Annotated in this window: 85 protein-coding genes and 12 pseudogenes (1 of these 97 cut by a window edge); 40 read left to right on the plus strand and 57 right to left on the minus strand. The window is 47.4% G+C overall.

The window, feature by feature from the left end; genetic code table 11:
* From BIT28_RS13475 to BIT28_RS13515, 9 genes are all read right to left on the minus strand, one after another.
* Window positions 1-283 carry the 5' portion of a MerR family transcriptional regulator gene (locus BIT28_RS13475; RefSeq protein ID WP_075764502.1) on the minus strand. The gene continues 236 nt to the left of window position 1, outside the view, so the window shows 283 of its 519 coding nt (coding positions 1-283); its start codon is at window positions 281-283; the stop codon falls past the left edge of the window.
* A gap of 17 nt (window positions 284-300) precedes the next feature.
* Window positions 301-1,161: a DMT family transporter gene (locus tag BIT28_RS13480; RefSeq protein ID WP_175577535.1), complete on the minus strand. Its 861-nt coding sequence runs from the start codon at window positions 1,159-1,161 to the stop codon at window positions 301-303.
* 218 nt (window positions 1,162-1,379) lie between these two features.
* Window positions 1,380-1,739 carry a DUF952 domain-containing protein gene (locus BIT28_RS13485; RefSeq protein WP_075764506.1) on the minus strand — a complete coding sequence of 120 codons (360 nt, stop codon included), beginning with the start codon at window positions 1,737-1,739 and terminating at the stop codon, window positions 1,380-1,382.
* Window positions 1,740-1,810: 71 nt separating this feature from the next.
* On the minus strand, window positions 1,811-2,353 hold the full coding sequence (locus BIT28_RS13490) for a GNAT family N-acetyltransferase (RefSeq protein ID WP_245823694.1): 543 nt from the start codon (window positions 2,351-2,353) through the stop codon (window positions 1,811-1,813).
* Between the two features lie 175 nt (window positions 2,354-2,528).
* Window positions 2,529-2,945: a PaaI family thioesterase gene (locus BIT28_RS13495; protein WP_075764508.1), complete on the minus strand. Its 417-nt coding sequence runs from the start codon at window positions 2,943-2,945 to the stop codon at window positions 2,529-2,531.
* Window positions 2,946-2,965: 20 nt separating this feature from the next.
* Complete coding sequence (locus BIT28_RS13500; RefSeq protein WP_075764510.1) at window positions 2,966-3,523, minus strand: NifB/NifX family molybdenum-iron cluster-binding protein; 558 nt, start codon at window positions 3,521-3,523, stop codon at window positions 2,966-2,968.
* Between the two features lie 249 nt (window positions 3,524-3,772).
* Window positions 3,773-4,420, minus strand: coding sequence for an HAD family hydrolase (locus tag BIT28_RS13505; protein ID WP_075764512.1), 648 nt, complete (start codon window positions 4,418-4,420; stop codon window positions 3,773-3,775).
* Window positions 4,421-4,489: 69 nt separating this feature from the next.
* Window positions 4,490-4,957, minus strand: coding sequence for a DM13 domain-containing protein (locus tag BIT28_RS13510; protein ID WP_217696635.1), 468 nt, complete (start codon window positions 4,955-4,957; stop codon window positions 4,490-4,492).
* A gap of 83 nt (window positions 4,958-5,040) precedes the next feature.
* Window positions 5,041-5,922: a LysR family transcriptional regulator gene (locus BIT28_RS13515; protein ID WP_075764691.1), complete on the minus strand. Its 882-nt coding sequence runs from the start codon at window positions 5,920-5,922 to the stop codon at window positions 5,041-5,043.
* A gap of 290 nt (window positions 5,923-6,212) precedes the next feature.
* On the opposite strand from BIT28_RS13515, the gene tyrS reads away from it, so the two are divergent.
* The gene (gene tyrS / locus BIT28_RS13520; RefSeq protein WP_075764516.1) at window positions 6,213-7,406 is read left to right on the plus strand and encodes a tyrosine--tRNA ligase; all 1,194 of its coding nucleotides are present in this window, start codon (window positions 6,213-6,215) and stop codon (window positions 7,404-7,406) included.
* 61 nt (window positions 7,407-7,467) lie between these two features.
* Here tyrS and BIT28_RS13525 read toward each other — a convergent pair whose 3' ends face one another.
* Complete coding sequence (locus BIT28_RS13525; RefSeq protein WP_075764518.1) at window positions 7,468-8,481, minus strand: manganese-dependent inorganic pyrophosphatase; 1,014 nt, start codon at window positions 8,479-8,481, stop codon at window positions 7,468-7,470.
* A 255-nt stretch (window positions 8,482-8,736) separates the two neighbouring features.
* On the opposite strand from BIT28_RS13525, the gene rihA reads away from it, so the two are divergent.
* Both rihA and BIT28_RS13535 read left to right on the plus strand, forming a co-directional pair.
* On the plus strand, window positions 8,737-9,672 hold the full coding sequence (gene rihA / locus BIT28_RS13530; RefSeq protein ID WP_075764520.1) for a pyrimidine-specific ribonucleoside hydrolase RihA: 936 nt from the start codon (window positions 8,737-8,739) through the stop codon (window positions 9,670-9,672).
* A 258-nt stretch (window positions 9,673-9,930) separates the two neighbouring features.
* A complete protein-coding gene (locus BIT28_RS13535; RefSeq protein WP_075764693.1) occupies window positions 9,931-10,785 on the plus strand; it encodes an alpha/beta fold hydrolase in 855 nt (284 codons plus the stop codon).
* A gap of 84 nt (window positions 10,786-10,869) precedes the next feature.
* Here the strand turns inward: BIT28_RS13535 and BIT28_RS13540 are convergent, their stop codons facing one another.
* From BIT28_RS13540 to BIT28_RS13560, 5 genes are all read right to left on the minus strand, one after another.
* On the minus strand, window positions 10,870-12,294 hold the full coding sequence (locus BIT28_RS13540) for an aminotransferase-like domain-containing protein (protein ID WP_075764522.1): 1,425 nt from the start codon (window positions 12,292-12,294) through the stop codon (window positions 10,870-10,872).
* Between the two features lie 121 nt (window positions 12,295-12,415).
* Entirely contained in the window at window positions 12,416-13,189 is a 774-nt protein-coding gene (gene deoC, locus BIT28_RS13545; RefSeq protein WP_075764695.1) for a deoxyribose-phosphate aldolase, read from the minus strand.
* A gap of 473 nt (window positions 13,190-13,662) precedes the next feature.
* Window positions 13,663-14,154 (minus strand): GNAT family N-acetyltransferase, encoded by a 492-nt coding sequence (locus BIT28_RS13550; protein ID WP_075764524.1) that lies wholly within the window; start codon window positions 14,152-14,154, stop codon window positions 13,663-13,665.
* A gap of 80 nt (window positions 14,155-14,234) precedes the next feature.
* Window positions 14,235-15,374, minus strand: coding sequence for an ABC transporter substrate-binding protein (locus BIT28_RS13555; RefSeq protein WP_083651831.1), 1,140 nt, complete (start codon window positions 15,372-15,374; stop codon window positions 14,235-14,237).
* A gap of 10 nt (window positions 15,375-15,384) precedes the next feature.
* Window positions 15,385-17,172 (minus strand): adenylate/guanylate cyclase domain-containing protein, encoded by a 1,788-nt coding sequence (locus BIT28_RS13560; protein WP_075764526.1) that lies wholly within the window; start codon window positions 17,170-17,172, stop codon window positions 15,385-15,387.
* Between the two features lie 201 nt (window positions 17,173-17,373).
* On the opposite strand from BIT28_RS13560, the gene BIT28_RS13565 reads away from it, so the two are divergent.
* The gene (locus tag BIT28_RS13565; protein ID WP_075764528.1) at window positions 17,374-18,726 is read left to right on the plus strand and encodes an ABC transporter substrate-binding protein; all 1,353 of its coding nucleotides are present in this window, start codon (window positions 17,374-17,376) and stop codon (window positions 18,724-18,726) included.
* A 27-nt stretch (window positions 18,727-18,753) separates the two neighbouring features.
* On the plus strand, window positions 18,754-21,606 hold the full coding sequence (locus tag BIT28_RS13570) for a cation:proton antiporter (RefSeq protein ID WP_075764530.1): 2,853 nt from the start codon (window positions 18,754-18,756) through the stop codon (window positions 21,604-21,606).
* Window positions 21,607-22,007: 401 nt separating this feature from the next.
* Here BIT28_RS13570 and BIT28_RS13575 read toward each other — a convergent pair whose 3' ends face one another.
* The 9 genes from BIT28_RS13575 to BIT28_RS13615 are packed head-to-tail and all read right to left on the minus strand — an operon-like array spanning window position 22,008 to window position 33,462.
* Window positions 22,008-23,426, minus strand: a complete 1,419-nt coding sequence (locus tag BIT28_RS13575) for a mannose-1-phosphate guanylyltransferase/mannose-6-phosphate isomerase (RefSeq protein ID WP_075764532.1) — start codon at window positions 23,424-23,426, stop codon at window positions 22,008-22,010.
* Between the two features lie 2 nt (window positions 23,427-23,428).
* Complete coding sequence (locus tag BIT28_RS13580; protein WP_075764534.1) at window positions 23,429-24,538, minus strand: glycosyltransferase; 1,110 nt, start codon at window positions 24,536-24,538, stop codon at window positions 23,429-23,431.
* A 33-nt stretch (window positions 24,539-24,571) separates the two neighbouring features.
* Window positions 24,572-25,753 carry a glycosyltransferase family 4 protein gene (locus BIT28_RS13585; RefSeq protein WP_075764536.1) on the minus strand — a complete coding sequence of 394 codons (1,182 nt, stop codon included), beginning with the start codon at window positions 25,751-25,753 and terminating at the stop codon, window positions 24,572-24,574.
* Window positions 25,750-27,003: a glycosyltransferase family 4 protein gene (locus tag BIT28_RS13590; RefSeq protein WP_075764538.1), complete on the minus strand. Its 1,254-nt coding sequence runs from the start codon at window positions 27,001-27,003 to the stop codon at window positions 25,750-25,752. Before BIT28_RS13590 ends, BIT28_RS13585 begins: the two co-directional genes overlap by 4 nt.
* Window positions 27,004-27,005: 2 nt before the next feature.
* Complete coding sequence (locus BIT28_RS13595) at window positions 27,006-28,886, minus strand: XrtA/PEP-CTERM system amidotransferase (protein ID WP_075764540.1); 1,881 nt, start codon at window positions 28,884-28,886, stop codon at window positions 27,006-27,008.
* A gap of 21 nt (window positions 28,887-28,907) precedes the next feature.
* Window positions 28,908-30,122, minus strand: coding sequence for a TIGR03087 family PEP-CTERM/XrtA system glycosyltransferase (locus BIT28_RS13600; protein WP_075764542.1), 1,215 nt, complete (start codon window positions 30,120-30,122; stop codon window positions 28,908-28,910).
* 4 nt (window positions 30,123-30,126) lie between these two features.
* Entirely contained in the window at window positions 30,127-31,167 is a 1,041-nt protein-coding gene (locus BIT28_RS13605) for a FemAB family XrtA/PEP-CTERM system-associated protein (RefSeq protein WP_083651834.1), read from the minus strand.
* Window positions 31,112-32,068, minus strand: a complete 957-nt coding sequence (locus BIT28_RS13610; protein WP_075764546.1) for an XrtA system polysaccharide deacetylase — start codon at window positions 32,066-32,068, stop codon at window positions 31,112-31,114. The genes BIT28_RS13605 and BIT28_RS13610 overlap by 56 nt, the downstream gene beginning before the upstream one ends.
* Window positions 32,069-32,070: 2 nt before the next feature.
* The gene (locus BIT28_RS13615) at window positions 32,071-33,462 is read right to left on the minus strand and encodes a TIGR03013 family XrtA/PEP-CTERM system glycosyltransferase (protein ID WP_075764548.1); all 1,392 of its coding nucleotides are present in this window, start codon (window positions 33,460-33,462) and stop codon (window positions 32,071-32,073) included.
* A gap of 183 nt (window positions 33,463-33,645) precedes the next feature.
* Here BIT28_RS13615 and BIT28_RS13620 point away from each other — a divergent pair, with 183 nt between their 5' ends.
* The 5 genes from BIT28_RS13620 to BIT28_RS13640 are packed head-to-tail and all read left to right on the plus strand — an operon-like array spanning window position 33,646 to window position 39,370.
* Window positions 33,646-34,290 carry an XrtA/PEP-CTERM system exopolysaccharide export protein gene (locus BIT28_RS13620; protein ID WP_075764699.1) on the plus strand — a complete coding sequence of 215 codons (645 nt, stop codon included), beginning with the start codon at window positions 33,646-33,648 and terminating at the stop codon, window positions 34,288-34,290.
* Window positions 34,291-34,301: 11 nt separating this feature from the next.
* Complete coding sequence (locus tag BIT28_RS13625) at window positions 34,302-35,861, plus strand: XrtA system polysaccharide chain length determinant (RefSeq protein WP_075764550.1); 1,560 nt, start codon at window positions 34,302-34,304, stop codon at window positions 35,859-35,861.
* Window positions 35,858-36,772, plus strand: coding sequence for an XrtA-associated tyrosine autokinase (locus BIT28_RS13630; protein ID WP_075764552.1), 915 nt, complete (start codon window positions 35,858-35,860; stop codon window positions 36,770-36,772). The genes BIT28_RS13625 and BIT28_RS13630 overlap by 4 nt, the downstream gene beginning before the upstream one ends.
* Complete coding sequence (locus tag BIT28_RS13635) at window positions 36,744-38,201, plus strand: TIGR03016 family PEP-CTERM system-associated outer membrane protein (RefSeq protein WP_075764554.1); 1,458 nt, start codon at window positions 36,744-36,746, stop codon at window positions 38,199-38,201. The genes BIT28_RS13630 and BIT28_RS13635 overlap by 29 nt, the downstream gene beginning before the upstream one ends.
* Window positions 38,202-38,203: 2 nt before the next feature.
* Window positions 38,204-39,370, plus strand: coding sequence for an XrtA/PEP-CTERM system-associated ATPase (locus tag BIT28_RS13640; protein WP_075764556.1), 1,167 nt, complete (start codon window positions 38,204-38,206; stop codon window positions 39,368-39,370).
* Here the strand turns inward: BIT28_RS13640 and BIT28_RS13645 are convergent.
* The 3 genes from BIT28_RS13645 to BIT28_RS13655 all read right to left on the minus strand — a co-directional run bounded on the left by BIT28_RS13645 (window position 39,367) and on the right by BIT28_RS13655 (window position 43,357).
* On the minus strand, window positions 39,367-40,704 hold the full coding sequence (locus BIT28_RS13645) for a putative O-glycosylation ligase, exosortase A system-associated (RefSeq protein ID WP_075764558.1): 1,338 nt from the start codon (window positions 40,702-40,704) through the stop codon (window positions 39,367-39,369). The genes BIT28_RS13640 and BIT28_RS13645 overlap by 4 nt on opposite strands.
* A gap of 168 nt (window positions 40,705-40,872) precedes the next feature.
* Complete coding sequence (locus BIT28_RS13650) at window positions 40,873-42,354, minus strand: oligosaccharide flippase family protein (RefSeq protein ID WP_075764560.1); 1,482 nt, start codon at window positions 42,352-42,354, stop codon at window positions 40,873-40,875.
* Between the two features lie 46 nt (window positions 42,355-42,400).
* Window positions 42,401-43,357 carry a polysaccharide deacetylase family protein gene (locus BIT28_RS13655; RefSeq protein WP_075764562.1) on the minus strand — a complete coding sequence of 319 codons (957 nt, stop codon included), beginning with the start codon at window positions 43,355-43,357 and terminating at the stop codon, window positions 42,401-42,403.
* 244 nt (window positions 43,358-43,601) lie between these two features.
* Here BIT28_RS13655 and BIT28_RS13660 point away from each other — a divergent pair, with 244 nt between their 5' ends.
* Window positions 43,602-44,963 (plus strand): chondroitinase-B domain-containing protein, encoded by a 1,362-nt coding sequence (locus BIT28_RS13660; protein ID WP_075764564.1) that lies wholly within the window; start codon window positions 43,602-43,604, stop codon window positions 44,961-44,963.
* Here the strand turns inward: BIT28_RS13660 and BIT28_RS13665 are convergent.
* Window positions 44,935-46,041 carry a GNAT family N-acetyltransferase gene (locus tag BIT28_RS13665; protein ID WP_175577528.1) on the minus strand — a complete coding sequence of 369 codons (1,107 nt, stop codon included), beginning with the start codon at window positions 46,039-46,041 and terminating at the stop codon, window positions 44,935-44,937. The two genes, BIT28_RS13660 and BIT28_RS13665, sit on opposite strands and share 29 nt — an antisense overlap.
* A 237-nt stretch (window positions 46,042-46,278) precedes the next feature.
* Here BIT28_RS13665 and BIT28_RS13670 point away from each other — a divergent pair, with 237 nt between their 5' ends.
* On the plus strand, window positions 46,279-46,680 hold the full coding sequence (locus BIT28_RS13670; protein ID WP_075764568.1) for a VanZ family protein: 402 nt from the start codon (window positions 46,279-46,281) through the stop codon (window positions 46,678-46,680).
* On the opposite strand, the gene BIT28_RS13675 is transcribed toward BIT28_RS13670, so the two are convergent.
* From BIT28_RS13675 to BIT28_RS13690, 4 genes are read right to left on the minus strand one after another with little or no spacing between them, the layout of a single operon-like run.
* On the minus strand, window positions 46,677-47,786 hold the full coding sequence (locus BIT28_RS13675; RefSeq protein WP_083651843.1) for a nucleotidyltransferase family protein: 1,110 nt from the start codon (window positions 47,784-47,786) through the stop codon (window positions 46,677-46,679). The genes BIT28_RS13670 and BIT28_RS13675 overlap by 4 nt on opposite strands.
* Window positions 47,710-48,654 carry an HprK-related kinase A gene (locus tag BIT28_RS13680; protein WP_075764572.1) on the minus strand — a complete coding sequence of 315 codons (945 nt, stop codon included), beginning with the start codon at window positions 48,652-48,654 and terminating at the stop codon, window positions 47,710-47,712. Before BIT28_RS13680 ends, BIT28_RS13675 begins: the two co-directional genes overlap by 77 nt.
* 11 nt (window positions 48,655-48,665) lie before the next feature.
* The gene (locus tag BIT28_RS13685; protein WP_075764574.1) at window positions 48,666-48,935 is read right to left on the minus strand and encodes a hypothetical protein; all 270 of its coding nucleotides are present in this window, start codon (window positions 48,933-48,935) and stop codon (window positions 48,666-48,668) included.
* Window positions 48,936-48,953: 18 nt separating this feature from the next.
* Window positions 48,954-49,760: a hypothetical protein gene (locus BIT28_RS13690; RefSeq protein ID WP_075764576.1), complete on the minus strand. Its 807-nt coding sequence runs from the start codon at window positions 49,758-49,760 to the stop codon at window positions 48,954-48,956.
* 482 nt (window positions 49,761-50,242) lie between these two features.
* Between BIT28_RS13690 and BIT28_RS13695 the strand changes: the two genes are divergently transcribed.
* The 4 genes and pseudogenes from BIT28_RS13695 to BIT28_RS13715 form a co-directional block, all read left to right on the plus strand.
* Window positions 50,243-51,397: a hypothetical protein gene (locus BIT28_RS13695; RefSeq protein WP_075764578.1), complete on the plus strand. Its 1,155-nt coding sequence runs from the start codon at window positions 50,243-50,245 to the stop codon at window positions 51,395-51,397.
* A gap of 277 nt (window positions 51,398-51,674) precedes the next feature.
* The gene (locus tag BIT28_RS13700; RefSeq protein ID WP_075764580.1) at window positions 51,675-52,208 is read left to right on the plus strand and encodes an NADPH-dependent FMN reductase; all 534 of its coding nucleotides are present in this window, start codon (window positions 51,675-51,677) and stop codon (window positions 52,206-52,208) included.
* A gap of 186 nt (window positions 52,209-52,394) precedes the next feature.
* Window positions 52,395-52,815 (plus strand): annotated as a pseudogene (locus BIT28_RS29955) (IS6 family transposase); the annotation flags it as partial.
* 245 nt (window positions 52,816-53,060) lie between these two features.
* A pseudogene (locus BIT28_RS13715) lies at window positions 53,061-53,517 on the plus strand (IS6 family transposase); the annotation flags it as partial.
* Window positions 53,518-53,578: 61 nt separating this feature from the next.
* Here BIT28_RS13715 and BIT28_RS13720 read toward each other — a convergent pair.
* Both BIT28_RS13720 and BIT28_RS13725 read right to left on the minus strand, forming a co-directional pair.
* Entirely contained in the window at window positions 53,579-54,052 is a 474-nt protein-coding gene (locus BIT28_RS13720) for a YgiW/YdeI family stress tolerance OB fold protein (RefSeq protein WP_075764586.1), read from the minus strand.
* Between the two features lie 333 nt (window positions 54,053-54,385).
* Window positions 54,386-56,221 (minus strand): FG-GAP repeat protein, encoded by a 1,836-nt coding sequence (locus tag BIT28_RS13725; RefSeq protein WP_175577529.1) that lies wholly within the window; start codon window positions 56,219-56,221, stop codon window positions 54,386-54,388.
* A 270-nt stretch (window positions 56,222-56,491) separates the two neighbouring features.
* On the opposite strand from BIT28_RS13725, the pseudogene BIT28_RS13730 reads away from it, so the two are divergent.
* The 6 genes and pseudogenes from BIT28_RS13730 to BIT28_RS30370 all read left to right on the plus strand — a co-directional run bounded on the left by BIT28_RS13730 (window position 56,492) and on the right by BIT28_RS30370 (window position 63,583).
* Window positions 56,492-57,304, plus strand: a pseudogene (locus BIT28_RS13730) (IS5 family transposase).
* Between the two features lie 713 nt (window positions 57,305-58,017).
* Entirely contained in the window at window positions 58,018-59,118 is a 1,101-nt protein-coding gene (locus tag BIT28_RS13735) for a methyl-accepting chemotaxis protein (RefSeq protein ID WP_075764588.1), read from the plus strand.
* A 67-nt stretch (window positions 59,119-59,185) separates the two neighbouring features.
* A pseudogene (locus BIT28_RS29005) lies at window positions 59,186-60,296 on the plus strand (IS4 family transposase); the annotation flags it as partial.
* Between the two features lie 474 nt (window positions 60,297-60,770).
* Window positions 60,771-60,980, plus strand: a pseudogene (locus BIT28_RS30365) (NirD/YgiW/YdeI family stress tolerance protein); the annotation flags it as partial.
* A gap of 601 nt (window positions 60,981-61,581) precedes the next feature.
* The gene (locus BIT28_RS13755; RefSeq protein WP_175577530.1) at window positions 61,582-63,237 is read left to right on the plus strand and encodes an FG-GAP repeat protein; all 1,656 of its coding nucleotides are present in this window, start codon (window positions 61,582-61,584) and stop codon (window positions 63,235-63,237) included.
* 289 nt (window positions 63,238-63,526) lie between these two features.
* Entirely contained in the window at window positions 63,527-63,583 is a 57-nt protein-coding gene (locus BIT28_RS30370; RefSeq protein ID WP_425439633.1) for a hypothetical protein, read from the plus strand.
* 219 nt (window positions 63,584-63,802) lie between these two features.
* On the opposite strand, the gene lpxM is transcribed toward BIT28_RS30370, so the two are convergent.
* Window positions 63,803-64,768, minus strand: coding sequence for a lauroyl-Kdo(2)-lipid IV(A) myristoyltransferase (gene lpxM, locus BIT28_RS13765; protein ID WP_075764592.1), 966 nt, complete (start codon window positions 64,766-64,768; stop codon window positions 63,803-63,805).
* Between the two features lie 233 nt (window positions 64,769-65,001).
* On the opposite strand from lpxM, the pseudogene BIT28_RS13770 reads away from it, so the two are divergent.
* From BIT28_RS13770 to BIT28_RS29010, 5 genes and pseudogenes are all read left to right on the plus strand, one after another.
* Window positions 65,002-65,614, plus strand: a pseudogene (locus BIT28_RS13770) (IS6 family transposase).
* Window positions 65,615-66,551: 937 nt separating this feature from the next.
* Window positions 66,552-66,809, plus strand: a pseudogene (locus BIT28_RS30375) (methyl-accepting chemotaxis protein); the annotation flags it as partial.
* A 147-nt stretch (window positions 66,810-66,956) separates the two neighbouring features.
* Window positions 66,957-67,283 carry a CZB domain-containing protein gene (locus BIT28_RS30380; RefSeq protein WP_425439634.1) on the plus strand — a complete coding sequence of 109 codons (327 nt, stop codon included), beginning with the start codon at window positions 66,957-66,959 and terminating at the stop codon, window positions 67,281-67,283.
* A gap of 303 nt (window positions 67,284-67,586) precedes the next feature.
* Window positions 67,587-67,893: pseudogene (locus tag BIT28_RS29965) on the plus strand (hypothetical protein); the annotation flags it as partial.
* A 739-nt stretch (window positions 67,894-68,632) separates the two neighbouring features.
* Window positions 68,633-69,326: pseudogene (locus BIT28_RS29010) on the plus strand (transposase); the annotation flags it as partial.
* Window positions 69,327-69,518: 192 nt separating this feature from the next.
* Here the strand turns inward: BIT28_RS29010 and BIT28_RS29015 are convergent.
* The 3 genes and pseudogenes from BIT28_RS29015 to BIT28_RS13810 form a co-directional block, all read right to left on the minus strand.
* Window positions 69,519-70,656 (minus strand): annotated as a pseudogene (locus BIT28_RS29015) (IS1182 family transposase); the annotation flags it as partial.
* 166 nt (window positions 70,657-70,822) lie between these two features.
* Window positions 70,823-71,998: a dicarboxylate/amino acid:cation symporter gene (locus BIT28_RS13805; protein ID WP_075764604.1), complete on the minus strand. Its 1,176-nt coding sequence runs from the start codon at window positions 71,996-71,998 to the stop codon at window positions 70,823-70,825.
* A 363-nt stretch (window positions 71,999-72,361) separates the two neighbouring features.
* Complete coding sequence (locus BIT28_RS13810) at window positions 72,362-74,209, minus strand: M3 family metallopeptidase (RefSeq protein ID WP_075764606.1); 1,848 nt, start codon at window positions 74,207-74,209, stop codon at window positions 72,362-72,364.
* A 331-nt stretch (window positions 74,210-74,540) separates the two neighbouring features.
* Here BIT28_RS13810 and BIT28_RS13815 point away from each other — a divergent pair, with 331 nt between their 5' ends.
* The 4 genes from BIT28_RS13815 (at window position 74,541) to BIT28_RS13830 (ending at window position 80,792) form a co-directional block, all read left to right on the plus strand.
* Window positions 74,541-74,729, plus strand: a complete 189-nt coding sequence (locus BIT28_RS13815) for a hypothetical protein (RefSeq protein WP_075764608.1) — start codon at window positions 74,541-74,543, stop codon at window positions 74,727-74,729.
* 204 nt (window positions 74,730-74,933) lie between these two features.
* Entirely contained in the window at window positions 74,934-78,284 is a 3,351-nt protein-coding gene (locus BIT28_RS13820; RefSeq protein ID WP_075764610.1) for a S41 family peptidase, read from the plus strand.
* A 349-nt stretch (window positions 78,285-78,633) separates the two neighbouring features.
* On the plus strand, window positions 78,634-79,620 hold the full coding sequence (locus BIT28_RS13825; protein WP_075764612.1) for an ornithine cyclodeaminase family protein: 987 nt from the start codon (window positions 78,634-78,636) through the stop codon (window positions 79,618-79,620).
* 47 nt (window positions 79,621-79,667) lie between these two features.
* Window positions 79,668-80,792, plus strand: coding sequence for an aminotransferase (locus tag BIT28_RS13830; protein ID WP_075764614.1), 1,125 nt, complete (start codon window positions 79,668-79,670; stop codon window positions 80,790-80,792).
* A 44-nt stretch (window positions 80,793-80,836) separates the two neighbouring features.
* Here the strand turns inward: BIT28_RS13830 and BIT28_RS13835 are convergent, their stop codons facing one another.
* Both BIT28_RS13835 and BIT28_RS13840 read right to left on the minus strand, forming a co-directional pair.
* Window positions 80,837-81,478: a helix-turn-helix transcriptional regulator gene (locus tag BIT28_RS13835; protein ID WP_075764701.1), complete on the minus strand. Its 642-nt coding sequence runs from the start codon at window positions 81,476-81,478 to the stop codon at window positions 80,837-80,839.
* Between the two features lie 97 nt (window positions 81,479-81,575).
* Complete coding sequence (locus tag BIT28_RS13840) at window positions 81,576-81,908, minus strand: hypothetical protein (RefSeq protein WP_139310473.1); 333 nt, start codon at window positions 81,906-81,908, stop codon at window positions 81,576-81,578.
* 178 nt (window positions 81,909-82,086) lie between these two features.
* Here BIT28_RS13840 and def point away from each other — a divergent pair, with 178 nt between their 5' ends.
* The 3 genes from def (at window position 82,087) to BIT28_RS13855 (ending at window position 83,638) form a co-directional block, all read left to right on the plus strand.
* Window positions 82,087-82,614 carry a peptide deformylase gene (def, locus tag BIT28_RS13845; RefSeq protein WP_075764618.1) on the plus strand — a complete coding sequence of 176 codons (528 nt, stop codon included), beginning with the start codon at window positions 82,087-82,089 and terminating at the stop codon, window positions 82,612-82,614.
* Between the two features lie 56 nt (window positions 82,615-82,670).
* A complete protein-coding gene (locus tag BIT28_RS13850; RefSeq protein WP_075764620.1) occupies window positions 82,671-82,883 on the plus strand; it encodes a dodecin in 213 nt (70 codons plus the stop codon).
* Window positions 82,884-83,116: 233 nt separating this feature from the next.
* Window positions 83,117-83,638 carry a cysteine hydrolase family protein gene (locus BIT28_RS13855; RefSeq protein WP_075764622.1) on the plus strand — a complete coding sequence of 174 codons (522 nt, stop codon included), beginning with the start codon at window positions 83,117-83,119 and terminating at the stop codon, window positions 83,636-83,638.
* Between the two features lie 415 nt (window positions 83,639-84,053).
* On the opposite strand, the pseudogene BIT28_RS13860 reads toward BIT28_RS13855, so the two are convergent.
* The 4 genes and pseudogenes from BIT28_RS13860 to BIT28_RS30385 all read right to left on the minus strand — a co-directional run.
* Window positions 84,054-84,674: pseudogene (locus BIT28_RS13860) on the minus strand (transposase); the annotation flags it as partial.
* Window positions 84,675-84,757: 83 nt separating this feature from the next.
* The gene (gene ltrA / locus BIT28_RS13865) at window positions 84,758-86,281 is read right to left on the minus strand and encodes a group II intron reverse transcriptase/maturase (protein WP_075764626.1); all 1,524 of its coding nucleotides are present in this window, start codon (window positions 86,279-86,281) and stop codon (window positions 84,758-84,760) included.
* Window positions 86,282-86,915: 634 nt separating this feature from the next.
* Window positions 86,916-87,883, minus strand: a pseudogene (locus BIT28_RS29970) (transposase); the annotation flags it as partial.
* 356 nt (window positions 87,884-88,239) lie between these two features.
* A complete protein-coding gene (locus tag BIT28_RS30385) occupies window positions 88,240-88,683 on the minus strand; it encodes a putative iron-sulfur cluster-binding metallochaperone (protein WP_175577532.1) in 444 nt (147 codons plus the stop codon).
* Window positions 88,684-88,776: 93 nt separating this feature from the next.
* Here BIT28_RS30385 and arsB point away from each other — a divergent pair, with 93 nt between their 5' ends.
* Window positions 88,777-89,973 carry an ACR3 family arsenite efflux transporter gene (gene arsB / locus BIT28_RS13885; RefSeq protein ID WP_075764632.1) on the plus strand — a complete coding sequence of 399 codons (1,197 nt, stop codon included), beginning with the start codon at window positions 88,777-88,779 and terminating at the stop codon, window positions 89,971-89,973.
* A 47-nt stretch (window positions 89,974-90,020) separates the two neighbouring features.
* Window positions 90,021-90,455, plus strand: a complete 435-nt coding sequence (locus BIT28_RS30275; RefSeq protein WP_075764704.1) for a DUF2703 domain-containing protein — start codon at window positions 90,021-90,023, stop codon at window positions 90,453-90,455.
* A 384-nt stretch (window positions 90,456-90,839) separates the two neighbouring features.
* Here the strand turns inward: BIT28_RS30275 and BIT28_RS13895 are convergent, their stop codons facing one another.
* From BIT28_RS13895 to BIT28_RS13930, 8 genes are all read right to left on the minus strand, one after another.
* Window positions 90,840-91,127, minus strand: a complete 288-nt coding sequence (locus BIT28_RS13895; protein WP_075764634.1) for a hypothetical protein — start codon at window positions 91,125-91,127, stop codon at window positions 90,840-90,842.
* Between the two features lie 321 nt (window positions 91,128-91,448).
* Window positions 91,449-94,142, minus strand: a complete 2,694-nt coding sequence (gene acnA / locus BIT28_RS13900; RefSeq protein WP_075764636.1) for an aconitate hydratase AcnA — start codon at window positions 94,140-94,142, stop codon at window positions 91,449-91,451.
* Between the two features lie 62 nt (window positions 94,143-94,204).
* A complete protein-coding gene (gene nhaA / locus BIT28_RS13905; protein ID WP_342743771.1) occupies window positions 94,205-95,515 on the minus strand; it encodes a Na+/H+ antiporter NhaA in 1,311 nt (436 codons plus the stop codon).
* A gap of 44 nt (window positions 95,516-95,559) precedes the next feature.
* Window positions 95,560-96,555: a protease modulator HflC gene (hflC, locus tag BIT28_RS13910; RefSeq protein WP_075764640.1), complete on the minus strand. Its 996-nt coding sequence runs from the start codon at window positions 96,553-96,555 to the stop codon at window positions 95,560-95,562.
* Window positions 96,552-97,625 (minus strand): FtsH protease activity modulator HflK, encoded by a 1,074-nt coding sequence (gene hflK / locus BIT28_RS13915; protein ID WP_075764642.1) that lies wholly within the window; start codon window positions 97,623-97,625, stop codon window positions 96,552-96,554. Before hflK ends, hflC begins: the two co-directional genes overlap by 4 nt.
* 154 nt (window positions 97,626-97,779) lie before the next feature.
* A complete protein-coding gene (gene nhaA / locus BIT28_RS13920; protein WP_075764645.1) occupies window positions 97,780-99,132 on the minus strand; it encodes a Na+/H+ antiporter NhaA in 1,353 nt (450 codons plus the stop codon).
* A gap of 93 nt (window positions 99,133-99,225) precedes the next feature.
* Window positions 99,226-100,761, minus strand: a complete 1,536-nt coding sequence (locus BIT28_RS13925) for a bifunctional GNAT family N-acetyltransferase/carbon-nitrogen hydrolase family protein (protein ID WP_075764647.1) — start codon at window positions 100,759-100,761, stop codon at window positions 99,226-99,228.
* Between the two features lie 624 nt (window positions 100,762-101,385).
* The gene (locus BIT28_RS13930) at window positions 101,386-101,646 is read right to left on the minus strand and encodes a hypothetical protein (protein ID WP_139310474.1); all 261 of its coding nucleotides are present in this window, start codon (window positions 101,644-101,646) and stop codon (window positions 101,386-101,388) included.
* A gap of 800 nt (window positions 101,647-102,446) precedes the next feature.
* On the opposite strand from BIT28_RS13930, the gene BIT28_RS13935 reads away from it, so the two are divergent.
* The 3 genes from BIT28_RS13935 to BIT28_RS13945 all read left to right on the plus strand — a co-directional run bounded on the left by BIT28_RS13935 (window position 102,447) and on the right by BIT28_RS13945 (window position 106,358).
* Window positions 102,447-103,001 (plus strand): recombinase family protein, encoded by a 555-nt coding sequence (locus BIT28_RS13935; RefSeq protein WP_075764651.1) that lies wholly within the window; start codon window positions 102,447-102,449, stop codon window positions 102,999-103,001.
* Between the two features lie 2 nt (window positions 103,002-103,003).
* Window positions 103,004-105,922 carry a Tn3 family transposase gene (locus tag BIT28_RS13940; protein ID WP_075764653.1) on the plus strand — a complete coding sequence of 973 codons (2,919 nt, stop codon included), beginning with the start codon at window positions 103,004-103,006 and terminating at the stop codon, window positions 105,920-105,922.
* 136 nt (window positions 105,923-106,058) lie between these two features.
* Window positions 106,059-106,358: a HigA family addiction module antitoxin gene (locus tag BIT28_RS13945; protein ID WP_075764655.1), complete on the plus strand. Its 300-nt coding sequence runs from the start codon at window positions 106,059-106,061 to the stop codon at window positions 106,356-106,358.
* Window positions 106,359-106,506: 148 nt separating this feature from the next.
* Here BIT28_RS13945 and BIT28_RS13950 read toward each other — a convergent pair whose 3' ends face one another.
* Window positions 106,507-107,085, minus strand: coding sequence for a hypothetical protein (locus BIT28_RS13950; RefSeq protein ID WP_075764657.1), 579 nt, complete (start codon window positions 107,083-107,085; stop codon window positions 106,507-106,509).
* A 394-nt stretch (window positions 107,086-107,479) separates the two neighbouring features.
* Between BIT28_RS13950 and BIT28_RS29570 the strand changes: the two genes are divergently transcribed.
* The gene (locus tag BIT28_RS29570) at window positions 107,480-107,617 is read left to right on the plus strand and encodes a hypothetical protein (protein ID WP_175577533.1); all 138 of its coding nucleotides are present in this window, start codon (window positions 107,480-107,482) and stop codon (window positions 107,615-107,617) included.
* 81 nt (window positions 107,618-107,698) lie between these two features.
* Here BIT28_RS29570 and BIT28_RS13955 read toward each other — a convergent pair.
* The 4 genes from BIT28_RS13955 to BIT28_RS29820 all read right to left on the minus strand — a co-directional run.
* Window positions 107,699-108,295: DUF2913 family protein (locus BIT28_RS13955; RefSeq protein WP_342743772.1), on the minus strand; the 597-nt coding region annotated here is incomplete at its 5' end.
* 14 nt (window positions 108,296-108,309) lie between these two features.
* Entirely contained in the window at window positions 108,310-108,888 is a 579-nt protein-coding gene (locus BIT28_RS13960; protein ID WP_245823695.1) for a DUF2913 family protein, read from the minus strand.
* Window positions 108,889-110,143: 1,255 nt separating this feature from the next.
* Window positions 110,144-110,422 carry a hypothetical protein gene (locus BIT28_RS13965; RefSeq protein ID WP_075764661.1) on the minus strand — a complete coding sequence of 93 codons (279 nt, stop codon included), beginning with the start codon at window positions 110,420-110,422 and terminating at the stop codon, window positions 110,144-110,146.
* On the minus strand, window positions 110,406-110,600 hold a 195-nt coding region (locus BIT28_RS29820; protein WP_217696633.1), incomplete at its 5' end, for a hypothetical protein. The genes BIT28_RS29820 and BIT28_RS13965, both read right to left, overlap by 17 nt.
* Window positions 110,601-111,051: the final 451 nt, after the last annotated feature.

Here is a 111,051-nt window from a genome sequence, read left to right on the forward strand (position 1 = left end):
GCAGGGTCTGAATTTCCTGCTCCAGCGCGTTAAATTGGTTACGTAGGGTCTGTTCCGACTTGATATCGTCATGCGGCTCTATCAGCGGAGCAATTTCTTTTACCGGCAGGCCGAAAGAGCGATAGGAAAGGATCGTCTGCAACCGTTGCACCTCTTCCTTTCCGTACCAGCGATAGCCGTTCTCCGAACGACTTGTCGGTTTAAGTAAACCGACTCGTTCGTAATACAAGACCGTTGTACGTGAAATATTGCAGGCTTTCGCCAATTGCGTCACTGTCAGCATAGCTCCCCTCTTTATACCTACTCAGCTTTAGTTTTTTTCTTAAATAGCATCGGTAACACGGCGCTCATTACTATCACGATGGCTCCTATCATTGCCCATGCATCAGGCTTTTCAGCAAACAGCCAATACCCAAACAGTAAGGAGTAAATGATCTTGGTATATTCCATATTGGCAATAACATTCGCCTCTCCATACTTGTAGGCGGTAACGCCAATCCATTGTGCGATGGATGATAGTACGCCAACACCAATCAGCAGAGCCAACTCATAACCACTTGGCCATTGCCATACCAGAATGCTTGGTATCAGAGCCATTAACCCAACAAAGATAGCCTGATAAGCCAGCAGCGTGATGCGCGGCTCGACTTGGGCCACTTTCCTCACGCAGATGACGGCCACAGCCGCTCCCAGCGCAGCAATCAAGCCTAACAAGGTATATAACATCGACGTTTGCTCAAAGCTCGGTTGAACCACCAGCATCACACCGATAAAACCCACAACAATCGTAAACAGGCGCGTTGACGAGATAGCCTCAGCCAGAAAAAGCCGCGAGATACAGGCCACGAACAGCACCTGAGTAAAACCAAGCGCAGTAGCGTCGGCAAGCGGAATATTGCTGACCGTCAGAAACCCGAGATACAGTGCAACGAACGCGCCCAGGATACGAAATGTATGTAATTTAAGGCGCTTCGGCTTCAGCAGCACTTCAAGGTTGCCAACTATCGCAGGCATCAGCAAGCTCAGAAACACCAACTGCCGGAACAGCAATATCTGAAACAAATCAATTGAGTCACTCAATACCCTGACCAGCACGCCAACCACTGTAAACAATGCTGTCGAAAGCAATGCGAGTGATACCCCCTTTAGGGTTGGTGGCATTTTGAGTAAAAAAGCGATGACAGGATGAGCAATAGGAACGCGCTTAGCAATTATCGACACCATTATTTTACCTCTCTTGGTTCAACAAGCAGAGAGGGTAAAGCCTACACCTGTAGACAGGTCAATCATCACCAGAGAGAGGAATAGATAAGCAACTCGTCAATCATTTTACTCAAAGCCCCCGGGATATTGCCATGGGGGCTTAACAGCATGTTGAGTTATAAGTGAAACGGCACTTCTGTTTTGGTAAAGCCACCTTCACCGTCAATGGATAACGCATACAGTCGCTGAACAGCACTTGCATTAAGGGCACCGTACAAGTGGGGGTACAACTCACCGTCATCCTCGATGCCGGCCGGGGCTTCATCCACTACCTCAGCATGCAACAGTGAGGGAGCTATTTCCAACAAATGGATCCCTGACGCTCCTTTAAAAAAGTGATTAATAATGAACGGTAGCTGGTGATCATAAGCAAGATGCACAAAACCTTCTTGCTGGAGAGATTCGGGTTCGTAGGATGGGTTACTTCTCAATTGATTCAAACTATTATAATCAATCAAATGGTAGAGGTTCTTCACAAATACTCGTCTTTTATTCTTATACCCAAACCATCTTACCTATCATCTTCGATTTATCCAACTGAGGTGACCTACAGTTTAAGCGCATAAATGCCCAACCGCTGATCTTTATTCGGTATATCCATGTTGTTACCAACATACTTGACCAACTTGGCGCCAGCCCGCTCAACGACCCTGATACTTGCCTCATTACTTTCAAGACAGTGAAACTCGACAGTATCCACCGTTGTGGATGATGACAAATACGGCAGAATCACGTTAAGAACCTGGTTAATGATGCGGTGGCCACGTACAGCAGTAGAAAGCCAGTAACCTAACTCTGAAACCTTGGTGACAGGGTCAATATACTTAATCCCGAATACGCCGCTAAAGGCGCCATCATAATAAATCGCAAACCACTGTGAGCCGTATAACTTCCCTTTTTTACGCGCATTAATGTAGCTCCTGGCTCCGGCCATATCGGTCAGTGTATCAGTCCATGGCATATAAACAGAAAGATCGTCTCGGCTGGTATTCACTGTTTCCAGTAGCTCTTTGGCATGAAACTGCGTAAGAGCCTGAAGGGAAATAGACTCTGATATTTCAAGTTCCATGAGATGTTTAGCTTTATCCATAATATTTAGGCCTTTCAGAGAGCACAAAGCATCAGGTATGACGACGAGTCGGCGCTTCAATCTAGAAAACATTGTAATAGGCCGACACTGAGATATGCAACCAAGCACAGTTTAGAAGAAAATAGCTGCGAATAGACAAAACTCTCCCCTAAGCTGCATATATGCTCATCTGGTCTTACTTTTTAGGCTCTATAAATTTGGCTGACGCCCTTGCCAAAACTTGCTGTCCTTGGGTGACTTGCGCCTCCAGTTGGTAAATGCCTCTTCTAGACCCGACAAGATCAGCTGTTACCATAACTTGTTGTCCGGTGCAGACCGGGGAAATAAAGCGAACTTTCAGCTCGGCAGTCAACGCCTGAACACCGTGCGCAAACAAGCAGTGTGTCATCGCCGCATCCAGCAAGGTGCTGGTCATTCCTCCGTGTAACAGCCCATCATACCCCTGATGGCGAGCTGTTACCTGAAACGGGGCCGTTACTTTCCCTTTGCTATCCTGACTAAACGTTAACTGTAATGAATCAGGTGTATTGTCAACGGGTCCGCAAACCATGCAGTGATTATGAGCTTGTTTCGTAAGCTGATATGAAGTCATAGGAACGCCACTATCATCTATTAACAGGTATGATTGTGACAGCAGTGATGGCTCTTCGGCCCACCATGCTCTCCTCGTCCTTGTCCACCACGTCCATGTTTAACTGGTCCTTGCTTGCCTTGTCCATGCCTCTTGCCACAGCCTTTACCGTGACCATGTCCTTGTCCTTGGCCATGGCTATGACCTTGGCTGTGGCACCGACGTTCCGCATGACGGCAACCATTATGGTTAGGGGAAGGGCGCCCCTGATCAGCTTCAGTCAGAGAAAATAGCCCCGCCGTTTCTGAGCTGACAAGCTCTTGTGCACTTCGGCGACCGGAATCGGTTTGAGTGACCGACAGTTGGTGCGAAAGCAACTTACCTAACATTTTTTGACCAATATTACGCACTACGACACGCTCAGCATGATGCTGGAGCAACAGCTTCAGCAACGCTTTTTTACCTGCACAATGGGCAGCTAGAGCCGGGTTTTCATGTCGGCTGACTTCTACGCCTTGCTCATTAATAAACAGAAAATGCTCAGCCTTAGAAAAGTGGCTGGCGATGTGATCATCATTCATCGGAATTGCCGTGATCATGATTTATGACTCCTTTTTATTGTCACTTTGCTTTGTGAAATCCTTGCCATAAGTACTTTTTGTTTTTGGCATATGCCATTTATACGCCTGGTTTCTGGCATATGCCAGAAACTTTTGTGTGACAATTGAGGTAAATCAATTATTGCATGATCTATTTTATAGCGAGAGGTTGTGGCTAACGCCGAGAAGAAAGTGTCAGCCAATACACCGATTGGCTGGACTTCATATGAATTGTATTTGGCCTGAAAGCTAGGCCATCAGTAAACGAGTGACATCACCAAGGTTGTCCAGCACCGCATGGGCTCTCTCTGCAACATCATCGCTGGGCTGCAACAAATCCGGGATCATCACCGCCTTGCAACCGGCATCCAACCCGGCCCGCATACCATTATTGGAGTCTTCCAGTACCAGACAGGCTGCTGGTGCTATGTCCAGTTGCTCTGATGCCATTCGGTAGCAGTCAGGGTGGGGCTTGCCATTGACGACATCTTCCGAGGTGATCACCGCATCAAACTGCGCCAGATAGTCAGAACCATTAAAATGGTGTTTAACCTCAGCCAATGCTGATGACGTTACCAGCGCACATTTAAGCCCTTTCTTTTTCAGATCTCCGAACAACACGTCAAAACCGGGCTTATAGGCAACGCCTTGCGCTCTTCGGGTATGAAAATCACTGTTGCGAACACGTTTGAAGCGTTCAAGATCAAGCTTGTCACCAAACTTGGCGACCACACGGCGTTCACACTCGGCATCTTGGACACCAATAAATGTTCGGTAGAAGTCGTCATCCAACACCAGCCCCTGCTCACTGGCAGCAAGTTGCCAGCTCACTTTATAAAGCCCCTCGGTGTCAAAGATCAGCCCATCCATATCGAACAGTACAGCTTGTATTTCCATGTTCTCTCCATGCATTATCCACTAAATTAAAATGCAAAACCTTGCATATTAACAACACAGACTACCGATTTATTGATATTGGGCGGCGGTAATAAACTCACCAAACGTCTCGCACCACACAATCACCGTCGTATACTGAGCAGGATCGATAGACGAGTCCAGCGGTACCATAAAGCTCGAGAAGGTTTTCACTTCACCCACCTTGACCATACTGGATTTCAACCGATTGAAATCGGCTTCCGTTTCAACAAACTGCGGCGACAAATACAGCTTATAATCCGGCCCCGGTGCCAATTCGCCCTGGAACGAAATCACATCAGAACTAATAGAAACTCGGCCTTCCCCCCAGTGTAAAAAATCGCTGTCAGCTAAATCACGGCGGAACTCGCCGCTAAACTGGGCACTTTGCGCCGCCTGCTGTACCTCGCCCGAAGAAGGACTATCTGGGGCTATCAGAATAGGTAAGGCATAAATCCCAGCGGCAAAGCCGACCGCCAGCATAGCCAAATGGCTTAGCAACAACCCTATTGCTTTTATCATAATATTCGCTTTCTCTGCATGGTAACTGTCTAATGACTATAACAAATCACAGATATTAACCAATACTGCTTTCGCCTGAATCAGTGGCCGAAAGCAGCCCGTAATGCCTCGACAATCGCTTCGCGGACCGGGCCGCTTTGCTGACGGCGGGTCGTCACCAAATCAATAGTATTCATCCAGCCATTGGGCTCATACTCGATATTCAGTGCCTTCAAAGTTCCCGCTTCAATCGAGACGGCAGCCAGTTGCTCCGGCACAATCGTCCAGCCTACACCCTGCTCGGCCAGTGCCAGCAATATTTGATGGGAGCTGGCATACCAAACCTGGGTACTGATGGCATAGCTGAACCACAATTCTTTACCGCTCGCCGAGCGCTGCACCAGCTGTCGATAATTGCGTAGATCGGTATCTCTGACACTCGGCAACTCGGCCAAAGGATGGGAAGGCGATGAAACGGTAATAAAGTGGTTATAGCCAAGCGTGACAAAATCAATATCGTCTTGCATGCTGCCATCGGCATAGACCACACCGATATGGGCTTGGCCCTCGCTGACCATTTGCTTGATATCACATGTCGAGGCCGCCGTGATATCGATATTGGTCATAGGAAAACGCTCTGCCAGCTCACCCAGTTTGCCAAGTAGCTCAGTGCCGATCAGACTCTCCTCGACCGCCAGCACCAGTTCATGCTCATACCGTGCCTCAAGCGCGGCCACCTTCTGATCAAAATGCAACTGCTGCAGGAGGATCGACCTGGCAATAGGCAACAATGCCTTTCCCTCGGGAGTCAGCACCGGCGTATTTCCGCTTCGGTCAAAAAGTTGCTGATTGAGGGTAATTTCCAGATTCGACACTGATTGGCTCACGCCTGACTGAGCACGTTTCAACTTGCGGGCGGCAGCAGAAAAAGAACCATGCTCACAGACCGATACAAAAATCTTCAGCTGTTCAAAGCTATACATCACAGATTTACTCGTTTTCATCACCGTCAAGCAAGCCTATCACAGTTCGTGATAACTGCTAACTTTCCGCATTGTCCATCGTCATTATGATGATTACTAACAAACACCCTCGATATTTATCAAAAAGCCGTTAAATCAAACTCAGAAATGAGATAAACCCTGTCAAATAAAGTGGTAACAGCCGTAAGAGATAGCGAGATTAATATCAGACACTGCGATAGCACGACTGATTCTGTGCGCCATGAAATTCGTCATGCCAGCCTCCCATACTAAGTCCATAAGGAACATTCATGCCTTCACTGCAACAAGCACTCGACATTATCAAACGCGGTACCAATGACATCATTCCCAAAGAAGAACTGGCCGATAAGCTTGGCGACAACCGACCATTGCACGTTAAACTGGGCGCCGATCCGACCGCACCGGATATCCACCTAGGCCATACGGTGATCCTCAACAAACTCCGTCAGTTTCAGGATCTCGGCCATCATATTACCTTCCTAATCGGCGACTTTACCGGCCGTATCGGTGATCCTTCAGGTAAAAACACCACCCGCCCGCCACTGACGACCGAGCAGGTGCTGGCCAATGCCGAAACCTACCAGCAGCAGGTATTTAAAATCCTTGATCCTGAAAAAACGACCATAGAATTCAACTCACGCTGGCTATCCCAGCTCGGCGCCGAAGGTATGTTGAAGCTATCCGCCTGCCAGACAGTGGCCCGAATGCTGGAACGGGAAGATTTCAAACAACGCTTCGCTGCACATCAGACCATCGGCATCCACGAGTTCATCTATCCGCTGCTACAAGCTTACGACTCGGTCGAACTAAAAGCAGACATCGAACTGGGCGGCACCGACCAGACTTTTAACCTGCTGATGGGACGCGAGCTGCAAAAACATCATGGAATGTCGCCTCAAGTGGTGATATTAATGCCGTTGTTGATTGGTCTTGATGGGGTCAAAAAGATGTCGAAATCGGCCAACAACTATATTGGTGTTAACGAGTCACCCGACAGTATGTACGGCAAACTGATGTCGATTTCCGACACCCTAATGTGGAACTACTTTGAGCTGCTGTCTTTCAGATCACTCAAAGAGATCAGCCAGCTAAAAGCTGATATTCAGACAGGCAGAAACCCGAAGGAGATCAAGATACTTTTAGCCAAAGAGTTAGTGGCCCGCTTTCACACTCAGCAGGACGCCGATCTCGCCGAACAGGCCTTCGAACAACGATTTAAACACAATGTCATGCCCGATGATCTGGCAACTATCGAATTACAGCACGGACTGGCAATTCCCAATGTGCTCAAAGAGGCGGGGCTGGTAGCTTCAACATCCGAGGCAATACGGTTGATCCGCCAGGGGGCTGTTAAGATTGAAGGTCAGAAAATGACGGATACTCAGCTCATTCCCAAAGAGGGCACCGAGATGTATCAGGTAGGGAAGCGACGTTTTGCCCGGATTTGTCTAGAGAGCCATTAAAAGGGATAAGCAAAATGGCCGCAGAGTCATTTCCGCGGCCATATTAAGATGGTAAGTATAGTTACTTCTTGCCTTCAATCGCGCCCTGTATCGCAGGACCAATCTGGCGTTTACGAGATGTCACTCCATCTAATACCAGCCAGCCTTGCTTTGGTTGGCCCGTAAAGGCTTTGGCCGCGATAGCCGCATCGATATCATCAATCCACAACAGATTGGCGCGCTTGTTCTTGGTATCTATTACGGCAAAGAACAGGTGATCCAGCTTCTGAGTTTCTTTATAGGAAATCATAGCAGCGACAAACTCATTACGACGGTCAAGCAGCTGCTGGGCAGTTAAGGTTTCCGCCACTCCGATACCGACCTTCTTGCCCCCATAGGAGAAGTTTTTGTAGTCCATGGTCAGGATTTCAGCCGCACTGATATGGCTTAGATCCGACTTGGCCTCCAGCATTTTCTGACCGAACGCTTTCAGATCTACGATACCGGCTTCCTTTGCCAACTCTTTAGCATAGTAACGATCGTATTCAGTGGTCGTCGAAGACTGGAACACAACCGTATCGGACAGTATCCCGGCCAGCGTTGTACAGGCCAAATGGGCGGGTAAATCAATATCCAGGCTCTCGGCACGATCAGCCAGTATAGTAGCGGCAGATCCCCAGGCCCGGATATCTATCGGGGTAACCTGCGTCATATTGACCGGTGCTCCGCCAATCGCATGATGATCAACGATTGCCACGATGCTGCTCTCGTCAATGGTCGGATGCAGTTGAGTTTTTTGGTTGAAATCAACCAGGCCAACCGCCTTTTGGCTAAAATCATTCAATGGCTTAGGCGCGGCTATCTGGCAATAATCCAGCACAAACTGGCTTTCCGGATTAATCCCTTCCGGAACCACCGCGGTACCGCCGTAAATATGGGCGGCAATCAACGCCGATGTTACAGAATCGGTATCCGGGCTAAGGTGCCCGGTCCACACCAGATTATCGGTGTTATTGTTTTTTGGCGCACCTAACTCAAAGGCAGCCGCTCCTGTGCTAGCCAACGACAGCAGAAGTAGAATATGACTCGATTTCATGGTTTTACCTTTTATTATCAGATAATTAAGATCGAGAAAAGTATTCTACCTTGGTGACAGAACAGTGACAGCCATTTGAATTTATCCAACTGATTTTATTACAAAAACTTTAAAAGCCTCGCAAAAACCAATGACGAATGACCGGTGTTACACAATTAAACAACCATTACAAAGCGTTTCTCCGTTTCCCGGCACTATTCACACTTTTCTTCCACTTAACACGGTACATTCTTTAAAAAACAATGGAGTACCCCCATGAGCCGCCCAATTATCCTTGACTGCGATCCTGGTCACGATGATGCTATTGCCCTGATCCTCGCCTGTGCCTCCCCCTCCCTGGATATCAGGGCTGTTACCACCAGTGCAGGCAACCAGACTCCGGACAAAACTCTCAACAATGCCCTGCGCATTTTGACCTTGATGGGTCGCAGCGACATACCCGTTGCCGGCGGTGCTTTAAAGCCACTGGCCCGAGAGCTCATTATTGCCGATAACGTTCACGGAGAAAGCGGCCTTGACGGCCCGTCACTGCCCGAACCTGGGTTTGAGCCGCAAACAGAGCATGCCGTAGAGCTGATGGCGCGCGTCCTTGAAGAAAGTGACAAACCAGTAACGCTGGTACCGACAGGACCGCTCACCAATATAGCCCTGCTACTGGCAACCCATCGCGAACTGACAGACAAGATAGAACGCATCGTCCTAATGGGCGGCGGGGCTGAAACCGGCAACTGGACACCGGCAGCCGAGTTTAATATCTATGTCGATCCACAGGCCGCCGATATGGTGTTCAGTTCCGGCATCCCAATCACGATGTGCGGATTGGATGTCACCCATAGGGCCCAAATCATGGATGAAGATATCGAGCGGATCCGCGCCATCGACAACCCGGTATCCGATGTGGTCGCCGATTTGCTCGACTTCTTTATGATCTACCATCGCGATCCTAAGTGGGGGCTTGAAGGCGCACCGCTCCATGACCCATGTACCATTGCCTGGTTGCTTGCACCGGAGCTATTCACCGCGCAGGACTGCTGGGTTGGAATTGAAACCAAAGGTGAATATACCCAAGGGATGACAGTCGTCGATCGCTATCAGCTCTCCGGCAAGCCGGCCAATGCAACCGTGCTGTTCGATGTCTATCGTCAGGGTTTTGTCGACTTGCTGGCGAAAAGCTTGCGCTACTTCAGTTAATACTATGTCACTGGTTTACAGTGAATAAAGGGAGATCATCGATCTCCCTAACCTTTGAGCCGTGCCATTAAACCTTACCATTGGATCTTGGTTGTCTTTGGCCTTACACTACAGACACTCTAATCAAGCTAAGCATGGCAATAGTAAAGACATGAAACTCGTTCGCTGACGATTTTAATCATTACCTCACTAACTCCGTAACTCTATCCCGATAAGGATGGAGGGACTTTCTGTAATGATTAACTATGAATGAGTATTATGAATTCCACCTTATTTTCACCGACACTTACCGTCGATCGTGAAGGCTACCAACTACAGGTTAAAGTTGACGGGCAAGGTACTCCCTTGCTGATCATTGGTAGCGCCCGCTACTATGACCGAGCCATACCACAAACGCTTCGCCAGCACTTTCAGTGTATCTTCATCGATCACCGTGGTTTTGCCTCATCAAATCACTCACCCAAAGCTAACGATATCTCCCTGAAAATAATCAGCGAGGATATCGAGTACATCAGACAGAAATTGGAAATCAACCAGGCTATGATCATGGGGCACTCAGGCCATGCGTACATGGCGCTAGATTATGCCAAACGCTATCCCGCCCATATCACCAAAGTTGTCCTGTGCGGCGCATCGCCGAACCTAAGCCCGGACAGCCACCAAGCTGCTGAACGCTATTGGGAAAGTAATGCCGACGAGTTGCGAAAGGCACTGTTTGAGACGGATATCGGCCTGCTAGGATCTGACATTCGATCGGATCCCGAACGAAAATTTATCCATATTTGCTGCAGGCTGAGGGCCAGGCGCTGGGCTGATCATGCCTATGACGAAAGCTGGCTTTGGCAAGGACTCACTGCCCATAGTGCCTTGTTCGATAAAATGTGGGGAGACGTTTTTGCCAATATTGACATTGAGCAGTACACCTCGGCAATCGAGGTTCCGGTACTCATCCTGATGGGACAAAAAGATTTCAGTATTGCCCGTCCGTCAGAATGGCTTTCCCTTTCCCGACCATTTGCCCGCCAGACACTTCATATCTTCGAGCAAAGCGGTCATACCCCGCCACTGGAAGAACCAGAACGCTTTACCCAGAGACTAAGAGCCTGGGCATAAATAAGCACTAAATGGGTGTTGGAGCACAACTGATATCGTTCATCACGATGTAAAAAGTATGCTCCTCACCCTTTTACAGTCACACTAGCAAGCCTTATGCAGGCATTCGGCCAGTGTCTTAAGGGCAGCCTGGGTTAGTTCAGACCAAGAATAAGAGCAATTGATACGCATACAATGCTTGTACCTGCCATCACTCGCAAACAAGGTACCCGGAGCAATGCTGATATTATGCTCCTTGAGCAGGCTCTGCAGTAAGTGCTCGGTATTGATATGTTCCGGCAGCACAACCCACAAAAAATAGCCACCAGCCGGGCGAGTGATTTTCGTATCTCTGGGAAAAGACTGTTCGATGGCATACTGCATCTGCCGCTGCCGTAATTCGAGCTGGCGTCTTAATTGTCTCAGATGGCGGTCATACCCTCCGTGTTGCACGTACTGGGCAAACGCCAGTTGGTTGGGTACCGCTGCAGATAACGTAGACATCAGCTGAAGCTGTTCAATCTGTCTGGCATAGCGTCCGGCAACAACCCACCCAACCCTAAAACCCGGTGCCAGACATTTTGAAAAAGAGGAGCAGTGCAATACCAGCCCCTGCTCATCATAGGCTTTAATGGCTTTGGTTTTTTCCTCGGAGAAATAAAGCTCGGAATAGACATCATCTTCAATCAAAGGAATATCGGACGCGGCCAGCAAATCCCGGATCGCTATCTTGTTGGCTTCCGGCATTGACGAACCCAGCGGATTTTGGAAATTGCTCATTAGCCAGCAGGCTTTGATATCCTGGGTTTGAATGGCTTCTTTCAGTGCATCGACCGACATACCATGACGTGGATGGGTCGCTATCTCAACGGCTTTCAGGTGCAGGCGCTCTACGGTTTGCAACGCCCCGTAAAATGCCGGTGATTCGATGGCTACGGAGTCACCCGGCTGAGTGACCGCCATCAGGCTAAGCCCAAGTGACTCCATCGCTCCCGAGGTGATCACAATGTCATTTATCGACACATCAATACCGTCACGGATATAGCGCTTTGCAATAGCACGGCGCAAGGCCACACTGCCCGGAGGCAGGTCAGTCACCGCACTTTGGGGTGGCATGGTTCTCACGGTTTGCGCCAAAGCACGCCCCAGGTGTTTTAATGGGAATAGCTCAGGATCAGGAAAAGCCGAACCGAACGGCATCACCTCATCACGCTTACATGCGGTCAGCACCTCGAACACATGTGCATTGATATTAATGGATCGATTCGACATCTGGGGGAATGTCTGCGCGGGTTCGGGCAAACGGTTATGATGCGGCGTTACATAATACCCTGACTTGGTTTTGACGTGAATCCACCCGCCCAGTACCAGGAGCTCATAAGCCTTCAGCACTGTCATCGGACTGATACCGTGAATTTTGCTCATTTCTCTTACCGAGGGGATCCGCTCTCCGGGCAGCCAAATTCGTTGCTCGATTTGGAGCTGGATCTCTGCGGCAACTGCATGATAACGCGTCTTCTGTACAGGCATGCCTTTTCACTAACCTCTATACATAAAATCGAGCCATAGGCGCCGCAGCGGCTGGCTCGATCCGGAAAGTTATCATCGTAGCGGTCTGAGGTAGATAATTCGGCCTCAGACCTAGCGAAGCTTAGTAGCTAGCTTCTACTTCATTCTCACCTTCTCCCAATGCATAGAGAAGATTGGCAAGCAAACTCGACGCTCCAAAGCGGTAATGCATAGGGTCGGTCCATTCCGGCCCCATAATAGCGTCAACCATCTCCAGGTAACGCTGTGCTTCTTCGGCTGTACTTACACCGCCTGCAGGCTTAAAGCCCACGCTCTTTTCGACTCCCAGGGATTTAATCACGTTCAACATGATTTCCGCTGCCTCAAGCGTGGCATTTTCGGCAACTTTACCCGTTGAGGTTTTGATAAAATCAGCACCGGCATCAATCGATATTTCGGACGCGCGCCTGATCAGCCCTGCATCTTTCAGCTCACCCGACTCGATAATCACCTTTAACAGCTTATCGCCACAGGCTGCCTTACATTGCTTGACCAGCTCGAAGCCGACCTGCTCGTCACCGGCGACTAAAGCTCGATACGGGAAAACCACATCCACATCATCGGCACCATAAGCCACCGCTGCCTTTGTTTCGGCTACTGCAATATCAATATCTGCATTACCGTGCGGAAAGTTCGTGACTGTCGCAATACGAATGTCGGGAGTGCCCTGCTCACGGAGGGTCTTTTTGGCAATAGGAATAAATCGCGGATAGATACATATCGCCGCCGTATTGCCGACAACCGTCTTGGCACTGCGGCAAAGCGCAATGATTTTTTCATCGGTATCATCATTGTTAAGGGTAGTCAGATCCATTAACTTCAGTGCACGCAACGCTGCTGTTTTTAACTCACTCATAATTTCTCCAGTCCAGTAAATATCTAGTGCATTCGATCTGCGCAATGTCATACCGGCGATCTGTCTTTCAACAGACTTTGCTGACACCGAACAGCTTGAGAAGCGGACGTGGTTCCTTGAAGATTGGGGCAAATATCGAAGAACATTCACCCCATTGAAGTCCATTTCACCGCCCCCCCTACAAATCAAGGGGGCTACTATCGCGGCCTTGTTTGATAAGGCAGCAACAGCTACAGACCCGTAATTAACGAGTCAGTGCAGGCATTGGAACACAATTAGAGAAAACCGATGTAGAACAGAGCAGCCACATACCCCCTATAACAGATGGAAACAATACGACATGAGGCATAGAACAGGGGACGTTGAATCACTGCGCCAATGAATCTAGATGCGACAATTTTACTGCCGTCAGGCAATCTAAAACACGATATCGAAGAGGACTAAAAAGGTGAAAGACTAGCTCCTATCTAGTATTAGCTATCAGAAAAAGCAAGGATACGATTTTCGTGCTGCTCTCCACCTAGCTGGAAAAACACCTCGCCAATATCTCTAAACCCTTGCTTTTTATAAAACCCGATTGCAGGATCATTGTGTACCCAGGTCGAGAGCCAGTAACTACCGCCAAACTGAGAGCGCATCTCGGCAAGCAGCTCTTTTCCAATTCCCTTGCCATGAAAGTGCTCCTGTACATACAAGGTCTCCACCTCATAGCCATTAGACTCATCTCTGTAGTGGGATGTTAAGTTGACGGCAATGTACCCGAGCAGGTGCTCACCGTCGGTATACACTAAAATGCGGTAGTCTGGATTGAGCAATAACGCTTCAAAATGGCTTTCTGTGAACGTAGACAAGACATATTGTGCAATGTCAGCCCGGATCCCGTCCCTGGCATAGGTGTGTAACCATACTTGTATAGAGAGCGCGGCTAAGTTCCGGCTGTCTCCTTCCCTGGCATATCTGATCATAGTTTATTCCCTGGTCATCCTAACCCGTCTAAATATTTAACTTACTGGTATTGTTACATATTAATCAGAAGGCTTCTCAATCATTCCGGATCTATCCTGCGCTTAAAAACAAATTCTCCTTGCTTAATCTCAAGCAGAACGGCACTTTTCGACGGATCGCCAGATTCTCTGTATTCAATTCGGCCGGTCACCCCTTCGTAACCTCCCAGGGTATTCAATGCATCACGAATGCCTTTCGGATCAGTCCCACCATGACGTTTCGCCGCTTCAAACAGCATTCCGAAAGCATCATAGGTTAACGCCACAACATCATTCGGTTCCTTGTTATAGGCCTCTCTATAGCGTGCCCTAAAATGTACTGCTTCACCGTCAGCTTTATTCACACCGTAATGCGTACTGAAATAGGCCCCTTCAAGCGCGTCTCGATCCTTCTCCGGAATTTGCGTCCAGGTATCACTGCCAAGCAACATGGCATCAAGGCCAAGCTCTCTGGCCAACCGTGCCTGCTCAGGTACCTCGTTATAATAATTGGGCAAAAACAGTACCCCTGGGGCCGCAGCCTGAATACGACGCAGCTGCTCAGTCACATCCGGCGCGTCGCGGGTATAGAGCTCATAGGCAACGACCCTGCCCCCCTGCTCCCTGAAAGCAGCACGAAATACCTCGGCCAAATTGCGGTTATACTCGCTGGAGACATCGTATAACACTGCTGCTTTTTGATAACCCAAATCCTGATAGGCAAACCTTGCCATCAGTTGCCCCTGAAAGGTGTCGTTAAAGGCAATTCGGTATACCCATTTCTTGTTTCGTGTGGTTTCCGGGTTGGTCGACCAGGGGCTAAGCATCGGAATTTGGGCATATTCGGCATACCGTGCAGCAGGAATGGCATTTCGGCTTGCCTGAGGGCCAATGATGGCACTGACATTTTGCTGATTGATGAGCCGCAACGCCGCACTGATGGTTTGTTCGGCATTATCCTGATTATCCTCAATCAGCAGCACAACATGATAGCGTTCGTCATCAATAATCAAACCGCCCCGCTCATTGACTTCCTGTACCGCCAGCTTGGCCGCTTCTACTGTTGCCAGACCGACTTCCGGGATCTGCCCACTGATCGGCGCAATCAATCCGATACGCAATTCTTTTTCCTGTAACGGCTGACTGTCGCAACCCACTAAAACAAGTACAAAAACCATCAGCATGCCGGAAAATAACTTCATACACTTATCCTTATTCGTTGATCGCTTCTTCCTTACGCCCTTTAAGCATATAAGTGTGCATTTCTCCTTTTCCCTTGATCACGACCATTCCGCGATCATCAAACTCGTAATCATCCTTCAAGTGCTTATAGGTTGCCTCTGTGATCTGAATGCCACCCTTCAACCCCTGCGACTCCATCCGGGAAGCGGTATTGACCGCATCACCCCAAATATCATAGATAAACTTTTTGGTGCCAATCACTCCGGCAACAACAGGACCGCTGTTGATGCCGATGCGAATACTGAGCGTCTTGCCATGGCGCTGGTTAAAGCATGCGATGACGTCGAGCATATCCAGTGCCGTCTCGGCAACCACTTCAGCGTGATCATCACGCGGGATAGGAATTCCCGCCCCAACCATGTAGGCATCACCAATGGTCTTGATTTTTTCTAATCCCCGGCGCTCACTCAAGCTGTCAAACTCGCAGAATATTTCATTCAACAAGCCCACCACTTCTGCTGCAGGCAACCCGGCAGACATCGGCGTGAAGTTAACAATATCGGCAAACAAGATTGTGACCTCGGAAAAACTATCGGCAATTGTGTCTTCACCATGCTTTAAGCGCTCAGCAATGGGAGCCGGCAAGATATTAAGCAGCAAATGCTCAGATCTCTCGCGCTCTTCGGCCAGGTCGTCGAGCGTTTTCTTCAGCCTGGCAATCATCTGGTTGAAGTTCTGCGCCAGCAGCCCGGTCTCGTCCCTAGTCAGCACCGGGGCAGTCTGAGTCAGATCGCCGGCACTGATTTTCAGTGTCGTCTCAGTAACAGCCAAAATCGGCCGGGTGATCCTAACGGCAATCAGATAGATACCGATGCTCAACAAACCGACAGCCAACAAACCGACAGCCAGTACCATAACGCCAAACCGATTGGCTGGTGCCAGTGCCGCTGAAGCCCTAACTTCTGATATCAGGGCCAGCCCCAGCTCAGGCAGCCACCGATAGCTGCCAATCACTGGCTCGCCGACATAGTTATCATATAGCCCTGCACCATTTTGGCCCCGCAGGGCCGTTTCAATACCCTGACTATGAACTCCTCGCGGATAGGAGGCATGACCGAACCGCCCGGGAGAGATAAAACGATTATGGGCATCGACAAGGTATGCCTCACCGCTTTCCCCCAGCCCTGTTTGCCGACTGACAATCTCGACCAATACTGACAAGCGGACATGGGCGGCCAGCACACCGAGCAACTCGCCAGTCGGGCTCAGCAGGGGAGTGGATACGGTTAAGGTCGGTGCAGCCGTATCCGGGCTGGGGTACACCTTCTGCAAGAACGTTTCCTTCTGTCCCTGAACAAAATATTGATGGTTTAGCCGATAACCACCTTCATCATCAGGCTGCGTCGAGAAGAAGACCCGGCCGCCGACTCTGGTCATCATAAACACCTCTGTCAGATCAGAGGCCGTTGCCGAGCCGTAATCAAGGAAGGTCGAAAGAAACAACACCTCTGCCAACTGAAAATGAGCCGTCTTGTATGCCGCCGTCCCTGTTTCTTCGGCCAGCAGAGCATCAGCAGCAGCCCGAAGCTCATCAAGCTCTGCAATGTTCCTTACAACAGTTATCTGCTCGGCGATATAGCGGTTAATTTCGAACTCTTTGTGATCAGCCGTCAAATCAAACTGATCAATCGCGATCTCTTTTTGAGTTTCGGCCGCAAGGAAGTAGGTCACCGATGCCAGCGCCACCACGACCAGCACGGATACCAACAAAAAATAGGCAGTCATTCGGGCCTTAAGACTTTGTTGCAAAAGCCCCATTCAATTCCTCCCGCACCCGTTAGCAATAAATAAGCAAAAAAAGTACCAGTCAAAGTGAGTATAGACGCCCAGACAACCTCGCTTGACTTATTGCGTGTACCTTCTTCCCCGGCAACCACCAACACTTAGGCTAACCTGAATAGATAGGCATCAGCGCACGACATGCCGCGCCTCCGCTAATGAGAAAGCAAAGGCCTGACCTTGAAGAACTTAAAACAAAGCAATACACAAGCGCGCTTTAGTCCGTTAAACAGACGGCAGTTTATCCACACCGCCAGTATGCTTGGCGCGGCTGGCACTCTCTCCGTGTACGCGCCGGGTGTCCTTGGTACCCGGGATGCTGCCGATATTCCCCAAAACTCCGACCTTCCCTTGAAACTCGGTGTTTGCGGACCGTTCAGCGGCCCGGCCAAACAGACCGGTGATGCCATCAGACAAGGGGTCTTGATGGCACTTGAAGATGCCCTGGCAGCTGGTGAAGCCCCGGTAACCATCAATGGCGAACTGCATGATATTGAAGTTATATGGGTAGACAGCCAGTCAAGCCCGGAAATTGCCGTAAAAGCCACGACCGAGGCTATCCAACAGCAAGGGGTCAAACTGATGGTTGGGGGCTGGCATTCATCCGTCGCCTTGGCACTGATGGATATCACGGCCGATCTCAATACGATTCACCTTGGCCATCTGGGGGCATCACAGTATATCGCTGCCAAAATAAACGATGATCCCCAGCGTTACCGAGGCTGGTTCAAGGGATGGCCCTCACCGCCGAAACTCGCTGGCCTTTATGGTGCCCCTCTCAAGTATCTGTTGGAACATGGGCTTTGGCAGCCTGCCAACAGACGTGCGGCAATCTTGGTCGAGGATAGTGCCTTCGGACGAGGCTGGGGCGAAGCACTGATGCTCAGCCTCAAAGAGGCGGGCTTTAACCCTTTGCCCTTCGATACCGCGGCACTGGACCAGACCGAATTCCGTCAGTTGATCAACAAATACAAATCCGAGCAGGTCTCGCTGGTAGCCATGACATCAACCGGTGACGTTGCCGTCAGCAGCTTCGTCAAACAGTTCAAAGAGCTCGGCGTGAAAGCCTTGTTACTCGGCCATGGTCTGCGCTGGTTGAGTAACTGGCATGAAATGACGGGCGATGCCGCAAACTATGTGGTCGCGATGGACTCGGCCATGCCTATCGCGCTGTGGCAGAGGTGGTGGGTCAGGCGGTTTAAGACTAAATACGGCAAGGAGCCCACGATTCCGGCGGCGGGTTTTCACTACGACTATACCCGAATGGCAATCAAGGCCCTCAATACCGCCAATTCATTGGACTTCGATACGCTGACAACCATCATCCGCCAGCTCCCCTATAAAGGGGTCTGGAATTACTACCAGTTCTCGTCCGCCCCGGGACCGAACGCCCTATCTGCCAACGAGGTCATGACCGGTCCGTTTATGAAAGGCTTCTACCTGCCAATGGTCCAGCTATTCGACGGGCAGGCAAAAATTATCTGGCCGATAAAATATGCCGAACAACGTTTCCGGCAACCGCCCTGGATCTAGGCCTGATGCATAACAGGAGGCGATGGCATGCATGAGACATTTCTTTTGGTGCTGGGACTGATCGGCCTGCTGACGATTGCCAGCCTGCTGCTGCCAATTGCCAACAGGATCAACTTCCCCTACACCGTATTGCTCGCCGTTGCTGGCTCCCTGCTGGGCGGGATCGTACTGGCTACCAGCAACCTTGACCCGCCGGGGATCCTCGGGGACTTCCTCACCTCGCTCGAGGCCTTGGATATCACTTCGGAAGTGGTTTTTTTCGTCTTTTTGCCCGCACTTATCTTCGAGTCCGCCCTGAATATCAATGCCCGTCACCTGATGACAGATATCGGCCCTATTTTATTGCTGGCCATTCTCGGCCTGCTTATTTCAACTATGCTGGTCGGGGTCTTTGTCTGGAGCGTGTCGGGAGTCAGCCTGGTAGCCTGCTTGCTGCTCGGGGCTATTGTCTCTGCCACCGATCCCGTTGCCATTGTCGCCATTTTCAAAAATCTGGGTGCCCCCAAACGGCTGACCATACTGGTTGAAGGCGAGAGCCTGTTTAATGACGCGACGGCCATCGTCCTGTTTACGATTCTGGTCACCATACTGCTCGGCAACTCCGACGCGGGGGTCATCTCTGCAGCCGGCAAATTTCTCGAGGTGTTTTTCGGCGGTATACTGGTTGGCCTGCTCGCCTCCTGGGCAGCCGCCTCCCTGATCGGCAAACTGCGCAATATGCCGTTGGTCGAAATCACGCTCACTATTTGCCTTGCCTACCTGAGCTTTCTGCTCGCCGAGCACTACCTGCATGTCTCGGGGGTCATGGCCGTCGTCACCGCAGGTCTGGTTATCAACTCATTCGGTCGTACCCAGATCTCCCCGCATACCTGGCATACACTGACCGAGACATGGGAAGAGCTGGTCTTTTGGGCCAATTCACTGATCTTCTTCCTGGTGGGCCTGATAGTCCCCAAGGTACTGGTGGACTTTACCTCGGCACATTTTATCTCGTTGATCGCCCTGACTATCGCCGCCTTTACAGCCCGCACCGCCGTGCTGTATTTGGTGCTGCCGTTTCTCAATAAAATCGGCCTGGGGCAACAAATCAGCCTGGCCTTTCGTACCGTCATGTTATGGGGCGGACTACGTGGCGCCGTCTCGCTGGCCCTGGCGCTGGTGATCCTCGAAACACCGGGCATCTCAGATGACATCAAGACCTTTGTCGCCTCTCTCGTGACCGGCTTTGTGCTATTCACACTGTTTGTCAATGCCCCGACCATGGGAGCAATGATGCGCTTTTTTGGACTTGACCGGCTTCCTCCGACAGAGCGGATGATCCGCAACCGCGTGATGGCATTATCGATTCGGCGGATCCGCGAAGGACTTGAGCATGCCGCCCACACTGACAACATCAAGCCAACCATCGCCACCGGTGTCGCAGACATCTACGAGCAGCGCCTCAACAGGGTTGAACACTCGATGTCAAAAGGCGAGCAATCCGATACGGTGACCCTTGGAGTCGGGTTAAGCACACTGACCAACCATGAGCGCCACCTTTATCTGAAACGTTTCTCGGACGGATTGGACTCGGCCAAAATTACCCGTTCATTGCTGTTCCATGCCGATGATTTGCAAGACGGTATAAAAATCGGCAACGTCCGGGGCTATCAGGAAGCTTATACGGATACACTGAAATTTGGTGTGATGTGTCGATCAGCCCTGTGGCTGCAGCGGACTATGGGATTCTCCCGTCCTTTGGCAATCCAGCTCGCCAATCGTTTTGAAGTCCTGAGCGTTCACGAAACAGCGGTCATTGCACTGATAGAATACTGCCATGACAAAATCCCCCCCTTGTTTGGCGAAAACCTGGCCTTAGAACTCGAACCTCTGCTCATAGAGCGCCTGCAGGCAATCCAGCAGACCCTGGATGCGCTGCGACTACAATATCCAGAATACGCAGAAACCTTGCAAAAACGTCACTTAGTCCGTGTTGCCCTGCGCCTTGAGGAAGCCAGCTACCACCAAATGCTCGACGAAAATATTATCAGCCAGGAAGTGTTTAATGATCTGGTTCGCGAGCTGGACAAACGTAACCGTATCATGGACCGTCAACCCAAATTGGATCTCGGCCTCGAACCGGACAAACTCGTCGCCAAGGTGCCATTTTTCGCCAAGACAGGCGCAGACCAGATCAGTGAAATTGCCGATATGCTTACCCCCCGGCTCGTGGTTCCGGGCGAGTGTATTATTACCCGGGGAGAGCCGGGCACAGCCATGTATTTTATCTCCAGCGGGGCTGTCGAGGCCGCAACCAAACCTCAGCCCGTCCGCCTCGGCAGCGGTAATTTCTTCGGCGAACTGGCATTACTTACCCAAGAGCCCCGCAGTGCAACCGTTACGGCAATAAGCTATTGCCAATTGCTGGTTCTGCAGCTGGACGACTTCAATCGCATTATCGCAGCTCACCCTGATCTTCAGGCGCACATCACCCAAGTGGCCAGTAAGCGATTGGATAATAATGCTCTCATCACCAAGGTCCCTTTGTTCGCCTCGCTAGATCACAGCGCCATTAAGGCAATAGCCAACCAGTTAAAATCACGCATGGCGGCGCCAGGTGAGAAAATAATTGCCCGGGGAGAGGCTGGCGATGCCATGTTTTTTATTGCCACCGGCAATGTTGAAGTCATAACTGGCAAGCAAGTACCTGTAAAGCTAAGCGCCGGTGAGTTCTTCGGCGAACAGGCCCTCCTCTCGGAGGAACCCCGTAATGCTGACGTTATAGCGACCGACTATTGCGAGCTGCTGGTATTACCCAAACAGGACCTGTTTTCCCTGCTAGACACTCAGCCAGATCTCAAGACCCGGCTCAAATTGAAAGGTAACAGCCGAAAGCGTTAGGCCCCAAATTAAAAAACCGAAGCAATAAGGTGCCACCTTTTCTTAATGATGACTCAAAATAACCACTTTTTTTATCTAGATTTTATATCAGGAGGTAATTGACGAATGGAATAAAGCGTCCGAACCCAAAGAGGAAAAGAGAAACAATGAAGAAACTCATCATAATAATTACGATAAATATCATTCCTTTATTAGTTCTTATACTCAGTGTGCTAGGCACTAATTGTAGTTCTTCATTTCATGGGGGGGATAACCGCCAGACTGACATCGAAACTCAATCAAGCTTCAGTTTACACTGTAATTTCAGCGACTAACTGCCATTAGTACAGCGATAATGTCATCTGTTTTCTGCCTGACAAGTTCACCACTCTACCTGACTCAACGTTCAGTCCGGGAAGGAACTATAAATACCCATCAGGCGCATCAAGGCGTTCAATATCATCATCATCGAGATAACTGCCTGTTCGCACCTCGATAATTTCCAACATCACCTTGCCCGGGTTTTCAAAAGAGTGCGGAGAGCCAATTGGAATGTAAGTTGATTCATTTTCTGACAGTAAATAGTTCTTATCACCGTTTTGGACTCTGGCCGTCCCGGTCACCACAACCCAATGCTCGGCCCGGTTATAATGAACTTGTGTCGTCGTTTTTTCCCCCGGCTTAACTCTCACTTTTTTCACATGGTATCGATGGCCTTCGGTAATCGCATCATGCGATCCCCAGGGCCGGAAAACCTCCTGGTGTTGCAAACATTCATTACGCGCCGACTGCTGCAGTTGGGTCACCACGTGCCTGACTTCCTGAACTTTGTGCTTGTTAGCAACCAAAATAGCGTCTTTGGTCTCGACAACAATCAGATCATCCGCCCCCACCACAGACACCAAGCGGTGTTGTGCGTTGATATAGCAGTTACGGCTACTTTGCGGGAACACATCGCCAGCTATCACATTGCCGTTATCATCTTTACGGTTGATATCCCATAGCGCTTGCCATGAACCGATATCACTCCAGCTGGCGTCCATAGGAACTACCGCAACATTTTGCGATTTCTCCATGACGGCATAATCTACAGAGTCACTCGGACAGGCACGAAAAGGCGCATCCCCCAAGCGAACAAAATCTAAATCCAGACTTCGTTCCTCAATGGCCTCCTTACAATGCGCCAGTATGTCAGGGTGATATTTCTCTAGCTCATGGAGAAATGCTGACGCTTTAAATAAGAACATACCGCTATTCCAGAGATATTCTTCCGATTTGACATATTGCTCTGCAGTTTCGAGATCCGGCTTCTCGACAAAGCCTTTGACCTGAAAAACCTCTTCAGACAAAGCCTTACCAATATTGATATAGCCATAACCAGTCTCTGGCGTGGATGCAGTACAACCAAATGTCACAAGCTTACCTTCCTCTGCAACAGGAATGGCTCGTGACACGGCATCCGTAAAGCCTCCCGGATTAAGAATGGCATGATCAGCCGCCAAAATAAGCAACAGCGGATCTGATTGCAGCTCCAATGCCATCAAAGCCGCTGCCGTGATCGCAGGGGCCGTATTACGCCCGACAGGCTCAAGAACAATCCCGCAGTGATCATAGTGGCGCTGGCGCAACTGCTCGGCAACAACAAACCGATGTTCCTCATTGCAAATGATCATCGGTGAAAGACAAGGTAGCGGAGCCAGCCTGGCAATGGTTTCCTGCAACATCGAATCCTTTCCCATCAAAGGCAAAAACTGTTTAGGGTATAGTGAACGAGAAAGAGGCCATAATCGCGAGCCCGAGCCCCCAGCCATGATCACAGGAAGCAGTTCGACATTATCCATATTCAGTCTCCTTGATGATAAAGATCGGCATAAGCGCCAACCATTGCCAGTTGGCTGAAGTGTAGCTCAACTCTTTCCCGTGACATCTGCCCCATGCCATCACGCAAGGCCTGGTCATGAAAGAGATTTAGCAAGCTAGTGGCCAGCGAATCACGATCCTGGCTTTCCACACCGAATCCGGTTTCTCCTTCCAGAACCACTTCCCGGATCCCGCCGACGCGGGTCACCACATGAGGAACGCCCATCGCCATCGACTCAAGCAGCGTGACCGGGATCCCCTCGGCTATCGACGACATCGCAAAGACATCAAAACACGCATAGTAATCCCGGACATTTTGCTGCCTGCCGGCAAAGATGACTTGCCCGGCATGCTGAGCATCACGGTCTGCCATGGCTTTCAGCGCCGGCAGTTCATCGCCACAGCCAACAAGAATCAACTCAGCCTGTTGCGAAAAATCGCGGTCTTGATGGCATGCGCGTTGAAAAGCGTCAATAAGCAACTTTTGGTTTTTTATTCCCTGCAGGCGGGCGACATGGCCGATAATAAATTTATCCGTATTCGGCTTTCGAAAATGCGGTGAGAAGTACTCAATATCCACCCCGTTGACGATCAAGGTCAGTTTGCTTTTATTAATGCCCACATCAAGCTGCAGCCATTGGTACAGATCATTTGACACTGCAACAACATGATGGATAACCCATGAGCTGATCTGGCGAAGATAACGATATTTGGCCACTTTTCCGAACGGATCATAGGTATCTCTTCCATGTTCGGCATGAACCCGCAGAGGCACCCTTGCCAGCCATGCCACCCATTGGTACTCGATAGTGCCGAGATTATAGGTATGAAAAATATCCGGTTTGCTATCGGCAAGAATCCGGTAAAGACGCGGATACAACGACAAATCGTTGCCCGGCTTCTTGTTCAGCTCAATCACGGTAACCGAAGGCGGCAACTCCTTGACCAACTCTCCAGCCTGGGTCAACGTCACTATCGTATGCTGATACTGCCCTCCCAGCTGGTTGATGCAATTAACGATAATCTTTTCCAGCCCGCCGACGTGAAAGCCGTGGACAAGATGGCAAACATGTTTATCGACTTCCCTATCCATTCAACACCTTTTCATTATGGCCTGGCACATCTATCAATTTGACTTCACGACAACATCTTGTATGGCGTGACGTTTATCTCGTAATAACTGCTGAAAGCGCAGAACGATTTTTGCCGCATTCTGGTGCCAGGTGAGCTGCCGATTTTCAATAGTCTCAACCGCCTGTTGCTGAACATCAGCCTTCAAATCAGGCTCAAACACCAACCGCTTGATGGCTGCCAGCATCTGCTGGTTATTACCCTCTTCAAATAACAAGGCATTCGACTCATGTGTTAGCAATTCTCTGATATTGGGCGAGTCGGGAGCGACTACCGCCTTGCCTGTCGCAAGGTACTCAATCAGCTTCAGCGGTGAGCACCAGGGGGTGACTGCCGGTTGCAGAGCAATATCAATTTGTGCCAGCCATTCGGGCATCTCTTCCCGACTGACCAGACCGGCGATACATAGCTGCTGATCGATATGTAATTCACGGGCTTTTTGCTGCAATTCATCCAATACCGAACCGATACCGACAATCAACAGCACCAGGTTAGGGTTTCTCATCTCGGCTATCGTTTCGACAACCAAATCCAATCGATGCCACTCGCGGCAAAAGCCGACAAAACCAATCACGGTTTTCCCCGTCAGATCCGGCAACCTGTCGTAATGGGTGATCACATTAAACTGGCTGGCATCAATCCCGTTAGCCAGCACCGTGACATCACTCTTTCTGACACCGGCCTGATATAAATAATCGGCCAGTACATGCGTCACCGGCAAAATATGGTCGGCATTGCGCCAGGCATAAAGCTCGGACCACTTGGCCAGCATCGGCAGGTGGATCCCACCATAAGCTGCACGTTCCTTGTATAACGGCGAGTTAACCTCCAGAATCAACGGCAGCTTGAACAACTGCTTAGCCCAGACCCCCGAAGGCAAAAACAGGTTATAACGCTCGTAGACAGCATCTGGCCGATGCTTCCTGATAACCTGTACCAGTTTCACGAAGTCATAGAAGCTATAGCCAAGCTCAAGCAGTTCACTGACAAAACCAGGCAAAGCATGGCGGAGCCTCGACATCCAGCCGCCATCATCACCAAACTCGGTCGCATCCGAAATCGTCGGGGCAACAATGATAACCTCATGACCCTGTTGCCTCAGAGCATCAATGATCGCCTCGATATGAACAAACTGCCCATCCCTTGAAGCCACCCGGTGGTGATAAAGTATTTTCATACTGTTACCTCTTCGTCGTTCATATCGGCCTCTGTGTCTCGGCGTAATAAAGGGTCATCAGGTTGATCGTTACCCAACAGCTCAGAAAAAATCCGATACAGTTGTTCCGTAGTTTCATCCCACGAAAACTGTTCGGCATAGTGCCTGGTTTCGGCACGGGAAAGCCGGGTATTGAGGAGTTGCTCAATCGCAGCCGCAATATCTCGGCTATTACGCGCCACCAAGACACCCGCCTCACGGGCTTTGACGACCTCCGGCGTACCCCAGATATTGGTCGCCACGACAGGGGTTCCGCAGGCCATTGATTCCAGTAATACGTTGGCCCAGCCTTCACGACTTGACGCCAGCACAGATAAATCGGCAGCCTGAAAGTAGCGGGCGAGTTCCGGCTGGGAAAGCGCGCCGAGAAAGGTCACCCGGTTGGATACATGCAGCTTCTTGGCCAGTCGCTTCAACCGTGATTTTTCAGGCCCCATTCCGGCAATAAGCAACTGTGCCTCCGGGTGCGCCTTCATGGCTTCAATCACAAGGTGATGCCCTTTGCGCTCGATAAGCAGTCCGACCGAGAGAAAGACAGGCACTTCCATGGGCAGCTTCAGCTGCTGTCGAACATCGCGCTGTTGTTGTTCATCGGCAAAGGAAAAAAGCTCTAAATCGACACCATTACGGGACGCTGACACCTTTTCCGGCGCTGCCCCCAATGCAATCATTTCCTGCCGAAGTGCTTCGCAGACCGCCAGATTATGGCTACTGGCCTGAAAGACCTCCTGAATCTGTCGCCGTGGCGTGTCGTACTGAGGGATCAGGTTGATATCCGAGCCCCTGGCCGTGACGGTAAACGGCTTGTTGAGTTTTCTCGCGACCTCGGCAATGGCTACACCATCCGGATAGAAGTAATGGCCGTCTATCAAATCAAATTCATAGCCCTCTGCCATCAGCGCCTTGATTTGGCGATACAAAACAAATGCCATGGTTTTAGGCGCCAGTGTCATACCGATCTTGGGGATCACCACATAACGGGGGTGATAGACCGGCATACCAAAGCGCTTCTCAAAAGAGGGGGCTTTGGCAAAAATACTGTACTGACCAAAGATCGCTGATTTAAATGGGAACCAGGGAACAGGTGCGATGACCGTTATCTCGGCCTCGGGGTAGCGCTTGCGCAGTTGCTTTAACCGGGTTTCGACAAACACGCCATGCTTGGGATCGGCAGCATTCGGAAACAGGCTGGTAATGGTCAGAATTTTCATTGCTACTGCCTCGCCATAAAGAGTGAAAACATCAACAAACACCAAAGTGATGCCCCGTGATCCCGATAGCCCTGCTGGTGATCGCTGATCATTTTTTTCAGCCAGTCGACATCAAAAAAACCGCTGTCACACATATTGGTCGACAACACATGCCGAGTTAATGTGTCTTTGAGGCTGGTCCTGAACCAGGTTGAAATCGGCATGCTAAAACCCATTTTGGGCCGGTATAAAATGTTATGCCCGACATGATTTTCCAGCGAGCGCTTAAAGGCATACTTCCCCTCGCGATTGCGAATATTATTCTTGCTGTTAATGGAGTACGCCCACTCGACAAACTCGTGATCCAGCATCGGCGCCCTGACCTCCAGCGAGTTGGCCATGCTTGCCCGGTCAACCTTGGTCAGGATGTCACCGACAAGCCATGTCTTGATGTCGAGATACTGGATCTGTTTGAGAGGATCATCAGTGGTAAAAAAACGGGCATGATGTTTGAGAATTTCGATACCGTCATAGCCATTAAGGCTTTGTTGGTAGCCGTTACTAAACAGGGACTGGCGCTCACCGCGGCGTAACTTGGAGATTGAGTTGGCATAGCCTTCTACGGCATCCATCGCCAGCGACTGGAAGGTCGTTTTGGCGCGTAGGGGGCGCGGGGCCCAATCGGCCTTGGGATAGAGATACCCCAGGGGACCAAACACAGATTTACGGATCGGACCCGGGATCGCATTACGAACCCGCTGTTCGGCCAGGTGCAGCCGGTGGCGCCGGTAACCACCGAAAATTTCATCCCCTCCGTCGCCGGACAGTGCAACTTTCACCGACTGACTGGCAAGCTGGCAGACACGGAATGTTGGCAGCGCCGAGCTATCGGCATAAGGTTCGTCATAAATATCGGCCAAGGTGTCAATCAGGCTGATATCGTTCGGATCAACGATCTTCTGGCAATGCGCTGTGCCGTAACGGCTGGCCACCTGCTGGGCATACTCGCTCTCGTCATACGCCTGCTCGCTAAAACCAATCGCACAAGTGTGGACCGGCTTGCTTTGCAGCGATGCCATTAGCGATACGACTGCACTCGAATCCACCCCCCCGGACAGAAATGCCCCGAGCGGCACATCCGCGGCAAGCCGGATCCTGACGGCCTCCTGCAGCTTGTCGAGCAGTGACTCCTGAGTCTGCTCCCAGGACAACACCTGCTCCGGCGCACACAAATCCCAATACTGCTTCGGGGCAATCTCACTGCCAGGAGTCAGGGTCAGATGATGGCCGGGATTTAGTTTGAAAATATACTTGTAGGCACTGTATGGTTCTGGGATATAGCCATACATAAAGAACTCTTCCGCCATTTCATGCCTGAGCGTGGTATCCACATCTGGATGACCCAGCAACACCTTGAGTTCGGAGGCAAAGAGAAACTGTCCTTTCGCCGTGACCGTATAGAACAGCGGTTTCTTGCCGAGTCGATCGCGACCGAGGAACAGTTGTTTCTTATTTCTGTCCCATACAGCGAAAGCAAACATCCCCCGAAAGCGCTTGATGCAGTCTTCTCCCCATGACTCCCAGGCATGGACGATAACCTCGGTATCACTATAGGTAGCAAACTGGTGCCCGAGTTCAACCAGTTCGTCGGCAAGCTCAAGGTAGTTGTATATCTCTCCGTTAAAAACGACGACAACCGACTCATCCTCATTAAATAGCGGCTGGTGTCCCCCGGAAAGATCTATGATCGACAAGCGGCGGTGCGCCAACCCAATATGCTCATCAAAAAAATATCCTTCATCATCCGGCCCGCGATGACTTTGCAACCGGTTTATTTCTTCGAGCAAGGGCCTATCAATAACATCAGGCTGACGCAGATTAAAGATCCCTGAAATACCACACATTTTCAGCCTCCTTGTGAAAATCTAGGCATGGTGACACTGCAAATAACCAAGCAAGGGAGAGAGCTGGGCATCCCAGCTGTAATGCTGCTCTATCCACTCCCTCGATGCTTTGGCTTCTGACTGCTCTGCCTGAAGTTTACCGATCACCCAGCGGGCACTATCAATGGCACTTTCAGACACAGCTACATGGCTCGGCGGGTAGTTCTCCAATCCTTCAATTCCCTGTGGAGAAGCAATCACCGGGCATGACATTGCCATCGCTTCCAGAATTTTATTTTGCACGCCACGGGCAATACGCATCGGAGCGACTGCGGCTTTGGCATGCTGCAGGTAAGGCCGTACATCGACGACTCGCCCCGTCACTGTGATCCCCGGGATGTCTGCCAGCGCCCTGACTCCGGACGTCGGCGAACTGCCAACAATATAGAACTTAGCGTCCGGCACCTCGGCCAGCACCTTAGGCCACACCTTATTGGCAAACCAGACAACGGCATCCTCATTGGCCCAGTAGTCCATCGCACCGGTAAACACCACATAGTTCTCTTTTTCCAGACAATAGCTTTCCTCTGCTGGAACGGCAGAACCGGGTGAAAAGAACTCGCTGTCCAGGCCGTTTTCAAGCGTTTTGATCCGCTCCCGAAAGGGCGTTTCAGCAATACAACGGAATGCCTCCGTCTCGGCCTTGGTCACAAAGCAGCTAACATCAAACTTCGAAGCAACTTTCTTTTCATACTCGCCAAGCACACGGTGCTCGCGCTGGTAGATCGCGCGCATGATGCCTTGTTTTTTCTCGGCGTACTGACGCCACTTGTCAGAGTCGATATCGACAAAATGCATCACGGTATGGGGAGAGTGGGGACTGGCAATCAGGTACTGGGCCATACAACCGGACACCACGAGCGCCTTGTCAATCTGATGGCCTTCAATGGTGGCATCAACCCATTGCTGCATGGCTTTTCGTGAATAATAAGGCAAGGTGATTGGCTGGCCCGTAAATAGCGCAGTCACTCCCTTGAGCTTGCAATAAGCCGGAGAGATCTGGACAAACATACTCTCCTTGCAGTATTGCTCGACCTTGGCCCTGTACTGGAGATCAAACGGATCATCAATGAAACAGCCAAGATAGACATCAAAATGCCGGCTCAGGAATTTAAGGATATGGTAGTTGGCAATTTTATCTCCCTTATTAGGGGGATAGGGAATACGGTGGCACAAATACAGTAACGGCTCTTTCATACAGTTACCCCAGATATTTCGACAGCATTGGGCCAATAAGGCGACTCACCGGAAGAGGAAGCCTCTTCCAGGCTTTGATGAAATACTTGTACTTCGGATTGTTCGGTGACAAATTCGGCAATGACTTGGCTTTAACCAATGCCACTTTGTAATTGAGCGGATGAGCTTTCATCCCCCAGTGTTTTTTATACTGGTATGCCCCCGAATCATTCTTGCTTCTGCCATAGTCAAACAGTGTCACACCACGCTGATGGGCAACATGCATCAGCTGAAAAATCATATAATCACTGCCATTTAGCGCCTTGGATTCATACTTTCCGCCCCCGTAATAAGGCATGGCATGATCTTTATAATAAAAGCTCAGCATAGTAGAAATCGGCTGCTGATCTTCGTCATGCACCAGCATGGTCTCGCAGCGATCCGGAAAAGTTTCTTTCAATTTGGTAAAGAGCTTCTGCGTAAACACCGGAGTCCCCAGATCCCTGACACTTTCGGCATACACATCGTAGCAGGACTTAAAGTTATCCGAGGTATCCCAACTGAGGTTGTTCCTCAGCGAATGCCGTATCACGTTACGCCGTTTTTTCTTGATGACGCCGATGATATCGTCGGACTTTTCAGGTAACGCCAAAGAGAACTGGGAGTGATGGCAGTGCTTCACCCAGGGGGCGTCAGACTCGACATCATGCTTGTCCCGCAATTCGACATAGTCGACATTGAGCTCGCATCCCAGTTCAAAAGCAGCCGCCTCCAGCTTTTTGCGTATATGAGAGCTATCCGCCAGCGCACCGCCATACACGCAGAAAGGGGTGGATACCAAAGTATGGCCAAACAGCCAGCTTTTTTGCTCAAAAAGTGGCAACACACCAACAAGGCGGTCATCGCTTTCTGCCAGCATATAGTGATGCTTGTGGCCAAAGACAGAATCAATCACATCCAGCCAGCCCGATAAATGAAAAAAGCTGCCTTCCGGATGATTGTCTACATAACTATCCCAGTGTGGGTAGTCGTTCCTTGATAACTTCCTGATTGCTAATTGCTGCATCGGACTCAAATCCATTTAATAGATAAACGTTGCGCATCGTGCTCCAGCGATAGTCATTCAATAGCCGGTGGAGCTTAGCTTCCATGCTGTTCAGATTCAGATAATGGCGAAACCGTGATTTTGCGGGTATCCCCATGATCCGAGGCTGGCGCGGGTCAATTTCCCACGGGTGAAAATAAAAACTGTAAGGCTGCTTGGTTTCGGCAAGAAAGGCATTTATCAGTTGCCGGCTTAACCAATAGGGATACAGCCGGAAAAAACCACCGCCTCCGATAGGAATGTTTCTCCCCAGTTTGTTGAATGTCGGGATCGGCACCTCGATAACCCCCTCTTCGCGAACATGCTTAAACCGGGGCCAGTCTGGCGTACCATAGAGATCATGCTTTACCGGGTATGTACTGCTGGAGTAGGCAAACCCTAAAGCGTGCAAGACTTCGAATGCCCACGGGTTACTGGTATCAATCGAAAAGCTAGGGGCCCGATAGCCCAAGACTGGCTGACCGCTAATATCCTCGAGCAGGTGTTTGCTACTGGCGATATCGTTGAAGAACACTTGCCGGGACTGCCGGTTGGCCGGTTGATGAAAATAACCGTGGCTGGCCACCTCGTGCCCTTCACGAACGATCGCCCTGACAAGCGCCGGACACTTCTTGGCCACCCACCCCAGAACAAAAAAAGTCGCTTTGACACCGTGTTTGTTGAGCATTTTCAGAATACGCCGGGTATTGGTCTCAACCCGCAACGGGTAGCGGCTTTCCCAATGTGCAGGCTTGATCACCGACGAAAACGCAGCCACATGAAAGTAATCTTCGACATCAATCGTCATGGCATTCACCACCTGGTGTATGCCTGTACCGGCGGGCTTAGCACCAACAGTCTTAGGCACAGCAATCTCAGCCATCACTACCTTCCTTTTCCGAACAGAATAATTTCGGATGTTCTAATCAAAATCAGCACATCGAGCATGAAACTCCGGTGCTTGATGTAGTAGAGATCAAACTTCAGTTTCTCGGTAGCATCATCAAGGCTGTCGCCGTAGGGATATTTCAGCTGCGCCCAACCTGTCAGCCCCGGCTTCACATCATGGCGCTGACTGTAATAAGGGATGCTTCCATCAAATTGCTGACAAAACTCAGGTCGTTCGGGCCTTGGGCCGACAAAACTCATATCTCCTTTAATCACGTTATATAGCTGCGGTAACTCATCAATACGGTATTTTCGAAGAAAGGCTCCCACCTTGGTAATTCGCTTATCAGATTTAAACGACATCTGTGCGCCATTTTCTTCGGCATTCACTTTCATGCTACGAAATTTATAGATAGAAAAAACTTTTCCCTGTCTTCCCACCCGCTTCTGGGAATAAAGCACTGGTGAAAAAACGCCATCCTCAATCTTAATGAACAATGTAGCAATAATAATCAACGGCCAGGTGAGTAACAGGACAAATGAAGAAATAATACAGTTAAACATCCACCCACTGAGCCTTTCTACAATATTACCCGAAGGTTTAACATTATAAATCACCCATGAAGGGTTGATATGGCTGACTGCTACCTGCCCGGTTTCACGTTCAATAAAATCAATAATATCAGTGATTAGCACACCTTTAAGCTTACAGTTAAATAACATATCCGTCGGAAGGTTGCCACGCCTTTCATCAGCACCAATAATAATTTCATCAATATTATTATCGGTAATATAATCATCCAGCGATGTCATTATTTCTACTCTCGGAACCGTTGATGTTATATCGCGACTATCGCCATTTATGGGAATATAACCAACCAAATCAAAGTTAACCCGATCAGCCCGCCTTTTCATACAGGAGTTAATCAAACTCGCCCTTTCACCCGCCCCGAGTACAACCACTCTTCTGCGATTGAAGTTGGTATAATCGGTTGAGCGGGCAATGTGGCGACTAACCAACAACCCCGCGGCAGCAAGAAGATATAATAATTCACACACTAATAGTGGAAATGAAGAAACAGGTATAAAGAGGTATATAAATGAAGACATGATGTAAGCGAGGCCTATTGCCACCATGATTCTAATAGCAATGCCTTTATTCGTCGCCCTTAGCTTCTCGTTATATAAACCTACGGCTAACGTAGCTAATTGTAATGTGCATGAGAACAGAAAGAGCTGAACAAAATACAGTGATTCGCCAATATTCGGCAAACTAACAGAATAATACTCTTCAGTGAGACTTAAACCTAACGCAAACACAGTAAAGGCAACAATAAAGTCAGTCACTATTAAGACTGTATTGCTTTTGTTTAAATCATGATATCGCATATGGGTGTTCCCGACCTCTTATATAACAATCCGTTTTATTGCTATACATGATTATTGTACATAATTAAAAAGCTGCACCATAAAAAAGTATTATATAGTTAAATAAGTTAAACAAAATTATTCAACTACACTGTAGAAAATAGACTTAGCAAACATGTCATAATACGCAGGATGGGTATGTTTATGAAACAAAAAGGGAAATGCTATATATCGCTACTTGCTGCACTTATTATTGGCGCTTTATTAGCAGGATGTTCACCTTCAAACTTGCAAACTTTACCTTCAGCGACTACTCACCCTTCATTAACCAGAAATATAAATGATTACAGTTATTTAATTGGCCCAGGTGATAGCTTGAATATTTTCGTGTGGGGGAACCCCGAAATATCAGGCACCTTTACAGTAAGACCAGACGGTAAACTTTCTACCTCGCTTGTGGACGATATTGACGCTTCCGGCAGAACCCCTACCGAGCTCGCGCGCAGTATTGAATCACGTCTGGCAGCCTATGTCCGTGACCCGATTGTTACCGTTATTGTCGAGGATTTTATCGGCCCCTACAGCGAGCAGGTCCGAGTCATCGGCGAAGCTTCTCGCCCCAAGGCTATTAACTACCGTGAAAACATGACGCTGCTGGATGTCATGGTCGCCGTCGGGGGCTTAACAGAATATGCCGACGGTAATGATGCCCGCTTGATCCGGGTCATTAACGGTCAGCAGCGCCAGTTTGGTTTGAGAATGGGCGATCTCATCAGGGACGGTGATATCCAGGCCAATATCGATATTCTGCCCGGCGATATCATCATTATCCCTGAAGCCTGGTTCTAGGAGCGAACAACATGAAAGAACAATTCGACCTCCTGGTACAGTATTTACGCGGGATATGGCTCCAACGCCAGTGGATAGCCATTTCACTGTGGGTGATCTGTCCGCTCGGCTGGATAGCGGTCACCCTGATGCCGAATCAATACAGCTCCGAGGCCCGGGTGTATGCTGATACGGAGTCTATTCTCCAGCCCTTGCTACGGGGCATTGCGGTGGATACCGACCCATCGCAAGAACTGGCACTGATGAGCAAAACCTTGCTAAGCCGCCCAAACCTCGAAAAAATTGCACGCTTTACCGATGGCGAAACTGAGATTGAAGACAGCGTTGTCATGCGTGAAGTAATTGCCCAACGCGTTGCGAAGTTAAAAAAGAACCTGTCCTTTAAATCGGCTGGCGAAGAAAACCTGTTTACTATCAACTATTCGGGTTCGGATCCCTATTACACCCAGAAGGTGGTCCAGGCCGCCATTGACGTCTTCATCGAGAATACCGTTGGGCAAAAGCGCCAGGACACTGATAAGGCAAACAAATTTCTTATTGGTCAACTAAAAGAATATGAAAGCCGGCTGATTGAAGCCGAAGTGCAACTAGCTGATTTTAAGCGTTTTAACACCGGCTATATGCCTGGCTCTGAGCAAAACTACTACCGGCGCCTGCAAACGCTCAAGGATGAACTTGAAGATACCCGGCTGACCATTCTGGAAACAGATATCCAGCTTGCCACTGCCCGGAAACAGCTCAGTGACGAGACGGCGCTCGCCGTTCAGCAGATGGCCAATATCAGTACCGAGTACGACATACGCCTGGGCACACTCGAGACTCGTCTTGACGAGCTACTCTTTCGCTTCACCGACAGACACCCGGATGTGGTAGAAACCCGCCGTCAGATCGCCGATCTGAAGCAACTACAACAAGGATCACAACAACGGGCCTCGACGGCAACTGCCTATTCCAATGCCGTACTGCAAGATATCAAGCTCAATATCAGCCAGCTGGAAAACCAGCTTGCCTCACTGAAGGTTCGCGAAGCCAACCAGGTCGAAAAACACAACCTGCTGGCAGAAAAGCTGGAGCAGCTACCTCAAGTCGAGGCGCAGCTAACCAGCCTCATGCGTAACTACGATATCACCAAATCGAAATACGAAGATTTGCTTTCTCGCCGAGAAGCTGCGCTGATATCGAAAAGTGTTGATGCCAGCTCAGACGAAATTACCTTTCGGGTGATTGAGCCACCACTGATCCCCGAGGCTCCTTCCGGCCCCTTGCGACCGTTGCTACTCACCGCAGTGTTGGTTTTTGCATTGGGCACTGGCGGGGGGATCGCTTTTGTCGCCAGCCAGATCTCACCGGTGGTCGTATCTTCCGTACAACTTTACCGGCATACAAACCTGCCTGTTTTTGGTTCAGTCTCGCTCACTGAAGGTTCCGGGCTGCTTGCCAAAGAAAAACGTAAATTTTGGTACTTCTCATTTATCTGCGTCGTCTTGGTTGCCTTCTATATCGGATTTCTTGCCATCAATTCAACGCCTGCCGTTCATTCTAGTATTATCCAGAAGATTGAATATCTATGAGTATCATTGAAAAAGCACTGCAAAAGCAGCAAAAAACGGCAAAACCAAGCCTTATTAGCCAGGCTATGGCAGAGCAATCAAACATCAACACGCCTATTCCGGCGCCAACGCAGCCCCAACAAACAACGGAGGCTGATCACCAGCCTCAAATTACGCCTGTGTTATCCATTGATACCGACAGGCTGGAGCAAAATGGCATGGTGTCGCACACCAATAACAAAGCCAACCCGCAGATCACCAATGAATATCGTTCTATCAAACGGAAAATCATTCACAATGCGTTTGGACCAGCTGCCTCCCACCATGAAAACGGCAACCTGGTTATGGTCTCTAGCTCGCGTCCCTCTGAAGGAAAGACATTCACCAGCGTAAACCTGGCATTAAGCCTTGCCTCAGAGAAAGACAAAACTGTATTGCTGGTCGATGCCGATGTGCTTAAGCCATCTATCGGCAAGGTCCTGGATCTCGATGTCGATAACAGACCCGGGTTAATTGACTTTCTGCTGGGCGATGTCGGCTCGCTATCTGACGTGATCTATCAAACCTCTATTCCGAACCTGCGCATCTTACCGGCCGGTACTTCCCACCATTTGAGCAACGAATTGTTAGCCAGTGACAAAATGGTCTCGCTGACCCAGGAGCTGGCGACCCGCTATCCCGACCGGGTCGTGTTGTTTGATTGTCCGCCGATGCTGGGCGTTGAAGAAACCATTACTGTGTCAAAGTTGCTCGGCCAGGCCATGATTGTCGTCGAGCACGGCAAAACCAAAATGGCTGACGTAGAGAGTGCCATTTCAGAGCTCAACAAAAATATGGCAATAGGATTTATTGTCAACAAAGCCATGCAGGGTGCATATAGTCAATATGAGTATGGATATGGGTATGACTATAACAAAGAGAGCCAATCATAAGCACTGGCTATGGTACAGCGTGGCCTTGGTAGCCGCTTACACTCAGGCAGCAGATGTCGAATTATCCCCCTTTGCCAGTGGCGGATTTACCTATACCGACAACGTTAACCGGGTAGCGGAAGGACGGCAGGGAAGTCTGATCTCGGATCTGAGTGCCGGTATTTCTACCGACATTCAAGGTGCCGGCGGCAGTATTGATCTCGACTATGAGCTCAACCAGCTATTCTACAGCCACGACTCAACCGACAATGAAACCTACCAGACTCTCGCTTTCACAGCTGATAAGGGGATAAAGCGCACAGGCTTTCGGGTCGATGCCGCCGCATCAATCGAAAATATTGCCCGGGCGGACGATCAAAACGCCAACGCCGATATTTTCTCCGGCGACACCATTGAAAACAAAGATGCCAGCCTGGGGGTGAGTTATCGCTCCAATCCGCGCAGCAAAGTGGACCTGACAGCCAGAGCCTTTACCGATATCGTCAACAACGAAGATGATATCGGCAACTACAACGGTTATGGCGCGGAGTTCTCGTTAGCCAACGGGGCAAGCGTGAAAAAGCTGTTCTGGCAAATTGACGGTTCCTACCAGTACAAAGAGAGCAAGGATAACGATGACGACACGGCCATTACCTTGTTCAGTCAGGAGCTTGGCCTTCAGACGCTGTCAGGCTGGGTCCCCTTGATCCGGTTCAACTACGAAGACTATGAAGGCACGTCTGATGCCGACAGCGCCGATACACTCAGCTGGGGGCCCGGCGTTAAGTATTTCTGGACCAAACGTTCATATCTCGAGCTCAGCTACAACTTCTCGGAAGACGATAACAATAGCGACTTCTGGGCCGGCGCAGTCCATATCAACCCGACGCCAAGAACCCGGTTGCTAGCCTCCTATGACAAACGCTTCTATGGTGATGCCTATGAGTTTTTGTTGTCTCACCGCTCTAGGCGTATAACCAACAGTATCCGCTATACCGAGGAAGCCGTCAGCTTTGATCGCGACTTGTTTTCCTCAGGCTCCACTGTCGAGGAAATTTCTCTTAGCCGACGGCTTGAATGGTCGACGGTATTAAAGGGCCGAAGAACCGATTATGAATTCAGTCTTTTCCATGATGAACGGGAGGCGCTCAACGCCACAGCCGATGAGCAGAACGATGAAGTTGACGGTATCGGTATTGCGGTCCGCCATCGCCTTTCACGCCGATTTAGCCTGGCTGGCCGCTTCGATTATGACTATTACCAGTTTATTAGCCGCACCCGCCCGACCCAGAACGATTATTACCGAATCTACGAACTTGAGGGGCAGTATGAATTTAACAAACACCTTTCAAGCACCTTCGGGGTCGAGCACAACAACAAGTCGTCGTCATTTGCTTCCAATAGCTACGATGAAACCCGGATTTTTATCGATATAAGGATGCAACTATAGCTATGTATGAATCACATTTTGGCCTGTCGGATAAGCCTTTTAAACTGAGCCCGGACCCACGTTTTTTCTTTTCGAGCCCGCATCATGAAAAGGCGACTTCCTATTTAAAATACGGGCTATCGCAGGGGGAAGGGTTCATTGTCATTACCGGGCCTATCGGTACCGGGAAAACGACAATCGCCAGAAATTTAGTGGCCTCGCTGGACGACTCGATTGTCGCCATACAAATTGCAACCACCCGGCTGACTCCCGAAGAGCTTGTCAGGCTGGTCGCCGCCAAGTTTGGGATCCCCGTTGAAGGGTTGGGCAAGGCTGAAATACTCAAAAGGCTGGAGCAATATCTACTCACCTTGCACCAACAGCAGCGACGGGCGCTGTTGCTGGTCGACGAGGCACAAAACCTTCCACCGGAAACCGTCGAAGAGCTAAGAATGCTGTCTAATTTCCAGCTTGACGACAAACCGCTTATTCAAAGTTTTCTTCTCGGCCAGGAAGAGCTCAAAGGTATCATCGAACTCCCTGAAATGGAGCAGTTCAGGCAGCGAATTATTGCCTCCTGCCATCTCACCCCCTTTGATAGCGAGCAGACTGAACATTATATCCTCCACCGCCTTAACCAAGTCGGCTGGCAAGGCAAGCCAGCCCTTAGCCAGGAGAGCTTCGGTATCATTACCCAATACACTCAGGGTGTACCGAGAAAAATCAATATCCTTGTCGACAGGCTGTTCCTGTATGCCTACCTGGAAGACCTCACCGTACTGAAAGCGGGTGATGTCCATCAGGTACTTGAGGAGATGCAAGGTGAGTTATCCGGCTCGATGATGGTAAACAACACCTTGAACGACCCCAGCGGCACGCCTGATAACAGCTCTAACAATCACTCATCAGCAGCAGCGGCAGATAGCTCGGATTGCCAAGCAACCCATACGCTCCACGCCGTTTCTGAGATTCTCGATAGTGTTATCGAAAGGAAAGTCGCCACGATTCGCCACTTAGACAAGCTCTTAACTGAAAAGAGGAAAACGCTTTCTGCCCAGGGGGCAAAGCTTCATGACGAGACAATATTGGAAGGAGAAGGGAACAATGATCGCCAATTAGGAAATGAAGAACGCTGCCTGGCGCTACAGGATCGATATTGGTGCAAAGAGCTGATGGCCAAACGGAACTAATGCCGTGGCCATATGCTGGCAAATGGCAGTCGTTTGCCGTCGCTCTTTTCATCAACAAGATGCCGAGTCGATATAATTAAACTTATCGAAATTCCTATAATTGCCCAGAAAAATTCTAAGTACGCCAAAGACACTGCGGCACCAGCCGTTCCATAGGCAATAATGGTTAACTGAAGCATTCTGGCGAGGTGCGCTCTCCATCGGTGCGCTTCACCCAAGGAGCCTGTAATGTTTGCCACCCAGCCGAGTCTGAAAAAACAACTAGCCATCATCGTGAGGTAAATAACCAGTCCAAGCGCACCATGGTCGCCCAAAACCTGAAAGTAAATACTATGGGCAGCCCAGCCAGAATCATCAGTAGGAAGCGGCGTATCAATAAAATCCAGCTTATCGAACTCTTGGGCTTTTTCTTGCCAGATATAGCCGTAGGAACCCGTTTTGAACCCACCACCCAGCAACGGCCGGTCCATAGCCAGCAACGTATGGACTTTCCATGAATTCAATCTGGTAATGAAGGAATTGTCTTCCGTTGCTGTTTCTATGGTATTCATTCTGCTGTACCAATCCTGGGAAAGGTAGAGAGCCGCAATCGCTGTCACTATCAGAATTCCGGAGGTTACAAGAAACTTATGGTTAGAACGGAACCAGTAATACCCTCCCACCACCAGCAGCCCGATAAACCCACCCCGGGAGTGAGTCCCGAGAACGGCAATAATACACAGGCATAAAATACCGATAAGCCCTATTTTCAGCCACCTGCTACTCGTCACCTGAATAAGAAACATATTAATAGGAATGAGCATACACAGTGCAACCGCAAAATGGTTATTATCCGACAGCAGGTGTCCCTGAGGTCCGACAATCTTATGCCCGCCTCCCGTTACGATGAACTTCAGGCTTTCCACGACACCAAGGAACCCAATCGACAATACGATGACCCAGCACAGTAGCTCCAGTTCATTTTTTTTCCTTACACACAATATAATCATCATCACAAGCAAGAGTTTTTTGCTTAACTTGAGCCATTCATCCCACACGAGATCAGGTATACCAATTGTTAAAAGGCTTGTAAGGCTGGTATGAAGCCAAAAAAGAACCACGCAAGTTAGCCCCAAAGTCATATCGAGTTTCTTCTTATTGCTTTGGAACAAATAGCCAACCAGTGCTGTAAAGGCAAAAATACTGTTAAAACTAATACCCTGTGCCATACCATAAAGCCAGTGAACAGGCACGAACAGGCCAACCCAAAGCCAGAGAGAAATGGCAACATAGGGTTTCTTGAGAGAAAGAAAGACTAAGTAGGCAGAGACCACCAGAAAAACAATATCTCTCATTGCTTTCCTCGCTGCCCGGGCTGCTTCTTGTTTTTTATCTCATCGAGATCATCACACTTTAGTGACTGGCGACATCTGTAAACAAGCATTACCAAACATATTACGAATAATAATGACTCCATCACCTCTTCTCCAAAATGTGCTCAAAGAACACATAGAAAACAAATATTACGTAACGCTACGCATCATCCCTAAACGCAAGCTTGCATGCTTTTTTAGCTGGCCGACAATCACCTGAAATTCATTGACTCGATGCTTCAGTACGAAGGTACTAAAAGCCATTGCGACGGTATAAATGAAAGCGCCGAAAGTAATACCTACTATCAGCTTATATAAATCATTATTAAAGAAGCTCATTATCAAATCGACAGCGCCATACATCAGCCAGGAGCAAGATAAAGGGAGCAATAAAATAGACAACAAGCGAATATAATTAAGCCCTACCACTGCAGAATATATTCCAACCATAAATAGCAAGAAAAACAGTCCAATCATTAGACGATTAAAGGAGATATGTTCTATAGAGTTGCCCATCGACAGATAAAGCATCAATGCAATGAGAGCGACAATAATCACATCGGCAACAAACAAAATATGCATCTTGTTCATAATCGTCAGAATGACCGTTAGAGGCATATAAATTGTCATCACAACCATTAGCCCCGCAAGGTTACTCATCACAGGAATGGCCTCCAACCATTGCTGGCCCAGAATAACGGTGACAAATGGTTCGCTAATAACGCTAACACCAAAAGCACAGGGCATTACCACAAGCATCAGTACAGCCAGTTGCTGGTAGACACTTTGACAAAAAGCCTGATGGTCGTTTTTCAACTTAGACAAGACAGCAAAAGAACCTCGGTTAAGTGGCTCAATGACATCCGAGAAAGGTAACCAGGCGAGCTCCTGAGCGAAACTATAAATACCAAATGTTTGGCTATTTAAATGGTTACTTAAAATCATCACGTCTGTACGAGAGCGCAAATAACCAGAAATGGTGGTCAAATACAACCACTTGGAAACATGCCACTGTTTTCGCCAATACTTGGTAGACCACCCGGGTCGATAGCTACAGACTCGATAGCCAATCACCACCTCAATAATGTTACTGAGGATGACGGCGATGATCATAGCCCAGTAATTTTGCCATATAATGGCAATCGCGATAGAACAGACAGTCCCCATTGTTTTGGCAACGATACTAATGATGGTGGTGGTCTTAAAATTAAGCTGCTTTTCAAACACCTCTAAACCAATATTCCGAAAAGCCATGAGAAACGGAATAATAGCAACTACCCGAATCACCAGCTCGACCCGTTCCTCGTTGGTATAGGATGCTATCAAGGGAGCAGACAGAAAGAGCAGACAGGCACAGGCAATCCGGAGCACCAAGTTCAGCGACCAAATACTGTTAAGCCTCTCCGTAGAGATCTCATCTTCCAGGATCACAATCCGATTGGTGCCGACTGAGGTAAAGGCCAGAAAAAGAAAAATAAAAAAAGACGAGATGGCAACAATCCCAAAATCGGCAGGGGTGAGCAGTCTCGCTAATATTAACGTGCTGACCAACCCCAGTATTCGATTATACCAGGTGGCTATCATTGCCCATTTAGCGCCGGCAATTAATGCTCTGTTATATTGTTTATTCATCTTGAACTACCTGGCATGGCTTCCCTATCCATACACAATGACTAACCTATAATGCCAACTGCTTGGGTAGCATTGGCTGTCCGCCCAACTCATCAATAAACCAACGGACAAAATCCCGGGTATCCGATACCAGCCGCGCTGTTTCCGTCTCATCACGGGTATAGGTAGTCAGTGCCGGCTTCACACTGGGAGAGTGAAGCGACAAGATAAAATCACGCTGACCAATTTTCTGCTGGGAATAGATCAGTTGCTGCATTTCCCTAAGGGTAACCCCTTCGGGAGAGAGTCGGTACCGACGCATTCTCAGGCATTTTCCGATAACTTTTTTAAGCAGGCTTTTTTGCCATTCGGTAAACACAGCCGAATGCCTGTTGGCATAATGCTGAAATACAGGCAAAGCCGATAATACCGAGCTGGTATGAGGAAAATAAATCAGGCCATCCTTCGAAAAAATCTTATTCCCGTACCGACTAAAATCAGGACCATTCTGGTGGGAAAAATCACAATAGGCGCTGATGCTAAGATCAACCTTGTAACCTAGCTTTGCAAGGCTACTCGCCGTATTACTCCCGATACCGTATCTGCCAGCCAGATACGTAACAGGACGAACTCCTACAACTTCCTCTATCCGGTTCGTCAAGTTCTCCAGCTTTCTGTATTCCTGATCTTTCGGTAAATTTCCAGGATAAGTGTTTACCCCGGTGACGGAGCCATCTTGCTCAAGTTCCTCATGAGGCGGATTCACCCATGGGTGCAAGTGGGCGGCAAACTCAATATTACTATCTGCCAATCCGCGATATCTCTCGATAACGGAAGCACCTTCCTCACTAGAGATGAAAGGATAGTCCATAGCCAGCGTTACTTTCGCTTCTGCATCCAGCAGTTTATCAATCAGTACCATTAACTCTTTATGGTGAGTCACCGACTGATTTGCCACCTTGGGCCCTTTACTCCAGTCGAACTCTTCTTCTGCGTGGATAACTACAGCAAGCCTGTTGGCCATAGCATGCCTCCAAATTCAATTATTGTTATCTACGTCAAATTTTTCTTCCTATAGATAATGGCACAGCACATAAATTTTAACCAAGTTACAACAAAAAAATCACACACCAAGGTAAGCACTGTCTATGAAAGTGCAAAACATATTTAATGTGTTGTAGAACATTGTTGTCATCGCCTACCTATACTCACTACTAGTAACCAGATCCAACATGCTTGTTCGCAACAACTACTTAAGTGGGACGTTCATGAGCTATTTTGCCTTTACCAACCGGCGCTCTCTTATCACCCTGGGGGGAATGTTTATGTTCTTTCTTGCGCCCCCAAAACCTGCCCTGTCACAGCCTAACCTATTTAATAGCTATCCATCGCAAGAGCATCGCTGGCCGACTGTCGGCCCCAATTGGAAACAAGCCCCCGCCAGGCTTCAATTACCTGACAATGCATTGCTCATTTCAGACCAACAAGCACTGATTAAAGCGTTAAAAAACGTATTGCCGGGCCAGCAAATCATCCTAGGAAACGGCACCTACCGGATACATAGCAAGCGTCTCCGGACAACGAATACAACCCCGACGAAAAGGCAGCCGATCTCCTTACGCGCCCTGGAGCCGGGGAAAGCCACGATAGAGCTGGATAGTCTTGAAGGGCTCTACCTCAATCAACCCTATTGGCGAATATCGGGTCTGCGCTTTATAGGCAAGTGTATAAACCAATCGCGCTGCGAGCATGCTATCCATGTTGTAGGTAATGCCAGCCACACCCTTATCGAACATAATGAATTTATTGACTTTAATGCAGCGATTAAGGTCAACCGAGACCGAGAGGCTTTTCCTGATCACGGCATAATTCGCCATAACCACTTCTTTTTCACGGTCCCCAGAAAAGTCGACAACCCCGTCACCCCTATTAATGTCGATCATGGCAACAACTGGCTGATCAGCAGAAACATTATCCGCGACTTTATTAAGCTCGGAGGCAACCAAATCAGCTATGGTGCCTTCATCAAGGGGGGAGCAACTCAAGGGACAATCGAGAACAACCTCGTCATCTGCAATTCCACCAGCCAGCAGTTTCCCGGCTACCGAATAGGTTTGTCATTGGGCGGAGGCGGTATGGCACAACAGCACCGCCGGGGAGAGAGTGACACTGAAACCACCGGAGCCGTTGTTCGTAACAACATTGTCACTCGCTGTAATGACGCCGGTATTTATATAAACAAAGGCAGACAGTCGACGGTTAGCAACAATGCCCTGTACGATACTCAGGGTATCGATATCCGCTATCCCCAATCTAATGCCTATATCGCCAACAATATTTTAAGCGGCAACATCAAGCAGAGAGATAGAGGCCAAGCAGAATCAGAAGCCAACTTGATCAGCGCCCGACGCTTTTGGTTTGGCAAGGAAGACATTGAAAGCTGGTTCCTCTCGCCAAAGAACGGCAACTTTTCCATTCAAACAGAGCAGATCAGTCAGCAGCTTCATTCGGGCGCGAAGCCCTACCAGCTGCTTCCAGATCATGAAAACAAGGACTTTTGCGGCAATCGCCTTAGCCTCGACGACAAGTTCAGGGGTCCATTCAAAGCGGAGAAGGACTGTTTCCGCTAGTTATCCGACGCTTGAATCTTCGCAGAGAATCTTCAACCTTCAGCGCCAGATGAGGCTGTTGATAGTGATAGGTGGCAACAGGCGACTCGCTATTGGCAAATGTCTGCTTATAGCGGGTCACCCCGGCCATGAAGTCATAACCTTCCATCCCCTTTGACAACGCCTGGTTGATAAGCAGGTAATGTGCCGTCAACCCCGGCTTTAAATGCTTGTCCTGCAGGTTATAGTTCAGCGCACTCAGGTAAAAGTACACCTGGTTGTCGTAGTGGAAGTTGTAGATAACCCCAATCGGCTCATCACCGGCGCAAAGAGTATGAAGCACCACTTCTCCGCTCTCGGCCCCTCGTCGAATCAAAGTATGGTGAAAGTGTTTGAACTTGGGGTTGGTAAATCCACTCTGGCCGGGCAGGGCTCCCCAACGTGCAATATGGAAAGGCTCGGCATCGGCAAACATGGCTAATGCCTCATCTGTCGTCGTGGCTGTGGTAATAGTTATCTTGCCTTGGCGCTCATACCTTTTCAGGCTTCGCTTTATCTGATACCGGCCACTTCGCGACAGGCTCTGCTCCAGTGACATATCATCCGCCCGAAGCCGATTGAGATCGAGCTTATAGGCCACCGAGTCCCAGACACACCGGCTTTCAGCCCCTAGCCTCAGAGCGCTATTAAACAGACCTTTCTGGCAGGCTCCTATTACCAAGGCACCATTACCGACCAGTGACAGGAAAATTTTCGATAACATCGTGGTACGCGCTTTTTCGGCATATGCCGGCAGCAACAGAAAATCATTGTACTCAATACATAATTGATCTTGTTCAGGATCCCCAGTCTGGTGCAGAAAATAGCTCTGCCTCGAGTCAAAGGGCAGTCGGCTTTTTTTAGCAACTAGGATCCCCAGCCCGACAACCTCCTTTCCCGTCCGGGCTTCGACAAGGTAGCAGTCATCAACGCAGCACTCTAACCATGTACCAATCCACAACCAAGACAGGAAAAAATTCGGCCGGGACCGAGCCTCTAGCTGTTGCCACGCTTTGGCAAGTTTCTCTCTGTCAGGATTATAAAAAACGTCACATTGCACAGAATCATTTCCAAGCTCCATGGAGAACTGCCTCATCAATAAGACTAAAATACCTTTTATTCAACATAAGCATAGCAGCAAGCTCACCAGTAAGTGGCAAGGACAAGAAATTAAAATCGTTCAAATATTGCCCGGCTGGCTATTATAAGAACGATGAACTTTTTTGACCCTCTGGAGCGCGTATGAAACTGACAAACAATTTACTGCCTGGAAAAAGGAGCCTCGGGGCGACAGTCAATGCTTGTTGAGCGCTTCCCTCTTCCCTGGTTAGCACTGGCCTGCTACTGCCTTTTCATCACCTATGTCTCGCTCATACCCGGCCAGGGAGAGGGAGACCTCACCGACCTCAAGCAATATAAAATACCACACCTCGACAAGCTGCTTCATATTGCGGCCTATTGGCTGTATGCCCTGCTGGCACTGTTGGCGATGTCCCGAGTCAGCCAGCGCCGATGGCTGGCGAGTAGCTTGCTGCTTTTGCTGATATTGCACGGCGTGGCGCTGGAATACCTCCAAATCACACTGACTCTCAACCGGGAAGCCTCGCTGCAGGATATCATCGCCAACACTGTAGGAGTGATCCTGGGCTACTTGACCATGCTGGTTTATCAAATCTGCCAGGCGAGGCGCAGCCACTAAATCATCAGCTCAGACTCGTCTTTCTTCATCGGGTTGAGTCGGTACAACCCTTTTCTGATCAAATGAGGCACCAGCTTTGAAATCGGCAAGCGCTTCAAATGGCCTCTGAAATAGAGCACAAACAAAAGCCATTGATCACCAAATTCATGATGAAGCGGAAATACCGAGCTGAACACCTTGGTAAAAGCCGGATCGAGCAAGCGGAAGAGAAATGGGTTGGGTTTAAACTGTTCATAGAAACTCACCACCTCGTTCGGAACATCAAGACGGAAAAACAGGCGGCAATAACGAAGCGCAAAATACATACACTCACCGCTCCCAATTGAGTGCTGCAACTGAATGAGCCTATCCCAAAAATCCGATTGCTGACTAAAGCACCGAATTAGCTGAAAAATATCAAAAAGATCTCTCACCCCTTTATGAAACTCACTCTCATAAAAAAGGTGTATCGCACTATGGAGAACCATGGCCTCTGGACTAAGCACCTGAGCACCGCTATTGTCGGGAAGTGGCCGGGTGTGGCTATGCAAGGCTGCAGGATCTGGGCCGTGACGTAGCACTGACGGCAGAATATTAAAATGCACATCCAGCTCAGTCTGCCGTTCAAAGTGTTGTAACGGAGGGATTTCCTGTGAATAGTCCCGGTAAAACTTATCGTCATAGTCCGTCATTTTTTTATGCAGCCAACCATGTGCTATCAACACCTGCTCGGCGGTTTCGATCTGTGCCTGAGGAACCAAAATATCAATGTCACTCATGATCCGGCCCTGCAAACTGCCCAGCCCCGAAAGCTGGTAGGCCGCTCCCTTCAAATACACCCAATGCACACCGAGTTGATTGAACAGCTGACTAATATGAGTATGTTCCTGTTCCAGCAACCTGATTTGGTTGGTATACGAGTATTGAGCTGACAACACATGCCGCTGAAATTCAACCGGAAGATCAAACCAGATATCAGCCTCGTCACACAACCATTTAAGCTGTGCCAGCATATTGTAAAACCGGGCCTCAGCAACAATTTGCGACAGCTTACGAGGGTCCATGGAAAGCAAAAGAGCGGGGCTTCGAAGAATATCGACCAGTTTTACCGCCGTTATTTTTTTCATCTATCCCATCCCTGATTGCAGCTTCGCAATCTGCTAGCTGGTTATATTCTATGTATATTACATCCGTATCCTGGACAACCTGTTTGGCACAGGCAAATCCCACCCGGTTCAACAAACCAAAATTGAAACTATTGTTGATCAGCTCCATCAGAGCTTCGCACTTTTCAACCTCCTCGACATAACACGGCTCGTTTGGCGAATACTTAACAAATACAATAAGCGATATCGGCACACTGATATGGGCATTCGCCACGCTGGATGCCGGCGGCTTTACCAAGCACACTTTGCCTTTCGAAGTATCAGCGATCTCCTCACTAAAGCTCGTCGCTGGAAAAAAATCTCGCGCCAGATCAATGGCTGCATTTTTTAAATTCATCGGCCGTGCCAAGCCGTACAGTTGCCTGGTCTCAGGGCAAATTAGCGCCAGCTCATCCGAGAGCAATCGCCACCCCTGTGAAACCAGGTAAGCACAGAGAGTACTTTTTCCGGCCCCCGAAGGGGCCGAAATCATGATCCCCTTACCGTTTTTCTCCAAGGTAGCAGCATGAATAATCAAATACTGGTGCGCATGGTTGGTGATCAGCCAGTTCATGCCCCACTCCAGCATTGCCGGGGCCTGATTGAGCGGAAGTGGCTTAAAGGGCTCGCCACCGTTAAAATAAAACCGCGCCTGGGGCTTTATCCAGCGACGAGCTAATGTCCCCGGCATGATGGAGACATTAAAATCGACAAAATGTGAGTTCGAGGCATCCAACAGCGCACCTTGATAATGGGTTTGCAAGTAACGCTGAACACTTGGAATAGATGTCCTGACCTCGGTAATGAACGGGCCGCTTTTCAAATAGTACCACTTCGTTAAAGAGAACATCTTGCGGGTCCTCAGCTGGGCAATAGGATCTGCATTGCGAGCAATTGCTCAATAACGCCCGGTGCGGGTTGGGGGTGCTTACTCATAAAAAGATCGATTTCATCAGCATGGCTACCCGCATCTCCAAGCCGCTCAAGCAAGGTCACGACAGAGATATCGCAAAGCATCGACTCAGACGTAAACGGACTGTAGATAACACTGCGTGATTGATGCTTGAAGGTACAGAGCGCTATAGAAAACTCACGATTAAGCACAATATGTTCAGGCAGAGTGTTCGGCATGTGCCTCCCTATTATCAGTCAGCTCCAGAGCTGCAGCTGACTGATGAGATCCGCAAAGGCTTTCTTGATGGCAGGCGATCGCTCATTAACACTGGCATGGCTATTAAGCTCATCGGCCAGTTTGGACGCTAATACCATGATCGTTTCAATCACGGCACTTTCAACTTGCCGGGTATTGTAAGGGTAGCGAATCACACTGGTAGAAAAAAAAGCATTCAGGTAGGCCGCCACCAGCACCTGGTGAAAGTGTCTGGGACGCAAAGACACCTCGAGCGCTTCACCTGAGCCACTCGACTCGGTAGGCTCAAAAGTCAGCGCCAGCCTGAACTGGCCACCACCATGAGCACCAAGCACATGCTTGATGCGTACATCACTGGTCTGCTGAACGCTAAGCTTAAATTTCCAACCTTTAAGAGGAACCGTCTGCCAGTGGTAAAAGGGGCTGAGGAACAACTGGTTAAAGTACGTACTGCCGCTTATCTGACCATTATTTAAGGCCTGCCTGAGCGGATAAGTGTTATCTCCCTGTCGGCTTCTGATCACTTGACTCCAACGCTGCGGATCAACAGCGTCATAACTGCACAGCTGTGGGTTAGATGCATTACCCGACACCATAATTGAGCAATTTTGCCCTCCCGCTCCACTGCCCCAACTGGCATGGCTTTTCAGCGAAAACAGTACCGGTGAAATAGCCGCAGAGGTGTGCAAGAAGCGACGACGGGAAAAACGGGACTTACCTTCCGTTGCAGATCGATCGACGTCATTATCGGCAGAATTGCTTTCCTGCCCACTATCGTCATGAATAGCCGACTTGTCTTGATTCATAATAGCCCCTAACACCACAATCTGATCAACGGGTCAAACTTCTACCACATAAACGTACAAGAAAAGTAAAGTTCATATTGGTAGGCCTTGCAAGTTTATTTACTTTGAAGAAATACCCATTAATGTGCCCAAATTTAGAGACTTAACGTGTCATATCATTGTCTCTTTTCACTCTATTGCCTGCTCTGCTAATAACAGACTTTCTGAATCAAAACGTTATAGCGATATGGGAAGGTTTGTTCTCATTCTCGCTGACAACGTTAGTCATCTCACCAGCACGCCCCATTAGCAGATCAGATCACACTTTGAGTTTTTTAACTCAAATTCTCAACATTAATAAATTTCCACGATCACAATACCTTGCCTATTTTGTTGCTTTTTTACGCTTTAGAGGGGCTCAAATCATGACAAAAAGCTGACAAAAGGCGCCGTTTTTTTCTCCACAATGCTTCCTGTCAATAACAGCAGCAACGTGAAAAACAATGAAATATCATAACCTTACAATAAAAACCGGCGCACTAGCTTGCGTATTGCTTCTCTCTGCATGTGGCTCAGGTTCAACCTCTCCATCAGGAGCCGACTCAGGACAATCAAGTGGTACTCCGAGTATCCCTAACGAAGGCACACCGACAACTCCTGGTACTGGCACCCCTAGTAATCCAGGCACCGTTATCCCAGAACAACCGACAACACCTGTCCCACCCGTCGAGGATGCGGTCATTGTCGTTGACGGCAAAACTTACTCCTCCATAAGCCAAGCCGAAAGCGCAATTCAAAACAATAGTCTGGTGCAGTTTGGCAGCGGCATCTTTACACAAGGAATGACCATTCGAGCTGACAACGTCAAACTGGTAGGCAGTGACGGCACACACTTCAAGGGGGCGCAGGTTCAGAACAAGGGGACCTTTGTTATCGCCGGTGACAGCGTCAGCATGGAGAACATTGAATGTAGCGGCGTCAGTGTTCCAAACGAAAACGGTGCCTGTATCCGACAGGAAGGCAAGGATCTTCACCTAAGCGGCGTTTATTTCCATGACAGCGAACAGGGGATCCTGACTGCCAAAGACACCGGCAGCCTGATCATTGAGTACAGCACTTTCGAAAATCTGGGTAAAGGCGGACTCGCCCATGCCGTATACAGTGCCAATGAGCGCCTGGAGATTCGTTACAGCAAATTCTACAAGTCAAAAGATAACGGCCATGAAATCAAATCCCGGGCCAAGGAAACCCTGATCGAGTACAGTGAGATTGCATCACTCGACAGTAATGACAGTCGACTGGTTGATATTTCCAACGGTGGAAAACTGACCATCAGAAACAGCATGCTTGAGCAAGGGCCAAATACTGCTAACTACCAGGTGATCGGATTTGGTATGGAAGGTGTCGATCAAGGCGTTCCCCAGTCTGTCGAGCTGACCAATAACATCATCCTGATGGAAAGAGCGAAAGGCAATGTCTTGCTGGGCCTACCTTCAGGCAGTGGCTCGTTCCAAATTTCCATCACCGGCAACGACATCATCGGTACCCCGTTTAATGACAAGGCCGAGCATAATATTGAACAAAACAACAATATTTATGACAGCCGTTCAGACTACGGGCTTGGTGCCTTCCCGGCCCTACCGAGCATCGGTCTTTAATACCGGCATAAGTTTCACGGTTCTGCGTTGTGACTAGCGGATCCAATATGGGTCCGCTATCACCCGCAGCCTTTCCTCATCGATACAGCCTCAATTATCCTCATTCCTAGTGCCCCGCTGCGGGCTTCCTGAAATCTACCCAACCCTCCCGGCCAGCAACCTGGTAGCCAGTATTCTCTTCTTATAAGCCAAAGGAAAGTTGCTACACTCAGAAGATTGAATTCTCATCAAAAGCACAACAACAACGCTTGGCCTTCAGTCATGAGGAGAGATAAGCATGAAGATTATTGCTTTTGCTGCAAGCACCCACAATAAATCAATCAACAAACAGCTCATTCATTATGCCAGCCAGCTGCTGGACAAAGTACAAGTTGAAATATTGGATCTCAACGATTACGAATTACCGCTCTACAGCCAGGACAAAGAAGATGAGCTTGGCCACCCTCAGCTGGCTAAAGATTTTCTGGCCAAAATCGGCAACAGCGACGGCGTACTGATCTCATTTGCCGAGCATAACGGATCGTATGCCGTCGGTTACAAGAACATCTTTGACTGGTGCTCACGCATCGAGCCCAAAGTTTTTCAAAATAAACCGATGGTGCTGCTTGCCACCTCACCGGGCTCGATGGGCGGTGCCAGCGTTCTGGCAGCAGCGGTACAATCTGCTCCCTATTTCGACGGTATCGTCAAAGCCAGCCTGTCGATCCCCAGCTTTTACGATAACTTCGATGCCGACAAGCAAATTCTGCGGCATGATGAGCTAAACGAACAGCTCAAAGATGCGGTCAGCCATTTGAATCACTTGAAGTAACCAAACCAGAACCAGCCCCTTAGTGTTCACAACAAACTTGGGCCCAGTAACAGGCTTATGGATAGAAATTTGGCCAGTCTAACTGGCAAGTAATGTCATTGTAAACTGATTACGCTGATGCATTGTTTGGTCGTAAACAGGAGTGCTGAGTTATGATCTCCGTCAGCACTCATTTCCTTTAGCATTATGGCTATCAACTTTTCTGGCCGTCATTTTCCTTCAAATATCATCCTCCAGGTTGTTCGTTATTACGTTTCTTATAAACTCAGCTACCGTGAAATCAAAGATATCATGGTTGAGCGAGGTATCCATGTTGATCACTCAACCATCAATCGGTGGATCATCAAATATGCACCATTACTGGATCATCGGGCACGTCGAAGAAAGAAGCCTATAGCCTCTTCGTGGCGGATGGACGAGACATACATAAACGCCAAAGGTCAGTGAAAGTATTACTATCGGGCTGTTGATAAATACGGCAATATCATTGATTTCTTTACTGTTTGGTCAACGGGATGAGAAGGCTTCTCGCGCGTTATTCAACAAGGTGATAGGCCATAACGGCTTACCTAAAAAAGTGATGATAGAGAAGAGTGGTGCAAGTGCTCATTTTCGGGGCGTGGGGTTGCTGGGGGTTGACCATTTTGCCCTGAAGCAAAATATAGAGGCCGCTATCGACAATGCGTGCATAACCGGCTTCCGTCGATGTAGTTGATACTCTGCTTATGGCAGTAATCGCGAAGAAAGTCACTGAGCAGGTTGCAGACAAGCAGGGGCGTGATGCCGGCTCTGTGGCAAAAAATTCATCCAAGGATTAAAATTTCTTCTTTCCTCACCTAATCTAGCGGCTCAATGACTAACCCCGAATTCAAATGGAGGCACTTTGCCCCCGAGATCATTCTTTTGTGCATTAGCTAGTATGGTTCGACGCCAGTGAGTTACGCCAACCTCAGCGGCATGCTGGCAGAGCGAGGAGTTTCAATTAATCGTTCGACCATTTATCGTTGGTTCATTGAATATGCCCCGGCATTACGCAAGAAGTTACGTCGCCATCAATGCATCCGGACTGACTCTTCGTGGCTACTTGATGAAACCTGCTTCAAGGTGAAAGGAAAATGGCATTATCTGTACCGGGTTATCAACAAACAAGGCGATAAGCTGGATTTCTTTCTCTCACAAGCGTAATAAAGAATCCGCTTATCCGTTTCTTAGGCGATGCCTGAGATTTACGACTTAGTCAATCAGCCTAAAACGTTAAAAAACCGACAAACATACTTCATCCTCCAATTCGATTACCCGTCTGAAGAAGTAGGGACGGCTGCGATCGGATGTCGGTCTTTATCGTATTACTTTTCTCGTGTTGATTGACTCTACAATAAGGATATTTGTTTGACATCAAAGTGAGCGCTTGAGAAAAATTCATGTTCATATTCACCAGTGATTCTCACTTTATCCTTATCAGAAAAAGACTCAACCTTATCAACTCGAATGTTTACAGGAATTTCATCGACACCATCTGTAAACAAGAACGTTTTTTCATTGACTTGCTTAATGATATAACCTTCTAACGTAAAGCTCTGGTCTTCAAACCAACTGTCTTTTTCTGATAGTTCTGCGATAGTGACCAAATCAATCGGCCCCGTATAGTTAATGCTAGACTGAGTTACAGTATGATTTTCACCCTCATCATGTTTACCGTCATGGCCACCATCAGATGCCAGAGCTGCACCGGAACCAACCAATAAAGTAGAAAGGATAGCAACGGCGGCTACAGATTGCTTTTTTTCCACACGAATACTATTGATTTTTTCTTTTGCTTGTTCGACAAAACTTTGAATATTCATATACAGCCCTAACTATTGATTCCAAATTTCTTTTAGTCTGTACTTTACAGAACACCGCTTAATGTTTAATGAACCCACAATTCACATTACGTTCAGGTCTATAAAACAACGGTAAAGGCGTAACATCACACAGAAGTAATCATGCCCTCTGAGAGGTATGTAGATACAAAAAGAGCCACCAATAGCGATCCTGTCTTATTTGCTAGCTGAATAAATCAGTCAAAGTTGATATCACATCTTTCATATCTGACAATTAACTATCAGATATGAAAAAGGTATGAAGCTTTCTCGCTAACATAACTCGTTGTTGTGATTCGGTTTATGGGGGGATGTTTAATACAGGTATACAGCCCCTGAGTTAGGAGATGAATTCCCCCCTGCACCATCAGTAATACTCGAACTTTCACCGTGGGAACCGATAGCTAGCGTTCTACCATCAGAGCTAAGACTTATAGCATCACCAAAGCGATCAAAGCTCTTAGCCTCTAAGGCTTTCAGGTACGTACTCTGCTCCCAGCCCATATCACCATATGTGAAAACATAAACAGCCCCAGAAAAAACTTCTGAGTTATCCGACTCCCCACCTAAATGACTGGAGCTCTCGCTAGAGGCACCTACCGCCAACGTTCGGCCATCAGAATTCAAGCTTACAGAACGACCAAAATTATCCCACGCTTCAGCATTAGAGGCTTTCAAGTAAGACTGTTGAGCCCACCCAGCGGAATCGTTTGAAAACACATAAACAGAACCTGATAAAATTTCGGAATTATCATTCACGCCACCAGTGACGCTAGCATCTTCACCAACAGCCCCTACCGCGAGTATACTTCCATCAGAATTTAAACTAACAGAATAACCAAAATAATCGGAACGCTCGGCATTTGAAGCCTTAAGGTACGCTTCTTGTACCCATATATTTTCAAGCCGAGAAAAGATGTAGACGGCCCCAGAGTCACTTAATGAATAAGTAAAACCGGTTCTGTCTGAATCCTCACTGGGGGCCCCTACTGCCAATACACTTCCATCTGAGCTCAGGCTAATAGCCTTTCCAAATTGGTAAGAATATGAAGTAGTACTATCGGCATTAGAAGGTTTCAAGTATTCTTCTTGAGACCAACTTGCTCCGTTGCGTACAAATATATAAACCGCGCCAGAGTTACCTGACGAATTATCCGACTCCCCCCCAACAGTACTGGCATCTTCGCCATAAGCACCAATCGCGAGAATTCCCCCATCAGAACTCAAGCTAACAACCTCACCAAAAGAATCGTAGCTATCAGCATTTGAGGCTTTCAAGTAGGCCTGCTGAGTCCAAATATCCCCATTAAGATCAAAAATATATACCGCCCCAGAGTCTGGTTCTGAGTTTCCATCCGCCCCTTCATTACTCCCTGCATCCTCTCCGGTAGCGCCAACAGCTAATGTGTTGCCATCAGCACTTAAACTAACGGACCGACCAAAATTATCCCCCTCCTCAGCATTCGACGCTTTAAGGCGCGCCTGTTGAACCCACAAAGAGCTTTCTTGCTTAAAAACATATACCGCACCTGAGTTCGATATTGAATTATCGGACTCTTTGCCATTGTAACTAGAGCTCTCCCTAGGGGCACCTACAACTAGCGTATCACCACTGGAGCTTAGGCTTACGGCGCTACCAAAGTTATCATTTTTATCAACATTAGAGGCCTTAAGATAGCCAATTGCAGCAAAGTAGGTTGATTGATCCATACGAACGATGTTACTTAGTGTTCTGTTACTCCCATTATGCGCGATAACAAAAAAATCTTGGTTCACTAACTCCGAGGATAGCAATTCAGGTAACACATATTCTGTATTGGAAGTCGCAATGTTCGATTGAAGAACCTCACATTCATCATCTTTCGTCTGATCCTTGCGGCACAATGTATATGTCCCTGCATTGCTGCTAGTAGACCAAGAAAACTGAAATGCCTTTGCTCCATTAGTTGATGCATTAATTGAATGTAAATTAAACCCGCCAGGAATTAAATACACCTCAGAAGTTGACGTTGTCGTACTGGACGTTGGACCAGACTCAGGTTCTAAGCTTTGCGTTACATTAACCTCAGGAGTTGAAGTAGAACCGCCACACCCAGAAAATAAGAATGAAAAAGCAAAAGCTAAAAACTGATGTTTTTTAAAATAAGACATAACCATTACACGCAGTAATAAAATGAAAATTAATACATAAGTCGTATGAAAAATTTGTTCAAGACATATACCCCCCCAATAAATGGACGATTCACTTCTGTTCAGTTTACGGGTGTTATGGGCCTTGTTGCGTGAATCAGTTTGAACTCTTTTCGAAAGTGACGATCTGATCGCTCATGTACCATCATTGCACTATGACATATGACAACCATGAGCAAGGCAAAGCCCCGTTACAAGACCATCATCTGAAAAGAGTATAACCAAGATCTTATCAACAGAGGTTCAATAACCTTCTGGATTGATGGGGAAGCGATATTGTCATGGGAGTGTTCCTCCCACCTTGGTGGATGTGGTCGAGGTAGTCATCCGATTTATTCATCACTACGGCATTGATGATTAAACGGTTATTCAACCTATCTTTTCGCGCAATGGAAGGCTTGACTAACTCGATACTGGCGTTAATGAATATGTCACTTCGTTGCCCAAGTTACTCTCGTATCAGTCGAAGAGCAAAGAGCGTTGATGTTTCAATCAAAATACCTGTTAGAGGTGAAATTCACCATTTAGCCATTGATGCTACTGGACTTAAAGTTTTCGGTGAAGGTGAACGGAAAGCCAAGAAGCATGGTGCCGAAAAACGGCGTTTATGGCGCAAGCTTCATCTTGCTGTTGATACTCATCAGGTTGTCAGTGCTGAGCTCTCACTTTCAACAGTTACCGATGATAAAGTTCTTCCTGAGTTATTGAAGAAAACTCATCGCAAAATCCAGTCAATATCAAGTGATGGTGCTTACGATACTCGGCGATGTTATCAAGCGATTAAGCGAAAACAAGCAAAACCACTCATCCCCCAAGAAGCGGTGCAGCATACAGGAAAGGGGGCACCCGAGAAATCAAGCTGTTGCCTGTCAACGCATTCATGGTAGCAATGAGCACTGGAAGAAAACATCGGGGTATCACTCGCGGTCGATATCCGAAACCGCGATGTCGAGATATAAACGTCTTCTTGGCTCAAGCTTGAGCCTACGAGATTATGATGTTCAGATTGGCGAAGCCTATGCCGCTGCCCGAGCTTTAAATTAGTTGTCGAGCTTGGGCATGCCACAAACAACCAGAGTTGATTAACCAAAATCAGTGATGGCTTCGCTCGGCTTTATTTCTATTTACGCAACAAAGCCGGTGTTATGGTAAATCCTCTTCTTAAGAGAGCTGGTTCATTGACTCTAATACTAACTTCGTAACACTGAATCTTCCATAGATTACGTCCCTAAACGGTAGTCCGACTACGGCGGAAGCTAAGTAGCTGTAAGCTCATCGCATAATTGAGTTTCCATATACTATGCACATACCTCATTCAGCCAAACTGTTGTTCGAAAAAGATAAGGGGTGGGAGCAATGGAGGCACGCCAGTATTGCTGTGCCTCGCCCGGTTGCAACCACTTAAAATACCCCTCGAAATAAAAACCAGTAATATTTTCATAACAAAATGTAATTTGATTACCCGCGATTATCATTGTATTCATTTATCATAAAAGGAAATGATATTAAAAATATTCAAGGGTACTAAAATAGTAGGAACAAAAATTAACAGGAATTTTAAAGTAATGATAAAATAATTCTTACTTCGTGAATTTTTCAATTCCTACTAGATACTTGCAGATATTGATTAATGAATTATTTCCCGAACTTTTGGTTCATTAAATGTGCTTTATGGTAAATCACGATCGATAGAAACAATCACTTAACATATAGCTAGGTAAAGAGATGACTTCAGCATTTAATTTGGGTATCTATTTATGTTTTTAATCCGCAAACAAAAAAATAAAAACATCGAAATAAAACAACTAATTGAAAAAGAGCGAGCACGGCACAAGCAAGAGGTTGACGCGCTAGTTGCGCAACTGGCCATAAATGAAGCTAACCTCCAACAAGAAAAACAGTGTAATCATCTAGATTCAGCACTTATGGCCAGCCATTTACGTGGCAGTTCCATGTTAGAAAGTATTCGACAATGTTTAGCCACTAGTGCTCAAAATTTAGTGACTGAAAATGATGAACTTAAACAACTTGATGAGACGTTCATCCAAACCCATGATGCACTTTCACGTTTAGAAAATCGTGCTGAAAAGATAGGCCATCAAGCAAATAACAGTATGCAAGCAGCAGTGACTTTAGATAAGACCGCCGTCTCTATCGGCCAACTTGTACTGACTATCCAAGAAATCTCTGCACAAACGAACCTACTCGCTTTAAATGCAGCAATAGAAGCTGCACGTGCAGGTGAAGCAGGGCGAGGATTCGCAGTGGTTGCAGATGAAGTGCGGGCTCTCGCAAGTAAGGCACACGATGCCAGTGGAAAAATAGAAGACTTAGTCAACCAAGTCCTCAATCAGACCAATGAGATCAAAGCCACGATTAAAGAAAACCAACAGTGTGCTGAAGAGGTATCTGCATCATCCGAGCAAATTGATGCTGTGGTAACAGATGTATTGTCTAGATCTCAACACATGCAGAGAGTGATTAGCGTTGCAACTGCTCGTACTTTCTTAGACACAGTGAAATTAGATCATGTCGTCTGGAAAAACAATGTATACAGCATGATTGAAAAGCATGATTTCAATGCCACTGTCAACACCCATACGGAGTGTCGGCTCGGTAAATGGTATTTCGAGGGAGATGGCGCCAATCAATACAGTCACTTACCGAGCTTCAGTCAAATAGACCAACCGCATAAAAAAGTACACGACTTGGGGCGCTTTGCCATTCAAGCAGGGGCAAACAATGATTACAACACGCTCATCCACCAACTGCATGCGATGGAGGATGCCAGCGAACAAGTCGCGGCAAAAATTGATCGATTGCTAGACGACATAATTCATGATGTGTCACCGAAGTAAAGCTGTTAAGTTCAGGGGCACACAAAGATCTAAAGGAAAAAGCCAGCTAAATGGTTAATGCCGAGCGAGCAGGCACTATGATTGCCTGCTCGCTCTTGAAGACGCGACCTCGCTTGAGTTAACCCATCGTACAGTGCGGGGGGAGATGGGGCATACCACATCGAACATGCGCTCCAGAGTCATGCACGCGCGCTCCGTCTTGCTGTTTGCGCCGGATGAGCAACATGTCGTCGTGCTGATTGAGCAAGAACGCTGGACGAGAGGCCTACGGGCAAAATCAACGCCATGCGAGTCGGCCCTACGAAGAGAAAGAGAGCTATAAATGGGAGCGTGCCTCACGTGCCATGGAAACTCGTCTAGGTCCTGACATGGAAAGAGTTATCTCGGTCTGTGACCGGTAGGCTGACATTATCGAGTACCTGACCTACAATGTCTCAACCATCAGCACTTTGTTGTTCGCTCTATGCAGAGCCGCTGTATCAAAGAAAGTACAGAGAAGCTTTACCAGTACCGCGGCTCCTTGAAGCGTGCCGATGTCAGAGCGGTCCAGGTCAGACAGAAAGGCGGTCGCAAAGCTCGCAAGGCAACTTGCGACGTTCGGTACGCGCCAGTGACGGTAAAAATCCCGGCCAACAAAACTGGCGAGCCTGTGCCGCTATATTACGTGGGTTGCCAGGAAAGCGGCAGCGATAACGGCCTTAGCTGGCATATCCTGACGTCAGAGCCCGTCAAGTCCAAGGAAGATGCGAAGCACATTCTGGACTACTACGTGAAACGCTGGTTGATTGAGGTGTTCCACAAGGCCTGGAAAAGCGGCGGCACCCAGATTGAAGATTTGCGGGTGGTGGTAGTACTGGCCTTCATCGCGGTACGGCTTCACCAACTGCGCTACCTCGGGCTCAACAAAGAAGAATCAGAAAAACAGAGCTGTGAGACGATATTAAGCCCACTGCGTGGAAACTCCTGTGGTCAAAACAGAGTAAATCAAAGCCGCCAAAGAAAGCCCCAAGCCTGTACTGGGCGTACATTAATCTCGGAAAGCTTGCGGGTTGGTATGTGACTCAAAACGTAATGGCCTGGTTGGCTGGGAAAGGCTGTGGGAAGGATGGTTCATGTTTCAAACCATCCTTGAGGGTTACCTGTTAGCCCTCTGCCTGTTACACAATCGCGCAAGTTAGATTCCGATTTAACGTAACAGTCACTCAACGTACCAGAACAAGAGTAAAGCAATCAAGACGATACCCTTAATGCTAATTCTGTTTGAATCTAGTGCTAAATATGTACTTATTCATGATCATTGTTGATGATTGATAACCAATAATGATCATATATAAACTTTTTCCCTTCTGGTTTTAGGTTTCGCATCAACAATCATTAATTTCTTATTTTTATGTTTAATATTAATTAATATCTATGTCAGTATAGTTTTTCTTGTTGCAGAGACCTAGCCAAAATTTAGGGCCCACCAATTGAGCCTGATTACTTTACTGAGTCGCTTTAGTTTTGGCGGCTTTTTTTTGTCATAACATCACGGCTTTTCACTACCAATTTAACGTAACAGAACTCAGTCTAGCATTAATTATACGGGACCAATCGATTTGGTCACTATCGCAGAATTGTCATAAAAAGACAGTTAGTTTGAAGACCAGAGTTTTACGTTAGAAGGTTATATTATTAAGCAAGTCAATGATAAAACGTTCTTGTTTACAGGTGGTGTCGATGAAATTCCTGTAAACATTCGAGTTGATAAGGTTGAGTCTTTTTCTGATAAGGATAAAGTGAGAATTACTGGTGAGTATGAAAATGAATTTTTCTCAAAACCTCACTTTGATGTCAAACGAATCACCTTATTTTCGATTTAATCTACGTGACAAAAGTAAGCAATACAATAAAGACCGTCACTTGGCGGTCTTTTTAATTTGATAGTAGCTCCATGATTAGGGTCATTGAGTGGCCTCTATATTAAAGATAACGGGCCTGCTTGGCCTTCTCTTTGGTATCTTCTAGCATTTCACCACCAAACTTCTTTGTTCTCAGTTCTTCCGCGAGTTCAAACCTGTCCACACCCAGATCTTCTAAAGCCTGTTCTATCGCAAGTGAGTCGAGTCCTTTTTGCTTTAGCTCTTGTTTAATGCGATTTAGTCCATGTCGTTTGTTAACTGTTTTCTGATTTCTTTTTCGATGAGTCTTGAGTCATCGAGCTAATGGTGTGAGACAAGACGCACCATCACCGCATCACGATTTCATGTTATCTATACGCTTGGCCTGATAGTTGTTACTCCCTCTTTTTACCGGATCTAGCCACTGATTTTGCGGATAAAAAACGATCGATTCAACGTTATGGGCACTTAACGCACTGAGAATGTAAGTTCAAATTAGATGTTTTGTAAGAGGGACACACATTTTTTTTACTCTTTATCTTGTAAACAAGTTCGTTTTATAACTTTTTATAGCGGCTTAATTTTGAATAAAACCAATGCAATAATATTCTTTTTTTCCCTTCTTATGTTTGGTTGTAATAGCTCTACTTCAACGAACTTAACGTCTGATGAGACTTCAACGAGCTTAACGACTGAGAGTGACTCAGTCCCAAAGTCCTTTAATTTACAAGATATACGGGCGTTACCAGATAAAACTAAGAGTTTTAATTTTAAATGGAGTGACTCTATTAATGCTGAAACATATCAAATATGCCGTCAAAACTCCGCATACTTTAAAAACTGTGAACCTATTGGAGATGTGGTGTCAACAACGTCAAATGAGGTTTCAATTGATAATGAATTGTTGAATAGTGGTCTAGAGTTCTTCGTGATTGCTTCTAACCAAAGTGGTGAAATGTTAAGTAATCATATGACTATATCCCCTGATGAATTATTGGCTTCTATTGGCCATATTCAAGCTAAAAGAATACAGGATGCTATGGGGTGGGATGTCTCTTTGAGTGCTGATGGAAACACCCTGGCCGTTGGGTCTGAAAACTATGTTTTTATTTTCAATAATTTAAATGATCAATGGCAAAAACATGCAATTCCAATCGAGGGGGGGAGTTCCACGGTTTCACTCAGTGCTGATGGTAATACTATTGCTTTTTATAACTCCCTCTCAGGTGAAGTTCATATTTATGTTTGTTCAGAAAACAAATGGACACGGCAAGCGATCCTCCAGGCTGATTATGTCGAGCCGAGTGATAACTTCGGCCTATCTCTGTCGTTAAGCACCGATGGTAGTACTTTAGCTATAGGGGCTGACGGTGAGGACTCGAGCAGTATTGGCGTTGGTGGTGATATGGACAACAATGATGCAGAGAACTCAGGAGCAGTATACATTTATTATCGAACGGAAAATTTATGGAGCCAGCAGGCTTACCTTAAGGCTTCTAATGCATTTTCAGGTGATCAATTTGGTTGGTCTGTTTCACTCAGCGGAAATGGAAATATTTTAGCTGTCGGAGCTATTGGGGAAAGTACTAATGCATATGGCTTTAGAGGAGTAGCATTTGGTCACGATCCACAGAGGTCTGGTGCCGTATATATATTCGTTAGAAATGAAGATGATTGGGAGCAGCAAGCATCTTTCAAGACTGAATATCCACAGCCTGAAGATCTTTTGGGATATTCTTTGTCGCTTAGTGCTGACGGAGCTACATTAGCAGTAGGAGCAATAGGAGAAGATTCTAGTGATATAGGGCCAGGCGGTGACGATAGTAATCACAATGCCTTTTATTCTGGCGCTGTGTACATATTTACTCATTCGGCAGGGTCTTGGACTCAGCAAGCCTATATCAAAGCTTCCAATGCACAGAGTGGAGATAGTTTTGGCGCAGATGTGTCACTAAGTGCCGATGGAACAATTTTGGCTGTAGGGGCGGAGGAAGAGGATTCGGATGCACAGGGCATTGATTCCGAGCAAGTAAATAATGATGCGGAGGATTCTGGAGCTGTTTATGTTTTTCGGCGTCAGGGGGATGTATGGAGTCAGAGTTCTTATGTTAAGTCTGCAAACACCTTATCTTCGGAATTTTTTGGAGTGTCTGTTTCACTTAGTTCGGATGGTAATACTCTATCGGTAGGGAGTGATGTCAGTGGATCTGATGAGTTTGGTTCTGTTTATATATATTAACTAAATAAATTTTAACCTGTTTTTTTATGTGATGTTTTGGTTCGTATTGAACATAATACCCGTAATGAACACTGAACTGTACACTGAAAGGTCGCTATCATGCGGCCTTTCACATACCTGAACTTTGACGGTTTTGTCGCAAACTGGAGTGGTAGGTTATGATCTTCACCAACATTCACCACTTCCAACATCATGACCATCAAATTCACAGNGATTTTAGACTTTAATCATCAAGTCTTCCTGAACAGGGCACTTATTCACCCAGAGTATAGAACGACATAATCTGGCATTGAGAGAGCGATTAAATCGAATGAATCGCAAACCCATTGGTTTCTCTAAATCTTAAGAAAGCATGGCAAGGTCATTAGCACATTCATTGAGCGTGGGTTCTGCAGGCGCTGGTTCAACAAGTTGGCGTCACGACCCGATTATAGATCGAGCGCACAACAAAATGCTGCCTGGTAAGGCTATACTGCAAGAGCTTCACCTACCTCGGTGTGCTCAATCGTTACCGGGCCGCCTAACCGTATCAAAAAACACATAGCTTTAGTCGCGCAACAAGCCCTCAATAAACCATCTTATAGGGGTTTATTGCTTTATCTGGCCGGGTTTTTAACAACTGTAGAATCCACATATATTGTTCAGGATAAGGACTTACCATAGCCTCCAGTGCTTGGGCCAGAAGATTGGCATCTTGTTGAGGATCGCCTGTTGGTAGCCCTTTTATTTCTTGATGAATATGGATTTCTACTTTACCAGTCGTATTGTTATAAACGGGCATCATCGGTACGATAGCCGCACCTGTGAGGCGGACAATCTTCCCCAAACCGGAGAACGTCGCCTTTTGTGTTGCAAAGAAATTGGTAAACATACTTTGTTCGGGCCCAAAGTCTTCATCTGGCAGGTAGTAGCCTAGGTATCCTTCTTTTATTGAGCGTAAATAATGTTTTATGCCGTCTTGTCGAGCATGACAACGGCCGCCATATTGAAGGCGCTGACGACTAATTAGCCAGTCATAAATAGGTTGGCGATATTGTGGCTTCATCATTGCAGCTACAGGAAAACCTAACGACGCCCAGTAGACACCCGGAAAGTCTATGGCCCAACAATGGGGGACAAGCATTATTACCCGACGATCTGCTGAAACAATTCCATCGAGGTATTCCTGGCCAAAGACTTGGGTCCGTTGTTGCAGGTGTTTGCGGCCACGGAGGCTAAGCTCACCCATTGCCAAGATTACCTGTGACGCGGAGATATACATATTATCAACCATGGCTTCACGTTCTTCGTTACTTTTTTCCGGAAAACACAATGCCAGGTTGACACGTGCCCGATGACGGGATTTTTTGATATAGCGGCCAACGTGTTTCCCCAAAAAACTGGCAATAGGATCACGGACACGCCACGGAAGCAAGGAAAGCAACATCAGGACGAATACGCTAAGCCATGTTCCCCAATGTTTCGGGTGTAAAAAAGCCCACTGAAATGTCGGATTGTATTGAGAAAGAGTTTGATTATCTGATGTTTTCAACTAATAGACCCCTACTGATTACTGTCACCCGAATAATATGCGCAATATTTACGGAATAGTGCTTAATAGCAGTTGAACATTGAGAGGAATTTTTCAACTTTTCAGCGATGAGGCCTGTAGTGATGTGATGGACGGCGTCAAGGTGCCAGAGTTAAGTTGTTACTGCTTAAGGTTTTGTCGCAAACTGGAGTGGTAGGTTATGATCTTCACCAACATTCACCACTTCCAACATCATGACCATCAAATTCACAGGCCGGCATTTTCCTTCCGATATCATCCTCCAGGTTGTTCGTTACTACGTTTCTTAGAAGCTCAGCTACCGTGAAATCGAAGAGATCATGGCTGAGCGGGGTATCCACGTTGATCACTCAACCATCAATCGGTGGGTCATCAAATTCGCCCCGCTACTGGAGCACCAGGCACGCCGAAGAAAGAAGCCTGGCGCCTCTTCGTGGCGGATGGACGAGACTTACATTAACGTCAAAGGTCACTGGAAGTATTATTACCGAGCCGTGGATAAATATGGTGATGTGATTGACTTTCTAGTGCGTGATACGCGAGAAGAAAAGGCGGCGAGAGCCTTTTTCCAACAGGTCATCAGCCAAAATGGATAACCGAAAAGGTGGTGATTGACGGCAGCCATTCCAACGCGTTGGCACGGCATCATATCATATTGGGCTTTGGCAGCATGGCCTGATGCTCAACCTCATTGAAGTCCTTCAAGTGAAATACCAGAACTATATTGTCGAGCAAAGCCACCTCAGAGTGAAAGGAAAAATGAACCAGGCACTGGGCTGGAAATCTGACGAAGGCGAAAAGGCCACATTAGCCGGTGTAGAACTTTGATCGATGATTAAAAATGGGCAGCTCGACAACCCTGATGGTTTATCTGTCTGGGATGAATTCTACGTATTTGCAGCCTAATTGCATCTGGAAATCGGTACGCTTGTACTTCAGCATAACTTTGCGACCAAACCAGCGAAATGAACTTTTCGATGAAATGTGCACAATACCCCTAAGAGAATTTTGGGGAAAGGGTTTTCATGTTTTTTTTATGTGTGGTTTTGTAAATTTCCCTCTCTTTTTTCAAATTGTAATTTCGTATTTTTAAAGAACTTAAGAGCCCATTTACTTGATGATTGCTCTGGAACCAAAGAGATATTGCTGACTATGACGTATTACTGTGGATTAGATTGATGCAAGATATTTGTGAAAACGGATAATGGCTGTCGAAACTGCCCGCTCCCTCAGTTTTAGCGCCCGGCAATTAAGCTCCATCGTATTTGACCTTAGCTTGGTGTCCAATTTTATATGAACAAGATCAACACAATCTCATCCGTAGTACCATGCTGATTAGCGGGTGCTATTATCTCCCGGTCAAAAAACGTAATGTCCTGTTATATCGGTAAATAATATAATGTTTAGCTATTTTGGTGTTATAAAAAAGAATGACAAAAGTATTGATAACTCAGCACTACAGTTACAATTAAATGAGCACCAGCATGCCAAAGAAGAGTTGGAAAAAGAGCTCGTCAATCAGCAGGGTACGTTAAATACCTTGCAGCAATCCATAGCGAATCAACGTGCATTTACCGGCCTGCTGTTAGACTCAATATCGCCACTGGAGCATATTCGAACCAATATCGCGAGTTCAGCAGAGGGGCTAAAGCAGCAATTAGAACAACATATTATCGACAATCAAAATGGTATTGCGATTTTAAATGGATTTCGTGACATTCTTAATGAGCAAGTTTCACAAATTAAAGATAGTGGCGACTCATTAATGGCATTACGAGTGAACTCTGAAGATATCGGAAAGTTTATTGCTACCATCAATAATGTATCAGAACAAACCAATCTATTGGCTCTTAATGCAGCCATTGAAGCTGCTCGAGCAGGAGAGCACGGTCGTGGTTTTGCTGTTGTGGCAGATGAAGTACGACAGCTAGCGAAAAATGCAAGTGGGGCTGCTAGTCAGATTAAAAATGTTGTCAGTGAGATCAGTAGCAACACCCAATCATGCTCTCAAAGCTCAGAATATGTTGAGAAGCAGTGTGTAAAATTGCATGGTGAAGTCAAAGAGCTAGTGACAATCGTGACGTCACTAATCGTTAAGTCAGATGAGCTTTATCGCCTTGTTGACGAAACCTATTCAGCTATTTTTCTTCGCCTTGTTCAAATCGACCATGTGGTTTGGAAGGCCAATGTTTATCGACGTATCCACAACCGTGAATTAGCCAATACCGATGTCGATAATCATTATACGTGTCGCTTAGGGTGTTGGTACTACCATGGCCGCGGTAAAGAATTATTTTCAGGGTGCCGTTCTTACCATCAGTTAGAAAAACCGCATGCTGACGTTCACACCTATGGCCGCAAAGTACTTGAGGCTTTTGCTGAGGGTAACGAAAATGAAGCTATGCAGTTAATTGCTAAAATGGAAAGTGCTGCTGAAACTGTTACAGCGCTACTGAACAACTTGCTATGTGAAATAGCACAAGTTAAGCAGCAGTAACTTTTAGTAATAGGTCAGTATTACTAGGTAGAGGTGGATGGCTGCGTCGAATGGAAGGAATACATTGAAGATGGGAATCCATATAACGGGATTCCCATCGTGCATAAGTCGTCTTAACGGCTTTGCTGAAGCGCTCAGATAATGCTCGATGATTCCTTTATCCTGAGTTCCATTATCATAGCCAGCCTTTATTGATTCATTTACAATCAGTTTCTTCTGTACTAGGGCGTGTTGATCTTTCGTGAGTGTTTTTTGAACAGCATGGTAAAGAGTTATAATTTGCTTCGCCAAAAGTAAAACCANATGGATAACCGAAAAGGTGGTGATTGACGGCAGCCATTCCAACGCGTTGGCACGGCATCATATCAATATTGGGCTTTGGCAGCATGGCCTGATGCTCAACCTCATTGAAGTCCTTCAAGTGAAATACCAGAACTATATTGTCGAGCAAAGCCACCGCAGAGTGAAAGGAAAAATGAACCAGGCACTGGGCTGGAAATCGGTACGCTTGTACTTCAGCATAACTTTGCGACAAAACCCGAATTTTATTCATTGCAATCCTCTTTGCAGTCATAGTCCTGCTTCAAATCGGACACAGGTTACCAAATAATTTGAAGATCAATACGTTGAAAGGGATTCCAGCGGAACGTGAACAGTGATTCCGGAAATGTGAGAAAAGTGTTCACATTGAACCGGAATGAGTGTTCAGCATGGGCCGAAATACGCAGGGGCACTTAACGAACTAGTTTTGTAAGTATTTTTTTTTGTATTCTGATGCCTTTGCGAAGAATACGAAAAAAGGAATTGGTATTAACATACCCAAAGAAAACCAAAGGTTTTCTTGCTCTAGTAGTTGATAGGAGCTGATTGCGATTGTCAGGCTCAGTATTGTCAGAATGACTAAGTGTACTTTTGAATGCTTTTGGGTGAACTTGGCGTAATGTTTGATCATTTCTCTATATGCTAATTGATATATATAACTTGAGCTTCAACATAAACCCCGTAAACAGAATCGTAGGAAGGTCGCCTAGGCGGCTTTCGTTGTCTTTGGGCGTTACATGATCACGCTTGTTTAGCGCTGATTACCTGCTTATTTCATGGGGTTGTATGCGCTTCCTTGCGCATTTATGTTCCTTTATCTACACGCCATGTGATTAAGTCAACCGCCACAATACGCAAACAGTAGCACTTTTCGTTAACTTTCGCTTGCTTTTCTTTGGTTTTATTTTTGTGATTTTCTCGCGTTACTCTTTAATGTTAATGTTTTGATCAGATTTATCAGGCTTAATTATATGTTCCGCCGAACTCTCAAGCCCCTACCCTTGGAGTAGGCAAAAAAGGCGAACCATATGCCTTCCTTACATATTCTTGGCATAGATCTCGGTAAACATTGCTTCCACCTTGTCGGACATGACTACGCTGGGCGAGAACTATTGCGTAAAAAGTTAACCGAAGCCATCTCATCCTATTTCTTTCTAAACTATGCCCAATAATGATTGCCTTTGAGGCTTGTGGTTGCCCATTGGCTCGCTCGTAAGTGTCTTGAGCTCAATCACCAAGTAAAACTAATCCCACCGCAATATGTAAAACCCTATGTCAAAGGCAACAAAAATGACTTCATAAGCACTATTCATATCTGAATGAACAAATTAAACGATAGGACAAAAAAGCTTAACCAGTTCGTTGAACACTATGATCTAACACAGATACTCAAAACAGTGCCTGGGATTGGCGATATGACAGCGAGCCTGTGTTTTGCAGATATCAGTTCAGCCGCTAATTTTACCAACAGTCGAAACATGGCAGTTTGGCTTGGGCTTATTCCACGACAATATTCCACAGGAGAGAAACCTAAGTTGCTCGTAGTCAGCAAACGGGGGAAAAAACAACTGAGGTTGTTGTTTATACACGGAGCGACAGCTGTTCTCTCTAGAGCAGATAAAACGGGAAAGGCTATTGGACAGTGGCTTATCGATTTAAGAGCCAGCAAACCTATTTATAGCATTAGCCAACAAACTAGCAAGGATAGCCTGGACGGTCGTTTACAACCCGTATGACGACGATATAAATAACCGAATTTGCAATGACGATTATGATGACGAAAACGATCTATCAGCCAGATTAAGTATCTGTCATAAAAACAGCATATAAATGCTCAGATTGCTGACGAACCCCACTTTTTTAAGTAGGGTTTTATTTTATGAGCGGCTGTAGACCACGATCACGATATTTTTCCTAGCAACTCGGTTTAAGGACTAGACGCTTCCTCAAGTCTGTCTCAACCAGTATTAACACTATTTGAGCCTCAGTGAGCCCCATTTTATGTAAATAGCTCATCACTAGCGTTTTTTTCTTGATGTTTTGAGCTGCTACCACCAACCAACACTGCATCTACACCTTGGCTAAACTGCGGAAGTGAGCATAACTGTGAGTATGGTGTTGTTTAGAGTCAGCGAAGCTGCGTTCTACCATTTCACTTCTTCGCCGATAGGTCTTTTTCCCATAAGTAGATAGCCGCATCTGATTGACTCTTTCTACCGCCCCTAAGTGGATATGTCGTGTGACCACTTTTTCCATATTTTTGCTCTGAGTACAATCACTCCGAACGGAACAGAACGCACACTCCTTTAGCGCTGAGTGATACTCCCTATACCCATCTCTCGATGTAGTCTTATAGATGAGCCCTTGGCCTGCCGGGCAGCAGTAGATATCGGCCTCTTTGTTATAGATAAATTGTTTCTTCTTGAGCGTATTCTTCGTCCGCGATGGTCTGCGATAACCGAAGACACCAAGAATGTCCCTCCGTTCAAGGGATTCTGCAACGGGCGCAGTAAAGTATCCTGCATCGATACCCACAGCAATAGGATTGAGCCTGAACTGGTTGAGTGTGTGATCCTATCATTGGATATAGGGTTGGGAGTCGTTCACATTACCAGTTGACGCTTAGGTATCTACGATGATGCCGTGCTTGCCATCAACGATGCGATGGTCAAGATAGAAGAACCCTTAAGGCTTATTGTCACGCGTCATAAAGCCACTTTCAGTGGTCGGTGGTACTCACTATGGTATTCTTGGGTTTTGGCTCTGCTTTTGATTCTTTTAAGGGCTTCTTTCCCTCCACCTCTCGGTCCTGTGCAACATCTTCATTGAGCATTTCAAGGTATGCACTGGTACGAACCGCTTGCTGCTAATTGCGGTACTTGTTCTTGTTGGCGTTAGCCTTGAGGTATTTGCTGTCAGTGAAAAGCTCTTGCCCTGCGACTAAGTCTTCACCCATTGCTTGCAGAGTGATATTAGTAAAAATGCGCTCGAAGATATAATCGAGTAGGATAACTTTTAATAAGCATACCGGGTAGACAGGTGGGCGCCCATTTCGAGTTCGTATTGCTGTGGCGAAGGTTCTTTTAACATGCCGGGATATCTGTGTTTCGATACCCTTATTAGATCAAAGGTCTAGCCATAAGGCTAGACCTTTGTCATCAATCTAAAGCCACCCTTTCAGGTGGCTTTACCGTTTCATATCTTGCTAGCGAGAGCCATTAACCAGCTTGCTGCGCAGGATCAGCGGCAGGTTGCTTCTGGGCAAATTTGTTTACCCACAGCGAAATGGCACCGTCACCGGTGATATTACACGCGGTACCAAAACTGTCCTGTGCCATATACAGGGCAATCATCAGCGCCAGTTCAGCCTCGCCAAAACCAAGCATAGTCGACATCAGACCCAGCGCCGCCATCACGCCGCCACCCGGCGCACCCGGTGCAGCAATCATCGTAATACCCAGCATCATGATAAATGGCAGCATCTCAAGCAAAGACGGCAGGGCAATGTGCTGGCTAAGTGCCATTACTGCCGTCGAGCAGGTGATAAGGGTAATTGTCGAGCCTGACAAATGAATCGTAGCGCACAGCGGGATCGTAAAGTTAGCAATCGACTCATTCACGCCATTGTTCTTGGTTTGACGCAAGGTAACAGGAATGGTCGCAGCAGAAGACATGGTACCAATCGCCGTAAAGTAGGCCGGCAGCATATTTTTGATCAGCTTCAGCGGCGACAGACCCAGCGCGATACCCGTCAAGGTATACTGGATAGTGATCCAAACCCAGTGCATAAACACGGCCAGTGCCAGCACGACTCCAAAGGTCTTCAGAGTCGTAAACACCGTCCCTTCTGCCGCCATTTCGGCAAAGATCCCGGAGATATAAAACGGAAGCAACGGAATAATTACTTTCGACAACAGCAAATCAATAATGCCACGACCATCGTCGGCAATCTCTTTCAACCGAATACTGTTGGTGATGCTGATCCCCAGCCCGAACAGAAAGGCGGTAGCCAATGCTGTCATCACACCGAACATTGGCGGAATTTCCAGACTGATAAAGCTGGTCAGTTTCTCACCGGCATCGGCAACCGCCTGATCCGGCGCCGGCAGGCCGGCAATCACCGAACTGGCGACAATAAATGCCAGGCTACCGGCAAGCACGGTTGAACCATAGGAAAGCGCAACGGTTTTCCCCAGCAGGCTACCAGAGTTCTTCGGCAAACTCGCGATACCACTGGTTATGTAGAAAAGAATAATCAAAGGGATGGTAAAACCGATCAACTGACCACCGAGTAGTTTTACGGTCAGCAGAATACGCACTACGGCGTCGGGGGCAAAAAAACCGATTAAAATACCGGCGATAATGCCGGCAATTAACTTCAAAATAAGCTTCATTAAAATGTTTCCTGATGTGTGTTTGGTAACGGCGAAATCCAGGAGTGATAAATGATCCATCTATATGCACTTGCTGGCATTATGTTTTTAGAATATGGATAACCCGGAATATTATTTCAGCCGTAGAGTCTATTTAGCATCTTTATACTTGTGTGTCACTTTTTTTGAAAGTTTGCTGATAGATTTTAATCACCAGAGAGCTTAATGAGGAAAGAACAAAGGGGGCGATCTCGTGATCACCGTACTGAATGAAAAGAGAAAATATAGCCGTAAGAATGCTCTTGAAGGGACAAGATCAGCCAGCACATATAGGGCTGACTGATCCTATAGCCTGATATGGCCTGTAATACATTAACCGCTTAGCTAGCGGCCGTAAGTCGACACAATGTATTGCTCAAACGTGTCACACATTTCGCTGTCTGAGCTATCGTTAGAAGCAAGCTGAGCGGCACCGTCAACAATACGGACTGTGGCATTCAGCGGGGCAACCTCCGCACGAGTTCTGCTTTTCAGCGCTGCTATTTTCTGCTGTTCTGCTTCCCATGCCTGTTCGGCAGACAGGTTGCATTCATCAGCAAGGTATTTGGCATTGAACCCCTCTCCCGTCAGGCTCAGAATGGTCGCGTTATGATTGACACTGTTTCCGCCGTGCCAGTAGTGTTTCGCCAGTTGCGGCCCGATCTGCGGATTATCGGTTAAATACCCAAACTTCTCGGTAAAGTAAGCTCTTGTCTGATAAACCGCCATATTCGCCAGCAGGTAACCTTGGTAGGCACAGGCCGCCTCATCGGACAATAAATGTGGGATCGCCATCAGCGGGCGCGGGCTGCATGCCAGACCAAGGATCTGTTGCTCGGTTGTTCTGGCCAGTTCGGTCACCGCCTCAGCTGTCAGTTCGTCATCGCTCAAACGATACAGGGCCCGCTCAAAGTAAGGTACCACCAGAATACTTCTCTCACCGTATGCTCTGAAGGGCTGCTTGCTGTCAATCATTGACTTGATCACGGCGTCCGGGACGGCGTTGCCATCAGCGTCCAGCGCATACTGCTTCAGCCAGTCTGCATCGCCGAGCAGGCTATCGCAAAACATCGACTGAGTCTCGGCATAAGCCATTGAGGTCGGCGCGAACTCCTGAGAGAAACACGGCGCATTCATCTTCACGTTTGAGAAATGCGCAGCGTGCCCGCCTTCATGGAACAAGGTGTTGATACCGTCATACCCGCTACCGACCTGATCCGGTTTGGCATTGCTGGTGAAGTTCACCTTGGCGGGAACCCAGCATCCCTGATCATAAAATGACGGAACCGGACCATGGCAGAAGCCATTTTGATATTTACCCTTGCGATCAAGAAGGTCCAACGTCAGCTCAGCTCCCGAATAATCGATATTCAGACGACCGAACGACTCGACCCAGCGTCGCAGCGACTGGGAAAACGGCACATAGGGGTCCAAATCCCGCATCGCATCCCCCGAGAACGAGAACACAAAGTTATAGCCGAACAAGGCTTGCTCGCCCTTGGCATCAGCCAGCTGACGCAAGCTGCGCAAATGACTGTCTCGGGTCCGGGCTTCAAAATCCTCCAGAATCGCGAATAGCTCTGCCGTCGTCATCTGCTCGGTTTTGACCACCGAGTAATCAAAAAAGTTATCGTACCCCAGTGACCGGGCAAACTCGTTACGCAGTTTTACCAGCTCCAAAAAGCCGTTGCCAAGCAGCCACTGCTCCAAATCAAGCAAGGCCTGATGCGATGAGCGACGAACCTCTTCATCGCTGCTGGTACGAATATTAGCCGCAAGTACAGGGAGTGATCCTTCCGCCTGGTTGCCGTTCTCATCCACATAATTCATCACATGGTTTTGTTTTTTCTCAAACAAATTCGCCTCGAACTTAATCAGCTTGGCTTTTAGCGCCTGCGCTTGCTCCGACTCCAGCGCATGAGCCTGAAACATACTCAGCCAACCTTTGAGTCCAACCAAGGTTTGCGTTTTCTCGTTGGAATCGGCAAGCAACTCAGCTGCCGCTATCTGCTCTTTCAGCTCGGTGATCTGGGTCGGAGTACTCAAAAATGTCGCCCACTGCGTTTCTGCCCGGGCAGAACCCTCATGGTCATCACTCGTTCCCATGTAAGTTTCCCAGAAGAAATCTTCTTTGGTCCGATGCAAAGATAAATAACGCTGGTTAAGTGAATCAAGATAGGCTGATGCTGTCATTTGTATCCCTATAAATGTAAATACTTGATCAATTTAATTTATTGTCTCGTAGCCAATGATAATGCAATCATAATAACCCGCAAGCTCAGTCACATTTTCAGCCAACAGAGATTTGCCCGTTGCGCTTTACATTGTAAATCCGTTTTGCCTATAGATTCAGCCCCGCTTAAGCCACACTGGCATATCATGGTTATCGAGCCAATTGATTAGCCTATTAACCATAGCGTGATGGAACATCCCTGCGACAACACTACATGCAAATCACTGCTACGTTTAAATTTCGAACTGGTCAATCTTTGACCAATCAGGTCTACAAGCACGGAGGAAACACATGAAAAAAGTTATCGCATTACTTTGTTGCATTGTCTTTTCTGGCTTAGCCTTTGCCGAAATGGGAGGAGGCAGCAGAGTTACCGTCCCTCACATTATCTGCATGCAAGACGGTAAGATGATAAGTACGACTGCGATCCCTGTTACCGAATGCAATAAACTCAAAGCGGAAAAAGCCGAAGCTAAGTAGCAGGCCGATTCATCCGTTCATCTCTTTTGGCCGGCACTGCGCCGGCCTTTCTCTGCACCAGCTCTTCATGACAAACATATACACAATTCAAATGTTGAATGATCGGTCATTCGTGATATATATGAACAACGTTCAGTATTAACCAAAACTAATTACACTTGAACGCCACTTGCTCTCTTTATTGCGACAAACAAGGATCCAGTCATGAGACCATTCGCGCGCTGCTCATTGCTCGCCGCCCTTATTGCCAGTTCATTGTCACCGGCCCTGGCTACCACCACCTCTTCCTCTGCCGAGCCACAGAATCAGGCTCCGCTCTGGTTACGCAATACGGCCATTTCACCAGATGGTAAGCAGTTGGCATTTACCTACCAAAGCCGTATCTATCTTGCATCCAGCGACGGCGGTAACGCGCGGGCCATCACCAGTGGCGAATTCTACCCGCACGCCCTGGTATGGTCGCCGGATAATAAAACACTGGCTTTTGCTGCCAACCCGTACGGAAACGATGATGTTTTCACGGTATCGTTGCAAAGCGGAGAGATGAGCCGCCTCACCTCCCATTCTGCCAACGACATTCCTACCGCCTTTTCCGATAATGGAAAGTCCGTGCTGTTCAACACCACACGTCTAACGGCAGAACAGCAGGATTTTTACAGCTTGCCGCTGTACTCGTTCGGCACCCGCGGTAACCAGCTGTACCGTGTAAATATCAATAATAAAGCCGCTCAGGCTCTGATGCCGATCCCGGCCAAGCATGCGGTGTGGAACGCCGGGAAAACACAGCTGCTCTATAATTCCCCGCACAAGGATCAGCAATTTAGAAAGCACCAGAACTCTTTTGCTGTCCCTACTATCTGGCTATTTGATGCCAAGACAGGGAAACACCGTCAACTGACTGAAAATAGAATTGCCGCCCAGCAACCGCTCTGGAACAGTGATAACAGCGGTTTCTACTTCCTGAGTGAGCGCAGCGGCAGCTTTAATGTCTGGTTTTATGAATTGGCCACAGGCAAAGAAATACCAATCACCACCCTGGCCGATCACCCTGTCCGTCACCTGTCGGTATCAGCCAATGATGATCTGGCGTTTTCCTACAACGGGGAATTGTACCGGCTAGCAAAAAACCAGGTGGAACCACAAAAGCTGGCCATCAACATCCGCAATTTCGCCGCCGCCCCAAGTCAGTTATTCTATAGCAATGACGCAACCCGGTTTATGCCTTCTGTCTTTGATGCCGAAGAAATACTCTTTAGCAGCTATGGCGACATCTACGCCATGAATACGCGGAACGAAAAGGTCAAACGACTAACCCATACCGCCACGGAAGAAAAGCAAATGGTCTTCACCCCCGACGGCTATGGTGTGCTGTACTCGGCAATGCGCAACGGTCATTGGGGGCTGTATCTGGCTCGCTCGTTCAGCGAAGAAGAAATGTTGTCCAGCACCGCGATGGTTGAGGAGCAACCTTTTCTTGTCATGCCGGGGCACGATATTTCACAGCCGGTGTATTCACCAGACAGTCGCAAGCTTGCCTTTGTCATTGACGGCCGGGCCCTGCATGTCATCGATCTCGACAACTACGACGGCAATACCCCTCAGTCGGCCGACTTCGAAGCCGGGCCATCGCTTCTTACTGCCCCGGATGATGCCGATACACAGATCAACGCAAGACCGGGTACCGGCAAAGAGCTGATTGCCGCTGACATGGTCAGCGAATCGAACCGCCTGGAGTTTGTGTGGTCTCCCGACTCGACCCAGCTCGCCGTTCACCTCTCGCCTCGTCCCTACGTCGAACAGATTTATGTCGTCGATGCCGAAGGTAATAAGGCACCGGTCAATGTCTCGCAGAACGGCTTCTACAATGGCAAGCCTAAATGGAGCCAGGACAACCGCATACTGACCTGGACAACCTCAAAATTCGGCCTGAAAACAGCCGATGGCGAAGACTGGGACGAAACGGTCACCGGCATTTTTACCAACAACAGTGCCATGCAAGACTTCAAGAATGACCGTGAGCTGCCCGAAGAGACCGAACACTACCCATTTTCGGCCAGTAACCTCGAATATCGGGAAGCTTTCCACCTGCCATTTTCCAGCCAGGTACTGGAAACGCACTTGCTGGGGGATCACCTGTTGGTCATCGACCTGATGGCTTCTCCTTCCGGTGACGAGACCACTCGCGGCTTCCTGTATAACGTCCGCACCGCGGAGTCACATACTGTGTTTACCGATCTCCCAATGGCAAGCGATGTCTATATCACCGCAGATCAGAGCTTTGTCTACCTGCTTGCCGACGGTGAAGTATTCGAGGTCGATACGGCAACGGGCGACTCAGTCAGCTTACCTATTGACCTGCCAGTTGATTACCAGGAAGCACCAAGGAAACTGGCCGCCTACCGGCAGTTTGTCCGCCAGACACAAGAGATGTACTACCGTCCAGACATGGGCAATGTCGACTGGGCCTTCTACAGCGAACACTATCAGCGCTTTTTGCCGCACATCAACAATGACCGTGACTTCGTCAATGTGCTCAAAGAGCTGAGCGGAGAGTTGAATGCCTCTCACACCGGCGCTTATGCCATGCCGGCAAATACCATGCGAGAAGATGCGACAGCAGAGATCGGGCTGATCTTCGACCAGCACGTCGCCCCGGCTTCACTCTCCTCAGGCAAGGGTAAAAAAAGCAAAACAGCCCGGCGTGAAGGTCTTACCATTCACAGTGTTCTTCCGGGCGGGCCGGCAGACAACGACGCCTATGGGATCAAACCCGGAGATCGACTTGTCGCGCTCAACAACAGGCCGATCAATACTCTGGGGGATCTGGCCAGCGCACTGAACAACAAAGCCGACCAACCCGTTGCTCTGACTCTGCAGCGCGGCAATGATAATACCAGGCAGCAGCGAATCACCCCGATAGATGGCGGCGAGGCCTACTCGTTGATCATGAAACGCTGGGAAATCGCACGCCGAAATTATGTCAGCCAGCAAACTGGCGGTAAAGTGGGCTATGTCTATCTGCCAGATATGAGCAATGCATCCTTCCTGCATCTGAGGTCGGAGGCGCTGGGCCGACTGAGAAATGCTGATGCCCTGATTGTCGACGTCCGCTTCAACGGTGGCGGCTTCCTGGCAGATACCCTGATTGAGTTTCTCACCGCACGTAAAGCGGCTGACATTGTGCCCCATATCGGCCAACCGACGTCAGACGCCAGTCGTCGCAGCTGGCTGAAACCTTCAGTGGTGATTGCAAATTCCGGCTCGTATTCGGAAGCATCAGCTTTTAGCCAATATTATCAAGATCTGAAAGTAGGCCCGATCGTCGGAGAGCCAGTACCGGGGACAGGCACAACGGTCATGGGAGTCGATTCCCAGGTCTACCACGGGATCGGCTATATGTTCCCGTACCAACCGCTGCGTACTCTCGACGGGAACCTGTATGAAAACCTCGAGCTTCAGCCTGACATTGCCGTATTTAATACGCCGTCTGAGATTGCCACAGGCAAAGACAACCAACTTGATGCGGCTATCAAGGAGGCGCTAAAAAGCATATAGGTTAAATCACGAGATTTAGCCTAAGCGATGCGACTAGGCCGTGCTGCTAAGCCGGCCTGGTCCACAAAGATATTCAGCAAGATACTGTTTCAACCTTCACCTGCACAGGCCGGCATCCTCCTTTCCACGCTTTAAGTCATCAAGTATCACGCTCCAGTCACACCATCCTCCCCACTTAGCGATCAAGTGCTGTTTTTTTGTATGAAGCAACCTTCAAGGGGTATTTATACCAATCTACATAAGTATTTGATCCCAAAAAATCTACAAAGTATAAATTATACTATTTAGTATGATTTATACTTTATGGTATAAGTACGTTATGTTTCAATAAAGACAAACGAGAATAGTCATGCAAAGCCACCCTACTGAGATTGCCAATAACATAGCTAAGCCATTGATTCTTTGTGATGCAGAAGTCCGCGACCTGTTGCCGCAACTCGACGTCCAGGAGCTAATGAAGTCCCTGTTCCTGGCGTTGAGTGACAATACGGCAGTCCAGCCGCCACAAACGTTAGCCCTGCTTCCCAATAATGCGGGTGACTTCATTACCTATCTGGGCGCCATGGCCAAAGAAGCGGTATTCGGCGCAAAACTATCCCCTTACCTGATCACCGAGCAACAGCCGATTATTACCGCCTGGACCAGCCTGATGTCGATGCAAACCGGCCAACCCTTGCTGTGGTGTGATTCAAGCCAGCTAACTGTTGAGCGAACCGCTGGTACCACGGCGCTGGCCATCGACTACCTGGCCCCTGAAAACAGCAGTCACTTGGCGCTGATCGGGGCAGGTACCGTTGGCCTGACGCACCTTCGCCATGTGCTGAAATTACGCCGCTGGCAAACAATCAGCCTGTACGCGCCAGAACTGCTCGATAACCCGGCGCGCCGCGATGAAATAATGAGTATCGATCCCCGGATTCAGATCGCTATAGATGCGAGCCACTGTACGAAAGAAGCCGATGTGATCATGCTTTGTACTTCTTCTGCCCAGCCAGTTATTTCACTGACTGACATCAAGCCATCGGCTGTTATCACCTCAATCAGTACCAATGCAGCTAATGCCCATGAGGTACCGCCAGCGCTACTCAATCAGGCCGACGTGTATTGCGATTACCAACAGACAACACCAGACAGTGCCGGTGAAATGTGTCTTGCAGCGAGCCAGCACGGTTGGGATAAATCACAGATCAAGGGCGATTTGGCCAGCCTGGTTGCACAAACCTGCCCGCTCCCCGATTATGATAAGCCGGTCTTTTTCCGCTCAATCGGCTTGGGACTGGAAGATGTCGCGATGGCCTACGGGATCTGGAAACTGGCGAGCCAGCAGCTTCAGTAAACACAGTATAAAAACGCTGTATTTGAATAAATTGATAAGGATAGACCATGAAAATCAAAGAGTTTGGTGTCGAGATCTGGATGAACGACTATGAGAATACTTGTCGATATAACCTGGCCGAAACCTGTGTTGAGTCACTCACCGTCGAACAACTGCTGGAGATGTCAGGTAAGCGTGACACGATATTAGATGAACTATTGCCGATGAAGCTGACTTACGGCGCCATTGAAGGCTCTGATCGGCTGCGTGACAACATCATCTCGCTCTATCAGAAACAGAAGCGCGACAATATCTTGATCACCCACGGCGCTATCGGTGCCAACGCCCTGGTGCATGAGACTCTGATCTCCCCGGGAGATCGGGTCATTGCCGTCTTGCCGACCTATCAGCAGCACTACTCTATCCCTGAAAGCTACGGGGCTGATGTTCATATTGTTAAGCTAAAAGAAGAAAAACAGTTTTTACCAGATTTGGACGAGCTGCGACAGCTGGCAACAGAAGGCACCCGGCTGATCGCGATCAATAACCCGAACAACCCAACGGGCGCATTGATGGATGAAGCTTTCCTGGAACAGGTCGTTGACATAGCTCGCTCCTGCGGCGCCTACCTGCTTTGTGACGAGGTCTACCGCGGCACAGACGAAGAGGGTAACGGCTTTACGGCTTCTGTGGCCGATCTTTATGAAAAAGGGATCGGCACCAGCAGTATGTCGAAAACATTCTCTCTGGCCGGTTTACGACTTGGCTGGCTAGCCGGGCCGCTTGAAGTGATCAAGGCGGTCTGTATTCACCGCGACTACAACACCATCAGCGTAGGCATGCTTGATGATCACTTTGCCTCTATCGCCCTGGAGTGCCGCGACGCTATCCTTAAGCGTAATCGTCATATCTGCAATACCAACCGGGACATGCTGGATGCCTGGGTAGCCAAAGAGCCGTTGATTTCCTACATCAGGCCCAAGTCAGGTACCACAGCCTTGTTGAAGTATGATCTGGACATGTCATCACGTGATTTCTGCGTAGGGCTGCTTGAAGCAAAAGGAGTTATGTTTACGCCCGGCAGTGTGCTGGATATGGAAGGTTATGTACGTATCGGCTATGCCAATAATCCGCAAGTGCTAGAGACCGGGTTGGCAAAAGTATCGGAATACCTTGCTGAGCTGCAAGGCTAACAGGCTGAAGGGGCAATGTGACATTGCCCCTGTCTTGATCGGAACTAACTCTTGTTCTTTATTTCCCGCAAATAATTAAAAACAGTAGCCCGTCCCATGCTAAGCACATTGGCAATATAGTCTGCCGAATTTTTGCCGTTAAACGCCCCTTGCTCATACAGGGCTTCGACCAGTTGACGCTTATCTTTTCTCGAGATCACCGAGAGCGACAGGTGGTGGCTGGCTAGCCAGTCATGGATAAAGCTGTTAATTTTTTCCTGCCAGTCATCGTTAAACAATTTTTCTGGCTGGGGAATGAGATTCTTTGCCGGCAAAAGCAAATCCAGTACAGCCCGGGCAGATTCGATCGGCGTTGTATTCATGTTAATACACAACATTCCGATGGGTGTATTTTCATCATTACGCAGTACCACACTGGTTGAGCAGATCTTCTGACCGTCCCAGTTGAGCTTTTCATAAGGGCCAATCACGTTTTCTGTCTGGTCAAAATTAACGTCATCCAGTGCAGAGGGATCGCCAATTTTACGCTTGGAGATATTATTGGCGATATAGGCCACGCTCTGGGTTGCCAGATCATGAATGATGACCTCGACATAATCTGAAAACAATAATGCGATGCCGTCGGCGACAGGCGCGTAACGTTGTATTAGTAATTCGGCACTTTGCTGTTTTTCTTGCGGCGTCATTTCCTGAACAAACTCAACAATCTCCAACCATGGAAGGCATACTACCTAGCCGTAATAACATTGTATAGAGTGGAAAACGATCCCTGCAGCCAAACCGCTAGTAGCTCAGCTCAAACACCACAGAGCCGCTGTCAACTTCAAGGGCTTGCTGGTCGATCACCTCACCACCAGCCTCTACCGAAATACTAAAATCCTCGGTGGCATTAAATTTCAAACCGGCGCCGAACTCAGTCGGATTAACTTGGTTTCTGTCCTGATAAACACTACTCTTATCGACCATCGTATTACTGACAGGCCTGTCACCGCCACCGATAAACTCAAGCTTTTGCTCTGAGGCTGCCTTATCAACAAAGATCTCGCCCAATTCCCGCTCTTCTGCCTGCACAGCCAAAGAGAACAGCAATGCCGTAACCAAAAATCCAATACGCACCTTCATCTCCCATACCAATGAATACACAAGCAGATTTAAGCTCAATCTTCCTCATTAGATAACCTAACACAAGAAGAAAAACAAGCTTACTACTGGCGGCATGACCAGAAAGAAACCGTTCCTATCGCTCGCAATTAGACGTACGCTTAAAGCAAGGCACATGCATCAGGAACCTATTATGTCTGTCACCTACCCGCTCGAAATAGCACAGCTGGGCAACCCCATTCTGCGTCAACTAGCTACCCCACTGACTCCCGGCCAGTTCAATGAGTATGCGCCCTTCTTTGCCGCACTGGAGAAAAAGATGCTCAAGCACAATGGTGTCGGCATTGCCGCCCCGCAGGTCAGCAAATCTGTACGGGCATTTATTGTGGCATCAAGTCCCAATACTCGATACCCCAATGCACCGCACATGGCGCCAACATTAATGCTCAACCCCGAGCTGATCTGGTCAAGCAAAGAGACGGAAAAAGACTGGGAAGGTTGCCTGAGCATTCCCGGGATGCGGGCCAAAGTCAGCCGCCACAACAAAATAGAGGTGCGATACACCACCATCGACGGCCACGAGGTGGAAAGCCATATGGAAGGTTTCATTGCCCGGATCTTCCAGCACGAGCTGGATCACCTCAACGGGATCGTCTTTCTCGACCGGGCCGAAAAACATGATTACGCCACCGAGGCGGAATTTATGAAGATCATCAGCTAATTTTTACTTATGACAGTTTCAGCATAGCGCTGCAGCACGTTCACAAGGGGTAAGCGATGTCCGACCATATATACAAACTGATCGAGCTGGTAGGCTCGTCTCAAGACAGTGTAGAAGATGCCGTCAACTCGGCCTTGACCAAAGCCAACAATAGCCTCAGCAACATGCGCTGGTTTGAAGTCTGCGATATCCGGGGCAACATAGAAAACGGCCAGGTCGACCACTGGCAAGTGACCATAAAAGTGGGCTTCACCCTCAAGGAAGACTAACCAGGTCCTTTATCTACCATCAGGAAAAAGGGCTGACAGATTACGGAGAAATTATCAGCCCGGCCAGCCAGATGTAAGATCATGCCCTATGATTGAGAACAAGAAAACATAGCTTGTCAGAAATAACCTCAAATAAGTCATATATGCCACTCATCGCCTCAGGCTGATCTTGTCATACTGAGCCCTGTCACGACACGGCGAAGCAGTCGTTCTAACACTCACAGGAGCACACCATGACAGAGCACACCGGCAAAGCCCTTATCATTATCGATCCACAAAACGACTATTTTCCGGGTGGTAAATACCCGTTATGGAACACAGGATTAACACTGGCAAATATCAAAAAAGCCATCGAGCACGCCAAGCAGAAAGAGATACCTGTCATTATTGTCCAGCATATCGCCGGCAACGAGATGGCACCTTTCTTTAACGAGGGTACCGAAGGCGCCGCAATCCATCCGGAACTAGCAGCTGCAGCCCCTATGGCGACTATTGTTACTAAACGTTTCGCTGATAGTTTCGAGCAGACCAATCTGGCACAGGTGCTGGCCGAGAAGGATACTAAAGAACTACTACTATGCGGAATGATGACCCAGAACTGCGTCGCTCACACAGCCATCTCAAGGCAGGCAGATAATTACACCGTCTCAGTACTGACCGACTGTTGTACCACCGTCGATGAAATGATCCACAATATTGCCCTAAATGCGATTTCAACACGTGTTCAGCTTCAACCTGCGGAGTTGGTGATATAACAAGCGGTACCACAGAACTATGGTAATGCCATTTTCATCTGAAGATGCATGCATTTTACAGCTTATGGGGTAAAAAATTTTACCCCATAAAGTCTATTTAAACAAATTCATTCCATGTCGTGTCAATACATTAGTCAAGTCGTCAATACAGTCCTTCGAGGCATTTTTAATATCAATCTGTATGCGACCTGCCTTAACACTGGCTTTCACTAAAGGGGGTCACACGACGATTGGGAAAATATTGTACGCTAAGGCAGTAATCTATTGATTATATTGATGTTATGTGAGCTTTGTTTAGACGTTGATTGTAATAAAAGGAGTGAGTTGAAAATACTGCAATGACCACTAGGGTACTTTTTGTCCCCTTGGTAGTTAAGGTACGGCGTTTTTCAAGGTAGTTGTCGTCTAATCATGTTTAAGCAGCTTGTTCCAACTGCTCGTTTATATCTGGTTTCTCTGGGTTAAGCATGACCGGCCCAGCAGGTTCGCATTTCCTTATTTCACCTGACCACCGCTCTGGATTCTTTGCCTTCGCTTGTTCGAATACTGTCTTTCTATTTGCCAGGATTTTAGTATCTTCATTACGATGACGTTGCCCCGGAGTCACGAAGCCTATTCGACTATGACGGTGTTCTTCGTTGTACCATTCGACGAAGTTCTTAACCCAACTTCTAGCATCATCCAGATTTTTAAAGCCGGATGAAGGCCACTGAGGCCTGTACTTCAACGTCCTGAACAATGATTCCGAGAACGGATTATCATTACTGACTCGTGGCCGACTATGGGATGGTGTCACACCCAACTCACACAACTTCGCCTGTAAAGTCGCTGAACGCATGGGACTACCGTTATCCGAATGCAGGACAAGTGGCGTACGGAAGCATTGCTCTGTCATTACGGTTCGCTGCATCAAGGTCGCAGCTTGCTCTCCGGACTCGCTTTCATAGACTTCCCACCCAACAATTTTACGGCTGTAAATATCTTCGACCATATAAAGGTAGAAGTACTGTCCTCGGACAACACTGCTTAGTAGAGTAAGAGACAGAGCGTAGTCGAACTATTTCTCCGCCTCTCCTCTCCGAACCGTACGTGCACCTTTCAGCGCATACGGCTCTCCGCTTAATCAAGGCCAACGGCCATAGCAACATCTGAGTACTTCGAAGTAACCGTGCTTCTGGCTTCGGTCATAAGATAAGGGTTGGTTGCTGGAAGACGCCATTTGAACGGCATCTTTCGACTACTCACAAGCCTGAACAGAGATATACCACACAGGTGTCCCTGATTCGTTTTACCGAAGAGTACCCAAGTTTTAGCTTTCTTCGGTTCAGGTCGTTTACACCACTTCATCAGGAGTGATTTGATGCGACACTTATATTTGCGAGCCAGCCAGTGTGCTAGCTTCCAAAACACAACTCTGTCTAACCGACCATAAGTCATTGCAGTGAAGTCAGTGAAGCAGTAAAACTGTGACCATCCACTGAGCTTCTGGTTTATCTTCTCGACCTTGTCTATCATGCTGCAACTATAATCCCCAGACAGCTCTTTCATCAGCGTATGAGTGAATGCTTTCGCTTTCGCCTTTGGTATCGACGAGACCACTCGCATGTTTCCTTTAGGACCACGTTTCCGGATAATACGATGCCCTAAGAAGATAAAACCGTCGTTCACATGCGTGATATGGGTTTTCTCCATATTCAGCGTGAGCTTTAGCTTGCCTTCGAGGAACTGACGGCATTCGTCACGGATACACTCAGCATCCTGCTTAGTGCCTTTGACTATCAGTACAAAGTCATCGGCATAACGGCAGTACGCAACCGCTGGTTGCCATTGCCAGTTATTTTTAATAGCTGAGCTGCGTCCTATTTTGATGCTGTGATTTCGGTACCATCGGTCTTGGCGCGCTTTCTTACTCAGGTAACGCTGATTGAGATACTGGTCGAACTCGTTAAGCATGATGTTCGACAGCAATGGAGAGATGACGCCTCCTTGTGGTACTCCCTCATGCGTTGCACAGAACAGGTTTCGCTCAACGTGTCCGGACTTGATAAAGCGCCAGAGTAGGTTGTTGAAACCGTTGCAGCTTATTCGTTTACGAACACATTTCATCAGTAGTCTATGGTGTACTGTATCAAAGTAACTGGCTAGGTCGCCTTCAATTACCCAGCGACCACTTGTGTCTGTTCCATCGGTAAGCTGCAACTTAACTGTACGAATAGCATGATGAACACTGCGCTCTGGCCTAAAACCATAGGATAATGAATGAAAATCATTTTCCCAGATAGGCTCCATCGCCATCAGCATTGCCCGTTGAACAATACGGTCACGCAGAGTTGGGATACCCAATGGGCGTTGTTTCCCGTTTGCTTTGGGGATATAGATGCGCCTTGCGGGCATAGGCTGGTAATTACCGGATTGCAACTCTAGTCTAAGCTCGCGTAGATAGTCGCCTAATTTCCCTTGTAGATGTTGTTTAGTCACACCATCTACTCCCGGTGTTCTGGCTCCTTTGGAAGAGAGTGTTTTCTCTGCCGCATGATATAGCCAGTCAGGATGAGAGATCAGCCGAAGCAGTCGATTTACCCTGCGGGTTTTATCATCTGCTGTCCATGTTGCTAGCTTGTGCTGCATTTCACTGATTATCAAAGGTCTTCACCCTGTTACAGTCAGCTAGTTTGCTGACACAAGTTAATTAAACTGTTCTCCTTCGCCATGTAATGGGCTTTCCCCATCCCGGACTACTACGAGAACTCCGTCAGTCTGTTTGTCATCGGGGGCATGCTCCCTTAGCATTCAAAACAGACTTTCCCCGGTTTACCTATCTGAACTCGAACATATTGGGGTGGATGCTGATCGCAGTCTTTAACCTTATCGTTCTGTAAGGTGATGATGCTAAGAAGTTGATTTGTACTGGCACTTCCTTCAACTGTAAGAGGGCTACCTGTCCCTACAGCTCGGTGTAAATTGACCTTATCTATGTCAATCACACAACATCATACCGCCTGTTAACTCGTGTAGGCGGTGGCGACATTTCAGCCCATAGATGCGGGTTAATCAGTTCATGTTCTTCATCCGTCCAATACTCAGCCTAGAGGAGCATCTTGGCTTAACGAGTTCGCCTCACTCCCCGTTGTCAGCGGGTTACATCACCTTACCAGCATCGGTAAGTCACTGCCGCTCAGGCTCATATGCTGTCACAACCCAGCATAGCCATGGTTACTCAACTCCTGTCTTGTATACTGTGGATTTCAGATAGACTTGTAGTTCAATTTGAGCATCCATGCTCGCCCTGAACTCCGGGCACACAATAGGTAATGTCCCATGACCAAACCTGGTTGGGCTTTTCCGCTGTATAACTCGTTGGTGCTTTCACCTTCCGTGGCGTTTGTGAACGACCACGATGGTGGAGTTGATTATGTGCTTTCAGAACTCGATAAAAGGTTGATTCTGATGCCAGGTACACGTTGTCATCCGCCAATCTAGGAACGATCTGAGATGGCGGCAGACTGGCATATTCTTCACGATTACAGATCTCAAGGATCCGAGCCACATCGTCATCAGACAGCTTATTTGCCGGTACCGGGCGTTTTGCAGTTAACCGTCTGTCACCTTCGGCAATCCCTTTATTTAGCCAGCGTTGTAGCGTACGGATTGGCAGCTCAATGGTCTTACAAGCCATCGTCTTGCGTGCTCCGGAGGCAACGGCTTCTTCGACCCATGCGGCTATTTGTTTTCGCTCAGTTAGAGGTGTTAATCGACCTCGTCGTCCTCCCAAAGGGCATTGAACTTTTTTCTCAGCACCAGCAATGCTGCGGTTTCTGCCAACGCTTTCTCTTTCCGCCGGAGTTCTTTTTCAAGTTGCTTGGTCTTGAGGCGCTCTGCCTTTAATTTAGCTTGCGCTTCCTTATCGCTGGATTTAGCAGAAGCAGTACCATTGATACAGGCTTCACGCCATTGGGCAACTTGTTCCGGATATAAACCTTTAGATCGGCAATACTCCCCCAGTTCTATTTCAGATAGGCTGGCGGTTTCAACAACTACGGCAAATTTGGCTTCCGGTGACCATTGTTCCGGAGATTGACCACTGTTAGGCACTGGACTTCCTGATTCTCTGATTTGATTGCGCCAATTGTACAGGGTTGCCTCGCTAATGCCTTCTTGTTTAGCCAGCTTTGGCACTGACATACTCACCGGCGGTAACAACTTCTTAAGGATGGCGTTCTTTCGTTCTTCTGGGTAGCGGGACATATTTCCTACTCACCACCCCCTGTCTAATTTATGGATTTAGATTAGGCGACATCTATCCTGACACAGGGGGGGTACGACAGAATCGCTTGGTGATCACACACAAAACCTGGGGCCCTGTAACACGTTTCTGGACAGAAATGTGTCAGTGAATTTTCTAATTTAGCTATCCTTGAATAAATTTTTGTATCCCAAAACGTCAAAGACCACCGTTATCGTCGGTGGTCGATTTGCGCGGAATTGGACAAAACTGTGCATTTAAAATCTGCGTTACATGAAATGCCTTATGCGAGTTTGGTCGGTAAGTATTCAGTGGCAAATCTTGCAATCTGCTCCCCAGAACTTTCCTTAATGACTGCCTATCGTTCATCTGCGGTTGTTATTCTTGGAAAATCCGCCAAACAGCACCTTCCAGATGGGTTTCGAGCCTTACATGCACAATTTCCGCTCTTTTTTTCCTTTACCACAAACTGACGTGTAAAAGGATCATTGTTAGCTTCTGCTTTAGTTATACCGTAGCAATAGCAAGCCAGAGCATCACTCGCTTTTGACTTAATCCCAACTTTTGTACGGAGTGAATCTGACTCAATTACTGAATTATCCTGACCAAAGTAGACTACCGGACAATCAGGATCGGAGCAGAAATAGTACCCCTGATTCTTTGATTGCCACATCCACGGGTCTTTGATGTGATGCCTGATGGTCGCGGCGGAAACTGAGCGATACTCCTCCCCATTTGCAGGGCAAGTATGTTTCCTTGGAAAAGAATCTGTACAAGTAGACTTTGAGCAGCAATCAGACATGGTCACCTCCTTGGCTAATACAAAGACTCAGGCTTTTTAGCTCAACTACACTCAGAAATACACATGCGGATAAAGTGCTTATGAGGATAACAGATGAATAACATAGAAATACCGACGCACGACCGAAAAATGACTAGTTTATTTGAACGATATCTGACTGTGTGGGTTGGGTTATGTATTGTTATTGGTATCGTCCTTGGTAAGGTGGCTCCTGATTTGGCAAAAACATTGGATGGTATGGCCATTTATGTTAATGGGGCGCCAGTGATTTCTATTCCCATTGCTGTCTGCCTTTTTTTCATGATGTATCCGATCATGGTAAAAATAGATTTTGCTAGTGTCGTTAAAGCCGGAAAAAGTGGTAAGCCTGTATTCCTGACGCTTTTTATCAACTGGTGCATTAAGCCCTTTACTATGTATGCCATTGCCATGTTGTTTTTGGGGATCCTACTAAAAGGCCTTATCGGTGATGAAGCTATGGATCTGGTAAAAATGCCTTTTGGTCTTAACTTACCTGTTGGCGCAGCATATGGTGACGGAACGGTTGTGCTACAAGACGGGATAAAAATGCTTCAGATCCCTCTTTGGCGAAGTTATTTTGCTGGGTGTATTCTGTTAGGTATTGCACCCTGCACTGCCATGGTTTTGGTTTGGGGATATCTGGCAAGAGGTAACGATGGCCTTACATTAGTAATGGTCGCGATCAACTCTCTGACCATGCTGGTTTTATATGGGGTTCTGGGCGGCTTTTTACTGGGTATAGGTAAACTTCCGGTACCATGGCAGGCGTTACTGCTTTCCGTGGCCATTTATGTGGCTCTTCCATTAGTTGTCGGTTATTTTTCCCGTAAATGGATCATTAGCCATAAAGGTCAGGAATGGTTTAAAGAGAAATTTCTGCACGTTCTTACGCCGATTACGATTGGTTCATTACTACTAACTCTCGTGCTACTTTTTAGCTTTAAGGGTGAAACCATTCTGAATAATCCACTGACTATTCTTTGGATCTCTCTTCCGCTTTTTATACAGACAGTGTTTATATTTACTTTAGGGTACTTGGCAGCCAGACTCCTTAATTTGTGTTATGAGGATGCGGCACCTGCTGCAATGATCGGTGCATCAAATCACTTTGAAGTTGCTATTGCTACCTCAGTAATGATTTTCGGACTTTCATCGGGAGCAGCTCTGGCAACAGTGGTTGGTGTTCTAATTGAAGTCCCTGTTATGTTAATGCTGGTTAGTATCTGCAAGCGTACTTCAGGATGGTTTATTACGAATAAGTCTTCATAGGTATAGATAGTTCATATCATTCGGCAACATTTGAAGGAGAAACCATGATGAAAGAATTGCCGATCATATGGCAACGACTGGTCGATTCTCAAGGGCGAACTTGTAATAGGTGTAGTACCACGTACGAGAGCCTTCAGGAAGCTGTCGCCAAGCTTGAGGAGGCTCTCCGGCCCTTAGACATTGAGATAAAGTTCGAAACCAGAGAAATAGACCGAGAGTCATTTAAAGCTGATCCTTCCCAATCGAACCGAGTTTGGATTGCCGATAAGCCCATAGAGGACTGGCTTGGCGCTAGCATTGCGAGTAGTCCCTGCTGCTCCGTCTGTGGAGATTCAGAATGCCGAACGCTTGAGCTAGGAAGCGATGTATTCGAGGTGATTCCTCCGAATCTCGTTATTAGGGCAGTACTAGTTGCGGCTTCTCAGTTGATCGGCTCCGGTAGGGAGAGCAGCAATAGCAAACCGAAGAGCTGCTCCGATTAAAATAAATGACTATCGGTTAGCACTATGAACTGACCAGAACCAGCCACTTTAAACACTAGCCAGTGATTGATGCATCTACCTTTAATATTGCATATGTATGCATTATGAGGTTGCCTGTATAGATCTGGTATTTTGCTCAGTTTTGGGAGAAAGTGTGCATCCCTTACCTGTTGCCTGACATAAGGAAAAGTCAGGCAACTTTCCGTAAAGGATAATCACCATTCTGTTGCGCAAACTTGCAAAGGGGCAGAAGTTGCTCTTAAGCAGTGGCCCTGTTCTGTGGCCCTGTTCGCCATGAGGGCGGTTTCCTTGCCAGAAATACTGGTACAGCTTCTAAGGGAAATTCAGGCAGGGAAGATAAAGCCCCAAGGGGGCTTTTGAAAGTTACCCGAAATGAATGCGTGGATTTGAATCCGTCAGTTGCTTCTTAATCCATCGCTCATACTCATCGGCGTCACCCAGGCAATCAACATACGCCGTCACACAAACGCTGGATTTGTACGAATACATAACCGATTGAACCAAGAAGTAATACCCGTCCACCTCGATCACATCGCCGGTGCGCGGGACAAAATCCATTTTAAGGCTATCAAAGATATCGTTTTTCAGCTTGTCACCATCAAGTTGCAGCAGGATCACGTCAAAAATTGACGGTTTAGTCTGTTTATCCATAATAATCACCTTTACACAAATCAACTGCTCACATATTAACTTGGGGCGCTCAGGGGAAAGCTCAAGGCTCGATAGGAAAATTCAGAATCTACGGAAAATTCCTTATGGCTCCCCAGCAGAGCAAACTGTCTTATCTCACTATGGGATATTTTCAATTTATAATCTATGCTCTAAATTGGACATTTTAGATAAGAAAAAGTGATTCAAATTATCAAGTTCGGCTCTACAACTACCAATATTGAGATTCGCAAAGTAACGTTCAATAACGAGAAAATAAATGCGCTATAAAATGAGTACTATCAAGTAAAACTGACGATTCTGTCAAATGAACCTATTTGCAATATAACGTAGCACTCCCCCTGCATTAAAATAATCAAGTTCTCGTTGATTATCAATTCGAAGTACCGCAGAGATTTGTTGTTCATAACCCTCTGCTTTTCGAAGCATTATTTTGACATCTTGGCGTGGGCTAAGATTATGGTTTAAAGCGATTGAAACTGTTTCGTTCCCTTTTAACAACAAGGATTCGATCCCGCCTGGCGATACAATTTGAAGTGGCAAAATTCCCATGCCCACCAGATTACTTCGATGAATCCGCTCGAAGGACTCGGCAATCACCGCCCTTACATTCAGTAACAGGCAGCCTTTGGCGGCCCAGTCACGGCTGGATCCCGTACCATATTCTTTGCCGGCGAAGACCACTAACGGTATGTTATCAGCAATCGCATGCTGGCTCGCTTCATACATCGAGAGCACTGGCGGCTGCTCAGTTGAGGGCGAGCTGTCACGATAATTTGAATCATGCGCACCAAAATAGCGTGTGACACCTCCAATTTGCGGCGCAACTATTTTGTTCTGGATTCGCCGGTTGGCAAACGTGCCGCGTACCATCACCTCATGATTCCCTCGACGCGCACCATAGCTGTTAAAATCTCGCGGTGACACATGATGAGAGATCAAATACTGTCCGGCCGGACTTTTCTCTGCAATCTGACCGGCGGGAGAAATATGATCAGTGGTAATAGAATCACCGAGAAGGGCCAATATTCGAGCAGATTGGATCGGCTGATGGTCGATCTCGCGTTCAAAAAATGGCGGACGCTGAATATAGGTTGACGCCGGATCCCAAGGATAACAGATACTATTTTTCATTGTTAAGTTTTGCCAATAGTTATCGCCCTTCTCTATGTCCTTGTAACTTAGCCTGAACTGATTATTTGTCACTTGACGCAAGGCATTATCGAGCATCGATTTGGTTGGCCATAAATCACGTAAAAAGATGTTTTCACCGTCATAGTTCTTTGCGATGGGTTCTTTTTGTAAATCAATACGCGTATGCCCAGCCAGCGCAAAAGCAATAACAAGCGGAGGAGACGCCAGCCAGTTGAAACGAACTGCTGGATGTATTCGTCCCTCGAAATTTCGGTTACCCGAGAGCACCGCGCAGACGCTCAGCTGTTGTTGCTCAATATCAGCCTCAAGATCACCGTTAAGCGGACCTGAATTACCGATGCAGGTTGTACAGCCAAAACCGACGCGTTGAAATCCCAAGAGATCAAGATAGAGTTGTAGCCCAGTATCATCCAAGTATCGCGCAACAGCCTGAGAGCCAGGTGCCAGCGATGTCTTCACGTGGGCAGGAACCGAAAGTCCTTTCTCTACCGCCGCTTTTGCGAGCAAGCCCGCCGTTAACATTACCGTAGGATTCGAGGTATTAGTGCAGGATGTTATTGCTGCGATGACAACATCCCCATTCGTTAAGGTATGAGGCGATTCATCGCGACACTTATCATCGATGGCTTTCTGCCCCATTAATTCAATGTGCTCTTGCGTTTTTTGTTTTACCTCGCTTAACGCAAGGCGATCCTGCGGCCGCTTCGGGCCGGCTATTGAGGCTTCAATGGCAGATAAGTCAACGTATACACTCTCTGCATAAACAGGACTGGGGGTATCAGCGTCACACCACAATCCCTGTGCCATCGCGTAGGCTCGCACTCTTTCTATTAGTGACTGTGGGCGGTTGGTTAGCTGCAAATATGTAATGACTTTTTCATCCACAGGAAAGAGCCCACAGTTAGCACCGTATTCAGGTGCCATATTCGATAAGGTCGCCCGATCTGCTACTGTCAGATTTGCTACACCGGGACCGTAAAACTCAACATACTTACCGACAACGCCATACGTCCTCAACCGTTCAGTGATGGTTAACACGAGGTCTGTTGCGGTGATCCCCGCTTTCAACGCTCCCTCAAGCTTAACACCGACAATATGGGGAAGATTTAGGCATATAGGCTGACCGAGCATCGCCGCTTCGGCTTCTATTCCACCGACACCCCAGCCCAGCACACCCAATCCGTTAACCATGGTGGTATGACTGTCAGTTCCAACCAGAGAATCTGGGATCAGCACACCTTGTTCATCCCGAACGACCTGTGCCAAATATTCCAAGTTAACCTGGTGACAAATCCCCCGCCCAGGAGGAATAACCGTTAGGTTATCAAAGGCACTTTGCGCCCATTTCAAGAACTGGTATCGCTCCTGATTTCGTCGCATTTCCTGTTGCCGATTGGCAATTAATGCCGACTTTTTGCCTGTTTGTTCGGCAATCACCGAGTGGTCAATAACCAGATCAACCGAACAGATAGGGTTAATACGCTGCGGATCACCGCTAGTCTGATAGACCGCATCCCGCATTGCAGCCAAATCAACCAATGCCGGAACTCCAGTATAGTCCTGCATCAAAACACGGCTGGGATAAAAAGATAGTTCAATGTCATCATCTGCCATGTATTTCCCCGAGCAGAGTGCTGAGATAACCGCTGAAGTCGTAGCATGATCTTCATAGTGCCGCATGACATTTTCAAGAAACAATCGAGTAACACACGGCAAATGTTCTAAGTTAATTTGATAGTCATTCGCCAGCGTTTTCAATGACCAGTAGACATGTTCTTTGCCATTTAAAGTCAGTGACTGAAGATATCGTTGACGCCATGCATGTTCGTTATCGGGGATCATCGTCATTTCCTCAGCAATCACGCATTCAAGACTGCGGTTACTTTATCCTGGCTGAGCGAGACCTATATCTCACCTTGATTGTGCAAATCATCGCGCTTCAAAAGCCAACTTAACAATGCTATTCCCATTAGCGCTGAAAATAGCGAAGCCGATAAGATTCCAAGCTTAGCGGCGTTAACCAGGGCTGGGCTCAAAGCCAAATGGGCAATAAAGAGCGACATGGTGAAACCTATTCCGGCAAGCATGCCGCCCGCGAATAGATACGGCCAACGTAGATCGGGCGGTCGTATTGCCAGGCCGGTACATACCGCCAACCCGCTGAATAAGACAATACCGACCGGTTTTCCTACTACGAGACCGGCAAAAACCGCCATGTACAGGGAGCCAGACATGTCAGAAAAAGAAATCGGAACACCAGCATTAGCAAAAGCAAACAACGGCATCACCACAAAGCCTACCCATGGATGAAGTAACATTTCTAACCGCTCCACCGGGGAAAGCCCTTCCCGCGCCGCCGCTTCAGCGGTTTTTAAGACTTTGCGATCGATACTAAAAACCCCCTGCTGGCTTACCGAGGTCGACGGCACTACACATTCCATAATCGTCAGTAAACGCGCTTCGCTGACCCAACGTTCGGTTGGGGTCAACAGTCCCAATATCACTCCGGTCACGGTTGGGTGCACTCCGGAGGCATCGACTGCAAGCCAAATGAGACCGCCAACTAACAAGTATACCGCAATATTACGTATACCAAGGACCGCCATGATTTTAACGACCACAAATCCGATCACCGCGAGTCCAATATAGCGAAAATGAATGTCTTCACCGTAACCGACGGCCACTACGACAATGGCACCTATATCATCAATGATCGCCAGCGAAAGAATAAATACCCGCAAGCTTTTCGGTATACGAGGACCAAACAGGGTGAGACAGGCAATAACAAATGCGGTATCTGTTGCCATCACTATTCCCCACCCATTCTGTCCCGGCTGACCCAACTGAAAAGCCAGATAGAGTGATGCAGGAATCAACATACCACCCACAGCGCCCGTGATAGACAACATTGCTAACCGCGGTTTTTTCAGTTCTCCCAGTACGATTTCACGCTTAATCTCCAGCGCTACCAAGAAGAAAAACAATGTCATCAATCCATCATTAATCCACTCCCGGAGTGAACGCTCAAACTCAACCGATCCCGCCGTTATCCCGACGGGAGTGTCCCATAACGACAAGAATGTCTCCGCCCAGGGGGAATTAGACAGCACCAGTGCCAAAATGGTAAAAAACAGCAGTACCGAGCCAGCTGCGGCTTCAATGCGTAGAAATCGTGTTATCGGCTGGGTTAGCCAGTCAATATACTCTTTGGGCAACTGCGTGGGGTGCCCCCGTTCATGGGGTTGGAAAGCTGCTTTTTTCATTGTTTTTCCGACGTCAGTTTGATCGCTTCCGGTGGATATACCCCCTTCAGAAACTTAAACAAGTCACTCTCGGTGGACAATACCAACGTGGTATTTTCTGCCATGATCGACCGGTAAGCCTGCATTGTCCGCGTAAATTCATACAAACTCACCGCCTGTGGATTTTGGTTGTATGCCAGAGCATATATCTCTGCGGCCTTGGCATCGGCCAAGCCCCGGATCTCTTCCACCTGACGATAGGCTTCGGATTGGATCTTGTTTAAATCACGAACACGATTACCTCGGATTCTGGCTGCCTCCCCATATCCTTCAGACAAAAATCGTTCAGCAATTTGACGTCGCTCACTGATCATACGGTCATAAATTTTGGGTCTTACACTTGCATTGTAGTTAATGCGCTTAAAGCGGATATCCAATAACTCAATACCAAAGACACGTACTTTCTCTGCCGCGGCGATAAATATTTCCTCCTCGACCACCTGACGTCCTTTTTTGATCGGCACCAAATTCCCCAGTGTTAAGTCGCGTACGGCCTCAATGAGAAGAGCATCACGTAAAGGCTGTCGATCTTTGGTGGTACGGATAATTTCAATCAACTCATGTTTTGCCACCGCGTTGCGGGTTTCACTGCCCAGAATGTCATCCAACCGAGACTGAGCACTGCGCTCATCACGCAAGCGGAGAAAATACTGTAAGGGATCCGTTATCCGCCAGCGCGCAAACAAGTCGACCGATATATACAGCTTATCTTTTGTCGGCATATCTGAAGGTTCACCATCCCACTCCAGTACACGCTTATCGATCGCATTGACATCTTGTATAAAGGGCATTTTTACATTGAGTCCCGCTTCCGTTATCGGTTCACCCACCGGTTTACCAAACTGGGTAATAATGACTTGTTCGACCTCACTCACCGTATAAAGCGTCCCTTTCACAGCTAGCGCAATGATAACGAGAATAATAAGAGCAATCACTGGTCTGGCTTTTTTCATGGCTGCTCGCCTTGTTTTCCTGGCTCTGCCTTAAGATCTAGAAAGGGTAAGATGCCGTGGGTTTGTTCATCAATAATAATTTTTGAATGAATCGCAGGCAAAATGGCCTGCATGGTTTCAATATATATTCGCCGGCGTGTCACTTCTGGCGCTTTGCTGTACTGAATCAGCAAGGCATTGAACCGGGATGCATCACCTTCTGCTTCATTAATTCTTTTCAACCGGTAACCATCCGCTTCACGAATCCGCTGATCTTTCTCCCCTTCCGCCAGCGGGATCACTTTGTTGTAATCTCTGCGTGCCTCGTTAATGAGCTTTTCTTTTTCTTGCTGGGCCTGATTGACTTCATTAAACGATTCCTGGACGGGTCTAGGCGGATTAATATTTTTCAGCTGGACCTGATCAATGTTGATCCCCATGGCATATTTGGTGGCAAGTATCTGCATTTTAACCAATGCCTCTGATTCAATTTCCTGCCGGCCAATTGTAATGACTTCATCAACGGTACGATCGCCGACGACTTCCCTCATTACGGACTCTGAGACATCGCGAAGAGTGGCACTTGGTGAGCGGACTTCGAACAAAAATTTAATTGGTTCGGAAATACGATACTGAACTACCCATTCGACCAACGCGGCATTTAAATCACCGGTGACCATCTGCGTTTCCAACTCACCATCATGCTCAGAAGAACGTTGGTATGGATCATTCGCCCCCGGCGTAGCGAAGCCAAATTCTTGCTTTAACTGACGCTTTACCGGAACAACCGTCGCAATATCGATGCCGAACGGTAGTTTGAAATGTAAACCCGGCTGTATTTCTAAATGAAACTTGCCAAATCGCTGCACCACAGCGACGGAATCGCTGGGAACGGTATAGACGGCCTGCCAAAAACTCACCGCTGCGATGACAAACAATGCTACCCCAGCAACGCTTCTCAGATCGTTATAGGGAAGAAACCGTTTCATCGTTATCGCGCGTTTTTTAATACTCTCGCCCACGCTGGCCGGAGGGAGTTCTCCATGCCCTAAAGGGTCTTCAGGTGGGGGATTATGATTAGATGATGACATGAACGTTGCCTTAGGTTTTTGGCAAAAAACGATATTATTAGTAAAGATTGGTTCGCTTTGGATGATCTTTCAAGCGGGCTGGTGAAATAAAGATAGAACACAGTAAGTCCCAATCAACTTCCCATCAAGCGTAATTAGTTTCAATGTATAACCATTACAATTCATTTGAATTTTTTGGGTACTTGCCTTTATGCGACCATCTGGACAATATTAAAATACCCGCCATGGAAGAAAATACAGACGCTGACAATATACCCAATTTTGCGTCATCAATTAGGTCGGAACTGAAAGCCAAATTGGCAATGAACAGTGCCATCGTAAAGCCAGTACCAGCCAAAAGGCTACCTCCAGCCAGTAACTTCCAGTTAAGATCTAACGGAAGTATCGCTATTCCCGTCCGTACAGCCAGCCAACTGAATCCAAATACTCCCAGCGGCTTGCCCAGCGCAAATCCCATAAAAACTGCTATAGTGACGGGGTTACCAAAGTCAGACGAAGATACCTGAATTCCGGCATTAGCAAATGCAAATAATGGCAAAATGACGAACCCAACCCATGGATGAAGCACCATGACCAGCCTTTCAACCGGAGACAGCGTTCCATGTGCCGCAGCCTCTGCCATTTGCAATGCTTTCCGTCCTAAGGTATCCGATTCCCAATGTTCATCGAGCGGATACGCGACAACGTTAGCTAAAATGGCATGTAATCGTTCGCCACTTACCCACTTTTCCGTCGGTGTCATTAAACCTAGTATGACACCAGTAACTGTTGCATGTATCCCCGACGCATCCACCAAAATCCACAGCCCCCCGCCGGCTAAAGAATAAATAGCAACGTTACGAATACCAAGCAGGCCCATTCCGCGAATAATGACAATACCAGCAACAGCTAAGACAAGTACTTCCCATCGGAGGCTATTGCCATAGCTTATGGCGACCACCAGCACAGCGCCGATATCGTCCACAATCGACATCGACAGCATAAATATGCGCAAACTATGGGGAATACGTGTCCCTAATAACCCTAAACAACCGATGACAAAAGCAGTATCAGTCGCCATCACTGTACCCCAGCCATTCTCGCCGGGTTGATCCGACTGCAACATGAGATACAGAGCAGCAGGCACGAGCATACCGCCGAAAGCGGCTATGATAGACAATGCAGCAATGCGCGGGTGTTTCAACTCCCCCAGAACAAGCTCCCGCTTGAGTTCCAAAGCCACAAGAAAAAAGAACAGAGTCATTAAAGCATCGTTTATCCATTCACGAAGTGAACGGACGAATATTAACGAGCCGACATTAATACCCATCGGCGTTTCCCAAACCGCAAGGAAAGCATCCCCCCACATTGAGTGGGACAAAACCAGTGCGATAACAGTAAACAACAGAAGAACCAGGCTCGCTGAAGCTTGAATATGCAAAAAACGTTTAATCGGCTTGGTAAATTTATCAATCAAGTCCTGCGGAAGCTGAGGGATTTCTGTTTTATTTTGATGACCATTTTCCATGCTGACTTCTACCGTCTAGCTCACCAACTTATGATTAAAGTGATCTGTGAAATAACCTATCAAGGCGGATAGACAAAGCTAATGCAGTAAATCTTATTTTTGTTTAGAGAGGGTGAAGCCGCCGTAGAGATCGAGCCGGCGGTGGCGCAGGTTAGTTACGGAACCCTCTGTATTGAGGTATTTGAGTTTGTCGAGTTCGACATCGGCAAATATAATCATTTCGGTGTTTGGGCTAGCCTCGGTGATTGTTGCATCGTGGGGGAAATAAATGTCGGACGGAGAAAATACGGCTGACTGCGCATACTGTATGTCGACATTATTAACCCTTGGTAAGTTGCCAACACTACCCCCTATCGCAACGTAGCATTCGTTTTCGATTGCTCTTGCCTGTGCACATAGCCTGACTCGCAAGTAACCATTTTTGGTGTCCGTCCAGAAAGGCACGAACATGATTTGCACGCCTTGTTCTGACAGCATTCGTCCCAGCTCAGGAAATTCTGCATCGTAGCAGATTAGGATGCCGATCCGCCCTGCGTCTGTCTCAAATACCTTCACCTTGTCGCCACCATCAATGACCCAGTCTCGCTGTTCATGGGGAGTAATATGGATTTTATACTGTTCGTCTATGCAACCATCGCGGTGTAGCAAGTAAGCAATATTATACAACCGGCCGTCTTTCATTACAGGCATGCTCCCTGAGATAATATTTATATTGTACGTGACCGCCAACTGCGAAAAACGTTGCTTAATTTCTTCGCTAAACCCGCTCAAAAGCCGGATGGCCTCTACCGAACTTTGCTCTGGCCACAGTCCCATCAGTGGTGCATTGAAAAATTCAGGGAAAAGAGCAAAGTCAGATTGATAGCCAGAAAGAGACGATACAAAGAACTCAGCCTGGTCAATCAAATCGTCCACTGAGACCATCATCCGCATTTGCCACTGGACAATACCTAGGCGCACCATCGTTTTCTCAGAATCAAGGATTGACGGAGCAACTTCATCATAGAAAACATTATCCCACTCCAGCAAGGTGGCATAACCGCAAGATTTAGTATCTTCTGGCAGGTAATGCTTCATCAATCGCTTAACATCAAAATCATTAGACTGCTGGAAAGACAGGATAGGGTCATGGAGTTCCTTTCTCTTGACCTTCTCAATATATTCGAGGACAGAGAGATGGTCGGCAACTTTATGGTAGCCAGGTATCCGCCCCCCGGCTAATATTGCTTTCAAGTTAGTGTTTCGGCAGAGTTCCTTACGAGCATCATAGAGACGCCGGCCGAGGCGAAGTCCTCGGTAATCCGGGTGTACAAACACATCCAGCCCGTATAAAGCATCACCATTGGCTTGGTGCTGAATCACATTTTGCTCATTGATAATATCGGTGTAGGTATGGTTGAGTGAAAAGCGATTGTAATCAACCTTGATGGTTAGAGCTGCTCCCACGATTTTGCCACTATCTTCGATACAGATCTGGCCGTCGGGAAATTGATGGATCAAATCCATAATCGTCATTCGCGGCCACGCCCCCCCGACATCCTCAAATACCAAGTTCATCAAGGCGGCCAGTTCATCATAATCACCTGGTTCAATAGTACGAAGGTTTAACAAGGGAGTATTGGTATCCATTCTCACTATCTCAGTGTTTATCGGGAGACTATTCAGCCAGTAAGTATTGTTACCGAATACCTACTGGCTTGGGCGAACGCATGAAGAATGAAGTTTTACAGATAATCAATATGTTACGCAATTAGGCCTGTTCTACAGCTAGACTGTAATAGCTTGATTTGACAATGCTTTGTGATTTTCATGCGTTTGCCCTAACCTACTGGCTGAATCAAACATCCCGCATCGCTCAATATATATATTATGTATCAAAGAATTGGGTACGGGCATTTAATTGTTCTGAATCTCTAACGTTGACAAGAAAAATGCTATGTTCAGTCGCCATAATACTTCTTGTTATGGAAAGTCTATATGAACAAGATATAGGTGAGGCAAGACAATATTCACCCTCTTGATTTTCAATTAAATCTGCTTGAAACTGCTTTACTCAGTTTACGACTTGTTATTCAATCTGGATTAGCACATCAACCGCGTCGCTGATACTCACCCAGTCTCACATAATCCCAATAGTGCCCCAAGCAAATTGGGATATACAAGATGCTTCTCGGGCACAGATAGGTTCAGCATTGTTCATTTTTCCACACTTTGATAGTAAATTATTCTATGGATTAACAAAAGTGCAGCGAATTATACTTCGACATGTTCACTCCATATTTGCCTAATAATTAAATTCTTCCTTTTATGTTCATAGCCCACAGCACAACAACATCTCTGCCCTTGATAGATCCCTTTGACGACAAGATTACGAGAACCTTTACTGCCTCCACCTAAGTCGTAAACTTTCAAATTTCCTTCAAAGCCTGCTTTTTTCAATTGCTCTGTAATTCTCTCTTGCTCTTCATTTTTGATTACATGACTAAGCATATAAAAAACAACTATATTTTTCATTATTCCCCTATATGTAACCATACTTGGTAACATTATCCGCTATATAGCTATAATTTTAGGTTCTTTTTAAGCAATAAACCCTATAAATTAAAAAAATGACACCATTAAGGTTTAATCAGTACGTTATGATCATGTTTTATCTTTTCAATTCTCATCGATGAACTTATATTTTACTGGGCGGGATACGCTAGGTTTCTTGGGTGCTTTTCTCGGTCATAGCTAAAAGTTCTTCTGTGTGAATACCGTCAGACAAAAGCATTTTACGATATGCTTCTGATCTTTCTTCTTGTTGCTACTCCATTGTCATCGATTTACGTGAAAAAGCTCGTAAACTGCGAATGTTCATTAATAGTTCTATAACGGCTACCATGAACAAATGACCTCCACTGGCAGCCCCTTTACTGTATCAAGCTAATTAAAAAGAGAACCGAAAATGTATCGCAAATCAGCATTAACAGCCTGTGAATGAGTTTTAGCACTAACTGATAATGGGGCACAAATGAGCCAGCAAAGATCTCGCTGACACATCCACGTCAGCTCACCGGGTTCCCTGGAGTTAGCCTTTCTTGTTGTTGTTCCTTCATGTAGCAATGAGCTCTCGAAAACTTCAACTGCTAACCACACAACAAACCACCTACTAATGGGATCTCTTCACAACAACCGTTCCGAATAAGGTATACCCTAGATTGACGTCAGGCCGGTTACGGTAAAGATGTCTAAATAGGGTTGTTATTCATAAATATTGACACAAGGCAATGGATATCTAAGACCCTATCCTGACATTTAATGGGGGAAAAGCAGTGAAAGGACAGAGAATTGGATATATCCGGGTAAGCTCATTTGACCAGAACCCAGACCGTCAGCTTGACGGTATTGCCACAGACAGAACTTTTATCGACAAGGCATCGGGAAAGAGTATCGACAGGCCGCAACTTGAAGAAATGCTCAGGTTTGCGCGAGAAGGCGATATCATTATCGTCCATAGCATGGATCGCCTCGCCAGAAATCTCGATGACCTCCGTACTCTCGTGAGAAACCTGACATCGAAAGGAATCGATATCCAATTTTGCAAAGAGCAGCTTACGTTCACCAATAATGACTCCCCTATGTCCCAGCTTCTGCTCTCGGTGATGGGGGCGTTTGCGGAATTTGAACGCGCCCTTCTCAAAGAACGGCAGAGGGAGGGGATAGAGATAGCCAAAAGGCAGGGAAAGTACCGAGGCAGAAAGCGGGCACTGGATGAGGCTCAGATTACAGATATCAAAAAAAGGGCAAATGCCGGTGAAGTTAAATCCAGCCTGGCGAAAGAATACGGTATCAGCCGGGAAACTCTCTACAGTTACTTGAGGAAATAAGGTTGCCGCGCAAAACTCTCTTTACCCCATCAGAACGTGAAGCATTAACGGCTTTTCCTCAAGAGGATCACGACCTCGTCAGGCACTACCTGTTCAGTGATGCCGATCTTGCCCTTATCAACCAAAGAAGGGGGAAACACAACAGGCTGGGGTTTGCTATTCAGCTTTGCTACCTGCGTTATCCCGGAACCCCCTTACCGCCAGACTCAGAGCCACCGGCCCACCTGCTGTCTTTTGTCGGCGAGCAACTTGAAGTATCAGTCACCCACTGGAAAAGGTATGCCATCAGGAAGACGACCCGCCGTGAGCACCTCTCTGAACTCATTAACTGGCTGGGGCTGGCACCGTTTACCCTGTCCCACTTCCGTCTTTGCGTACAACATCTACTTGCAACCTCAGTCCAGACCGAAACAGGAATGGTGCTTATGAGGGCACTGCTGGACTACCTACGTCAGAAGAAAGTGGTTATTCCCAGAGTAGATGTTCTGGAGAGGATATGTGGAGAAGCGATTACTCTCGGCACCAAAAGGGTTTATCGTGCATTGACCTCAGAATTGTCCGATGGGCAGAAAGAACAGTTGGATCGACTTCTCCTACCTAGAAACCAGCAGGGGCAAACGTTTATCAACTGGTTGCGTCAGCCACATGGTTTTCCCAATGCGAAACACGTCCTAATGCATATCGAACGGATTGAATATGTTCAGGGACTGTCTCTCCCCGATGGCCTCGAAAAGGCGGTTCACCAGAACAGGTTGAGGAAAATAGCTCGTGAAGGTGGACAGATGACACCGCAGCATCTCAGAGATTTCGAACCGCTGAGAAGGCACGCTACACTGGCGGCCGTGATACTCGATACAAGAGCAACATTGATTGATGAACTCATAGACATGCATGACCGTATCATGGCAAGCAAAGAGAATGTTGCCAGGCGCAGACATGCGGAACAGTTTCAGAGCTCTGGAAAACATATCAATGAGCAGCTAAAAATACTTTCACAAGCTGGACGTCTTATCCAGACAGCTAGAGAATCAGGAAGCAATCCGTTTGATGCCATTGAAGCTTCAATCGGTTGGCAGACCTTCCTTGATAGTGTTAAAAGTGCAGAGCAGCTTAGCCAACCGGAGTTTGATCATCTTGCCCTCATCATTGATGCCTATCCCCAGTTACGCCGCTATACCCCTGCATTTCTCGATACGCTGGAACTGAAAGCCGCCACAGTCAGCCAGTCATTACTTGATGCCGTCAACATTCTTCGCCGACTCAACCGAACTAAAGCGCGCAGGCTGCCAGAAGATTCACCTACTGATTTTATTCGAAAACGATGGGCGTCTCTGGTATTTACAGAGGAAGGGATGAATAGGCGTTACTATGAACTCTGTGTGCTTTCAGAGCTGAAGAATGCGCTTCGATCCGGTGATATCTGGGTTCGCCACTCCAGGCAATTCATGGATTTTGAAGACTATCTTCTGCCTCTGGAGAAATTTCATGCTCAGCGCAGCAGTCAGGAGTTGGGGGTGGCTATCGAAACTGATTGCGAACGTTTCCTACAGCAAAAAAAAGACCAGTTGGCCAGTGCACTGAGGCATGTAGAACTTCATGCCGCGGGTAACAGTCTTCCTGGGGCCGTTGTCACAGCCAGTGGTATGCGAATTACACCGTTGACGAACTCTGTTCCTGAAGAGGCTGAGAACCTAATTAAAAAGGTATCAGCACTCATGCCAAAGGTTAAAATTACCGAGCTTCTGCTGGAAGTAGACAGGTGGACAGACTTTTCACGCCACTTTACTCATTTGAAGGGAGGGCAGCCAGCTTCTGACCGGGTAATGCTGATGACTGCCGTGCTTGCTGATGGTATCAACCTGGGCCTTACCAAAATGGCATCGTCATGTCCGGGAACATCCTATTCAAAACTCTCCTGGCTACAGGCATGGCATATCAGGGACGATACCTACAGTGCAGCCCTGGCAGAGCTGACAAATGCACAGCATCACCATCCATTTTCCCGATGGTGGGGCGACGGCACGACATCTTCTTCTGATGGTCAAAGATTCAAGGCCGGAGGCCGCGGAGAGTCAAAGGGTCACGTCAACGCAAAGTATGGGCGGGAGCCGGGAAGCATGTTTTATACACATATCTCTGATCACTATGCACCTTTCCATACACGTATCATCAACTCGCCAGCGAGAGATGCCACCTATGTTCTGGATGGTCTGCTGAATCATGAATCTGAACTCGATATTGAAGAACACTATACAGATACCGCAGGGTTCACAGACCATGTCTTCGCACTGATGCCAATACTGGGGTTCAAATTTGCACCACGAATACGTGATCTCTCAGATAAGCGTCTCTATATCGCCGGTAAAAAATCGGACTATCCGACGCTGGGCGGACTCATCGGCGGAGAAGCAAACTTTGACTATATCTCCCTACACTGGGAAGAGATCCTAAGGCTATCAGCTTCGATAGGAAAAGGAGCAGTAACGGCCTCCCTTATGCTGAGAAAACTCGGCAGTTACCCGCGTCAGAATGGACTTGCGCTGGCACTCCGGGAACTGGGACGTATAGAGCGAACACTTTTCACCCTGGAGTGGATGATGGATATTGATCTTCGACGCCGAGTCCAAGCCGGATTGAATAAGGGCGAGGCTAAGAATGCACTTTCCCGTGCTGTATTCTTCAACAGACTAGGAGAACTGAGAGACAGAAGCTTCGAGAATCAGCGTTACCGCGCAAGTGGGCTCAATTTGGTTGTCGCTGCAATCATTCTCTGGAACACAGAATACACAAGTCAGGCAATCGAAACGCTGCGGAGGCGTGGAGAAAAAATTAATGATGAACTGCTTAGTCACCTCTCCCCATTGGGCTGGGAACACATCAATTTAACGGGAGACTACATTTGGCCCAACCAGATCCCATAGCTCTATAAATCAAAGCATTAAGCTCTTAGCGTACAATATTTTCCGAATCGTCGTGTGACCCCTATCACGGTAAACAAATTAAGTCCCGCACCTCTTGATAGGTATTGTGCGTTAACACAATGCCGCGGAGATAAACATGAAGCGAATGAGAAAACCATCTCATCCAGGAGAGTTTTTCAAGGAAGAAATTCTTGACGAGAGAGGGGTTTCGGTTACTAAGGCAGCTGAGCTATTAGGTGTGACTAGAAAGACGTTAAGCACTTTCATTAACGGTCACTCTAAGTGTTCTCATACTATGGCAAGGCGCTTAGCTGAAGCGACAGGTACTGGAGTTGCATTCTGGATAACAATGCAGGCCAACCTAGATACTTGGGAGGCGGAAAATATGGTATTGGAAACCAAAGTAACCCCCCTCCCAACCATCAAAGTTGCGTGATAGATTTTCAATTAAGGCTCACTTGATTGAAAACAAAAACCCGACTATCAATCGGGTTTTTTTATGTCTGATGAAAGGTTAATTTGAGGAAACAAGTGTTCATTGGGCTGATTCTGAACAATGTCGAAAATGGCGGGGTGTCCCGCTCTTAAAACTTATTGCCGAAAGATAACTTCCCATTGCCGTGGTTGGGGCAGACAGCGAACCTTTTGTGATAGGGTTGCTCACCCACAATAATGTAGTGACCAAAAATACCTGAGTGGTCCTGGCCTGGTTCAGGGAAGCGCTTAAACCAGGCACCGTTACAGAGCAGTTGTTCCACCTCCGCGACAGCTTTCATGCTGGTTTCCCCGATTTTGATATTCATTGAACGGTAGTGCTTGAACAACTCATCAATGCTTGTGAGCGGCTGTGGTTCCTGAAACATCGCCTCAAGTAACAGCTCACCCACGGCTTTGCTATGTGGATCGTCGGGATGGTGTTTTTTCCATCGCATTAAAGCGCAGGCAATATCGAGGTCACCGTCAGATGCGGCCTGAAGCATCTTGTTCAAATCAACCTCCTGGCTATCGGGAAATATCAGGTACAGAGCAAGATCAGCCACCGTGTACTGGAGAGAGCAACGGGTCAATACTAATAGGTCAACCAGGCGCTCCTGGTGCCGTACAAACGGGTTTTCTGACTGACTGTCGTTGTCATGGTGAGTTCTCGACGTAAGCTTGTTCATTTCTAATCCTCGTTTGATCCCGCCCGTACCCGCCACTAGAGCAGGTACTACCAAGTGTAGCGCTTTGCTATCTGCAAAAATACGGGCTTTTCATTGTTATTTGGCAGAGTAACTCCCAGTGCAGTAATCGAACTGTCCAATGCAAATCGCTGTAGTATTTCGGACCGACAACATCAGAGAAGCAACATACTAATGTTGCGGAATCAGCCTCGGTGAAGTGTTACAACACCCCCCAGGGACGAAACTGTCCCGCATAGCCTTGTAGGGTGATTGATTAGGAATACAGAAAAAGGAAGAATCTTTTTGGAAACATTTCCTTGCGGTGTTTTTTATCTCTCCCTGTATGCTTCTATCAAATTATGTCTACAACGACTCATTCAGAAAGGAGAAAGATATGATCCTACAGATTGTTACTATCACGATTGCTAGTCTGGGTGTTTTGCTCACTCTTGGCCACTTCATATTCAGAGCCGGATTCTGGTTCGGAGGAGCATCTGAAAAACTCAAGCATATTGATAAGCCATCACAATGAAAAGTGAGATCCGATCGAACAAGTGCCGCCCGAAGGCGGCTCTTAGCTAGCCAGTGGAAACGTCACACCGTGAAAAAGCGTTCATCTCGGATGCAAAAGGATATGTCTCTGGCAGTTTACCTCGTTGATCTCTTCTAGCTCAGCCAGGAAAAGTTTTGTCTCATTAATACAGCCAACAAGTGCTTCTGAGCGTTCCGACTCTATCAGTAGTGAGACGGGCGCTATCTGTTTTCCGTTGGCCTCAAAGCAGTTGATCAGGTGATCTTGCAAAACATAGATGACATCGGGCTCAGCCCTGGCCGACTCATCAAACATCCTCGAATCAAATCCATGTTCCTTTAACAGGAAATTCAGCAACTCATATAAGCGGTGGGCATCATCACTGTTCCTGGCACGGTGCTCTATGGCCACCACGTTCAGCTCATTGAGCTTTGCCTCCAGATCAGCCCCCTTACCATGGCCAGCCAGGACCATACGTTTTATCTCACCCTTAACGGGTTTATAGCAAGGTTGTTTTATCTTCGGCTTAAGGAACTTGCAAAGTAGGGCATTGCGCTTTTCGAGTGGAACGAACCGATCGCTTAATGCGACATGGCTGTATAGATGCAACAGGCTGTTCTCGATAACTTCAGACAACAGTTGCTCAAAACGTTCTTTCGGCAAAACAGGCGACACTCTNAAGGCTCGTCAGCTTATTTGAATGTGAGGTTTATGGGGCGCTTACAGTTGATCAGGTGATCTTGCAAAACATAGATGACATCGGGTTCGGCCTTGGATGACTCATCAAACATCCTCGAATCAAATCCATATTCTTTTAACAGGAAATTCAGCAACTCATATAAGCGGTGGGCATCATCACTGTTCCTGGCACGGTGATCTATTGCCATCACGTTCAGCTCATTGAGCTTTGCCTCCAGATCAGCCCCCTTACCATGGCCAGCCAGGACCATACGTTTTATCTCACCCTTGATGGGTTTATAGCAAGGTTGTTTTATCTTCGGCTTAAGGAACTTGCACAGAAGGGCATTGCGCTTTTCGAGTGGAACGAACCGATCGCTTATTGCGACGTGGGTGTATAGATGCAACAGGCTGTTCTCGATAACTTCAGACAACAGTTGCTCAAAACGTTCTTTCGGCAAAACAGGCGACACTCTCGATACAAACGGAAAGATGTACTGTATATGAGGGCAGGTATCACCAAAATCAACCAAACATGATTGGAAAACAACCTGAACAGGAGAAAAGTAGATCTTTTGGCGCTTTCGCGTCAAAAACTGCCCCAAATCAAAACCAAGTTCCTGTTAACAAATTAGCTACAAATAAAATCGATGATCCTGACCTGGAAAAGTGGATCTTTTGGCGGCTTGGATAGGCTTTTCTAATTGGACAGCGTTCAGTAGTACGTGACATGCCCTTTATGTTAAATAACCTGGAATTTATCGAAAATTGCTGATGACGCGCTGCGCTTGCCGGACGAGCACCAGTATTCGGTGAACACACGCCCCGGCTCGTATTTCTCGACCCCCGTCACTCATCTTGAAAACGAACATTGGCTAATTGCAGTGCTGCAATCTTGGGGGGAGTTTTTAAGCATGCCTCGGGCTGTAAACGCTCCAGCCCGAGAACATTTAGTTAGATAAATCGTCGAAAGATCCCCCAACAGGGTACGATTATATAAAAATAACAAGAAGCCAAACAATGGACATATACAAAACAAAATCCTTTCAACACGCTCTGAAAAAATCAGGGTTGACCGACACAGATTTATACACTTCCTGCGCTGACGTCTTCTTAAACTAGCTAAATTTCGGTGGTAATCGAGTTAATAATAGTATTTAATGGACATCAAATGATTTAATTTCACCATTTAATATATCAAGATAATATCTAAACTCAGTTGTTTTTTTCAGAGCATTAATAAACAGTGTGGNCCTGAACAGGAGAAAAGTAGATCTTTTGGCGGTTTCGTGTCAAAAACCGCCCCAAATAAAAACCAGGCTCCTGTTAACAAATTAGCTACAAATAAAATCGATGATCCTGACCTGGAAAAGTGGATCTTTTGACGGCTTGGATAGGCTTTTTTAATTGGACAGCGTTCAGTAGTACGCGACATGCCATTTATGTTAAATAACCTGGAATTTATCGAAAATTGCTGATGACGCGCTGCGCTTGCCGGACGAGCACCGATATTCGGTGAACACACGCCCCGGCTCGTATTTCTCGAACCCCGTAAAACGAACATTGGCTAATTGCAGTACTGCAATCCTGGGGGAAGTTTTTAAGCATGCCTCAGGCTATAAACGCTCCAGCCCGAGAACATTTAGTTAGATAAATCGTAAAATATCCCCCAACAGGGTACGATTATATAAAAATAACAAGAAGCCAAACAATGGACATATACAAAACAAAATCCTTTCAACGCGCTCTGAAAAAATCAGGGTTGACCGACACAGATTTATACACTTCCTGCGCTGACGTCTTCTTAAACTAGCTAAAGTTCGGTGGTAATCGAGTTAATAACAGTATTTAATGGACATCTAATGATTTAATTTCACCATTTAATATATCAAGATAATATCTAAACTCAGTTGTTTTTTTCAGAGCATTAATAAACAGTGTGGGTTGATTTTCGTACATATCCATCAAAATAAAGGAAAAATGGTTTTCATTTATTTCGTTTAGAATGACTAAGCTAACCATAATAGCTTTCACATTATCATCATGAAGATAAAGATCATTTGCCTTAACAGCTTCTATTAATGCAGCAATCCTTTTTATAGGACTTTCACTAACGCGTTCTATCAACAGCCTCTCCAAGCGCATAGAGTATCTCAACAAATATATCGTTATCTTTCATCGCATTAATAGTCAGGCTACATTGCCTATTATTAACATCAAGCATTGCTTCTTTATGGCATCCGGCAATTCTACTATAGTTTATTGCAATCATTGCCACGCTTGACTTTGTCGCATCTTTGCCTAGNCTACTATAGTTTATTGCAATCATTGCCACGCTTGACTTTGTCGCATCTTTGCCTAGGTCTAAACCTAGTTCCTTTGCAATTTCGATGCATTCTTTAATTGAATTCCTTCTGGCGTTTATTCTGAGGCACTCTCTTACATTAACTTCATCAAACTGAATTCCAATCGCCTTTAGCTTTTTAATTTCGTTATTATAATCCATACACCCTCTACAACTATATTTAATAACAGAATTTATATTAATTTATTCAAGAACACTGAGCTTAATCAGCCACATAACGCAAAAAGTAAAACATAAACTTTCCGTTATAATTTTCAGGAAAAATCATCTATAACCATTGAGTTACCTGTGACTTTAACTGTTAATTTAAAACCATCAATTAATGTAACTATATATTTCTTTGTGTATTCCTGTAACATGCCATTAATTTCAAAAAAATCATTTATTGATT

The sequence above is a fragment of the Photobacterium proteolyticum genome (genome assembly GCF_001939735.1).
In the GTDB taxonomy this organism is placed as follows: domain Bacteria; phylum Pseudomonadota; class Gammaproteobacteria; order Enterobacterales; family Vibrionaceae; genus Photobacterium; species Photobacterium proteolyticum.

What these genes read in the sequence shown, in the direction of transcription:
- BIT28_RS13480 (WP_175577535.1), bottom strand. Translation starts at nt 1,161, where the DNA reads ATGCCACCAACCCTAAAGGGGGTATCACTCGCATTGCTTTCGACAGCA.
- BIT28_RS13490 (WP_245823694.1), bottom strand. Translation starts at nt 2,353, where the DNA reads ATGGATAAAGCTAAACATCTCATGGAACTTGAAATATCAGAGTCTATT.
- BIT28_RS13495 (WP_075764508.1), bottom strand. Translation starts at nt 2,945, where the DNA reads ATGACTTCATATCAGCTTACGAAACAAGCTCATAATCACTGCATGGTT.
- BIT28_RS13500 (WP_075764510.1), bottom strand. Translation starts at nt 3,523, where the DNA reads ATGATCACGGCAATTCCGATGAATGATGATCACATCGCCAGCCACTTT.
- BIT28_RS13505 (WP_075764512.1), bottom strand. Translation starts at nt 4,420, where the DNA reads ATGGAAATACAAGCTGTACTGTTCGATATGGATGGGCTGATCTTTGAC.
- BIT28_RS13515 (WP_075764691.1), bottom strand. Translation starts at nt 5,922, where the DNA reads ATGTATAGCTTTGAACAGCTGAAGATTTTTGTATCGGTCTGTGAGCAT.
- tyrS (WP_075764516.1), top strand. Translation starts at nt 6,213, where the DNA reads ATGCCTTCACTGCAACAAGCACTCGACATTATCAAACGCGGTACCAAT.
- BIT28_RS13525 (WP_075764518.1), bottom strand. Translation starts at nt 8,481, where the DNA reads ATGAAATCGAGTCATATTCTACTTCTGCTGTCGTTGGCTAGCACAGGA.
- rihA (WP_075764520.1), top strand. Translation starts at nt 8,737, where the DNA reads ATGAGCCGCCCAATTATCCTTGACTGCGATCCTGGTCACGATGATGCT.
- BIT28_RS13535 (WP_075764693.1), top strand. Translation starts at nt 9,931, where the DNA reads ATGAATTCCACCTTATTTTCACCGACACTTACCGTCGATCGTGAAGGC.
- BIT28_RS13540 (WP_075764522.1), bottom strand. Translation starts at nt 12,294, where the DNA reads ATGCCTGTACAGAAGACGCGTTATCATGCAGTTGCCGCAGAGATCCAG.
- deoC (WP_075764695.1), bottom strand. Translation starts at nt 13,189, where the DNA reads ATGAGTGAGTTAAAAACAGCAGCGTTGCGTGCACTGAAGTTAATGGAT.
- BIT28_RS13550 (WP_075764524.1), bottom strand. Translation starts at nt 14,154, where the DNA reads ATGATCAGATATGCCAGGGAAGGAGACAGCCGGAACTTAGCCGCGCTC.
- BIT28_RS13555 (WP_083651831.1), bottom strand. Translation starts at nt 15,374, where the DNA reads ATGAAGTTATTTTCCGGCATGCTGATGGTTTTTGTACTTGTTTTAGTG.
- BIT28_RS13560 (WP_075764526.1), bottom strand. Translation starts at nt 17,172, where the DNA reads ATGGGGCTTTTGCAACAAAGTCTTAAGGCCCGAATGACTGCCTATTTT.
- BIT28_RS13570 (WP_075764530.1), top strand. Translation starts at nt 18,754, where the DNA reads ATGCATGAGACATTTCTTTTGGTGCTGGGACTGATCGGCCTGCTGACG.
- BIT28_RS13575 (WP_075764532.1), bottom strand. Translation starts at nt 23,426, where the DNA reads ATGGATAATGTCGAACTGCTTCCTGTGATCATGGCTGGGGGCTCGGGC.
- BIT28_RS13580 (WP_075764534.1), bottom strand. Translation starts at nt 24,538, where the DNA reads ATGGATAGGGAAGTCGATAAACATGTTTGCCATCTTGTCCACGGCTTT.
- BIT28_RS13585 (WP_075764536.1), bottom strand. Translation starts at nt 25,753, where the DNA reads ATGAAAATACTTTATCACCACCGGGTGGCTTCAAGGGATGGGCAGTTT.
- BIT28_RS13590 (WP_075764538.1), bottom strand. Translation starts at nt 27,003, where the DNA reads ATGAAAATTCTGACCATTACCAGCCTGTTTCCGAATGCTGCCGATCCC.
- BIT28_RS13595 (WP_075764540.1), bottom strand. Translation starts at nt 28,886, where the DNA reads ATGTGTGGTATTTCAGGGATCTTTAATCTGCGTCAGCCTGATGTTATT.
- BIT28_RS13600 (WP_075764542.1), bottom strand. Translation starts at nt 30,122, where the DNA reads ATGAAAGAGCCGTTACTGTATTTGTGCCACCGTATTCCCTATCCCCCT.
- BIT28_RS13605 (WP_083651834.1), bottom strand. Translation starts at nt 31,167, where the DNA reads ATGCAGCAATTAGCAATCAGGAAGTTATCAAGGAACGACTACCCACAC.
- BIT28_RS13610 (WP_075764546.1), bottom strand. Translation starts at nt 32,068, where the DNA reads ATGGCTGAGATTGCTGTGCCTAAGACTGTTGGTGCTAAGCCCGCCGGT.
- BIT28_RS13615 (WP_075764548.1), bottom strand. Translation starts at nt 33,462, where the DNA reads ATGCGATATCATGATTTAAACAAAAGCAATACAGTCTTAATAGTGACT.
- BIT28_RS13620 (WP_075764699.1), top strand. Translation starts at nt 33,646, where the DNA reads ATGAAACAAAAAGGGAAATGCTATATATCGCTACTTGCTGCACTTATT.
- BIT28_RS13625 (WP_075764550.1), top strand. Translation starts at nt 34,302, where the DNA reads ATGAAAGAACAATTCGACCTCCTGGTACAGTATTTACGCGGGATATGG.
- BIT28_RS13630 (WP_075764552.1), top strand. Translation starts at nt 35,858, where the DNA reads ATGAGTATCATTGAAAAAGCACTGCAAAAGCAGCAAAAAACGGCAAAA.
- BIT28_RS13635 (WP_075764554.1), top strand. Translation starts at nt 36,744, where the DNA reads ATGACTATAACAAAGAGAGCCAATCATAAGCACTGGCTATGGTACAGC.
- BIT28_RS13640 (WP_075764556.1), top strand. Translation starts at nt 38,204, where the DNA reads ATGTATGAATCACATTTTGGCCTGTCGGATAAGCCTTTTAAACTGAGC.
- BIT28_RS13645 (WP_075764558.1), bottom strand. Translation starts at nt 40,704, where the DNA reads ATGAGAGATATTGTTTTTCTGGTGGTCTCTGCCTACTTAGTCTTTCTT.
- BIT28_RS13650 (WP_075764560.1), bottom strand. Translation starts at nt 42,354, where the DNA reads ATGAATAAACAATATAACAGAGCATTAATTGCCGGCGCTAAATGGGCA.
- BIT28_RS13655 (WP_075764562.1), bottom strand. Translation starts at nt 43,357, where the DNA reads ATGGCCAACAGGCTTGCTGTAGTTATCCACGCAGAAGAAGAGTTCGAC.
- BIT28_RS13660 (WP_075764564.1), top strand. Translation starts at nt 43,602, where the DNA reads ATGAGCTATTTTGCCTTTACCAACCGGCGCTCTCTTATCACCCTGGGG.
- BIT28_RS13670 (WP_075764568.1), top strand. Translation starts at nt 46,279, where the DNA reads ATGCTTGTTGAGCGCTTCCCTCTTCCCTGGTTAGCACTGGCCTGCTAC.
- BIT28_RS13675 (WP_083651843.1), bottom strand. Translation starts at nt 47,786, where the DNA reads ATGAAAAAAATAACGGCGGTAAAACTGGTCGATATTCTTCGAAGCCCC.
- BIT28_RS13680 (WP_075764572.1), bottom strand. Translation starts at nt 48,654, where the DNA reads ATGTTCTCTTTAACGAAGTGGTACTATTTGAAAAGCGGCCCGTTCATT.
- BIT28_RS13685 (WP_075764574.1), bottom strand. Translation starts at nt 48,935, where the DNA reads ATGCCGAACACTCTGCCTGAACATATTGTGCTTAATCGTGAGTTTTCT.
- BIT28_RS13690 (WP_075764576.1), bottom strand. Translation starts at nt 49,760, where the DNA reads ATGAATCAAGACAAGTCGGCTATTCATGACGATAGTGGGCAGGAAAGC.
- BIT28_RS13695 (WP_075764578.1), top strand. Translation starts at nt 50,243, where the DNA reads ATGAAATATCATAACCTTACAATAAAAACCGGCGCACTAGCTTGCGTA.
- BIT28_RS13700 (WP_075764580.1), top strand. Translation starts at nt 51,675, where the DNA reads ATGAAGATTATTGCTTTTGCTGCAAGCACCCACAATAAATCAATCAAC.
- BIT28_RS13720 (WP_075764586.1), bottom strand. Translation starts at nt 54,052, where the DNA reads ATGAATATTCAAAGTTTTGTCGAACAAGCAAAAGAAAAAATCAATAGT.
- BIT28_RS13725 (WP_175577529.1), bottom strand. Translation starts at nt 56,221, where the DNA reads ATGTCTTATTTTAAAAAACATCAGTTTTTAGCTTTTGCTTTTTCATTC.
- BIT28_RS13735 (WP_075764588.1), top strand. Translation starts at nt 58,018, where the DNA reads ATGTTTTTAATCCGCAAACAAAAAAATAAAAACATCGAAATAAAACAA.
- BIT28_RS13805 (WP_075764604.1), bottom strand. Translation starts at nt 71,998, where the DNA reads ATGAAGCTTATTTTGAAGTTAATTGCCGGCATTATCGCCGGTATTTTA.
- BIT28_RS13810 (WP_075764606.1), bottom strand. Translation starts at nt 74,209, where the DNA reads ATGACAGCATCAGCCTATCTTGATTCACTTAACCAGCGTTATTTATCT.
- BIT28_RS13815 (WP_075764608.1), top strand. Translation starts at nt 74,541, where the DNA reads ATGAAAAAAGTTATCGCATTACTTTGTTGCATTGTCTTTTCTGGCTTA.
- BIT28_RS13820 (WP_075764610.1), top strand. Translation starts at nt 74,934, where the DNA reads ATGAGACCATTCGCGCGCTGCTCATTGCTCGCCGCCCTTATTGCCAGT.
- BIT28_RS13825 (WP_075764612.1), top strand. Translation starts at nt 78,634, where the DNA reads ATGCAAAGCCACCCTACTGAGATTGCCAATAACATAGCTAAGCCATTG.
- BIT28_RS13830 (WP_075764614.1), top strand. Translation starts at nt 79,668, where the DNA reads ATGAAAATCAAAGAGTTTGGTGTCGAGATCTGGATGAACGACTATGAG.
- BIT28_RS13835 (WP_075764701.1), bottom strand. Translation starts at nt 81,478, where the DNA reads ATGACGCCGCAAGAAAAACAGCAAAGTGCCGAATTACTAATACAACGT.
- def (WP_075764618.1), top strand. Translation starts at nt 82,087, where the DNA reads ATGTCTGTCACCTACCCGCTCGAAATAGCACAGCTGGGCAACCCCATT.
- BIT28_RS13850 (WP_075764620.1), top strand. Translation starts at nt 82,671, where the DNA reads ATGTCCGACCATATATACAAACTGATCGAGCTGGTAGGCTCGTCTCAA.
- BIT28_RS13855 (WP_075764622.1), top strand. Translation starts at nt 83,117, where the DNA reads ATGACAGAGCACACCGGCAAAGCCCTTATCATTATCGATCCACAAAAC.
- BIT28_RS30385 (WP_175577532.1), bottom strand. Translation starts at nt 88,683, where the DNA reads ATGTCTGATTGCTGCTCAAAGTCTACTTGTACAGATTCTTTTCCAAGG.
- arsB (WP_075764632.1), top strand. Translation starts at nt 88,777, where the DNA reads ATGAATAACATAGAAATACCGACGCACGACCGAAAAATGACTAGTTTA.
- BIT28_RS30275 (WP_075764704.1), top strand. Translation starts at nt 90,021, where the DNA reads ATGAAAGAATTGCCGATCATATGGCAACGACTGGTCGATTCTCAAGGG.
- BIT28_RS13895 (WP_075764634.1), bottom strand. Translation starts at nt 91,127, where the DNA reads ATGGATAAACAGACTAAACCGTCAATTTTTGACGTGATCCTGCTGCAA.
- acnA (WP_075764636.1), bottom strand. Translation starts at nt 94,142, where the DNA reads ATGATCCCCGATAACGAACATGCATGGCGTCAACGATATCTTCAGTCA.
- hflC (WP_075764640.1), bottom strand. Translation starts at nt 96,555, where the DNA reads ATGAAAAAAGCCAGACCAGTGATTGCTCTTATTATTCTCGTTATCATT.
- hflK (WP_075764642.1), bottom strand. Translation starts at nt 97,625, where the DNA reads ATGTCATCATCTAATCATAATCCCCCACCTGAAGACCCTTTAGGGCAT.
- nhaA (WP_075764645.1), bottom strand. Translation starts at nt 99,132, where the DNA reads ATGGAAAATGGTCATCAAAATAAAACAGAAATCCCTCAGCTTCCGCAG.
- BIT28_RS13925 (WP_075764647.1), bottom strand. Translation starts at nt 100,761, where the DNA reads ATGGATACCAATACTCCCTTGTTAAACCTTCGTACTATTGAACCAGGT.
- BIT28_RS13930 (WP_139310474.1), bottom strand. Translation starts at nt 101,646, where the DNA reads ATGAAAAATATAGTTGTTTTTTATATGCTTAGTCATGTAATCAAAAAT.
- BIT28_RS13945 (WP_075764655.1), top strand. Translation starts at nt 106,059, where the DNA reads ATGAAGCGAATGAGAAAACCATCTCATCCAGGAGAGTTTTTCAAGGAA.
- BIT28_RS13950 (WP_075764657.1), bottom strand. Translation starts at nt 107,085, where the DNA reads ATGAACAAGCTTACGTCGAGAACTCACCATGACAACGACAGTCAGTCA.
- BIT28_RS29570 (WP_175577533.1), top strand. Translation starts at nt 107,480, where the DNA reads ATGATCCTACAGATTGTTACTATCACGATTGCTAGTCTGGGTGTTTTG.